This window comes from Clostridia bacterium (assembly GCA_034926675.1).
In the GTDB taxonomy this organism is placed as follows: Bacteria; Bacillota; DTU025; order DTU025; family DTU025; genus JAYFQW01.
The window spans coordinates 1-86,141 of record JAYFQW010000009.1 but is presented as its reverse complement, the minus strand read 5'-3'; the positions used below and the strand labels follow the sequence as shown (position 1 = coordinate 86,141).

Genomic DNA, 86,141 nt, shown 5'->3' with positions numbered 1-86,141 from the left:
ACCCGCCTCGAACACCTCAGTTTTGAGCAATTGATGGCGGTGCGATGCTCATAAATGAGAATTCGATATTGCCTCGCGAATCCGCTGTGGCCGGTGTCTGCCCTATGTGTCGGAACTTGCCCACGCTGTAGATGTCGAAGTCGACGTCGACGTCAGCGTGCGGCGTGCGGCGTGCGGCATGCGGCGTGCGGCGCCAGGGCGTTGTCTGATGGACGGATGGACGCCGCCGCCAGCAAGGCGCCGCATAGTAGGCTCCTTGCCGGCGGGGGTAGCGGCAGGCACGTTAGCCACGTCGCATCGTCGCCACGTCGCATCGTCGCCACGTCGCCACGTCGCCTTGCCTCGTTGACACCCGACTGGCTCAGGTAGTAATATGTGTGTGTGCACAAATATGTGAACACTGCATCTGGGAGGGATCATCGTGGGTGTGTTTCAGGATCGTATTGATCTCGGCCTTAGGGAGTACCATGAGATCAAGAACAAGGGGCAGTACTACTACCTGCAGCAGGTAGATGAGCTAGATAGCGCCCATGTGGTAATCGCAGGGCGGCGCATGGTCATGTTCTCATCCTACAGTTACCTCGGGCTTCTAAAACACCCCAAGGTACAGCAGAAAGCACGCGAGGCTTTGGACCGCTTCGGAACCGGCACTCACGGAGTTCGAATCCTCGCTGGCACCACCGCGGTCCATGTGGAATGCGAGCGAAAGATCGCGAGTTTTCTCGGAACAGAAGATGCAATCGCCTATAGCTCCGGGTATGTTGCTAATGTGTCCACCATCTCCACGCTCCTAGGGCGCAGAGACGTGGTCATCACCGACAAGCTCAGCCACGCAAGCATCATCGACGGCTGCCTTCTTTCGCAAGCAGAGTTCCAGAGATTCAAGCACAACGATCTGGACGATCTCAGGCACAAGCTAGAGGCAGACAAGGACAGATTCGAGGGCAAGCTCGTGATCGTGGACGCCGTGTACAGTATGGATGGAGACGTATGCCCCCTTCCTGATCTGGTTTCGCTGTGCAAGGAGTATGGCGCATGGCTGATAGTCGATGAGGCCCATTCTCTGGGAGTGCTTGGCAAGACAGGCCATGGAATCATGGAGTACTTCCACATGGCCCCTGGCGATGTGGAGATGCTGTCGGGCTCGCTTTCGAAAACCCTTCCTGCAGTAGGCGGGTTTGTCGCCGGCAATGAAGACCTGATCCAGTTCCTGCGGCACAACGCCCGCGGATTCGTGTTCTCGGCGGCGCTTCCTCCAGCGGCAGTCGCCGCAGTAACCGCGGCGCTCGAGGTGATCGAGGATGAGCCGCAGCTCATAGCCGCAGTACGCCATAACATCGAACGGTTCGTTGGCGGGCTCAACGAGATGGGATACGATACCCTGAACACTAAGAGCTGCGTCATCCCCATCATAATCGGTAAGCCGGAACCCACTCTCGAGCTCACCACCAGGCTGCATAGGGATGGGATGTTCGTATCCCCCATCCTGCATCCAGCGGTGCCAGCCAACACCTGCCGCCTGAGAGCGAACGTCACGGCTGGACATACTGACGAAGACATCGATTTCGCCCTCAGTCTTCTGCGCAAGCACGGAAAGGACATGGGACTGATTCAATGAAGGCGGTTCAATTCGATGGCCAGGTTTCGAAGTGGATCTACTCCAGGGCAGCTGGCTCGCTGAGCCGCAAGGCCTACTATGATTCACTGTCGAACATTGCCTACAGGGATGTCCAACCCCCTGCGTTGCCTACACCCGAGTGGGTGCGAGTTAAGACGCGCTACGCAGGGTTCTGCGGCAGTGATAAGAACCTTATCCTGCTGCACGACTCCCCGTCCACTTCTCCGTTTTCGTCGTTCCCGTTCACCATTGGCCACGAGAACTGCGGGTATGTGGGCGAGATGGGTCCGGTTGCAGCAGAACGCCTCGCAGGAGTAGCCTCCACAGGAACCCGCGTGCTAGTCGACCCTATCCTTTGGTGCGTTCCGCGGGGAATCCGCCCGGTGTGCGAGAACTGCGCCAAGGGGGATTACTCCCTCTGCACCCACTTCACCGATGGATCGGTGTCGCCTGGATTCTCCATCGGCACCTGCCGCGATACCGGAGGCGGATGGAGTGAGGAGTTCGTTGCCCATTACTCCCAGTTGATCCCGCTGCCAGCAAACGTGTCGTTCGAAGACGCAGTGCTGGTTGATGCGTTCTGTTCGTCCCTCCATCCAGTGATGCGCAACTTCCCCGCCGACGATTCCACTGCTCTCATCATCGGGTGCGGAGTCATTGGCCTCTCTGCCGTGGCGGCCATACGAGCGCTGGGCGGCAAGGCACGAATAGTCGTGCTCGCGAAGCACAAGTTCCAGGGCGAAGCGGCGAAGTCCTTCGGAGCAAATGAGGTAGTGTATATGCGCCGCGACTCCGACTACTATGCAGAGCTCGCCCAGGTGCTGGGTGCTGCGCTTCTCAAGCCCATGATGGGCAAGAGAGTAGTGAACGGAGGCGCCGACATCGTGTTCGATTGCGTTGGCAGTTCCACCAGCATCGACGATGCTCTCAGGTTCACCAAGCCCCGCGGGACAATGGCTCTGGTCGGATTGGCATCTTTCCCGAAGGGCGTCGACTGGACCCCCATTTGGCTTAAGGAAGTGCAGGTCCGCGGGTCGTTCTGGTGCTCAACTGAGGAATTCGAAGGCAGCAGGATGCGCACTTACGAAGTGGCCGTAGAGCTGGTGAAGTCGGGAAGGGTAAGGCTCTCCCCTCTGCTTACGCACAAGTTCAAGCTCGCCGACTACAAGCGCGCCATCGAAGCGAACATGAACATCCGCGAGTCGCAGGTGATCAAGTCCGTATTCGAGTTCTAAGACGGCTAGCTGTCGCTGCGGTCTTTTACTTGGCATCGGGTTCAGATGCGGCCACTTCTAGCTAGGGCGCCGGGGCACGTGTGTGTGGACCCTTTAGCCCCGTAACTCAATTGGAGAAATCCTGATCATTTGATACGATTGAGTTGGGGGTGCTTGATAGTGCAGGACAGACACGACGCGGTCTTCAGAAAACAGATTGTGGACGAGTGCGAAGAGGTAGGCAACATCTCTCTGGTTTGCAGGAGGCACGGGCTGGCGCGGGGTACGGTAGGCCGATGGATCAGGCGGCAGAGGGCTACCGGCACGCAGAAGGGGTTGCCGAAAGACACTCGCAATATGATGGCTGAGATAAGCCAGGAGATGAGGCATGTCAGCAACGAAAACGCGGTGCTTAGAAGGCTTGTGGCCGACAAGGACGTAGAGAACGCCATACTGAAGGAGTTGCTCGAGAAGGCAAACCCTCGGTAGCCGACAAGGCAGCTATCGCGCAGAAGTGGATAAGTAAAGGGTACCGTGCTGTCTGGGTACTGGGCCTTGTCGGCTTGTCTTCGTCCACCTACTATGCTATCCGGAAGAGGCAGACGTCCACCGCGGATAGTCCTCCCGTGCCTGCTAATAGAGGCGGCAGGCCGATCCCTGGATGGTCTCTGGCTGCGGACGGCGTGAAGATCTGTGATGAGCAGATAAAGGAACATCTCTGCGAAGCCATCGCGGGAGATGGTTTTCCCTACGGGTACAGAAAGCTAACCGCAGAGCTGCGCGAGAAACATGACCTGGTAATCAACGAGAAGAAGGTATATCGGCTCTGCAAGGAGCTCGACATTCTTCGCCCTCAGCGGGAGGTCAAGACCCGCCATCCCAGGCGGCTGGCGCGTCGTGATACTGTTACAGGGCCCAACCAATTGTGGCAGATGGACATTAAGTATGGGTATATCCCCCCACAAGGGAAGTTCTTCTTCCAATTGTCGATAATAGACGTGTTCGACAGGTCTGTCATGGCCTATTACCTCGGGCTGAGCTGTACCGCAGCCAATGCGTGCTGGACACTGAAAGAAGCCTTGCGGGCTCGCGGAATCGATGGCGACGAAGGCAAGCTCAAGGTAAGGACTGACAATGGTTCGCAGTTCACAGCCCACTTATTCGAGGAGCTATGTGAGGCCAGAGGCATTGTGCACGAGCGAATACCGGTGAAGACCCCGAACCTAAACGCGTACATCGAATCGTTCCATGCGATCTTGGAGTCGGAGTGCTACTCCGAGCACGAGTTCTGCACTTTCCAGGAGGCGTACAAGGTGATCGTGGGCTACATGGTCTACTACAATGAGCGGCGGAGACACGGCAGCCTGCGCAACAAGTCGCCCAAGGCCTTCAGAGCGTTGCTAGAGGCTGGATGCATCGTAGCTCGACCTTTCGCAGCCTGACTGGAAACGAGCGCCGCAGCCGGCAAGGAGCCACTTGCTAGGCTCCCAGGCTGCGGCGCCCACCGAGAGAAAGTCGCCGAACAGGAAGTGCACGAAAACGGGCACAAATTAGAGCATTACTGTGATACGCTACGACTCGCAGAGATGTGATGAGGTTTTCTCCAGAGTTAAGGTTTCGGACCGCTCCGCGTCCAGCTTGCACCTAGATACCGTGTTGGGTATGCGGCGCGCGCGAATCCAGGAGGGAACTGGAACTCTGTGAAGGATGGGGCCAGATGCACCGCCTGCTCAGCGTGGATGCCATCGACATTGAGCTCGTCTTGCTGCTGGATCCGTCAGCATTATCGCCCCCGGACTCGGTCACGCCGGTCGCGCCTCGTCGGGCAGCGCGGGCGTGCAGCCAGGGAGCCCCATATGCGGCTGCCGGCTGCAGCTTTCTGAGCCCCTACCTCGCTTTGTCTGGCTCCGAGCATTTCGGGTGGATGAGCTTCTGTCACCGATGCCGTCAAGGGCGCCGAAGATGGGCCACAGAGCCTTCAGGGGATCATTCGCCCTGAACTGCGATGATTCATCGGTACATAAAAGAGTCGCCGGAACCGTAGCGTTCCGGCGCGAAAAGTGGTGGGGCAAACAGGGCTCGAACCTGTGACCCCCTACATGTGACGCAGGTGCTCTACCAACTGAGCTATTGCCCCACTCCGTGCCGCTCCCGGCGGGGCCTATCCGCCGCGCGACCACGTAAAGCCATTATACAACACCCTCCAGATTCAACGCAAGCGGTTTTTCCTCGCGGCCTCGCGCGCGGGTCATCGCGGTCTCCCTCTCGCGTTTCTCCTCGCGGTCAGCAAAACCTCGGTCGCAGAGTCATGTGCAGACTGATCCACCCATTCGATCCTCAGCAACGGGTACATGTCTTCGTGCAGTGCTCGCACTGCTTGCATTCCAAGTCTCCTCTGAACGAGTGCAGCTGTCTCCACAAGGACATAGTTGCTGGACACAAGAACCGTATCGCCTGAAAGGAGTTCCTCCCACGCGATTCATGCCTGGCCATTGTGCAGGTCGCTTGAACTGAGCAAAGCAAGAAAGGCTGATGTATCGATGAACACGCTCTTCATCGAAAATCATCCTCCAGGTACTTATCGTGGTTCACGGACAGATCGGTCTCCGAAGACGTGAACTGCCCGACAATGGCTAGCGCTCGCCGAACCCGCTCCTCGCGGCTAACAGCGCCCCTGGACGCTATGACCATATGAGCTCCACGTCTGATCAGTTCAGCTATCGACACGCCCTCCTCGTCGGATATGGCTCGCAAGGCTTGGACCTGCTCCTTCGTGAGTTGAACCTGCATCCGGACCAGGTGCGTCCCTCCCGCATCGTTTGTCTGGCGCCGGGCATTTCAAGTGGAAGGACTTCCGTCCCGATCCCGTCAAGGGCGCCGAAGGTGAGCCAAACGCCTCTCCGCCCTGTCAGTCGAGCCCCTTCATGACCTCGAGGAACAGCTCTGCAATGAGAGGATCGAACTGCGCTCCTGCACACCGCTGGATCTCCTGCATAGCCTCCTCCTTCGCGAGGGCGCGTTTGTAAGGCCGTTCGTGAACCATGACATCGTACGCATCGATCACTGAGAGGATCCGCGCCGCCATGGGTATCGCCTCGCCCGCAAGCCCCTTCGGATACCCGCTCCCATCCCACCTCTCATGGTGAGCTCGGATCGAGTCGGCAATGTGCGCAAGCTCGTAGGAACCTTCGACGATCCTAGCCCCGATCTCCGGGTGTTTCCTCATGATCTCCCACTCCGGCGGGGTGAGTGAGGCAGGCTTCACGAGGATATCGTCGGGAATTCCTACCTTGCCGATGTCGTGAAGCACACACAGAAGCGCTAGGTCGTCGAGGCGGTCATCGGGAAGCCCGATCGCCCGGCCCAGCTCCCAGGCGAGCTTCTGAAGCCGAGCAGAGTGCTCCTCAGTCTCGTGGGTGCTCTCTGATAGAGCCTTCCGAAGGGAGTAGATCAGTGTACCTCGGACGGAGTTGCTCTCCATGAACTTGCTCCTGCGCATTCGAGTCTCTGCGCTATTCAGGACGTCTCCAACATCCTGCGACATGGCCATCCTCGTAGCCACTCCCAGAGCAATGCTTACCGGCACCGGGTCTGGGTCAGCTTGAGCGCATGCTGCACGTATCCTATCGCACCTGTCTAGAGCCGAGGTCCTGTCGACCTGGGGCATGATGATCACGAACTCATCCCCGCCCCAGCGCACCATGATGTCCTCATCCCGGCACACGGAGCGCAAAATCTCTGCAGCCTTCACGATGAGCCTATCCCCCTGCGCGTGTCCGAGAGCATCGTTCACCAGCTTCAGGCCATTCATGTCTCCAACAACGACGCTCATCGGAAGGCTATCCTTCGAATCCATCTCCGCCAGTCGTTTCTGCAGATAGGTGCGGTTGTACAATCCAGTGAGGCTGTCGTGGCAGCTGAGAAAGGTGAGCTTGTTTGCGCCGTTTTCAAGGGCCTCCGCCATGTGGTTGAATGCCTGTGCAAGCAGCCCGAGCTCATTGCCCACAGCAGGCCCTCCGTACCTAGCAGCGAGATCGCCGTGGGAAAGTCTACCAGCCGCAGCCGCCAAGCCGTTCACAGGCTGCACTATCCCGAAATCGGCAGCCTTCCACACCACGGCGAACACAATAGTGCAGGTGATCACCATTACTATATACTGGGATATCATGGTTGACCTTGATGCCCTTTGGATCTTGTCAACAGGGACTCCAACAGTGAGGAATGCTACAGGTTTTCCCAACCCATCGCGGATTCGCCTGTACGCAGTCAGCCTTCGGACGCCATCGGAACCCTTAGTGGTCGAAGCGCCCTCATCGGCCCAAGCATCGTGAACAGCATCCGCCAGGCCACTGCCGGCATGCTTGCTTTCATCGAGGCTGCCATCTGAAGGCTCCTCTGGGTAAGAAGTGAGCAGGCGCCCGCCATCATCCCACAGGGCCAGGTGAAATCCATCCGGAATATTCATAGCTAACACGACTGATTCCAGCCAATGTGGATACATGGTCACCACCACTGCCGAACCTCTCACAACATCATCTGAGGAGATGGGCATCCATACGACTATGCCTGGCTCTCCAGTGATTGGGTTCGAACTCCGTGAAGTGACGACGTCTCGTCCCAATGCAAGGCACCTTCGAAATCCCTCATCCGCGGAAAGGTTCGCACCAATAACCAAATCCCGAGTAGCGGCGATAACCGCGCCATCAGGGCCTACTACTGCGAAAGCGCCATCAATCTGGCTTGTTGCCCAGGCGTCAACCAGACTCCTCTGGCGCTCACCGACGGATCCGCCTCGAGACTCGCTCAGTCGCCACAGCGACCAGACCACCTTCGTGACGCTCTCAATGTGGGCGATCCCCTGATCAGATAGCCCCACAGCAAGGCCCAGGGCCTGCGAGGCGGCCTGCGCCATCACCGCCCTTCGTTCATCCAGAGCCCCGCGCATCACCAGGGGAAACACTGGCAACATAGCAGCAATGATGATAAGGGCGAGCTTCCCTCGAATGCTCCTGCTTCTGAATATGCTGCATCTCATTCTCACTATTGCGACCCCTCCGACGGGCGCGCACACCCCATGATCGTCAGGCCCGTACCATCTCTAATCTAGTACAGCGGATTCCTCGCTATGGGCAGATCCCGTGGGCGGATCGTTCTCCAATGGCAGGGCTATGCCGAGGAACAGCTCCACCATGAGAGGGTCGAAATGCCGTCCAGCGCATCTCCTGAGCTCGGCCGTGGCCTCATCCACGCTCATGGCCTTCTTATACGGGCGATCATGCACCATTACGTCGTACGCATCCACCACAGATAGGATCCTTGAAGCAAGTGGAATCTCAACTCCCGCAAGGCCATGGGGATACCCTGACCCATCCCACTTCTCGTGATGATGAAGCACTGCCTCGGATATGTGCTTCAGTTCGTACGAACCCTGCACTATCCGAGCGCCGATCTCAGGATGCTTCTTCATGATTTCCCACTCGCCGGGGTCCAGAGGGCCTGGCTTTTTGAGAACCTCATCAGGTATGCCCACCTTGCCGATATCGTGCAGGCTGCACAGGAGGGCGAGGTCATCCAGATCCGATTCGGAGAGGCCTAGCTGCATCCCGAGGGCCTGAGCATATGCCTGCATCCTCGACGAATGCTCATCAGTCTCGTACGTGCTCTCAGCGAGGGTCCTTCGAAGAGACGAGATGAGAGTGCCGCGAACCGAGGTGGTGTCATTGAATTTGTTCCTGTACATCCGCGTCTCTGCGCTCTTCAAGACCGCAGCAGGCGTCTCAAGCAGGCTCGACCTGGTGGCGACGCCCAACGCTATTGACGGAGGGATCGGGTCCGGATCGGCTTCCAGGCATGCCTGCCTGATTCGCTCACACATCTGAAGAGCGCACTCCTCATCGGTGTTGGGGAGAACCATGACGAATTCATCGCCGCCCCACCGTACAACCACATCTCTCCTGCCCGCGCAGGATTTCATGATGCCTGCGACACGGCGGATGAGCGCATCGCCGGCATAGTGCCCAAGAGCATCATTCACCAGCTTCAGCCCGTTGATATCTCCAATGACGATGCTCAGTGGAAGGCATTCGAACACATCCAACTCGCGAAAGGCCTTCTCCAGATATGCTCTGTTGAAAGTCTTGCTCATCATGTCGTGGTAGCTTATGTAGGTGAGCTCATCGGATCGGTTCTTCAAGGCCTCCGCCATGTCGTCGAATGCGTGAGCGAGAGTCCCGATTTCGCCCAGCTCATACGGCGCTCCGTGCCTGACTTCCATATCTCCGTCGCCAAGCCGTTGCGACAGGTCCACAAGCGCGTTTATCGGCATCACAATGCGCTTGTTTAGAACGCTCCATGCCACCGGGATAAGCAGGGCCGCGACAACCAGCATCATGAAGAGATCACGGAACGCGGCTATCGTCGCCTTGGCAAGCACAGGCCTTGCGGGCAGCCACAGGACCGCCCACAGACCATCTCCTTCGTGATCGTCAGCAAGCCTCCTGTAGGCCAGAAGACTCAGGGAACCGTCCAGCCCATCCAGGATCACTGTGCCCTCCTCCGCAGGTATCGCAGCAAGATGATCGCAGAAGGCCTCTTTGACGCCTGGAGGGTACGCCGAGTTCCCGATCCCGGGCAAGCGGGCCACCACATGTCCATTCCCATCCTGCACCACAAGCGACATCCCGTCAGGAAAGCGCATGCCATTGAGCACCCGAGCAAGCCACTCTCGGTACGAGTATCCGTACGCGACGATATCAGCAGGAGCACACATGTCCCTCCCAAGCCGTGCAGCTTCAACACGCCCCACAAGCTCGAGCAGCCTCTCCTCTTCCTGTTTCATCAGGGCTGCCCGCTCGTCCACGCTATCCCGAAAGACCATCAGCGTCCACGGGACCACCACAATCAACAACATGATCATCAGCTTACAACGTAGCGGAGATGCACAAGACTTCACTCGCAATGCTCCTTTTCTGCTCGATCCTCGTGAAGGTTTCCAGAAAGCCATCAGAACTTGCATGCTCCGTGTGGTTTCAATAGACATGTAAGAGTTCTTTGCGCCCGAAGCATTCCCTGTCAGAGATCCCGATTGCCCATTCAAGTGATGCACAAAATCTGTGCACCTCACCATAGAGCCTCCGCGGCAACTGGCGGTCGCGCCATGAACGCCCGCGGCCGTTAGGGCGCAAACGCCAGCTGCCCCGAGAAAAGGGATAACCCCGCCGTTGCCGGCGGGGCAGTAATCAGAGGTGGCGCTCCCAACGGGATTCGAACCCGTGTTACCGCCTTGAAGGGGCGATGTCCTAGGCCGCTAGACCATGGGAGCACATCTAGGCAACAATCGATCACGAAATCGCCCCATGATAATACCATGCAGGCGCAACGTACGTCAAACCCGCAACAACCCGGCGCCCGCAACTTGCACCCCCGCACGTTCAGATGCGAGGCCTTGTCGCTCCAGCCGTCCGGCTCGCAGTCAGGCGCCTTCCATACACAGTGCACAGCACCTATGGTTCTCTCCTGGTGGTGTACACCTCCCTTGAGGAGGCGGCGGCCTCAGTGGGCGCCGGCGGACTCTCGCAGATTGGATGCACATCTTCCGCAAGGTTGGTAATAATAATGTAACGGGAGGTGTAGCTTAGTTGTACTCCCGCGTAAAGCAGCAGTACTACGCTGCCATCGTCCAAGAGGCAGCAGCTCAACGCGCACGAGAAGAGATCCCTTCATTTGAGGAGGTCCCGACTGTGGAGGAATTCGCTTACGAAGACATCGGTAGGAAATCGCTCGCGGCATTTTCGAACCTACTAGACATCCTATCTGGCGCAAAGACCCAATCTCACGTGTCGGCTCCAGCCGTCCCCGACAACAAGCTCGGCGAGCAAGTCGCCGCTGTCGCCGCCTCTCTCGACACCGTCAGACGCGATCTTACAGCCTTCGCCAGCAGGACTGATAGAGTCCTATTAGACCTGCTCAAGAGGATGGAAGCTCAAGAGGCGAAGGCGCCCGCCTTCGCAGACGCCGAGTCGAGTTCAGCGCACACAGTCGGTCTGCAGGTTGGGGCCGCAGGCTCGCTTGTGGGGTACGGCAGGCGCCCGGGGCGGCCTGGGCATGTTGGGCATGGCAATGGCGAGGATGGAGTCGAGGGAGGAGCTCCGGTTCGAGCTGAGCGGCGCCGGAGAGACGGAGAGTATGAGAGAGTTCCGAAGGACGTGACCAGGCAGAAGATACTTGCGGCAGCTCGGGATCTGGCTGCTGAGGGTATGAAACTAACACTCGCGGCGTGCGCCAGAAAAGCCGGGGTGGCCTACTACAAAGCAGTGTACGCATGTAAGGAATCAGACGAACTCGCGGATCTCATGAACGGCAGCGCAGGGTAGTACGGTAGTTGGGTGATACTCAATACCCACAGGGCCGCCAGCGTTCGATTCGTCGGCGGCCCCGTTTCGCAGGCCTATCGCCTCAACGGCTATTCCTTCATCAGCTGCTGCTTCAGCAATTGCTACTTCAGTAACGGCGTGCTACTTCAGCACCTGCGCGAGCCAGCCCTGCACAGAATCGTACAGCTCAGTCACGACGGTCATCGGAGTCATCGGATCGAAGTTGGGATTCCCATACGGAAACTGCAAGAACTCGTGGCTCACGTAGGCAAGCCTTATTGCAGTCACGTTTGGGTTCCCTGCCTCAATGGCCGCGTTGGCCAGGGCATCGCTGTGATACTGCATCACCTTCAGGTCCCGGTCGCCCTGAACGATCAAGATCGGGACCTTCACGCGCCTGATGGTTCCGATCGGGTCCAACTGCATGTGCTGCCTGAGCCACTCCAGGTTCCCGGGGAGTGCACTCTCAGACTTGCCGTCCTTCGCGTCCTGTACAAACTGGGCAACGAGAGGAATTAGGCTTGCAGACAGGTTGCGGGTAGCCTCGTCAAGCTCGGAGTAGTTAGCCTGGAACTCGATCTGCTCAAGCATCACCTTATCGAGAGTGACTGATGGACCCGCGAGTATCACGCACGCTGCGATCTCTGGATCTTCAGATGTCAGAATCGGGGCTATGTAACCACCCTCAGAATGGCCAACCAGGGCTATGCGAGAGTGGTCGATCTCAGGGCGAGCCTTTGCGAACTCGACTAGAGCGCGCACATCGCCAACAAGGTCAGTGAGGCCTGCCGCAGCAAAATCGCCAGTGCTCCTGCCCACCCCTCGCTCATCATATCTGAGCACGGCTATCCCCGCGCGCGCCAGCCGCTCCGCCATCTCCCGGAAGATGCCAGTCACGTACACAGGTGGAGTGTCGCCGTTCCTATCCTGCGGCCCTGAGCCTGAGATTAATATGGCGAGGGGATGCGCCAGTGCGCCATCTGAGGGAATGGTGAGAGCTGCGGCCAGGAGAACGTCGCCGTTCTCCACGGTGAACTCCTGTTCGATGAGTCCGGCGACGGTCGCGCCATCGGAAGCTGGAGCCCCTGCCTTCTCCCAGGATTCAAGCAGGGCCTTGTATTCCTCACGCACCGCCTCAGCGCCCTGTGCTGGTATTGATGTTCTCATGACCCTGCCCCGCGTATCGGCCAGAACAGACTCGCCGATCACACCGTCAATCACTACTTTGTACGCAATGAGAGGGATGGGGCCTTCCGCTGGCGCATCACCGAGCCGTTCAACGGTGAAGGTTGCAGTGGCCAAGGCGCCAGGGATAAGCCCGACGAAGCTCTGAACTCCTCCTGCAGCCTCATCATACGCTGCGATAAGCAGCTGATAGTGACTGAAGAAGTTGTTCTCCAGTATCAGCCTGGGCGAACCCACGCGAATCTCGCGGGATAGCCCGGGAACGCTCACAGTCGCCACATTGCCTGCAAAGGAGACCGTGATTCGGCCGCCAGGCCCCGCGTCGAGCGTGTATAGTTCTGCCCCGTTCTCTGGCGAAAAGCTCATGACTGTCTCCGCCCGGGAGACGCCCCCGCCCACCGACAATTCCACAACAGAGCGAAGTTCGGAGTCGAACAGTGTGAACTCCTCAGTTCCCAGCTGCCGGCCGCCGACGGATATGAGGTACCTGCCGCAGTCGCGGATTTCGTCGGCGCCCAAGGCGCCGTGCGCGCCCGCGTTTGCCGACACCGCGAACAGAATTGCCACGATCAGCAGCACTGCTGCCAGCACCGCCTTAGAACGAGTTGCTTTCGGAATGCGCGCCATGCTTCACTTCCACCTTTCCGAAGGTGAACTGGTCCATAATGGCCAGACACCCAGTTTGATTCTAGGATAGGCCTGCGGGCATGTCAAAGAAGCGGCGGGTAGGTGAGCAATGCGGACAGGGAAGGGCTTCCCGATCCGCATTGCAGTCACGATGCGTAGCTATATGAATATCCAGAACCTGCAGATGCAGCAGACGATGAAGGCAATCACCGCAACCCACACCCAAATCCACCAGGGGCGCCAGAACTGGCTGATAACAACATCCGCCATCCCCACTCACCTCCATCAGCGGTCTGGCCCATACTATGGCGCCCTGGCCGGAGGCGGACTGGTAGGATGTCATCAGATGGGGGCAGCTTCAGATAGGACGGTTTCAGGCAGCATGACTTCAGATAGGATGACTTCAGATAGGATGATCTCGGATGGGATGGCCTCAGACGGGATGGCTTCAAAACTGCACCAGCTTAACATCGCCCCATGCACCCATGGCCGCCCCGGCGATCACCACTGCGCCTGTCACGCCGCGCACCCGCGAAACCGACCTGGCGGCCCGCTCAACGTCCTTCTCGGACTGGACTGCATTCCCCACTGCTGTGGCCACCGCATCAGCGAGAGCAGCGTCGCGTGCGATGATCACAGCGGCATCGGCACGACCAAAGCTCTTTGAATGCCCTACTGTTCCAGAGGATGTGCATACTCCGCACCCTCTGGGCCCGGGTGAAACCTCAATCGCCACCTTCTGGCTGAGGGGCGACGAGCCCGCGTAGATCCCCACCTTTCGTGGACCGGAGGAAGCAATGAAGATGTCGCCCCCGTTCTCCACGATCACCTCGGAGCTGTAGAGGCGAAGCCTGGCGCCTACGAAATCGGCTATTGCTCCCGCTACGGCCGCCATCGGCCCCACCCCAGCCCGAGCCGATGCCGTGCACATCAGCTGCACCACCGGCGGCGCCCATGGCTTCGGCGTCACCGGAACGAGGCTAGTGAGGAACTCATGGTGCGTGGGGATGTAGCGTTCTATCTCCCCACGGCTCTCATGCACAGCAGCAATCGCCTCCGCGCGCATCCCCTCCAGGCCCTGCAGTCCCTGCAGTCCCGTATGGGCCGAGCCCAGGCCGGTCGATTCGCAGCCAAGCAGCTCTGGTCGCAGCGAGCTCAATGCGACTCCTATCTGCAGGTCAGTCTCCTTCACGGTGCAGTTGAAAAAGGCAAGATCCCGGGCGCGAAGAAGCTCCCGGTAAGTCCTGGGCTCGTACGACTTACTCACGCCGTGGCCAATGTCCATCCTTCCATACACCTCCACCCGGCACAGTGCGCACTTGCCGTCAGATGTCTAGATGGGCATGCTCATGGCCTTCACCGGGCAGGCCAGAGTGCACAGCTTGCACACGTAGCATTTCTCGCGGTCAAACTTCAGGCTCCAGTCAACTGGATCCAGGGTCAGGGCGTGGGCAGGACACACTGATGTGCAGGCGCCGCAGTGCAGACAGCGATCCTCGTCCCAGGAGATGCTTCCGTTGAGTATCTGAACCTGCAGTTCTTCGCAGGCGAGGAAGTCGAGGGCGCGCTCCACGTCTTCCTCTCGCCCTTCGATATCCAGCACAAGCTTGCCGGCCTTATCAGGCGCTATCTCCGCATGGAGGATGTTCACCCACAGGTCATAGTCCTTCACGAGGCAGTAGGTGATTGGCTTACCAACCATGCCGGGAGGGAATGTGAACAGGACCTTTATCTTCTTGTTCATCTATCTGCCACCTCGTCAATCTCCAATGACTTCGGCGATGCTTCTGCAGGCAGCGACATCACCGGCTCCTGCAGGAGGAACTCACCCGATGATATCTGGCCCTTCAACACGTCCGCAATCTCCCGCGCCATCTTCAGGCTTGAAAGGGGAGCAGTGGGCACTGAACGTCCACCGAGTTGCACACTACCACTCCGGAGCTGTTCATACGACACTCTCGCCAGGGCAGGCTTGGATCGCCGCTGTACGCTGTAGTCGAAGATGTGGGTGTATACGTCCCGGTTCCGCACTGCTGCGTTCTGCGCCACCTCCGGATTGATCAGGGGTATGGGGATGCCCACCCCAACGAACATCGACACTCCATACTTGTGGAAGGTTGCTGCCCTGATGTAGCGCTGGCTCATCTCCTTCATGTTCCCGATGAGGCTCAGGGTGGCAGCGCCGCCTATTGGCACGGAATTCTCCGCCCGAATTTGCGAGGGGTTGCACTGCGTCCCCTCCCATGCGATGTAGCCCTGGGCGCCTCCTAGGAAGATGCGAGTTCCGATCCCTATCGTGCGATAGAGCGGGTCACATATGAGCGGGCTGAGCTCTCCAGATGTCGAGTAGTTCACATTGCCCAGCATCGGAAGGAGGGCGCCCATGTAAGTGTAGATCGTCCGATCCGACGAGTTCGCCGCAGCGCCGTAGTTCTGGTAGCAGTTCCGGGGGTTGAACATCACCGCCTGGTTGATGGAGTCCTTCGTAATGTAAGTGGTGATCTCACGCCTCGGGTAGCAGTCCGTCCCATATGACGTGGCTCGGAGCTGCACCTTCTTGCCGGCGATCAGGTCCTCGATTACATGTGCTCCGCCATATTCGAACCCGCGGGTTTCGGAGAGTTCGGTCGCACCGATGAACGCATCTACCGCGGCGATGCCAGCATAAGCAGGGACGTCGTTAAGCCACACCTTGCTCATCCTGATCGGCGGGTCGGAGTGACCGAAATTGAGGAAGGCGCCTGAGGAGCACATCGGTCCGAACGTGGCCGTCGTGACCACGTCCACCTCTCGGCAAGCCTGCTCAGGTCCTTTCTCGTCCACAATTCCCTTGATCTCCTCCGCTGTTACCACGACAGCCTTCTTTCGGCGGATCTTCTCATTTATCTCATCAAAGCTCTTGTAATGCATGTGACTGCTCACCCCCTGATCTATCTGCGCGCTCGGCGATGACCCTTGCGACTTCAGAGACTGCCTCCGACGCATCTCGGCCATGCCCAGCGGCGCCTATCCTTTCGGCAAACGCCCGCGAAGTTGCCGCTCCGCCGATTATCACGGGGCACGCAAACCCCTCCATGGCAAACAGGTCAATCACATCTTTCATCCCAGGCATTGTGGTAGTCATCAGGGCACTCAGGCACACCACATCCGCAGAGGCTTTCCGTGCCGTCTCCAGCACCACCGCCGGGTTGGCGTCCCTTCCGATGTCCACAACGCGGAATCCGTTGTTCTCCAAGAACATCGAGACGATGTTCTTCCCAATGTCGTGGATATCTCCCTTCACAGTGGCTATCACCACAGTGCCGCGGGAGGACTTCTCCAGATCGAGAGGACTCATTCTAGCCTGAATCCGGCCTGCCGCGGCCTGCATCGCAGAGGCGGAGAGCATCAACTCCGGCAGGAAGAACGTGCCCGCAGCGAAGCGCCTGCCAGTCTCCTCAATGGCCGGGATCAGGCATTTCGCGAGCAGCCTTGAGGGTTCAGCCCCACCTGCAAGAGCGCTCTCAGTGAGCGATTCCGCCGCGGCCCGGTCGCCGTGGAGAACCGCATCGCGGATATGGGCACACAACTCCTCCTGAGATGCAGCCTCGTCCGCCTGGCTGGCCTGGCCTGCCTCGCCAGCCTGATCAGCCCGGGCAGTTCGCGCAGCCTGGCAGGTATGAGCTGCCCAGTCAGCCTGAGCCGCGCGGCGAGCTTGGGCCACGTGACCCACCTGTGTAGCCTGGCTTGGATCAGGGCTGAGTTCGTGCCCCAGTCTCTTCGGCCCAACGACGGAGATGTACCGCTCTGCGTTTCGGTCCCGTGCCAAGAGAACCCGAGCCGCCCTCACCGTGTCCATGAGCCGAGTGTCAAGAGGATTGATGATCGCCATGTCGAGCCCTGCTTCCAGAGCCATGGCCAGATAGACGGAGTTGAGAAACTGCCTGTTCGGAAGTGCAAACGATACGTTCGACACCCCGAGGGACGTCCGGCAGCCAAGCTCGGATTTGATCAGACGAATCGCCTGGAGTGTCTCAGACGCCTGCTCCTGCTGAGCGCCTGCTGCGAGGGCCAGGGTATCGATGATCACGTCCTCGGAGGGAATGCCGTAGGATGCCGCCGCCGCCACAAGCCGCCTGGCTATGGCAAGGCGCTTTTCAGCAGTGGAAGGTATTCCATCCTCGTCGATGGTGAGGCCGATCACCGAGGCGCCGTACCTTGCAGCCAAGGGCAGGACCGCCTCTGCCCGCCCGGGCTCGAGGCTGAACGAGTTGATCAGCGCTTTCCCCACATACGCCCTGAGCCCGGCCTCAATGGCACGAGGAGACGCGGAATCCAGGCACAACGGAAGGGCGGTGGCCTCTTGAACTGCCCGGACGGCGGCTGCCATTGCGGCAGGCTCGTCAACAAGCGGCACCCCCACATTCACATCCAGCACATGCGCGCCTGCCGCTTCCTGCGCCCTCGCCTCCTGCTGCACAGGGCCGAAATCGCCTTCGGATATCGCCCGAGCCATGGCCTTCCTGCCGGTGGGGTTGATCCGCTCCCCTATGAGGATTGGGAGGCCATCATCTGCAAACAGAACGGGCGTGGTCCTGGAACTGATCCCTCCGAACGCCGCCGATGATAGGCCCGCGATTGTGCATCCGCGCCTGCCATCGGAGTCGCTGCGGTCCAGGCTTGCGCCCGCAGGCCTGAGCCCTGAGACAGCGGCGCGGAGGAGCCGCACGTGCTCTGGAGTGGTTCCGCAGCATCCGCCTACAATGGATGCCCCAGCTGCCACGAGCCTGGGGCCATACTCCGCGAACTCCACTGGCCCCATCGGAAACACGGTGCGCCCCGAAGCATCCAGCTGCGGCAGCCCTGCATTGGGCTGCACTGAGATGGGCACGCGAGCGACTCTGGCCATGCACTCCACGGCGCCGATCAGCAGATCCGGGCCAACTGAGCAGTTGAGCCCCACTATTGACGCCCCCATCGACTGCATCACAAGAGCCGCTGCGTCAGGCGAAGTCCCCGTGAAAGTGCGGCCAGAGCGGTCCACCGTCATCTGAGCTATCACCTTCACTCCCGAGGCGTGGTCTCTGCAGGCCAGGAGTGCCGCTCTCATCTCATTCAGATCCGCCATGGTCTCGATGATTATGAAGTCCGGGGCAGCCTCTTCGAAAGCACTAGCCTGCACCGAAAACTGCCTGTACGCTTCGTCGAAGGAGTAGTCGCCGATGGGCTCCATGATGACCCCAAGTGGGCCCATCGACGCTGCGACCAGCGCACGCCCTTCAGAGGCCTCTCTCGCGATCCTCACTGCGGCGATGCTGATCGCGCACGCAGAGTCAGCCAGTCCGTAATGGGCAAGCCGCAGTGGGCTGCCGCCGAAGGTGTTCGTTTCGATGACCTGGGCGCCGGCCTCTACGTATTGCCGGTGCACCCATCCAACCTCATCTGGCCGCTCAATGCACCATGCCTCCAGGCAGTGGCCCGGAGGAAGGCCGCGCGACTGAAGCATCGTCCCGGTGGCCCCGTCGAACACCAGCACCTCGCGACCGACCGCCACATCGCGGCCGACTGCCACATCGCGACCGACCGCCACCTCGCGGCCGACCGCCACCTCGCGACCGACCGCCACATCGCGATCGACCGCGTTCGCGAGTTCACGCGCCTCGCCGCTCATGACTGATTCACCACCCTCGGGCCGGTGAGGCCCAGCTCCGTCACAACATCCAGCAGCCGAAGCACTCGCTCGGAGCTGTTCATTGGAAAGACGTGTATCCCGGATATGCTCGGACCGATCTCCGCGAGAAGTTCGCCTGCAAGGCGATAACCCTCGTCCGCAGCGCCGGAGCGCATTCGGTCGATAATCCAGTCAGGCACGTCAATTCCTGGAACCGTATTCCTGAGATTCGCGGCGAAAGCGTAGTCCTTCAGCGGAAGGATTCCATACAGAATCGGCACGCCCACACGTCCATCTATCTTGGATCGCCACCGCTCAAATGAACGCGGATCGTACACGGGCTGTGTCTGGACGAAGTGCGCCCCGGCCCCAACCTTCTCCTCCAGGCGCGATACCTCTGCCTCCAGATCTGCTGCCGTGGGGTTGGCAACACATCCAATGGCGAAATCGGATGCCTGCTCAAGATCTCCGCCAGCGACTGTGTGGCGAGAGTTCAACGCCGATGCAAGCTTGATCAGGCCTATAGCATCGATCTCGAACACGCCCATGGCGTCGGGGTGATCTCCGCGGGACGGGTCATCGCCCCTGAGTGCGAGTATGTTCCTCACCCCGAGCCCAGATGCGCCTAGCAGTTCCGCCTGCATTCCGATGATGTTCCGGTCGCGGCACGTGAGATGAAATACCGCCTCCACTCCCACATCCCGCTGGATCAGGTGCGCCAGTGTAATGGGGCTCATGCGCACATGAGCCATGGGGCAGTCCGCAACGTTCACCGCGTCCACCTTGTCGGCAAACCGGCGGACCCTCGCGAGGGTCTTGGTGACATCGGCACTCCTCGGCGGGTTGACTTCCACCGTCACTGTGAAATGTCCTTGCTGGAGTCGATGCAGTAACCTTGCCATTTCTCACCCTCCCATAGCCCCGCGGGACATACAAAAAGCCCTCCCGTCGGGGCCAAAAGCCCCGGGACGGAAGGACCTAACCTCCGTGGTACCACCCAGGTTCGCGCGCCCTCGCGGGACAACGCCTCGGCAGGTGCGGCAGATGTTATCCGCCAGACCCCGGCGCACTAACGGGCGCTCCCGTTCGCGCCTACTGCTCCACGCGCAGCATTTGGCGAAACATGCAGGCCCACGTATTCTACGCAGATATGGGGCATCACTGCACACTCTCGCTCAAATCGCGTTCGCGGAGGTTCGGGCGACCGCTCAGGGGCCATGTTCCACGCCTTTCCACAGTGCCAGCTCTCAGCCACGGCCAGCTCTCTGTGCCCGGTACTCAGCGAGTACTCATCCCCATCATCGCGTTTCACTATTGAGTTCAGGTTTGCACACAGTATATACGCGAAAGCGATGACGTGTCAAACTGCCTGCCAGAGGAGGGAATGCCGGATTCGAGCGCAGTCGCCCGCGACCGCTCACCCGGGCAAGCACGAAACCATATGAGGTGGGCGGCGCCGCCGCGCCGCCTTTCCTTTAGGCCCAGCTACGCGCGTTGTGCCCCCGAGGCCATCCTGGCAACGGCGATCTGCTCGCGATCCACTGACGGCACTCAGTCGCGCCTCGACGGTGCGCGTCCCGGGTCCGGGCGAACTTTCCCATTTTTGAGCACGAACCGCCGGAAAATCCTCACGGATGAGAATCTCCACCCGACCTTTCGCTCAAAAATGAGAATCCCGCCCCGCTGCCCGCGACTGCTCGCCCGGACAAGCACGAGAGTATGCACAGAAGCATAGTCGGAAGGCGGCGCCGCCGCGCCGCCTTTCCTAGGAGACCTGACCAACTCTCCCAAGCGTCCTGCGAGGCCTTCAACCTCAGGCACGAGGTTCATGCCCTCCTCCATTGCTAGCTTCGACATGCTCACAAGAACCGGCAACGGCTGGTTCGGAGAACCACTGCTTCGTCCGGTTGGCGAAAGCTACCAGGCTGAGCATGATGGGAACTTCTACTAGCACTCCAACAACTGTAGCGAGGGCAGCTCCTGAGCCCAGCCCAAACAGGGAGATCGCGACTGCCACCGCGAGTTCGAAGAAGTTGCTCGCCCCGATCATAGCAGCCGGCGCGGCCACTGTGCGATCAACACGCCAGGCTCGTGCCCAGAGGTAGGCGATAGTGAAGATCAGGTACGTCTGGATCGTAAGCGGAACGGCGATCAGCAAGATGTGCAGTGGATTCTCGACGATCGTCTCTCCCTGAAATGAGAAGAGTATGATCAGCGTGAGCAGAAGCCCGATGATGGTTATGGGCTTGAACCTCGGCAGGAATGACTCCCGGAACCACTCCTCGCCACGGGCGCGGATGAGCCGAATCCGGGTGAGATAGCCGGCGACTAGGGGGATCACAACGTAGAGCCCCACTGAGAGGAGGATGGTGTCGTAAGGAACGGCCAGCTCAGCCAGGCCCAGCTGGAATATGACAATCGGTGCATAAAGGAACAGGATTACTATGTCATTCACTGCAACTTGAACAAGGGTGTGGGCTGCGTTGCCTCCGCTTAGGTAACTCCACACGAACACCATAGCAGTGCAAGGCGCGGCGCCTAGGAAGATCGCGCCTGCCAAGTACTGCTGGGCCAGGTCCGGAGAGATCCATCTGGCGAACACTATCTTGAGAAAGAGCCAAGCAAGGCCGAACATGGTGAAGGGCTTGACGATCCAGTTGACGATCAGGGTTATGGTGAGCCCCTTGGGTTGGCGGGTGGCCCTGACTATGCTTCCGAAGTCAATCTGGAGCATCATAGGGTATATCATGAACCAAATGAGGATTGCCACTGGGATAGATACGTGAGCATACTCCCACTGGCTGAGGACTCTCGGAAACGCCGGAATCCTGAGGCCTATTGCCACGCCTAGCACTATGCATATGGCTACCCACAGGGTCAGATACTTCTCAAAGAAGCCGAGCCCGCCTCTGGGCTTAGGTTGAGCTGAGTTGTGCGCAGCATCCATGTTGTAGGCCCCTCCTTAATGAATGGGATATCGGCCTGCACCGGGCCTCTATTTGGGCTCACGGTACTGCTTAAGGATCGATAACGGCGGAAATGCAATAGCTTGAGATGGGCACTGTGCCGCACATGTAGAGCACCCAACCACGCAGTTGAAGGGGTTCTTAACAACGGGCCGTTGGGCGTCTTCATCCCAGATGTACGTGGCGTGTGAGCAGAAGTCATAACATGACCTGCACCCGGAGCATTTCTCGGCGTCAACAGCTGGATACCAAGGAATTTCGTTGCGACTCACTCTGAACTGCACCCAAACACCCCTCCGACTCACCACTATGCGGCCAGTTACTTCAGGAGCCACTGCCTGATCTGGGCTTCAGTAGGCATCTTGCCTTCGATTACCGTCTTCCCGTCCACAATCACTGCTGGGGTCATCATGACACCACGGTCGACGATCTCATCAAGGTCGGTCACGTGGACTATCTCAGCCTCTACGCCGAGTTTCGCAATAGTATCGGCGATCATCTCTTCGGTCTTCCTGCACTTGGCGCAGCCAGTTCCGAGTATCTCGATCTTCACTTGAGCGCCTCCTTCCACTGAACCATCTAGGCCATTACTGCTCCGAATACCCACCCGCTAAGTGTGGCCATGACCACTACGAGCGCAACGTAGGTGATAGTCTTCTTGGGTCCTAGGATGCTGTTGATCACAAGCATGCTGGGAAGGCTCAAGGCTGGCCCCGCAAGGAGCAGTGCAAGTGCTGGCCCCTGGCCCATTCCGGATCCTATTAGCCCCTGGATGATCGGTATCTCGGTGAGGGTTGCGAAATACATGAACGCTCCGGCCACCGAGGCGGTGAAGTTGGCGAGGAGAGAGTTCCCCCCTACTACCCTAGCCACCCAGGCGGACGGGATCAGGCCTCCATCAATGCCGGGCCTGCCCGTTAGCAGACCTGCAAGGAGCACTCCTCCGAAAAGCAGAGGCAGCACTTGCTTTGCGAAGCTCCAGGTGGAGTCCTTCCAAGTCACCAGTTCATCGCGGTTGAACCAGGCTGTGGCCTGGTAGGCAAGGAACCCGAGTAGAGTGAAGGCTAGGCGCCACTTGATCCGCCAGACTGTGTAGAAGAACCCGACCTCTTCCGAGGGTCTGCCCCAAGCTGCGAAGACCAGGATTCCCACGAGGGTAGCGAAGTACACGACCGTCTGACCCAGTGTTCTTCCGCCCGCCTCCACGGAAGAGGAAGCGAAACCCTTCTGCCTCTCGGATTCCTCTCCTCTGAAGATCGCCGCAATCAGCAGGCCGATAACAACCGAGAAGACTATGGCCCCCACCGCCCTTGCCACCCCGATCTGCCAGCCTAGCACCCTGGCTGTGAGGATTATGGCAAGCACATTTATGGCAGGGCCAGAGTATAGAAATGCGGTCGCCGGCCCAAGGCCCGCCCCCTTCTTGTATATGCCCATGAACAGGGGCAGCACCGTGCAGGAGCATACCGCAAGGATCGCTCCGGAGACAGATGCCACGGCGTACGCAAGCCACTGCTTTGCTCCCTTGCCGAGGTATCGCATGACTGACTTGGCGGATATGAAGTTCTGCATGGCGCCGGCTATGAAAAAAGCCGGCACGAGGCAGAACAGCACATGCTGACGAGCGTATTCCTGCAGCATATACAGGGCCTCAAGCACAGCGGCCTGAACACGAGGGTTTCCAAGAGGCGCGAGATACACGATAATGAACACTCCAAGAATGAGCAGAAACGCCTTGAGCTCTTTCAACCAGATTCACTCCTTCAGGCTGCACGTGCTGACCCCGTCTATGCATCTCATGAACTGGTAGACGCAGGGGGTCTCGAGGCGGTACCAGACGTTGAGCCCTTCCTTCCTGGAGGCTACGATTCCAGCACTCCTCAGGACGCTGAGATGCCTTGAGATGGTTGATTGATCAAAGTCCAAGCGCTCCACAATCTCACACACGCACTTCTCGCCTTCCTCAGCTAGCATCTCCACGATCCTTACCCGTGTTTCGTGGGCAAGGGCCTTAAAAACAGTCACGCGTGCCGCGATCTTCGGGTCGAGCATGCTTCATCATCACCTTTATGTCTATATTACTATTTAGCCATAAATGGTGTCAAGGCTCGCGTGCAGCCAGTCCTCTCGTCACTTGATGCGGTGTTTGAACTCGAATTCTCTCCTGAGGACGGTTCACAGCGCAGAAGCGACGTGATTATGACGGGAGCGGAAGTGGTGAGGAGATCAGAAAAGCCATGACAAGCCCGAATGGCGCCCGGGGCAGAAAGCACGACAACGGGGGGCCAGGTCAAACTCGCCCCCCGCACGTTCTCCCCCAATTCGATAGGAGCTACGCGAGCCGCCGCGAATGGCCGGCCCTAGTCCGTGCCTACCGTCCCACGAGGATCTCATCGATGGCCACAGCCGTTGGTCCCGACTCGTAGGGAGCCGACGAGAACACACTCAGGAATATTGGCGTCCCTTCGCCAATCCAATCGGCCTTCATGGGTGCAGGGTCATCCATACCTGGCACGCAGACCTCCACTCTGCCGGGGTAGACCTTGAACCCAATCCACGCAGGCGCATGCGTAGGCTTGATGGGAAGGTAACCATCGGTTCCATACCTCTCAGCGCCTTGCGAATCGATGAGGTTGACGTATCCATCGGCCTTGTCCGTGGCGCCGCTAGCGCCAACCCACACGTTGCGTGAGAACCATGGGTCATAGTTCCAGGTGGGCATAAGAGCAACAACGTAACTGGTGGTTAGCTCAGGGTCTAGTTTGACTAGCACGAGGCCTGGTCGAGTCGCAAACGAACCATCAACGATAAACACCGGCGATTTGGACTCGACGCCAGTCTTGCCCCAGCTGTTTCCCGCAGGCACACTCACCAATGCACTGCTTTTCCTCTATCTATCCCGGATGCTTACCTCTCTCGCGTACGCCTGGGAGCTTGGGCTTTGCTTCAGGATAACCGCGACCCTCCTCCATAGCTCCCGTGTGGCCAGCGCTGCTTTGCCATGAGGGCGGGCGGAATCTGATGCTTGTACTGAATCGCCCACACAAACGGGGCAACTGTCGGCATTCGCTACCATCGGCACTCCCCTCACCAAGGCGCCGACCACTCCTTCGTCGAATGGGATCCTCCCCGCGACTTCAATCCTCTCACTGCGGCAGTATTCTTCAATCTGCTCGGCACTTGCCTCATCAAGGTCGTACTTGTTGATACAGACTGCCGTTCTTACCCCAAAGTAGTGTGCCAACTCCACGACTCTCCTCATGTCGTGCGTCCCTGAAACAGTGGGTTCAGTGACGATGAGGGCCAAGTCAACTCCGGACATTGACGATATCACCGGGCAGCCTATGCCGGGTGGTCCATCGATGATTACATACTCCAGCCCCTGCCTCTCCGCAATGGCCCGCGCCTCACGTCGGACCTGCGTGACAAGCTTGCCTGAATTCTCCTGGGCCACTCCGAGCCTGGCGTGGACCATGGGACCATAGGCTGTATCGGACACAAACCAGTGCCCCGACACCACATCCTCCATTGAGATCGCGCCATGAGGACATGCACGAGCACAGACGCCGCAGCCTTCGCAAGAGACTGGATCGATGTGGGGAAAACCGGCGCCAGCAGCACCGCCGGTGTCAGAGACTGACATGCTGCCGCCGGCGTTGGTTCCAGCGCCGGTCCCACAGGACAGGGAGATAGCTCCGAACCGACACACCTCGGCGCAGGCGGCAGATGCGCTGCACTGGCCGGCGCACTTGGCTGGGTCAAGCACCGCCTGCTTTGACGCCCGGAACTCGTTGATGGTCTTGACCGTCGGGTTGAGCAGAAGGTGCAGGTCAGCCGCGTCCACATCGCTGTCCGCCAGCACCTTGCTCTCCGCCAGAACCGCAAAGGCTCCTACGATAGAGGTCTTTCCCGTGCCACCCTTGCCGCTGATGACGAGCAGTTCCTTCATCGTGCCATTTCCCCCTCCTCTGGCAACGGCCCCACCGCAGCACGAATCTGCCGCCAGAGGCCTCTCAGAGAATCGCCCAGCTCAGGGAAGTCGCGTACAAGCTGTCCGCCGCGAGCGTAGGAAGCCGCATATCTCCTGTCGAATGGGATCTCAAGCAACACGGGGATATGCTCCTGTCTGCAGTAAGCAGCGACCTTGTCATCGCCAAGCCCTGCGCGGTTGATGGCCACCCCGAATGGAACGCCCAGTTCCCGCACCATATCCACTGCCAGCGCCAGATCGTTCAGCCCGAACGGCGTGGGCTCGGTAACGAGTAGGCAGTAGTCGCTGCCTTTCACCGAGGCTACGACCGGGCAGGACGTCCCGGGCGGCGAGTCGATGATGACGACTCTGTCGCCTGGTCCGGCCTTGCTTCGAACGGCTTTCACCACCGGGGGAGCCAGAGCAGTGCCGATGTTGACTCGTCCCTGGACGAATCTGATCGCCCCTGTATCGCCTGCCCTCCCAGTCTCCACCACTCCGATTTCTCTGGGAACCTCGGATATTGCGCCCGTAGGGCAGAAGCGCGCACACCCCCCGCAGCCATGACATAACTCTGGGAATGCTATGGCACGGCCTCCAAGCGACAGAATGGCATGAAACGCGCATACTTCCGCGCACGTACCGCACCCGCTGCACTTGTTCTCGTCGACAACAGGCACAGGCAGAGTGACTCGCTCAGAGGTCTCGAGCACAGGATGGAGGAACAGATGCGCATTGGGCTCCTCGACATCACAGTCCAGGAAGTCCACGGGCATAGTCCCCTCCAGAGCCAGGACCAGGTTGACCGCGATTGTCGTCTTGCCTGTGCCGCCTTTTCCGCTGGCCACTGATACGATCATAGCCTACTTGCCGTGCCCACAGGGATGGCCATGGTCGTCCGAATGGTTGCCATGGTCACAAGACGCGTGACCCTCGTGTCCTTCGGCCCCATCTATGTGGTCACACGCGCTCTCGCCCACTTTGAGCGATCCGGCCAGGTAGTCTCGGAGCACCTCTGTTACAGTCCCTGAAGCGCCCACCACAGTCTGAATGCCCTTGGCGGCAAACAGCTCCTGCGCCCTCGGGCCCATGCCGCCTGCGATTATGCACGACACCCCGAATTTCGATAGGTATTCCGGTAGAAACCCCGGCTGGTGCTCTGGGTTAGGAACGGTCGCCGTGTCCACGACTTTGCCGTTCTCGACCGTAACCACCGTGAACTCGGAGCAATGACCGAAATGCGGTGATATCACTGATCCATCCGTTGCCAACGCGATCTTCATGTGTGACGAACCTCCCAAATCGTTGAGGTAGTTTCGCTGCCTTACAGCCCTAACGTCTTCCCATTCCGTGATGCGAGTCCACAGTGGCCCCGGAAACCGTGCTGAGCTTGCCTGCCTTGTACGCCTGAAGAGCATCGCGCACTGTGCCTGAGGCCATGGTGTACACCTTGATGCTTGCCGCCTCCAACGCGCGTGAGGCGTTGGGGCCGATGTTGCCGGTGACTACCGCGTCCACTCCCTTGTTGGCCAGGAACTGCGCGCTCTGAGTGCCCGCGCCTCCAGACGCCATGATGCTTTCGTTCGAAAACGCCTCGAACTTGTCAGACTCAAGGTCAACGATGACGAAATTCCGGCACCTCCCGAAACGCGGGTCCATAGTCGAATCCAGGTCCACGCCCTGAGCGGTTATTGCAATATGCATGTTACTTGCCGCCTTCCGTCGAGCCACGGTCCGGGCTCGCCATGTCGCTAATTCGCCTTTCCACCACTTCAAGTTCGCTCCTGAGGAACTGCGCCTGCTGGCTCAGCAGCTGCTTCTCACGTTCCTCAGACATTCCCGCATCGTCGCTCGCGTAGCGGCCTTCATACGGCACACCTCGAAAGCCTGCAGCAGGACGAGCAGATCCGAGCGCGACTTCACGAGCAACCCATCCGCGGCAGCCATACCTCATCCAACCCGGCAAACCTGTGGCGTAGTACATCCGCCTGTAGCCTCTGCCAGCCCCTGCTCTGCCTCTTGCCCCGGGAGCGTCCACAAACCCGGGGGCATCGTACCCTGCACAATAGCCCGCAGATCTTCCAGTCATGGGTCCAAAGCCTGCTGGACCCGTTCCGTCTCCTCTTGGCATATCCCATACCTCCCTAGTTATAATGATCATATGCTCGTTATCAGTATACCCAAGGTTATGGGCATATGTCAATAACCAAGGCCGAAAAGTCTGCCTTCCGTGCAAATCAGTGGTTCGTATGCCATTTGACCAAGGAAAATGGGTGAGCAATGAGGTGTGGCCGGAAGCAATCAAACCGAAAGCAAATCGCGAGTCGGTCAGTCCGTCAATCGCCCGCTTCCGGCGTCTGCGGTCCTTCCGGCAGTTCCGAGTTCATCTCCTGATCTGCATCGCGATCTGTGTTTTGAATCTTTCCGCATCCTCTGCGGCAGCGTCCTGGGCCCGGTCTTCCGGCTCCGTGTCCGTGTCCCGCCTGTCCAATTCGCTTTCCGCGTTCGGCGCCGCAATTCGGACAAGCAGGGTCTGTCCCGCTCTGCGCTACGGCAAAGGGAGCCTGGAACTCATAGCTGCACGACCCGCATCTGAACTGCCCCAGAGCCAGGCGATACGTTCCGCCCTCGAAACGAATGGCCTTGCCTTCCACGAGCGCCCGAGCCACCTTCTCCCTTGCGGAAGAGAGTACTCTCTGAAACGTAGGCCGGGACACTTGCATCCGCTCTGCGCACCCTTCTTGTTCCAGACCTGCCAGATCCTTGAGGCGTATAGCCTCAAGCTCCTCTACTGTGAGCACTTCCTCTTCCAGGTCGCGCAGCGACACGCCCGCAGGCTTGAACACGGTCACCTGAGGTATGAACTCTACACGTCTGAGCTTGGGCGGTCTTGGCATGGTATCAACTCCTGTTCAGAATCGTGCGCGCATCCGAAGTAGGTCAACCCGTTCTCGCGGCGGATCGAGAACCGCTCAAGTCCATCGATGATGCCGCTTATGCTCAGCTCAAAACATGGGCGGTTTATTCTCTCAAACACCTTTTGACTGCCTGCGTCCAGAGAAGGGATCATGAGGTCGGCGCCGAGCAGTTCCTGATCGAGATCTGAACGGCCTAAGAGCGAACCATTGGTCAGAACTGCCACCGGTATCGAGGTCAGCTTCTTAATCTCCTGTATCAGTCTGCCTACGTGAAGGCTGAGCGTGGGCTCACCCGATCCCGACAGGGTAGTGTAGTTGGCTTTAGCCCGAGGCAAGACTGCTCGCAACTCGGCGATCACATCGTCGATATCCACAAAAGCCTGGCGTTGCAGAGTCCTGCAGGTGGTCCTGCCAACCTAGCAGCATATGCAATTGAAGGAACACACCTTGTAGGGGTACTACGTCCACTTCCAGCGACAACCCCAACCGCCTTCAAGGCACTGGGCCAAAGATGTACGGCATCCATATCACCTATCCTCTGGTGAGCCCATTCCCCGGATCTGCTCCTTGCCCTTCGAATATCAATCATATGCCCATAACGATTATGATAGAACTGACTCCGCATGTCAACGTTCCGATTTGTGTCATCAGTACTCTTGTCGAAGTCGATTCGTTGCGTCAAATCAAAACCGTCATTGAAGCATTGGCGACAGTTGTCGGTGACGGCGTACTGGGCTATCACTGGGATCCTCAAAGGCTCTTCCCTCATGAACCGGCCTTTTGATCACGCGGGTGCTTCCGTGTCTGCGAGTCTCCCTCCCTCCGCAATGGCCTACATCATGACCACCAAGGCCGCCGCACGTCCCTGCACATCCGGCAAAGCACCAGAAACCACCGGAGTTGATGGTGATATCGCCTGCGTTTACGGTGTTCATGGACTCCCCCCTAGTCCAAATCATGCGCCTTCACCGTTTGGGCAGGGATCGTCATCCCCAGCCCTCGGCCAGCGGTTACGTTGGCGAAGAAGCTGATAATGCTCATCCCTTACCCTCCTCTCCGGGGGCCATTTGCAAGCTTGCCCCCCGACTCCCCTGGGTCGATGCAAGAAGCAGCGGCAACTCCCGGGCACGGTCAGCAGCCTGTCCTTCGCCCCATCCATTATCCGCCCATGCTGGGATTCCTCCTAACCGTACGATGGGATTATTCTATCGATTTGAACAGCATCTTGACACGATACTCGCCGTGTCGTAGACTAAAGGCAGAAGGTGTTAGGCATCCCTTACTTCTGCGCCGCACGGCGGCGCCGGAAATTGGGGGTAGTGGGTTGGTTGCAAGCAAGCCCAGAGCCCAGATATCTCCCTCTCTAGAGGACTACTTGGAAGCAGTGTTGGTGCTGGCCGGCGACGATGAAGGCGTGCGCACTACCGATATAGCCGCGAGGCTCGGAGTGGCCAAGGCTAGCGTCAACCAGGCAATGGGCCTCCTAGTCGACCATGGCCTGATCATGCGGGAGAAATACGGGCCAGTCTACCTCACAGAGGACGGGCAAAATGCAGCTCGAGCCGTTTGCAAGAGGCACCGGGCCATCAAATCTTTCCTCATCTCTGTACTGGGCGTGGACGAGACGGTGGCTGAGGAAGATGCGTGTCAAATAGAACACGTAGTCAGCAAAGAGACTATGACGGGCATGATAGACTTCATGGAAAGGGAGGCCGACCGGTGAACAACAGTGGAAGGGCAACATCACTGGACGAGCTCGACCCGGGAGCGCGCGGCAAGATTGTCGGCATCGGCTGCCCGGGTCCGCTCAAATGCAGGCTTATGGACATGGGCTTGACGCCCGGCACCGAAGTCCGCCTCGAAGGCGCCGCTCCTCTGGGCGATCCCATCATTATATGTGCCCGAGGATGCCGTCTCGGACTCAGACGGGCGGAAGCCGCAGGCATCACTGTTAGCCCCTGCCCCGGTTCAGCATGCGCTCTTTCCTGCCAGGGTCCGCACAGGCATCGCAAGTCTGGCGCCCTGCCCCCCAGCGGTCCCTGCTCAGGACACCCAAGGCGAGGTGTGCGTCGCTGGCGCGGCAGACGCAACGGCACCTGAATGCATGAACGGTGGACGCTGTCCCACGGGGGGACCATTTTTACGGGCCGAAAGTTAGTTGGCCCTAACTGACTACGTCTACTATTTCTTGCAGCATACATATCACATTTGGAGGGCCAACGTATTATGATCGATTCCATTTCGCGCACGGCGCCTGTGATAGCCATCGCAGGCAACCCCAACTCGGGCAAGACTGCCCTTTTCAACGCCATAACAGGCGCCCACCAGCACGTAGGCAACTGGCCTGGAGTCACAGTCGAGAAGAAAGAAGGGCGCGTGACTCGACACGGAGTGTCCGCGCTCATAGTCGACCTGCCCGGCACTTACAGCTTGGGTTCGCAGGCGCTGGACGAGACCATCGCGCGCGACTTCATCATGCGTGAACGGCCCGACGTAGTGATCAACGTGGTGGACTCCACCAATCTTGAAAGGAACCTCTACCTCACAATTCAGATGCTCGAGATGGGCACGCATCTTGTGCTGGCACTCAACATGTTCGACGAGGCGGAGGCACTCGGCCTCAACATAGACGTAGAAGGGTTATCGAAAGCCCTGGGAGTCGAGGTCGTGCCCACGGTGGCGGTCCGCGGCAAAGGCATCGACGACCTGCTCGACGCGGCGTTCGCTGCCGTCTCGGCCCGGCGCATGGAAGACGGTTCCCCGAAACAGGGCCGGGAGTCAGAACATTCTATCGAGTCAAGCCCGGCGATCGAGTCGCACGACCTGGCCACTGAGCGCCGCTACAAGCTGGCAGCCGAAATCGCCCAGTCGGTCATCACGACCGCTCCCGACCGCGCCGCGGAGTCGCCGTCTCAACGGATCGACCGCATAGTGCTCAATCCGTGGCTTGCCTACCCCATCTTCTTCGGCGTGGTGTGGGCCATGTTCCAGTTCACATTCTCGCTGAGTGCGCCCATCGCGGGCGGGCTTGGAGGCGTAATCGGAACCTTCGGCGCCTGGGCCGCGCGCGCGTTGGGGGCGGCTGGTGCGCCAAAGATCGTGGTCGCTTTCGTTGCAGACGGCGTGATCGCGGGCCTAGGGGCGCTGTTCGAGTTCGCGCCCCCCATATTCCTGCTGTTCTTCGCAATTTCGCTGCTCGAAGATGTCGGGTACATGGCGCGAGCCGCTCTCATCTCCGACAGATTCATGGGCGCCGTTGGGCTCCACGGCAAGGCTTTCATCCCAATGATCTTGGGCTTCGGGTGCAACGTCACCGGCATCCTGGCAACGCGCAGCCTCGATAGCCCGCGCGACAGGCTAGTGTCGATACTCGTCAACCCGCTGATCTCGTGTTCAGCGCGGCTGCCGGTATACGTCTTGTTTGCTGGCGTCTTCTTCGCCGAGCGCCGCGGGCTCGTAGTCTTCTCCCTATACGCACTGAGCGTGGCGCTGGCCGCGGTCGTGGCCAGAGTGTTGAGCGTCTTCATCAAACCTGATGTCTCGTCCACATTCGTGATGGAGCTTCCGCCATACCGAATGCCCAGGATATCAGGGGTTCTGCTGCAGACGTGGGAGAGAGGCAAGGAGTTTCTTCACAAGGCCGGCACAGTCATCTTAATGGCGGTGGTCGTGGTGTGGGCGTTGTCCAACCTGCCCGTGGGCGCCGCCCCGGGCAGCCCAGACTCGCTGATAGGACAGATAGGCAGCGCCATTGCCCCAATATTCAAACCCGCCGGCTTCGGGACGTGGCAGGCTGCAGCGGCCTTGTTCTTCGGAGCTATAGCCAAGGAACTGATAGTTGGCACCCTCGGAGTTCTGTATGGGACGGGAGAGACGGGCGTGGCCGGCGCGATCCAGGCCAACTGGACGCCCCTTTCGGCCTACGCCTTCATGGTGATGTCGCTGACATACGTACCGTGCATCGCCACGATAGCCGCCATCCGGCGCGAGACCGGCTCGCGGGCGTGGACCGCCTTTGCGGTGGCATATCCACTCGTGCTTGGATGGACGCTTGCGGTCATCACCTATCAGGTCGGGCGCCTTCTGGGCCTGGCCGCCACAATATAGGTTTGCGCCGTCTGAAGTCGTAATCACCGCATCGAAGGATACGGGCCACCCTGGCCTGGATCAGCGCGTCCTCCTCTGCAAACCCCTTCGACTCGAACGCCGTGACAATCGAAGCCCAGGGATCCTCTCCTGCTCCCTCGAGGATCGCCTTGGCCTTGCATACGCCCACCCCGGGGCATCCAGAGTAACCGTCGGTCGAATCCCCTGCCAAAACCTGAAAATGGAACCAGTAATCGGCTGCACACGTCGTGACCTCTTCTGCAAGTCGCTTTCTCCAGTTGTAGTGAGTCCCAGGTATCTGCCTTAAGTCCTTATCGGTGGTGGCAATGACATAGCTTCCCGGAGACCTAGTGGCCATGATTCCCATGACGTCGTCTGCCTCTAGGCAGTCCTCTTCCTTGCAATCCCACACCTGCCGCGAGTGCTCGATGAGCGCATCGAGCAACACGGGCTTAGGCTTTCCCCGGCGGTTTGACTTGTATGTGGGCAGTATGGAATACCTGAAATTGTCCAGACCGGTGAAGCATAGGAGCGCCTTCTCCGTCCTCGTTTCCCTCAGCATTCGCTCGATTGCGGAATCGAACCCGGAAATGGCCCAGCCCGCGTCGTCCCATACTGCGCCATCCATATCGAGAGCCCCGTCCGCATCCCAGCCCCGTGTTGCTTCATATGCATACGCGTACTGGCAGGCCAGAATATCCGCGTCAATCATCAGATCCATGCACGTCCCCCTAAACACAATCGAAAGAGCTAGATGGCATGTTACTTCTGGGAGAGTGCATCGCTTTCCTGCATTCGACATGTCCCAGCAGCGAGCGGGAGAGCAGCCCATACTTGCGCACAGTATATCGGTCCTCTGCCGACAGAGTGAGGCAGGTGCTGGAGGCCGATTGTCGAACCACGCCGATAGTAAACAGTGCGGCGATGAAGCTTGGACGAAATCGACTGCCCGATGCCGCATGTCAATGGCTTCCGTATCTGGATATGGAGTGATTCTTATGACGCCGGTGATGCCCGTGATTCGTGCGTACCCCGTGTACAAGTTCCTCTTCTGGGCAGAGCAGACGGACGGTGAGCGGACGGTGTTGGACTGCGGAGCCGGAGGAGATCTGCCTCCCCTATCCCTCTTCTACTGCTGCGGCTACCGGACGACTGGCATAGACATGTCTGAAGATGCCATTCGAGAGGCGAACAACTACTCTAAAGCCTACGGCATGAACTTGAACATCTCGCCGGGTGATATGAGACAGCTTGAGTTCCCTAATTGCAGCTTCGGATTCGTCTATTCGTACAACTCTATCTTCCACATGACGAAGCCCGATATCTCCAGGTCAGTTGATGAGATGCGCCGGGTGCTCAAGCCCGAAGGACTGGCCTTCATCAATCTGCTCTCGATCCAGGACGATCTCTTTGGGGTTGGAAATGAAGTCGGGGCCAATCAGTTCATACAGGAAGAAGAAGGTGGCCCAGTAATGCATAGCTTCTATGGGAACGAAGAAGCGGACTCCCTCTTCAAATGCTGGCAGGTGGTTCACAAAGAGGAGAGAAGCATTGATCGAATGTGCCAGGGAGAGAGTCTGCACCAGGTTTACATCGACTACATACTGAGAAAGCTGCCTTTGTGAGTGTAACGATGCCTATGGGATGGTCTCTTGACGTATTAGCTGCGGAGAGGAAAACCCTGCGTTCCATACGCAGGCTATTACTGAACTAGTATTTCGATCCGACATGTAGAGGTGCGATCTCACGGCAACTGCTCCGGCAGTTTCTTGTTCACCGCTATGGAACCAGCCAGCTTGATGAGTCCCGGGCGTGGACGCACTCCTCGAGCCATGGCCTTTCTGATCTGCTCGGCAGTGAGCTCAGGCTGCTGGTAGCAGTAGAACAGAAGCTGCGCCAGGACGTACAACTTGACCTCTTCATCATTCTCCAGGCAGTGAGCATCAAAGTAATCAATAGCCTTCTCGAATTCTCCCAGCTGTGCATAGCAATGAAAGGCCAGTTCAGTCAGGTGATTAAGTCTACCCTCAGTTTCATATCGATCACTCCAATCTCGCGCCTGCTGGCGCTCGTTCATGATCTGATCCTTCAGTTCCTCAGCAGCGGCTATTGCACGGAGTTTCAAATCAGGAATTGGCAGGAACTCGAGAAACACAAGCATGAGGCCGGTTGTGGTGGTAGACCCATCTAATCCGCCATTGACTGCCAGCGCGACTGCTTCCTGCACAAACTGGCTCTTATCCGAATACTGGCGTTTCAGCGTAAGCACTTGGCTGAAGAACTCAGTCTGCGGAATTCCAACTGACCGGAATGGTTCGCAGGTGCTGAATAATGCTACACGGCACGCACGGCATAGCAGCTTGTACAGCTGTTCAACCAGTTCGGCCGCGGGCTGACGGCACTCCGGTTGGGCGGAGAGTTGCACCAAGCTGCCATATAGGCGCCTCACGATGAACCTCCACTTGGGTCTCTGCCCCTTTGTAATCACCCTGTTCGGCACGAAGTAGCATTGGCAGCTGGCATTCTCTATGAACGTCCGTGTCTCGCTGGCCACATCATCGAAACAAAGGTTGGAACCTTCATGCGACGGTCGAAGGCGCCGAACCGCTTGCGCGTCGGGGTTCTGCACTATTGCGTCGATGTTCTTCTCATCTCTTACCGCTTTCGGCATCGCCTTGTATAGCTCAGTGACCAACAATGCAAGCTGTTCTTGGGAATAGTCTCGTATGACATTTCTCAGTTCAGTGATCTTCATGGTTCAGCGAATTGCACTCCTCACAGTGACGTTCCATCGCCCATTATCCAAACTGCCGACTCAGACAGTGTTTACTGTGCCTATGTGTGATTCTTGCTAGCACCAGCCCTTTCCTTTTCAGCTTTCCTCTGTTTTCGCGGCATCAACCTTCATGTTGCCATTCTTCTCTGTTGGTTTCTGCGATTATTCGGATTGACATGGCGTGGTCAGAGCTCCAGAGGAGTCTCCATGGACCCCAAGACCGTTCATGACTACATTGCATGCCTCTATGAGGTAGAGGGCATCGCTTAGTCAAAGCCTGTATACGGCGGCGACAGGCCTGCGAGACTATTGCCCTGTTGTGGCCGACGAAGTGGCTAGACTACTCAGACTACTCGTGCGACTGACGCATCCTCCGCTCATACTGGAGATTGGAACCAGCATAGGCTATTCCACGACCTGCATGGCACAGGTAGTCAGCGAATGGGGCGGCACGGTCACCACCATCGAGTTCGATGAGCGTGTGTCGAAACAAGCCCGCGCTGACGCCGGGTGACAGCATCGCCTGGCAATAGGCATCTTCATGCGCACTGCTCGCCATGCCGCAGCCATTCAAACGCCGAGTCACGGCCCTCACGGATATCCCGCATTGTGGTGGGAACTGCGCGCATCCAAGTGCAGCTATGTCATCGTAGAGAGGAGGATTATCTTGCAGGGCTCAGTAGGATTCTCGCCCAGGATCAATGACCCAGCGTTCGCAAGGTATCAGAAAGCACCTAGCAAGTGGTCGATCATCTTTGCGACCATACTGGCTGTCATCGTGATCGTGGCGTTCCCGATTTATGGGCACGTAAGCGGACAGCTCGAGATGCCGCACTCACTATACTACGGGCCGGGCATAGGCGGGATGTTCATCGCAATAGCCCTGCTGCAGATTGCTGGCAGGGGTCGTGACACCACATGGGATGGTGTTGTAGTTGGAAAGCAGGTCTTTGAACGGCGCACATATGACAAGACCAATGAGACGCACACCACTCACACGGCATATGAGTACAAGGTAAAGCGAGACAACCGCAAGGTTTACACACACCAACACGAAGACAGCGACACTGTGTTCAACTACTTCGACATCGGTGATAGAGTGCGACATCATAGGGGATTTGGCGGATATGAGAAGTACGACAAGTCAAAGGATACCTTCCTGTTTTGCACCGCCTGCGGCACAAAGAACAATGTCTCAGATGACATTTGCTTTCGCTGCAAGTGCCCGCTTCTGAAGTAGGAGCAGTATCATGGCAGAAGGTGATAGTCTGCAAAGGAGAGAGAGCAGCACACAAAGCCCGGCATCGCGCAGCTTATCGTGGTTGTTGCAGGCGGATTCTTGGTGTTCGCCGCCAACAAGCGGAGATGAAGATCGAAACCCCCGACAATCGACGTGTGCAGCCCACGGAGATGAACCCAGCTCAGAACGCCATTCTGTCCCGCCTGGACATTGGAGAATCGGTGAGAATCCACGAAATCGCCATAAAGTCCAAGCGTGTGCACCCTGCGACTGAGTCTACTTGACTACGGTTACTGAGTCGAGTGCCAGCAACGAACTGCCGCCGTCAACACGTGCGTGGGAGAAAATATGCACATACAGCTGCGTCCCCGGGGTCATCCACGGGAATGAGCCAGTTGCAGGCGACGCCTCACCCTGAATGAAAACATCTGCCGCTCCTGGCCTCACCGTTATGGCTATCCACTCCGGCACTGACTGAGTGTTGGGGCGAAGTTCTCCAGTTCCGCCATACTTGAACGCCCCATGTGCGTCGGCGTAATAGCATCCCGCAGGGGATCCCGGCTGAGCGGAGGCATAGTGAAACCACAGGTTCGTTTGCAGCCAGGTATCTGCGTAGAGCACAGGAGACAACGATATCACGAAACTGTCGTTTTTCGCCGGATCGACCCTGACTATGACCGTGTTCGGGGAGTCGGCCGACACTGTGACGACTGGGACCGCCGACATCACACCTGTCTTCCCCCAACAGTTGCCCGCGGGCACATCCACCACTACGAATCCGTTGCGTACCTTGGCGAAGCGGTCGAAGTTGCCACCTGCCGCCGAAAGCGGAAGCCATGCGGAGCCGAGTCCGTCTTCGAACTCCTCTTCGCTGATAACGGTTGTGAACTTGAACGGCAATGCGCTGGCAGCTGACTGGCCAGACGGGCTAGCATATACCATGCGGTCAATCTTGTCGGTGTCGAAGGTCACGTAGGCGCCATCTTTGAAGTAGATAGTAAGGGGCGCACCGTGGCAAGAGGCTGCGACAAGTGTGAGGGCGATGGTCATCAATAGCAGACGCATAAGGCGAGTATGGGCCGCACGCATTTGTCAGATTCTCCTTCCGTCTGGGACGAACAGGCACGCAGATGATAAGTTTCGCTGTCGCCTTCATCGTTCTATCACTAGATGGCGGAGACATTCGGCAAGTTCCGTTATTGCACCTTCTGCGGGTTTGGCAATCTCGTCGAAATACTTGAGCAACACTAATGAGAGCCTGTGGGATCCTCCGTCATGGGCAAGCAGATAACGGATGGGGTCGTCCATCATGCTGGCCGTGACCTTCTCGCTCACGGCCTTCCTATCCGCACCTGTATCGGCGGCGCGCCAACCACGAGTCCGCCGTTGGTGCTCGCTTGAGCCTTTGCCGGACCGATCCCAGCCGAACCCGACGCCGAGCCACTGATGTCTGACACCGAGCCATCAGCATCGAATGTAACCTGCGCCCCGAACTTGGCTCCCAGTTTTACGGGACCTGCTCCCACCTTTGCGCCGACACCCGCAAATATGCTGGTGACGCGCTTCTGTTTGAAATCCCACGTAAGCGATCCCGCTATGCCTCCAGAGAACCCGATTTCCACGGTGGTACATGCCACTTTGTAGTCTACAGGTCCGAAGTTGACCGCGAACTTGGCGCCTCCCTTGAACGGACACTTGTCATCGGGGTCCTTTGGCACATCCGCATCCTCTAGCAGCGCTGGGGCGACGCCTGTGCCGCCACAGTTGCCGCACTCGTGATGGGAAATAGGGAGTGAGGCCAACATGTCAGTTGTGTCGGCTGCCATCTTGATCATCGAGTACACCGTTATCCGACGCTCCAGCTCCTCAAGCCTGTATATGGTTGGATCGTATATTGAATCTAGCACACGCTGAGAGAAACCCCAGTAGTCTTCAATGGCTGGGACGAGCACGGCGTTCATTGCCGCCCATATCGGTTTGTTCTTGCTGAACTGCTGCCTGGCGAAGGCCGCGGCCTCAGCGCAGAACTCGGCCGCGATCTTCCTACCCTGCGCCTCTGAGGTCGCAGCCTGCGCCCGCTGCGCATACCGCTGCACCATGGAGGCATACCTCTGAACGTCAGCATCCAGGTTGAGCTGTTCCGCAGCACGGTCCACGGCCTGAACTGCTGTCTTCCAGAAGTGATCTCTTATCAGCTTCAAATGCAACTGCTGTTTGTCAAAGCTGAGCGCGAACCTATCCGGACTGTCGAAGTCGCGCGGACCCGCTGCCGCCAGCCCGCGCACGAGCTCATCGTGCTGCTGCACAGCGACGACATAGTCCTCTATGACCTTGCTCACAACACGTGACAGCTCCGGTACCGAACCAGCGACCGTCTCGATGCTATCCCAATTGCCGAACTGCGGCACATACAGAGGGGCCTGGCCCCGTGGGGGCGCCAGAGGAACCACCGGGATAACCGAAGCCAGCGAGTCGCTGTCATCCCAGGTCGGCGGAAGCGGCGGGACCTTGTCGGACTCGCTGTACGCCTCGTCAAGCGCATCTGCTAAGGTATCGCTGACCGCTGCACAGAACCCCGTCTTCGCCCCGCGCATCATCATCTCAATAGCTTTCTCGTAGTCACGGCGCGCCATGTATATCTCCCCCAGCGCCGACAGGGCCGGGCCGAAGTCGCTGCTGGCCGCCAGCGCCTCTAGATACAGTTCCTCAGCCAAACTCGAGTCGCCCAGGTCACGCACGGAGTTGGCCAGGTTAGTGAGCACCATGGGAGACTGGGGGTCAGCTTCCCTGGCCGCCACGAGCACTGTAACGGAATCCGCCATCTCCTCCAGCAAGCGGAGTATCGCACCGAAGTTGTTCAGCGCAAGACCCAGGTCGGGCATGGCCATAACCGCCCGGGCGGCGAGCACGACAGAGACCGCGCGCGACGCCCCAGGAGCTGCTATCGCCGCCGCAGTCGTAGTGACCTCCTCCACATCGGCGGTCTGAATGGGCCACCCCGGACGCGCCTCGATCCGCTGGGTCAGCGACTCCACCAGCCAGCGCTCGTCGGCGGTGAGCTCACCCCAGTACAGATCGTGATACCTCTGCGCCAGCGAGATCAGTTCGTCAGTGGATGGCGCAGCGTCGAGATCGAGCTGGGCCACGTCGGCGCCGGCGCCGGCGTCAGCTTCCGTCACTCCTTCATCGTCACCGAAGTCGAAAGCGTTGAACAAGTTCTCCGGGTCGCCCTCCAGGTCTTCTTCGCTGAGAGCGCCGCCACCCACGTTGACTGACTGGCTGACAGTCTTCCCAGCCACAATCACCACGTTGAGCATCGTCGGCATGGCGGCCGTCATCTGGCCCATCGGCGACCCCGTCATCCCCCCGCTGCCGGGCATCACGACAACCATGTAGGAGCCGGCTGGCAGGTCGGCCGCCAGCACTCCCGTAGGCGACAGCGCCAGCATCGCTGTGTAGCCGCTCGCCATGTTCGTGGCCATCGCCATGTACTGTGCGCCCGCGTCAGCGCCGCCCGAAAGCACCCTCAGCTCCAGGCGGCCGGTATCCGTGGCCCCAACCGCGAACCCACACAGCATAATCAGCAGGAATGCGACGATTGTCCTCTTCGCTCCCAGTGTCATCTAGCTCCCCTCCGTTTGTGAAATCAACTGACAAGGATATCTCCAAGGAGTCATTCACCACAACACCGCTGGACAAATTCCACAGCGCCCATCCAAACCCTCTGCCATTTCGGGCACACAAGGACCCCCCACAACTCAAGAGACGAGGAGTTCGGCATCAACTGCTGCTCCAGGGCTGGCTAGACGGTGGGCCGTGTGCATGATAAGGTGAGTATTCCTAGCAGACAACGTTAGCCACATCACGCGTTGCTTGGAAGTGCCAGCGTGGGTTTTCGAATGCCCGGTGGGTTATGCACAGCCTGGAAACGCGGCGGATACGTTTTCGATGGCTGAATCGAGTGGCTAATGGGCGCCAATCCCAAGAGCGGAATGCACCGCGTCTGGAAGGAGCTTGGCGCAGTTCAGGGAAGGCAGTTCGTAGCTCCTGAGGAGTTCTCGCGCTACGAGGCGCGCGACGGACAGTCGGTGATCTTCTGCTCCGATGTCGACCGCTTCGAGCGCCATCTCATCGAACTGGCGCCGCAGGATGCCGGCATCATCAAGGACTTGACCCAAGGGATCCGTCGTTTAGCCGGGATGGACATGCCGGTTGACGCCGACCCGATTGGCATGTTGAGGCTGGCCCCCAGGATGATTCCCGCCATGGGGTATATGAAGAAATACGGCCCAATCCATATGCGCGACTACGCAAACCGATTCTCCAGCCCGCTGCTTCGGGAAGCTATGGCCTCTGTTGCCGATCTGCCTGACTATCCGGCTCTTGGGCTGCTGATGCCGTTGGCGCTGCGCAGCGCAGGGAATGGCGGCTACCCACTTGGGGGCTCATTGGCGTTTTCTGAGGCCATCGCCCGGCAGGTGATCGCTGCACTGGGCGAACGTTTCCCTGGCATTGGTGAACAGGTTGAGGTAGTCGATGTGGCTACACCCATGACATACGAGCGCTATACCGGCAACTGGCGCGCTTCGTTCGAGGGGTGGCTGATCTCGACCAGAACGATGCCTATGATGATGAGCGGTCAGTGGACCACTATCGGGGGGGCCCCCGGCGGCTAGAGATGGCCGCGATGTCATCCGAAAGATCTGCCGCTGCAAGCGACGCCCGTTCAAGGTGGAGTTGCCAACCGGTACAGCGGAATAGGGCTATCGAAAACGAAGATGCCCGTCCACTACCGCATACGTTTGTACGTGCGAATCAGTCCATTGGCAGCGAGGACCATAATGTGCTTTGTCATGGTGTCCGCCCCTCCTCCAAGTAGGTGTCGGCTCGGTTTGGCTTTCGCACCCGGGCGGGGCTAACCCGCCCGGGCATCGTTCCGCTTTGCTTATCCCTTACCAGGGGCGCAGGCGGCCAAAGCCGAACCCGCTGCGCTCCGAGCCCACCACAGGAGCTTGTTGTCGCCTTCGTCCAGCTTGCCGCTGTAGCTCGCGCCGTCCTCCACCAGCAACCAGGACCCGCCGTTCAGGCTGATCATGTAGTTGTTGACTCCGCAACCGTCGTCGACTGCGGTCCACGTCCAGGTGAACGTGGCCGCGTTGGTGGCGACCGGCTCAGTCGGACTGGCTATGGCGACCACAGGGCCAGTCCTGTCGATGATCGTCGACGCGATGACTGCGCCAGGCATCTCGTCAGACCAGAGCGACACGTTGCCGACTGCATCGTAGGCTCTGACCTTGCCGAGCACCGTCGCGTTGTCCGGAACGCCCCCGATATCCACGGGGTCGCTCCTGACGCCGGCGAAGTCCTCCTGGGTCCAGTCCGCGCCGCCGTCCTTGCTGTAGCTGAGCTCGTATTTCGCAGCGTCGAACGACGCCGACCACTCGAAGGTGAGTTGTGCAGCATTGGTGAAGCGAGGCAGAGCCCTCATCACCGGCGCCCGAGGAGCAGTTCTATCGATTGTGACGTAACCCTTCTCAGACCATAGGCTTGTGTTGCCCAAGTCGTCCACCGACCTGACCTGCAGGAAGTGGACCCCCTCGCCCAGCGATGTCGTGTAGGTGTTTGCATTCCCGGGCGTCGGCGTCGCGAGAGGGGGCCCGCCGTCGATCATGACCTCGTAGTGATCAAGGTCGGCATCAGCGACCGCCCCCCACGTCCATACCTGGGTTGCTTCCCTGGTCGGACTGGTTGTTTCTGGCGCATTCGGCCTTTCCGGAGGCGTGGTGTCTACCAGGACTATCGCCTCGGCAGTCCAGTCGCTTGGGTTGCCCAGAGCGTCCAGCGCTCTGACCTTCAGGCTGTGCGTCCCATCGACAAGTGCTGCCGGCGTGTAGCTCGCAACGCCGCCGACGACTGGGTTGCCGATGTTGATCGCCGCCGCGTTGTCCAGACCGTCGTATGCTCTGACCATGACGTAATGAGCGCCGTCGCTCGTGAAGTTGGTCGTGCAGGTACACACATTACCCACGTCTGCGAACACTGTAGGCGCTGTGGTACCGTCCGTCGACTCCCCGAAGTCGTACCTCACTGCGTCAGCAGGCGTCGTCCAGGTCCACTGCTGCGCGCTCTCCTTGGTGGGAGAAGCAGTGTGTAGGGTGACCACAGAAGCGTCAGGTCCGGTCTTGTCGTAGATAGTCGATACTGCCGGCGACCATCCGCTCTCCTTTGTTCCGCCTGCGCCAGGCAACGTGGAGACCGTCTTCACGCGGAACCAGTACTCGCCTTCACCCGCTGCTTCCGCGTCGAAGCTGTAATTCGACACCGAACAGGCTTCGTTGGTTGGGCCATCGAACCCGGCGTTCTTGGCAATCTGCAGGACGTAGGTGATGTCATTGGTTCCATCGGTTACGTCGTTCCAGTTGATCGCTATCGGGCTCGTATTGTAGCCCGGGGCAAGGGCCTTGATCGCAGGAACAGCAGGAGGCAACGCGTCGACTGTGACGCTGCCGATGCCGGACCACTCGGAGTAGTTGCCGGCAACGTCCATGGCCTGCACTCGGATTTCGTACGTGCCGTTCTCGAGCTGCAAGCCCTGCTCCCAGATCTGCGGATCAGCGGGAATCAGCGCATCGGGGATGTCTACGATGGTGTCGAAGACGTCCCAGTCAATGCTGCCCTGACGCCTGATCTGGATGTGATGCACATCGACGCCAGATACGTCGTCTGTTGAACCACCCCACTGCCACGAAGGGGTCTTATCAGCGGTCGGAGTGGTAGTAGCGGGGGTTCCGGGTGTCTTTGGTTCATGCGGGTCGTAGATGATTATCGGATCGACCCATGCGGAAGCGTTGCCAACGTTGTCAAACGCCTTCACCCTGCCCGAGTACTCCACCCCCACCGCAAGCGGGAGGTCGGACGATGGAGTCCACTGCTGGGTATTCGCTCCGGGCGTCGCCGGAATTGGGTCGGCCCCTGTCGGGTTGACCAGCGCGTCTGGCCACGCGTCGACCAGGGGTCCGGGCTTGCCGGACTCAGCGCCCAACTGGAACCGGTAGTCCTTCACGCCCGAACCGGGCGTGCCGTCGTCAGCATTGGGGTCCGTGCTCGCCGCCCAGCTGAATGTGGGTCGCAGGGTGTTGGTGTACCGCTTGCCGCCATCGCGCATGTTGCCCGCGACCGGCTCGCCCGGATTGGTCGGCGGTTTGGTGTCCACGCTGAATGTCCACTGGAGCGTAGGATCCGGAGTGGACTTGATGCCGGCAAGATCGTACGCGACCATGTCCACCGTGTACTCGCCGTCCGCTAGATTACTGGTCGCCGTGTACTCGATCTTGGTGGACGTGTCGCCGTCCTCGTAACTCGGCGTGCCGGTGAACCCTGACGTGATGTCAGTCGAGCTGCCGTTGTAGGTAATCGTCAACACCGTCTCCGATGCATCCAGGCCGACGCCGGCGTCAGCAAAGCCAGCCGAGATCGTTGGAGTAGTGGTTCCTATGTAGCCAGTCGGCGCGCCACTCGCGAGGGTTGGCGGTTGCGTGTCTATGATAAACGTGTCGGACGCGTAGGATGCGCTGCGGTTGCCGGCTGCATCGTTGGTCCACACACGGACCTGATAGGTCCCATCGTCGGAGCCGTCGCGGGCGAACGCGTCCCACAGATAGAAGCTCTGGGGATCTCTCGTGTGCATCACCGGATACGGTCGCTTGAAGGCCGCTGGCCTTACAGGGCTCCGGTTTCACGACCTTCGACATTCGAACGCGAGCTTGCTCGCGAATGAGGGCATGAACGCCTTTGCGCTGGCGAAGCACCTCGGGCACTCCCAGATCAGCACGACCGAGAGATATGTTCATGTCGCCGGCCAGAATCGAGCCATGAACGTAATCGATGAACGCCTAAATCCCCAAAAACGCCGAAAATGGCAAAACCCCTAGCTGGGGTTTTGCCGATTCCGTGGCAAGTCCGTGGCAAAGAAAACGGGGCGCTGGAAACACATTTCCAGCGCCCTGCCATCTAGAAGGTATAAAAGTGGTGAGCCACGCGGGACTCGAACCCGCGACGCCCGGATTAAAAGTCCGGTGCTCTACCGACTGAGCTAGTGGCCCACTGTAAGCCTCACTTGTTAACTAAATGATTATACCATGAGCGAGGGTGCGGTTCAATACCAGGGCCCTGCCAGTTTGCCCTACTCCTGCCGCGCATCTGAAGGGCTTGCCTACCACGGCAGGTTCAGCCTCTTGGTATTAGTGTGGTCGACCAGCTGCGGCCCTGACACTGGCTGATCCAGTCCATTAAGGACGCTGATCACGATGGCGTACACCGCATCGCTTGCCAGCAGTGTCATGTGACTCAGACCGAAACCGGTAACCTGGTAGTTCTTGGCGCCGCACATGATCGCATTCTCAGCTGGAATTACAGCAGCATCCGTCGGGGTCCATATGCAGTGAAACTGCACCCCTGGCACAGCCTCCGTCGGGTTATTGAGTGCAGCGAGAAACTCGCTATCCGGAACCATTTCGCGGCCGCATTCGGTGTTTGGCGGCAGGATCGTCCCGCTCATGGAGCCATGATGGGGAGTCCCGAGTGTGATCACAGTCCTAACTTGGTTTGTGGTTCTCAGGTTCGAAAGGTAGTATCTGGTCACGAGCCCGCCCATACTGTGGGCGACGACTGCGATATTCGCCTCGTGAAAGTGTTCCTCTTCGATCTTGCGGGCGAGCTCAACTGCGTAGTCGGCGATGCTGTAGGAGTAGCCGAGCCGGGCGAAATTGATGCTATCGCACTCGAATCCGTCCCTTTCGAGCCTGAACTTGAGTATGGTCATGTTCGCCGAAGTCGCAAGCCATCCGTGCACAAGTATGACGAACGGCTTCGCGCCATGGGCAGAATTCGGGACTACCGACGCTGCGCAGGGCGCCACAGACACTAAGAGCAGGACTGCCGCAGCCACGGCAACAAGAGCACTCCGTTTCATCGATAATCCCCCCTCCTATGCAGGAGTATTGGGCCCTAGGGGCGAATCAACGCGCCAACGCATTTCAGAACAATCCAAGAACGGAGGGCTATCCGATGAGGTATGCACCACGAGCTGACCGACTAGGACCTGAGCGCGCATTTGAGGTACTGGAGCAAGTAATTCAGATGAAGGCCCAGGGGCGAGACATAATCAGCCTCTACATTGGAGAGCCGCAGTTCGATACCCCCAACAACATCAAACTTTCCGGATGCAAAGCGATTCTCGACAACAAGACCCACTACTCGCCTGCGTCAGGGGTGTGGGCTTTTCGCGAGACGGCAGCGGCATACGTGAACTCTACCCGCCGCACCGATGTGGCCCCAGACGAGATAGTTGTGGCCCCGGGAACCAAACCCCTGATCTTCCACTCAATCATGGCCTGCGTCGATTCCGGAACAGAAGTAATCGGTCCAAACCCATGTTACCCTGCATATCCGTCTATCGTCAACATGGTGGGCGCTCGGTACGTGTCCGCTCCCCTAACCGAAGAGCGCGGGTTCTCCATGGATGTGGACCAACTGGAGAGCCTGGTGACTCCGCGCACTTCCATGATCATCCTCAACTTCCCGCACAACCCCACAGGCGCTGTCCTGTCCGGCGCCGACCTCGACCGCATAGCCGAAATCGCGAACAGGCACGACCTATGGGTCATGTCCGACGAGATCTACTCGCGCCTGATTTACGCTGGCAAGTTCGAAAGCATCATATCAAGACCTGGCATGAAAGAGCGGACCATACTCATCGACGGATTCTCCAAAACCTACGCCATGACTGGCTGGCGCCTTGGCTTCGGAGTCGTGAACCGCACACTCGCTCGTAAGCTCGACCTCTTCATGATGAACGCCGAGTCGTGCACTGCCACATTCACCCAGTATGCGGGGATTGACGCACTCGACGGCCCACAGGATGCCGTGGAGGCCATGCGGATGGAGTTCGCCGCCCGTCGCGATCTGCTTGTGCAGGAGCTCAACAGAATACCCGGATTCAGGTGTCTGGCGCCTGCTGGAGCATTCTACACTTTCCCGAATGTCACAGAAGCGTGCAGAATAGCGGGGGTTCCCGATGCCGATTCCCTACAGCAGGCGCTTCTCGAAGAAGCCAACGTTGCAGTTCTGTCGCGAACCGCCTTCGGCGCTCCAAATCCCGGGGAGAAGGAGCAGTATCTCCGAGTCTCCTACACATCCTGCAGAGAGGATCTACTCAATGGAACCTCCCGAATACGGGATTTCATGGAGAAGGCGTTGCTCCAAGACAAGCGTAAGGCGATAGGCTAGATGTCGCATATGGAGGAGCGGGGCTGCACTCCGGCATAGGCTCGCTACCAGCAAAGAGCCCTGCTATGAGGCTGCCTCCGCCTGCGGATCATATCTCTCGACGTTTCGGAACCTAGTGAACTCTTTCTGCCACACCAGATCGAACGAGCCCGTCGGGCCGTTGCGCTGCTTCGCGACCATGATCTCAGCGATGTTCTTCCGCTCGGTGTCGGGCTTATAGTACTCCTCACGGTAGATGAAAGCCACCACGTCAGCAGACTGCTCAATCTCTCCGCTCTCCTTCAGGTGTGAGAGCAGCGGGCGCTTATCAGCCGTCGCTTCTACGGCCCGGCTCAGCTGGGCAAGGGATAGAACCGGCACATCAAGCTCCCGCGCCAGGGCTTTCAGAGACCTGGTGATCTCAGCGATCTCCTGCTGTCGGTTCTCTACCCGATCCCTGCCCTGCACCAGCTGAAGATAATCGATTACCACCAGCGCAAGCCCATGCTCCGCCTTGAGCCGTCGCGCCCTGGTGCGGATCTCGAGAGCGGTTATGGAGGGACTGTCGTCGATGTAGATCGGCGCTTCGCTCAGCCGCCCCAACGCACGAGAGAGTCGTGGCCAGTCAGCATCGGATAAGTTCCCCCGCCTGAGCTTCTGCCCATCGACTGACGACTGAGAACAGAGCATCCTCTGGGCAAGCTGCTCGCGGGACATCTCCAGGCTGAATATGAGCACTGGCTTCTTCTGCGCGAGCCCAACATTCTCTGCGATATTCAGCGCGAAAGCTGTCTTCCCCATGGAGGGCCGGGCTGCGATCACGATGAGCTCCGACGGTTGCAGGCCGGAGAGCATGTTGTCCATCTCGGTAAACCCGGTCGAAAGCCCAGTGATTGCTCCCTTGCTGGTGTAGAGCCGTTCAATCCGGTCGAACGTAGTCATCAGGACAGTCTTCATATCCGCGATGCTGCCTGTCTCGCCCCGCTGAGAGATCCTGAAGATGAGCTGTTCCGCCCTGTCGAGCGCAACTCCCACCTCAGCAGCGCTGTCGTATCCCATCCCGGCGATCTCGGTGCCCGCCGCCACGAGAGCCCTGAGTATCGCCTTGTTCTTCACGATCTTGGCGTAATACTCGCAGTTCGCAGCGGTTGGAACCGTGTTCGCGAGGGTGCTAATGTAGGATGCTCCGCCCACCTGGTCCAGGGAGTTTCGTTGTCGCAGAGCTTCCGTAACGGTTACGAGGTCAGCAGGTTCGCCCCTGTTGAAGAGGGTGACCAGAGTATCGAAGATCGTCCTGTGAACCTCCCGATAGAAGTCCTCAGCAACCAAGATCTCCACTGCCCTCGCTATCGCTTCCTTATCGAGCAGCATAGAGCCTAAGGTGGACTGCTCCGCCTCAAGGTTCTGCGGGGGCATCCGATCAAGGCCTCCCATGTCAGCTGCTGCCAATGCCAATCACCTCGTATGCGCGGTGCGCACTCTACTTCTTGAGCGAGATCTCGCCTGCGAACACATGGGAGAAGGTCTCCGTCACGCTGGAAACGGGAACGATTTCGATGCCGGTGATTCCAGCTGGGATGTCCTTCCCATTCTCCGCAGGCACTATCACTTTGCGGATTCCCGCCTGCCTTGCACCGTACAGCTTCTCGAAGATGCCTCCGACTTCGCGCACCTTGCCCTGAATTGAGAGCTCGCCGGTGACGGCGACGTCCTGTCTGATCGGGCAGGAGAAGACTGAGCTGAGTATCGCTAAGAGCACCGCTGTGCCAGCAGAAGGCCCGTCGATATCCCCGCCGCCGACCACATTCACGTGGACGTCGTAGTCGGCAAGATCCTTGGAAGTCAAGCCTCTGAACACTGATGCAGCGTTGAACACCGAGTCCTTCGCCATGCTGCCAGCAGTCTCGTTGAACCTGATGGTTCCCTTCCCGTCCTCGCGAGCCGAGAATACGATCGCCTCTATCTCGATGACAGAACCTAGGAACCCCGAAACGCCTAGGCCGAACACCTTCCCAGTCTCAGCCGTGTCAGACGCTCTAGTATGGACGTTAGGCGAAAGCCTGCCGAGGCGGATGGCCTCCTCTAGATCAGCCATGGCGACCCGAACATCCTTGGCGGCACGCCTCGAAGCGTTCGCCGCCCCTCCCTCGTCCGGCTCCGGAAGCTCTGCTGATTCCGATGCCAACTCCATCTGGGCTGAGTGGAACAGCGCAAGTCCGTAAGCATCGATCAACAGAGCCGTGGCCCGGCGGCCTTCGATGGTGTAGTCGCTCACCACGGCTGGAATCTCGGGGTCCATGCTCACATCAAGCTTTATCGCGGCGTTCATCACGATCTGCTGTATGCCGAGCTGAGTCAGGGGTTCGAAATAGACCTCAGCAGTGCGGGAACGCAGGGCCGGGCTCAGCTCCGATGGATCCCGGGTAGTGGCGCCTATCAGCACAAAGTCGGCCGGCGCACCCTCCTCGAAAAGCTTTCTGATGTAAGTTGGCACACTGGGATCAGCCGAGTCGTAGTACGACGACTCAAAGGTGACCCTCTTATCCTCCATGACCTTAAGGAGTTTGTTCAGGAGGGTCGGGTCCATCTCCCCTATCTCATCAATGAACAGGACTCCCCCGTGGGCCTCAGTCACCAGACCCAGTTTCGGCTCAGGAACCCCGCCTTCGGCGAGGTCGCGCTTGGCGCCCTGGTATATAGGGTCATGCACAGAGCCGAGCAGAGGATTCGTGACCTCCCGAGGGTCCCACCTGAGTGTGGTCCCATCAACTTCAACGAATTTGGCATTCTGCTCGAACGGGGTGAATCTCGCCTTCTTTGCCTCTTCCAGAGCAAGTCTGGCGGCAGTGGTCTTGCCCACACCGGGTGGTCCGTACAATATCACGTGCTGCGGGAATGGCGATGCGACCTTGGCCAATAGCGCCTTGACCGCCCTGTCCTGCCCAACAACCTCCGACATCGCTGATGGGCGGACGATCTCCATTGCGGAACGGGCCAGTTGCTTCGATTCGAGCAGCTTGAGCTCTTCGAGCTTCCTGAGGGTCTCAGGGGTGTCCGGGCCTGAGTCCTCCTTCAGTATCTGCATCTTTATCTCATTTACGTAGTCTTCATGCCTCTGCTGCATCCTATCGGTGATCCTACGTTCTATCTTCTCCTCCACCCGCCGCCTAGCAATGATGTCGGCAATCTCCTCCTCGATGTCGGAAATGACCGTCTCACATTCCGCGGGGGTCGGCGCCTTCTCTATTGTAGGATCCTCAAACACGATACGCTCCAAGGCCAGGATCTTGTCTTCGATCTTCTCAGACCGCATCAGGTTCAAGGCATCGAGCTTGCCCGCCTTCAGCACTAGCTTATCCGGCCCATATAGATCGGACAGTATGCCGAATACAGCTGCCACCTGTCTCGTAAGTAGCTCGTCGTCCTGGAGCTTCTCCGCCAGATTCTTGCTTCCCATCCTGATGAACTTCTCAACGAGCGACTTCATAGACAAAGCCCTCCCTAGGCGCCCACCGGTCCGCCGCGCCTATGGCCGGGCGTCTTCTTGGGGCACGACATTTATGATAACATCAGCACTCACTCCTGGGAACAGACGCACGGTCACAGAATGGGTCCCAACCTCCCTGATCGGCTCCTTCAGCTCTATCTTTCTTCGGTCCACATCCACCCCGATGACCTTCTTGATTGCGCTGGCCAGATCCTTGGATGTGATTGAGCCATAGAGCCTGCCGGCGTCGCCCGCCTTTACACTCACCGTGACACCCTGTGACTTCAGCTTCCGTGCATCCTCCCTAGCCTTGGTCTCCTCGCGCAGTTCCTTGCGCTTCCCAGCCTCCCGTATCGCCTCGACCCGCTGCAGTTCATTTGAGGAAGCAGCAAGGGCCAAGCCCCTCGGAAGCAGGAAATTGCGCGCATACCCGTCGGACACCTCCACTGCAGTATCCTTCTTGCCCAAACCAGGGACATCTTTCTGGAGGACTACCATCATGAGCTAGCGCAGGTGAGCACCATGAACTCGGCCCACCCACTACCTCCCTCCCTGTTATAGGTATCTATCCGCGTTTCGCGGCCATCTTCCGAAAATCAAACCAGCCGTCCAGGACTCCTGCCAACGGCAGCAATGGGTTCAGAGCTGGCGATGTGTATATCATCAGAGCGATCAGCACCCTCAGCCCCTTAGCCACATTGTACTTGGCCAGACTCCACCAGAGCACAGCTACCCCCTGCACCCCGTAAAGCATCCAAAATGCAACCATGATGTTCTGGCCAACAGTCGCGACGATCGGCATCTTCCAGATCGCTCCTGCGTTGCCCAGGAGGATCCCGGCGATCAATCCCCACGCCCACTGCCATTCGATTCGCCACTCTTGGAATGGCGGTATCGGATCCACATAGTGATTGGTCCTCTTCAGCACGAACCGGGTCACTGCATAAGCTATTCCAGCTGCAGTTACGGCGATCATGATGGCAACCACCGGTAGAAACGTCTCGAACAGTTTCGGGAGCATGTCAAACAGCTGTGTGCCAGCCTTCAGTGTTTCCTCTGCGACTCCCATCTTCTTGTATATCGCCTGTGCCTGCGCACCCGCTTCCAACATCAGCTTCTGCATCTGCGCGAGGGAAGCCGCCGGCGAGAGACGCGCCGCTACCGCACCAAGCAGGAAGTCCATCACTATCATGCCTAGGGCGGCGATTGAGGTAAACGCTATGGTGGTGATCCACGAGATCCGCTTCGATAGGCAGAATCCGAGTGATAGGCCTACGAAGCCCACGCTTGCGAGAACTATCAGGCCGTCGATAGGACCGAGTATCAGCCCCACTCCAAGCGCCGCCACAACCGCGGCCATGGCGCCTGTGCGCAGGTCCCGCCTCACGACGAGAATCGCTATGGGGACTGGAATCACATACACCAACAGTTTCGTGTAGAAATCCGCGACATAAAGGACAATGGTGAGTGCAGCCAGAAGCGCCCCTTCGGTGACAGCCCTCGCGCTCTGGCTTTGGGTACGAGGCGATTTCAAGGCGTGCGCCCCCTCCTATGGTTCGCAAGAGCACTAAAGTCAGTGTACCACTTCTCGATCTCGTGCTCGTTCTGTATATTCTCACGAATGTTCTTCTCAATCTGTTCATCAAGTGCCGCGTAGCTTATCCCTATCCTCTTGCCCAATAGGTAGCATCCGATGACTGCATTGGCCAGATCCACGGCGCGCGGTTCCTCGCCGGCGCGCGACAGCGATCGGTAGAGGGATGATATGCTGCCGAGTATCTCGGCCTTCAGCCAGTCGATGGTCTTGAAGTTACGAGCGATGTCGGACTCCCCATCATGCGGCATTGGAATTCCTCCCGCACCCGTATCTGCACCACAGCCACAGATACGTTCGTTCTCGATCCACTTCGCCGAAACCTTCATAATGCCTGCCGATGCCCTCTCAGGGGCTAATCGCCTGTATGAGCAAGAAAACTCTTTGGGGCTGAACACCGCCAAAGAGTTTTCGCATCCTTACAGCCAGGGTTCTAGTTAGCCCGACGCTACTCCGTTGTGAATGGCATCAGCGCAATGTGCCTCGAACGCTTGATGGCTATTGTCAGCTGGCGCTGGTGCTTCGCGCAGTTCCCGGAGATCCGACGGGGAACAATCTTGCCCCTCTCCGAGATGTACCGCCGAAGCTTAGCGGTCTCTTTGTAGTCGATAGACACGACCTTATCGACGCAGAACGAGCATACTCGCCTTCTCGACTTGCGTCCTTTCTCGCGCTTCATGTAGTGAAGTCCTCCTCATCGATGAGGCGCCGATGTGATGCACCTAGAACGGAACTTGTTCAGGCCCAACCTCATCCCCGAATGTCTCCGGGTTGCGGTCTTCCACTCCGGATCGTTCCTCCTGCCCAGCCTGGTTGGCTGGCGCGCGCGCAGGGGCATCGCTCCCACGGTCGAGGAACTCCACGCGATCCGCAACTACTTCCCAGGCCCTGCGCTTCTGGCCATCTTTCTCATATGTTCTAGTCTGGATCGCGCCTTCAACGCCGACGAGGCGCCCTTTCTTTAGGTACTGCCCCACGGTTTCGGCCTGCTTTCGCCAGACAACAACATCGATGAAATCGGTCTCTCGCTCACCTGCCTGGTTTGCGAATGGCCTGTCTACCGCCACACTGAACCGGGCGACAGCCACGCCGCTCTGAGTGGCCCGCACTTCGGGGTCCCGAGTAAGCCGGCCTACCAACACGGCTTTGTTCATAGGAACACCACCCTGCCTCGTTATTGACGGCCCGGCAAACGGTTAATCGTCCTTCCGGATTATCAGGTAGCGGATCACTCCATCGGTGATCTTGAAAACCCGCTCGAGCTCCGCAACGGTAGCGCCGGTAGCGTTGAAATAGAGGACAGTGTAGTAACCTTCTAGATCGTCCCCGATTTGATACGCCAGCCTGCGCCTACCCATACGATCGGTCTTTACCAGCTCTCCTCCGTTGGACGTGATCAACTCCTCGAACTTGGCTATGAGAGAGTCGGCCTGCTCCTCTGACTGCTGCGAGCTGATGATGAACATGCTCTCGTAGGCGTGCACTGACTTCACCTCCCCTCGGACTAACGGCCCCGTGTCATTGCACGGAGCAGGGATCGCGAGATGAATTATAGCATCCCCCAGTGACAGGTGCAACCATCCACCAGGCTTCAGATGGGTGGGAAACCGGGTGAGGAGAAGGGTGATTCATCATTTAGCACTGTTGGTCCCTCCTCCGTGCCCGTTCATGATTTCCCGAACATCACGCTCAAATTGGACCCGCGGCAACATCACAACACGCCCGCATCCCTGACACTTGATGCGAAAATCCGCGCCGACTCTCATGACTTCCCACACATTGCTTCCGCACGGGTGCTGCTTCTTCAGCCTCACCAAGTCACCCAGACGGTAGTTCATTGGAGCCCTCCTGTTTGCTGCACAGAGACCAGATTATCAGTTCACATCCGAGCCAGGCGGCTTCTCTCCGGGCACATTGTCAAAAATGACCCGCCTCTGAGGGAACGCGACCCGTATTCCATTCTCATCCAGAGTGCTCTTTATCAGCAGGTTGATGTCGCGTTCCACATCCCATTGAGACATGGGCTTGGCAGTCGCCCACACTCGAAGGGCGACCCCAGACTCCCCCAGGCTCTGAACCCCGAGGACTGTGGGGCCTTCTACGAGCCCGGCAATGCTGGATCTACTCTCCTTGAACGCGCGATTGAGCAGGGCCATTGCTCTCCCGATGTCCGTGGAGTAATCCACCTGCACATCGAACATCACCCTCATGCTCCTCCCGCGAAAGTTAGTTACCAGTCCAATACTGCCGTTCGGCACGATATGCAGCTGGCCAGCGAAGTCCCTCACGCGGGTCACCCTTAACCCAATCTCCTCCACAGTGCCCGACACACCGGCGATGCCCACATAGTCCCCCACAGCGAATTGATCATCGAACAGAATGAAGAACCCGGTGATCATGTCTCGCACGAGGTTCTGAGCCCCGAAGCCCAGTGCCACTCCGGCGATGCCGGCGCCAGCGATGAGACTAGACGTATTCACACCCAGCTCTGCCAGAATCATTATCGCGCCTGCGAAGTACACCGCGTACTTGATGATGCTTTTCATCAGGGTACGCAGAGTAAGCAGGCGCCTCGTGTCACGGAGAAGCTTGAGTTGCTCAGCCTCGCGCAGCTTGAAAACGCGGTCTATCAGACGAGAGGAGATTCGAAGAATGAGAGTCGAAACAAGGATGATGATCGCGACAGTCACTGCGGACGACAACACTCCCACCGTTGCGTCTGTCAGGGCCTGCCTGGATAGCGTTCCGGCGATCAGATTCCTGATGAAGCTCGATTCAGCTATGGCCCCCAGGATGCATCACTCCCACAGATGGTTCCCACATATGTTAGACACCTCTACCGGGTTGTCCTGCATAGCGCGGAAAAACCCCTCCCGGCGTCTCCGAAAGGGGCCTGCGGGGATCGAATGTTTCACGTGAAACTCTCAGCGCAGCGTGGTAGGGACGAACATGTCCACTAGCCCGATGACAAAGGCCGCAAGAAGCGCTCCAGGAATGCTCACCGTCATGCCTGGAACGATGAACTTGGTAGCATAGATCACTACAGCCGACACTAGAAACCCCACGATTCCTCTCCCATATGGGGACACCGCACGTCCCAATATGGTTTCGATGAGCCATCCCAGGACCGTGATTACAGCCGCTGCGATAAGCGCTGTCCAGAAGGTCACAGTTGCAAAGCCCGGTATTAGAAAGGAGATGAACATCAGCACAAGCGCCGACACTACTAGCCTGACCAGATGCTTAACCCACTGACTCACTGACTTCGCCCCCAGTATCTTTGCTGGTTTTGCTCGCCAATCGCGCTTATATGGTAACCAGCCGTCAGTGGAGTATGCGTCAGGCAACCCAGCGAGGTCCAACGGTCGCCTTGGGCGAGGCGGGGTCCTGATGCAACGTTCCAGGTTGCGATAGATCATCGGACCGCCCGCCGCATGCATTTCCGTACGTCGCGGTTGCCCTAGAATGGGCCGCCGAAATCCGCGAATGGCAGTTTCATGGTGGCTTTTCGCTGATAGACGGCAAGATACCTCTGTGCAGCCTTTTCCCACGTGAACTCCGTCATCACGTGTGGCCTGCCGTTCGCTCTCACCCGCTCAATCCTGGGCTTATCCTCGATAGCGAGCGCACTCATCTTCACCATGGCGCCTGCTAACGCCATGGGATCTCTCGGGCGAACCAGCTTCCCAGTTGCCTTCTCCTTCGATCTGTCAATATCGATCACCGTGTCATTGATCCCGCCGACTGCGGTTCCGACCGGTATGGCGCCCATGCACATGGCCTCAAGTTGAACCAGTCCGAAAGGCTCGAAGTTGGAGGGAACCATCGCGAAATCGGCAGCGCCGTAGTACTCGCGTGTTACCTCCCGAGATAGATAGCCCACGATGACTTTGACGTTCCTGGGATATCTCTTCTCCATGTCCCGGGCCATCTGTTCGAGAACTGGGTCTCCGGATCCGAGTACGACCAGCCTCATATCCTGCTTCACTCGATCGGCGTCGGGAACCTTGCCCTGCAGGATCAGGTCTGTTGCGGCAAACATGTGGTCTACGCCCTTCTGTTCCATATCGAAACGTCCAACATAGAAGAAGAACGGCCCATCCTCCAGCCCATTCTCACGAAGCAGGGAGGCACGCCTCTCGGATCTGGGCTTGTCAGCATCATTCAGCCGCGACGGATTCCAGAAGGTGGAGTCCATCCCATTCCACACGTACGTGACCTTGCCAGCATAGCGGCCAAAAAGCGTGTCCCACTCCTCGTTGAGATAGGTGTAGCTGACTGTCGTCAGGTAGTCGCATATCTTGCATCCGTAGGTCTCTAGGTTGAAAAGATCCGCGCCATTCGGCATCTCCTCGACGCAGTCCACATCAACGAATTCGCGGAGACCTGCATCTATCATGTCCCTTACGCCGATCTTCTCCTTGCAGATCCTATGTATGGTGTACACCATGGGTATGCCGAAATACTTCCTTGCAGCCGCGCCTCCGAGGACGCAGTGCCAGTCATTGATGTGCGCCACATCAGGCTTCTTTCCCTCTTTGGCGAGGATGAGGTTGATAGCCGCAGGAAAGGCCCGTGCGAAGTGCACGATCTTCCCGGTCAGTGTCTCCCTGGGCATGTAGACATCGGGATGATCCATGACCTCGTCGCTCAGAAGGAACATTCGCACTCCGTTGCGGTCCATCTCGTATACCGTGACATCACATGAACCTGCATTGGATGTTATCGCGAACTTGCCGTACTTCTTGACCTTCAGTTCCTTCTCGGTTTTGTGGATCCCGTGGGAAGGCATGAACACCATGACTTCGTTGTCGCGCGCGAGAGACTCGCCTATGGATGTGGCAGCCTCAGCTAGGCCTCCAACGCGCTTCGGCAGGTGCTCAAAGGTTGCAAGGCTGATTATCATTGTGTTGCCCCTTTCTGCCCATTGCACAGTACATCCCATAGGATGCCGCGAACGGGCGATAACTTACACGGGCTGAGAACATGACTCTTTACTCACCAAGCCACATCCGGAAGCACAATCACGCCCGCATGCCGTTCCGATATAATGGAACATGGACACAGGACATAAGTGCGCACCATCAGGAGGTATTGAGAGTGTGGAGGTTCCTAGAGACGGTCTTCAGCCCGATCTTCCGTTGGCAAGGCAAGACGTGCATCCTGATCATCAAGACTAGGCGAAAATGAACACCCCAAGCACGCCCGATATGATGAGGACTAGTATGGGGTCCATCTTCACACCGAAGAGCATGCCCGCAGCCGCGGCAGCAATGCCTACCGACTTCAGGTCTCGCAGGCTTACCCGGGCCACTGAGATGGCTGCGGCGGCTATCAGGCCAGCGACGGCTGGCCGCATACCTGCCTTGATCCGGCACAAGGCAGCAGACTCCTCGAATCTTCGGGCAAGCATGGCGAGGGCGAGCATGATCAGTACTGACGGAGTCACAACCCCCAACGTGGCTACGACGCCGCCAAGCACGGAAGCGAGCCGGTACCCAACGAAGGTGGCGCTGTTCACAGCTATCGGCCCCGGCGTCACCTCAGCTATCGCCACCATGTCAGTGAACTGCTCCAGGGTAAGCCAGCCACGCCCTTGGATGATCTCGTTCTCAATCAGGGGAAGCATGGCATACCCACCGCCGAAGGTGAACAAACCCACCCTTGCGAAACTGAGAAACAGATCCAGCAGGATCATGAGAGTGCACCTCCAGTGCCTAACGCCAGCCCCACCAGAGCAGCGATGGTGATCACCAGCGGCGGACTAATGTGGAAGACAGCCACTGCGCACGCAGCGCCAACAGCCACCGCGAGCTGTTGCCACGACCGAACCACCGGCTTGCCTATCTTGAGAACGGCCGATACGATCAGCACCGCCACTGCTGGACGTATCCCAGCGAAAGCCGCCTTCATCAAGTGGTACGCCGATATTCGATCAAACGCAGCCGCCACGACGAGGATCACCATGATCGATGGCAATATGCAGCCGCCAACCGATGCAATAGCTCCGCGTAGCCCCCGGAGGGTGTATCCAGCATATACCGATGTGTTGACCGCTATCGGACCAGGCGCAGTCTGCGCCACAGCAAGGATGTCTACGAACTCCTCCTTACTGAGCCACTGCCTCTTGTCAACGAGGTCCTTCTGAATGAGGGGAACCATCACGTATCCCCCGCCGATTGTAAAAGCGCCAATCCTGAAGAAGGTCAGGAACAGCTCCCAAAGGCCCGCCCATGGCCGAGCGGGCCGCTCTGCAGTATTGACCTCTCCAGATTCCTGCTGATCGTTCATCCCAGTTTCCTTTCATCATCCGCTATGCAGGACGACTGTCCATCTTCACAGGACGAAATCGCCAATTCCCTAGCGAATTCACCGTCTGTTTCTACGAGCTCGCGTTGCCATCTCATCCACTGCCCGCTTCACGCTGAGAGCGCCGCTTAGGATCCCTACAAGAAAACCAACGATCGCACCCCAAGGCCGCGTGCCCCGAGTAGAATCGAGGTATGCGCCAATCACGAACCCCATGATCACGAAGCCTGCGAACTCGATGCCAAGTGCATAGTGTCGGATTCCGGACCGCCTCCACGCAGCGGTTTCAACCGCTTGCCAGATATGGGCGCACCAGCGCCGAACTCGGCCTTCAGCATACATATGCTGTAACATGGGACTGTGTCTTCCGCTGCTGACCGGTGGGAAGATCGAGCCTGCCCTCGTCGGTCTGCAGTCCGCCCTATGCTCTCATTGGGTTTGGACAGGAGGAAGATCGAGCGCGGGTGCACCTGTACCCACCCTGACTACCGCTGACTGCGGTTTGTACCTGTCTCTGGATATGAGTTCAGTGCTGACCACAGCGCCATCCACTTTGACTACCCGCTCGACCGCCACACGATACCCAGGTGAGCCTTTCTCCACGACCACTCGAGCGCCCGTTGGGATCGTAGGGTCCATCTGTTCAATAGTGTTGGGCTCTATTCTCTCCAGCACTTCCGTGCGAATGCTCACGTCCATGTCATCTGGGATGTCGCCGAAGATCTTGAACGTCACCGTGTTCCCTGAAACAAAGCAGCGTATCAGCACGTGATGCTTGGTAGTATTCCTGACCTTGAGGTCAATGCTCCCGTACGACACTGTGGCGTCTCGGCCAAGCGGCACATAGCTGCTTGGGAGTGAGTGGTTCACCCTCGATGCCACTTCCATCAGGGCGAGCAGCGCGGCGTTGTAGAGGGTGCTGGAGACCTGGCATATGCCTCCGCCGATGCCCGGAACCAACTCAGAGTTGAAGATTATGTCTGCCTCCATGAAACCCCTCTCGGGCACTCTAGGGCCAACCACATCGTTGAATGAAAGCTCGGCTCCGGGAGCAAGCACCAATCCGTCTAGTTTCTGCACTCCGAGCCGGATGTTCTGTGTGCGTTTGTAGTTTGCAGCATTGAACTTGGTGCTGTACTTCGAGATCAAGCGCCGAATGCCTTTTGCCTCTAGCTCGGCGGTGGTCACGTTGGCGGTGACCACATCGACTGGCATGGCGACATATCGGGCGGTTCCCAAAAGTGTGGCTGATCTCAGATCGTATATCAGCCTCTCCACATCGAGCTTCCGTCCATCCATGGATGGTTCTATGATGACTTCGTCTTCGGCAGTGATGATGAGGGTCGCATCTTTCGGATCAATGGACACCACTCTGGCCATGTCGAAAACGAGGTCTCGCAGCGCCTGTTCATCAACGGACACAATCCACGGGATATCGACGCCGGACTTTCTAGCCGCCGATCTTTCGGACAGCCGTCGAACAAGAGAGCCAGTGTGTCCCACCATCCGGGCTGCTCCCAGAGCCGATTCCAACTCGATAGCGGTTCCGACATCAGCAGGGTTCACGCGCCACTGCTCAGTTCCGAGCCCAAGTATGATCGGCTCCGTCTGGAGCTGCCGTACGTGTTCCTGTAGGCTTCCGCGCGCCTCCGGAACGGTCATGTCGCCTACGTCGAACCCTCCTATGCTTACCCCGCGGCAGATTCTATCGCTGTCGATGAGTGATGGAAGCATCCTTCCTGCGCTCCAACCGAGACCTGCTAGGAGCGATATGGCCACTACGCCTATGGTGACTGCCGTTCGTCGCCTTAGGTTGAACCTGCTGGTCATGGGGATTCGGCGGCAGAAACCTCGCAGTTCATTGCGGGGATGAAGCCGCCCCTCCTCTCACATAGGAATGGCCTACTATTGCGCGACCTGTTCCGCCTGGGTGGTCGGCCATGTTCATTGCAGACGTAGACAGACACGTGCCTACCTCCTCTGCAGCACTATTACGGACACCGCTGCCGCGGCAATCACAAGAAACAGCAGAAACCTTGAGACCACAAGAGACCTGAATGAATCCTGCTGCTTCCACACAGCCCGTGAGCACTGGACGCGAGTCGACTGGGTATCGAGACATGAGTCCACGGGTTTCTCGCGTATGGTCGACATCAGGTTGTACCTTGCCGCGACATTCCCGGGCTCTATCTGTATTGCCTTCCCGTAGGTGGTCACGGCCGACTCGACATCGCCCATGTCCAGCTGGACGCTGCCCAGATTCAGGTAGGCGTCAACTGAATCGTGATCACCCGCGATAGCGGCCTCGAACTCCCTCCGTGCACGCCCTAGGTCGCCTAATCGAGCATAACATATTCCTGCCTTGTTGTGAGCACAAGCGCTCGTCTCCTTACACTGTGTGGCCACGTGCAGAACTGCGAGGGCCTCTCGTTCGCGCCCGCTGCTCATGAGCGCTGATGCCTCCCTAAGCGCACGCTCCGCTCCGCTGCTCAATCCAATTCGCAGGGATGTGTCTGTGTCGCGGGTCATTTCGACATTCCTCCCAGCGTCCATCCGCATGGCCACGGAAGCCTCTGTGGTGCGCAGAAGCCCTTGGCGGAATCGATCCGCCTCTCATCAGAATGCATATTCGCCGCCTTGGCTTGCTTGCACGATCGGCCTGGCAGGCATCCACATACTGTGTGGCCACTACTCATATACTGCAGTTAGCATCTCCGCCGGGCCTTCCCGGCTGCGCAACGACGGAGGACGCCATAATTGGATCACATTGATGATGTGGCACTCACTGCCCAGACCATGATTCTCGGTTCTGGTGAACTCCTGCCAGGAAGGCTACACGTTGACAGCCCAGATGCGTGCTGGTGGCTTGCACGCTCACTTTCCGCGTGCCTAGGGCGTCTTCCCGAAGGCCAGCCTCCTGCACTCGCAATAGTGTGCATAGGCACCGACAGATCCACAGGCGATTCGCTCGGCCCGATAGTCGGTTCGAAACTCAGGGAGTGGCGGTTTCTGGAGAAGTACGCTGCGGTCCTTGGCACGCTGGACGACCCAGTCCATGCCGGAAACCTTGGTGAGACAATCGGCTTGTTGGAGCATCGCCAGCGAGATGGGTGTCACATCCTTGCAGTCGACGCATGCCTGGGAAAGCTAGGGAGTGTAGGATACATCACCTTTGCCGATGGGCCATTGAGGCCTGGCACTGGAGTGAATAAGGACCTTCCACACATCGGGACCGCCCACATCACTGGCGTAGTCAACGTCGGCGGTTTCATGGAGTATCTCGTACTCCAGAACACGCGCCTCTCTCTGGTGATGCGAATGGCGGATGCCATCGCCCGAGGCATCATTGCCTACATATCAGATTCCCTGGTCCGTTGACGCGCCCATGCACGGTTGAGAACAGTGAGCACCTCGCTATCGGATACCTGCCCGAAAACGCGGTAGAACTGCCCGACCGCCATAAAATCGGTGGGAAAAGATATGCAGGCCACCTCGTCAGCTTCCGCGCGAAGATCGGGAATTCTGTCAGCAGGGCAGACAGGAGTGGCAATCATCAGGCTTCGCGGTTCGTGCCTGCGGATGTGTCGAGCGGCAGCCATAACAGTGTATCCAGTGGCGATGCCATCGTCCACAAGCACGACATCACGGCCATCGAATCGCGGTTTGGGCCTCATCCCCCGGTACTTCGCCTCACGTCGGCGGATCTCCGCCATCTCCTTCTCAATCTCCCCATCGATGTACGGCGCTCCAACGCCTAGCACGTGCTGAAGCCGATCATCCATGACACGCTCGCCGCTGGGGCCAATTGCCCCGATAGCCACCTCAGGGTTCCCGGGAGCACCTATCTTCCGCGCGATCACGATATCCAACTCTGCGTGAAGAGCATCGGCCACATACTCCGCAACTGGCGCCCCTCCGCGAGGCAGCCCGAGCACGATGGGGTCCTTCCAGTTCGGGCGCCGAGCCGATACAAGCTGAGCAAGACGGGCGCCGGCTTCATCCCTATCCGCAAACATCATGGGTCCCGCCTCCTGGTCTCAAAGTAGCTAGCAGCTCATTTCACGCTCAGCTTGCCCTGTATTCCTCGATTGCCCTCGCTATCGCGCGAATCTCCTCAGTGGACAGCGTGTGATTGGATCTGCCGCCATTCACAGGCTTGGCGTAGACGCGCGTCTCCTCGCGTCCGCAGAGCCCGCTGATGACCAGGCCATTGGCGTTGGCGTCCAGAAGCGCAACAGAGAAGCTCTGCTCCCCGCCAATGTCGTCAAAGGCATCATAGCGAACGAGTCCGACCTTCTGAACGTGCTTCAACACCGCCGATTGAAGACCCAACAGATCAGTTTTCGTCTTCTCGATTTCAGCGCCTAGAGCATCAACCCTGCCTATGTATTCGAGTATGAGCGTCTCAAGGTTCCGCCCCTCCTGGCCAGCAAGAAGGGAGCGATACGACTTGGAGAGCCTGCGAAGGTGAGCGTTGGATACTACGAACACCACTGTCGCAGCTAAGAGAACCACTGACAGAATGAGAGGAAGCAACTGCCCCTCTGCCATGAGCTGAGACACGAAACCAGCGAGATTCATGTGATGCTAGGCCCAGAGGGCCTTGACCCCCTCTCAAATCGCACAGACACCCAGCCAACGGACGCCCCTGAGCCAGTGATGCACTCGCTCTAGACAGTCCCAAGTATGACATCAAGGATGCGATCCAGATCGTCGGGCGAGTAGTACTCGATCTCCAATCTGCCCTTCCGTTGGGATCCCGATATCTTCACCTTTGTCCCCAGACGCTCTCCAAGTCGGTGGGCTATCGCAGTCGCATCCGGGTCGCTCTCCCTTTTCCTATGCGGGATTGTTTCACGTGAAACATTCTCACCAAGCCTCTTCACAAGTTCTTCCGTCTGCCTCACTGAAAGGCCCTTTTGTACTACTTGCTTGGCGACCTCGATCTGAACCGCCGCAGCCGGAAGCGCCAATAAGCATCGTGCATGACCCTCGGACATTGTTTCACGTGAAACAGAATCCAAAATCTCCTCTGGCAGGCAGAGCAATCTCACCGCGTTTGCAACGACGGGACGGCTAACTCCAACCACAGCAGATAGTTGTTCCTGGGTCATGTCGAATTCATCCATGAGGCGCTTGTATGCTGCTGCCTTCTCTACAGGGTTCAGATTCTCTCGCTGCACATTCTCAATCAGGGCAGTCTGCATCATGCCAGCGTCATCTAGGTCCCTCACCACCACCGGAATGGTATCCAGCCCCGCGGTTTGCGCCGCTCGCCACCTGCGTTCGCCGGCGATGATCTGATACGAATCCCCCATCGGCCTCACAACGATCGGCTGAAGCACTCCATGCTGCCTTATCGACTCAGCCAGTTCATCGATCTTGGCCTGATCAAATGCCCGCCTCGGCTGAAACGGATTCGGCGAAAGTCGGTCGAGAGGAATCTCCATTGCTCTGCCCAATTCGCCAGGGCTAGCCGATTTCGTCTCATCGATCAGGGCGCCCAATCCTTTCCCGAGCCCCCTGTGTTTTACGGCCATTCCTACCCCTCCTCTCGCGCCATGATCTCTTCCGCAAGACCTTTGTACGCCTCAGCGCCACGTGATCTCTCATCATACAGGGGAATTGGGAGACCGTAGCTGGGCGCCTCGCTCAAACGCACGTTCCGCGGTATCACCGTCTGAAATACCTTATCACCGAGATGCATCCTCACGTCCGATACCACCTGCTGTGACAGGTTGGTCCTCGGGTCGAACATCGTAAGGACAACTCCTTCAACTTCGAGGCTCTGATTGAGGTGTTTTCGCACCAGATCCACCGTCCGCAGCAACTGAGTTAGCCCCTCAAGAGCATAGTACTCGCACTGTATGGGGACAAGCACCGAATCCGCTGCTGTAAGGGCATTGATTGTGAGAAGTCCAAGAGAGGGGGGACAATCCACAAAGCAGTAGTCGTACCCATTTCGGACTGGTTCAAGAGCATGCCGCAATCTCAGTTCGCGCGACATAGCGGAGACTAGCTCGATTTCGGCTCCAGCCAGGTTCAGTGTGGCAGGGACTATGTCTAGTCCATCCACTTTCGTGCTCAGTGTGGCGTCGCCTATGGGATCCTCATCTATTAGTACGTTATACACACATCTGCTCACATCGCGCTTCTCGATCCCAAGGCCAGACGTGGCGTTGCCTTGTGGGTCGATATCAACCAGGAGAACACGCCTGCCTGCCAGTGCAATGTAAGCGCCCAGATTGACGGCCGTCGTCGTCTTTGCCGTGCCGCCCTTCTGATTCACAATGGCAATGACCCTGCCCAACACGGCATACCCCCTAACATGCACATCACTTCGCCGCCCTCCAGGAATGTCCTTCACCCAAGAGGGCGATTACTGGGGCTGGAAGAGGGTGATTTTTCGGGTCTCTGCACACGCAAACCGAGTGGTTGTTTCTCCGGTGCTCCCGTCTTGCGCGGGTAACCATTCGGCGTGGCCTGCTCTTTCGTGATGACGACCAGCATTCGCTCACCTGCCCCGTATGGAAGAGTCAGCCTTGTGATCTCTGGCCGCCCGCCACCGAGGATAGCAGCGGCACGAGCACCCGCATCGATTTCCTCTGCAGCCTTTGGCCCTTTCATCGCAATGAAGATCCCGCCCTTCCTCACAAAAGGCAGGCAGTATTCACATAATGCGGGAAGAGATGCGACACCCCTGGACACTGCCAGAGCGAACTGGCCCCGATACTCCGCATTTCGGCCCAACTCCTCTGCCCTGCCATGGATCGCCGCAACACCATCCAAGCCCAACGCAGAAGCGGTGTCCCGAACGAAGTTCACCTTCTTGCCGACACTGTCAACCAGCACAGCACTGCTACTCGGCGCCATGATCTTCAGAACCAGCCCAGGAAAGCCCGCTCCTGTGCCTATGTCGATCACTGAATCGAATTCGGCTCTCTCTGCAACAAGCAGGCAAGTTAGGGAGTCCGTGAAATGCTTGATCGCGATTTCCAGATCATCCTTTATCGAAGTCAGGTTCATCAACTTGTTCCGCTCAATGAGGAGTTCCTTGTAAGTGCAGAAAAGGTCTACCTCATCTGGGCGCAGTCTGATGCCAATTGCATCCGCTGCACTCACCAGATATTCCCTGAACTCACTCATCCTCATCGTCTCCCCCTTCGATCCCGTGCCCTGCCACAAGCTCCATCTCCCGTAAGTGCACAGTCAGGGCCAGAACATCTGCTGGCGAAACTCCCACCACTCTCGATGCCTGCCCCACGGAAACGGGCCTCACCACGGTCAGCTTCTCACGGGCCTCGGCCGACAGCCGGGAAAGACGGCTGTAGTCGATACCATCGGGGATCAGCCATCGTTCCAGCTTCCTGAACTCATGAACCTGCCTCTCCTGTTTGGCGATGTAACCAGCGAATTTCCTCTCTATCAGGACGCTGTTGGCCGCCTCCTCTTCAACCCCGCACAGATCCCGAGGAAGATCTGTTCGAGCGCGGAACGCCTCGATGGCCGTCCGCTTGACAATGAACCTGTCCCATCTATCATCGGACACCAGCCCGATGCTTCGACCAGCTGGAGTGAGCCGTTGATCCGCATTGTCCTGCCGCAGCATCAATCTATACTCTGCGCGGGCCGTCATGAGACGGTAGGGCTCGTCAGTGCCCCTCGACACCAGATCATCGATGAGCACACCTATGTAAGCTTCAGATCGATCAGGCACGAAAGTAGGCGAGCCCGGCCTCAATGCAGTGATAGACGCATTGATCCCGGCGATCAGACCTTGAGCGGCCGCCTCCTCGTACCCTGACGTTCCATTGATCTGTCCAGCACAGTACAGCCCGCGAATCCCCATGGTCTCCAGTGTGGGGAATAGCTGAGTGGGATCGATGCAGTCATATTCTATCGCGTAGCCGTACTTGATGATGTGCACATTCTCTAGCCCAGGAATGCTTTGGAGCATCTCCTCCTGAACATCCACTGGCAGGCTTGTGGATACCCCTGCTACATACAGCTCTGTCGTGTCCCGCCCTTGCGGTTCGAGGTAAACCTGATGCCGCCTTCTCTCGGGAAAGCGCACGATCTTCGTCTCAATCGATGGGCAGTACCGGGGGCCCGTGCCAGTGATCGCCCCGGAGTAGATCGGAGCGCGATGCAGGTTGCTCCTGACGATTTCGTGGGTAGCCTCGCTGGTCCAAGTAGCGTAGCAGGCCACCTGATCCCTGACACGCGGTTTCCTAAGGAATGAAAACCCATGCGGCAGATCCACTCCGTACTGGGGAATGGTCTTGCCGAAATCCACTGTCCTGCCATCCACACGCGCCGGGGTGCCTGTCTTGAAACGGCGAGTAACAAATCCGAGCCGCTCCAAGCTGCCCACAAGAGCGGCCGATGCTGGTTGTCTATCTGGACCCGACTCATAGCTCAGTTCACCTATGTACACCCGACCGCCGAGATATGTCCCAGTTGCCAGGACTACTGCGGGCGCGCTGATCTCGCCAAGATCAGTGCCTACGCCGGTGACTGCCCCATCGTTCACATGCAGCCCAGTAACCATCGCTTGTCTGAGGAAGAGATTCGACTCGCCCTCTAGGGCGCGCCTCATCCTCGCATGGTAGTGGGTCTTGTCCACTTGAGCTCGCAGAGCCTGCACAGCCGGACCTCTTGACGTGTTGAGCATCCGTATCTGCATGAATGTATCATCCACAGCGAGCCCCATCTCGCCTCCGAGTGCATCTATCTCACGAACTAGATGCCCTTTGGCCGGTCCTCCCACCGATGGATTGCACGACATCTGGGCTATGTTGGCCATGCTGATAGAGAGGCCTAGGGTGCGGCAGCCCATGCGGGCGCAGGCTAGCGCTGCCTCGCATCCAGCGTGACCCAGCCCTACTACGATCACATCGAAATCCACTCTGCCATCACCCCCGGGCACATATCACTTGCCGATGCAGAACTGCTCGAAGATTCGATTGATGATGTCCTCTCTTGTGGTGGCCCCGGTCAGCTCGCTTAGGGCGTCAGCTGCAGCTCGAAGGTCTATCGACAGCATGTCGGGGGGCATGCCGTCGCGCGCCCCCTGCCTGACATCTCTGAGTGCAGCTGCCGCTCTTCTGAGGCAATCAGACCTTCTGGAGCTGAAGCCATCGGTTTCCCCTGCGCCCGCCGCTCCCGACACTCTCGAAAGGACCATTTCCTCAATGGCATGTTCAAGCCGGGTAATGCCCATTCCGGTTACGGCCGACGTGTGAACTACTGGCCTCGGCCCGGAAATCAGAGCCAGCTCAGATTCGACCACAGCCTGGGAGAGATCCGACTTGTTCACCACAACTACCGTGCCGGCCTGGGGTGTGCATGATAGGATCTCCCTATCGTCCGGGGAAACCGCCACCGATCCATCGATCACAGCCAACACGATCTCAGCTTCTGCCAGGGCAGTACGCGCCCGCTCGACTCCTATCCGCTCCACCGGGTCTTCCGACTGCCTTAGTCCGGCGGTATCCACCAATCGAACTGGGATCCCATTGATGCTGGCAACTTCCGACACAGTGTCTCGAGTAGTCCCCGGACTCTCCGAAACAATGGCCCGTTCTTCCCGGAGCAGCGCATTGAGCAGGCGGGATTTTCCCACGTTTGGGCGGCCGACGATTGCCACCGACGTCCCTTCCCATAGGATGCGTCCTCTCAAGGCCTCATTCGTCGCGTTCTCAAGCTCAGCCGCGATCTCCGAAGCTCTAGCGGCGATCTCTTCGAGTTCAACACCGGGTATGTCGTCCTCCGGGAAGTCGAGAGACGCCTCTATTCTGGTCATCAAGTCGGCTATCTCGGCCCTCGACGCAAGTAGTCCCCCGCCTATATTTCCCGACATGAACTCCGACGCGGCGCGCCTGGCTCGCTCAGTGCGGGAGTTCACCATCTCAAGTACCGCCTCTGCCTGCGATAGGTCTATTCGACCGTTAAGAAACGCTCTCTTCGTGAACTCACCCGGTTCGGCATGTCTCGCCCCAGCATCCAGAACCGCTTTGAGCACTCCCCGGGCGACAGCCGTTCCGCCGTGGCAGCTGATCTCAGCCACGTCCTCTCTGGTGTAAGATAAAGGAGACGGCATGGTAAGCAGTATGACCTCATCAATGAACTCGCCATCTTGGCCAAATGCCCGGCCGTATCTCGCACGCCATCTCGATCCCGGCTTGATCGCCTCTGTAGGCGCGGAACGGTCCTTCCGGCCTGGTCTGAAGAGCTTGTCGACAATGGGGAACGTATTCGCGCCGGAAATGCGGATTATCGCGATCCCTCCGACTCCCGGCGGAGTGGAGATCGCCGCGACTGTGTCGGAGTCACCCATGGGAGCACCTCCTCGGCATCAAGCGCAGCCTGCCTCGAGGCCTCGACCTCGCTCATTCACTGGAGGCCGCGCGTACCCATTTCGTCAATCGTCTAGGCGTAAACCCTGGCGCTTCAGCACGGGGAACTTCGCGACCTCATCTCGACAATACCCTTAGCATAAAAGAAAGTGCGTGTTACAGAAACACGCACACACTCTAGCATTCCGCGCCCCGGAGCGCATGCTACATATCCTCGACGCCCTCAGCGCCCTGCTGGGCCAGGAGCGGCGATATGACTATGCGTCTGTAAGGTTCACGCCCTTCTGAATGGGTGGAAACCCCCCCGACGCCCTGAAGGGCAACGTGGACCACTCGCCTCTCCAGGGCGGACATGGGTTCCAGAGCCTGGCTCTTGTGGTCCCTTACGACCTTCGCGGCGATCTCGCGCGCCATGTCCTGCAGAGCCTCTTCGCGCTTCTGGCGATACCCTGCAACATCGACAACATACCTAGCGCGTCCGGATTCGCCTGAGACGCGAGCATTCTTGTTTGCAGCCAGGTTAACCAGATACTGCACTGCGTCGAGGGTCTCCCCATGCCGGCCTATGAGTGCCCCTAGGGACTTGCCTTGCACGTCAAGCACGGTCACTTCATCACCACCGCGCTCAGTGACGGTTGCATGCAGTCCCATGATGGATATGAGCTTCTCAAGAAAGCCGCGACCGCCATCAACCTCGCCATCCTCAGCTGGAATGACGGCGCTCCGAACCGCACCTGAGGGCGCTGATGGACGGGATGGCTCTCCTTCACCTGCCCGCACTGTGTTTCCAGCGCCTATTCTGGACCCACCTGCACGACCTGCAGGGCCAGCCTGCGCCCTGTCATCGACTGACCTCAGCTTCTCCGGCCTGTCGGCCTTGTCCGGGGCAACGCTCTTCCCTGACGGCGGCTCCGCGGTCTTGGCCACCGGGGCCACGCGGACTCTGGCATGCCGTGTTCCGACGAATCCAAGGATTCCCCGTGAACCACGGTCTATCACTTCCACCTCGACGGCCTCTTTGGCTAGGCCGAGCGTGGAGAGAGCGGATTTGACTGCCTCATCGACGGTCTTTCCGGTCGCCTCTATCCATTCCATCTAGCTGACTCCCTTCTTAGACGCAACCAGTTGCCGCTGAATGATCCACTGCTGGGCTATGCTCACAATGTTCGTGACGACCCAGTAGATCGCAGCGCCAGCAGGCATTTTCATGGTGAACCAGCCAAGCATGACAGGCATGATGATCGTGGTTGCTTTCTGCGATGGGTCAGTCGCCGTCTGCCTCATCGACATCCAAGTAGTCACGCCCGATAGAATAGGAAGAATCCATGGATCAGGAGTCGCCAGATCCTTCATCCACAAAAACCCGAGCGCACCACCTTTAAGTCCGCCCACAAACGCCTTATCCTGCAATACTCTGAAGAGCACTATGAGAACGGGCAACGGAATGAGCATCGGCAGACACCCTGCCATGGGGTTGATCTTGTTATCTCGGTACAGCTCAGCCACACGCTGCTGATATTCCTGGGGCTGTCCCTTGTACTTCTCCTCAAGCGCTTTCTGCTTGGGCGCGATTTCCTTCATCTGTTCCATGACTCGGATCTGCTTGACAGTGAGTGGGTGGAGCATCACTTTCAGCAACACTGTCACGATGATTATGGCCCAGGCAGGACTGCCTGTGAGATCTGCGAAGAACCGCAGAATGCTCTGAACTATGCCTGTAATGCTCAATATACCGGGTCCCCCTTTCGGATCCACGCGCGGCAGAACCCAACGCGTAGGCGTTATCTACGGCACTGGGTCGTATCCGCCTTTGCTGAACGGGTGGCATCTGAACAGTCGACGCAGAGCCAGCCATGTTCCAACAGCCACTCCATGCTTCACGATTGCCTCCTCGGCGTATTGGGAGCACGTGGGCACGAAACGACAGCACGGGCCCCGCTTAAGAGGCGATATGTACATGCGGTACACGCGGATGAGAAACAGCTCCACGCATTTCACCTCTTGACATCTCCCTCTGGAGCAGGATCCTGTTCAGCTGGGCCTTGATACAGAGGCTCCTTGAGCGCAAGCCTGCAAAGCACGCGTTCTAGGTCGAAGGCAACTTCTGGGCATTTGACATCCGGACCTGCCGTGCGCCGACGAGGGATAATGACCATATCATACCCCGAGCTCGGGATCCCCTCTGCCAGACGGACCGCCTCCCGGAGCAGCCTTCGCACTCTGTTCCGAACCACAGCGCCGCCCAGCTTCTTTGTGACAGGGAAGCCCGTGCGCACGGTGGACAATCCGTTCGGAACAGCGTGCACCACCACGTAGTCCCCGGCCACCGATCGCCCTTCCCGGAAAGCCCTGCGGAATTCGGAACTCCGACGCAAGCTCTCGTATCTCACTTCAGGGCCTCCCATGCACAAAGAACACGTACGAAAGGAAAAGCCGTCGCACGACGGCATAGAAAGTACTGGCGCCCCGCCTTAGGCCGTGAGCCGCTTGCGGCCCTTTGCCCTTCTGCGTTTGATCACATTACGACCACCCGGCGTGCTCATCCGCTCAAGGAACCCGTGGACTTTGCTCCGATGCCTGACCTTAGGCTGGTATGTGCGCTTCATATTACACTATCCTCCCTGGCAAGCCTACCGAAAGTACACCGCGTAAATTATATGCTAGGCCCCATGGGGTGTCAAGATAGGCCCTGCCCTGTTGCGTGCCTCATTTCCTTAGGGATCACACAAGAAGCCGCGGTGAAAAGGGGAGGCGCGTTTCACGAGGCAGTGTTATGATGCGCCAAGCAGACAAGATATCCACAGATCCTTTTCAGGTAATTCCAGTTCCCGTTGCACCCTCATTCTCCGCTCTGGTATTATGTTGTGTACGAAGAACGGGAGTTTTCATTCATGGACAGATTCATAAGTGATTATCCCCAGTTGTGAGCGGCTTTATGCACAGACTGTGGATATGTGTGTGGATAACCTGTGGGCAGAGCGTGGATTCTCATCCACAGCCCATGTACCGGCAGGGTGCTTTTCGGAAACGCTTGTGGATAAGTGTGAAACGCGTCCGAACACTGTGTATGCTGCGCAAAACAGGTGTTCCCCCGGGTCTTGCTGCGGTAGGATATCCACAGGCGCCTGTGGAATACTTGTTGATTACCTGTTGAGAATAGCAACAGCGGGGTAGCGCGTCTTGACTTTTCAACAGCTGTGGAAAACGTTGTGGATAACTCTCCGCAAAGGAAAGTCCATTTCGAGAAAGTTCGCACCGGCTGTAGCAGGTTTCGTAGAATACTGCGGAATTGTCGACCAATTTCGAACCTCACTGCCTGCAGTTCGAGTTATCCACAGTTTCCTGTGGATAGCCTGTGGATGAAATGACGGTCGCGCCGGTTCCCGTGTTCGGAGGAATGCTCAATGTCCTGGTTCAAACGGCTATTCGGAGGCAGCGTCAATTCAAACGCCCAGCCTAAGCTGGACGTTAGCATTACTGCACCCGAAACCGAGGAAGTCAGGGCTTCGTATACAGTGCGTATAGCAGCTTATGATTCGCTTTCAGCACTTCCGCGCACCATCGACCTTGATTCCGACGATTTTCCCGAGTTCGTTGAGCTTGTGAGCTCGAAAGTGTATTCTCTCTGCCGAGAAAAGGGCGGGCTCATTCCTTTCGTCGTACTCCGCGAGGCCGTAGAGAATCTGATCCATGCCAGTTTCGCGGATGCCGTCATCACAGTGATGCCTGACGGAAATGTGGTTCGGATATCCGACCATGGACCCGGAATCCCCGACAAGGAGCGCGCTTTCCTTCCAGGTTTCACTACAGCGTCGGGAAGCATGAAGCGACGCATCAAAGGTGTCGGATCTGGTCTGCCGATAGTGCGCGAATCTCTGGAGTCATCAGGTGGATCTGTTACAATCGAAGACAACCTAGGCCATGGCTCAGTGGTCACCCTCTCAGCCATCTGTAATCATCCTACTCCTGTTCGATCAGGGCTTGATCACCACGACCAGCGTGCGAGTCAGCGCCTAGAACCAGGCGGCGCCCATAGGCCCATTGCGCAAATGCCTGCTCATTCTGCCCCTGAAGAAACGGCGGATTTCGCCATTCCGGGCAGAACGGGGGCAGAGCAGAGTGAAGTGCGCTTGTCTGGAACGGAGCAGGCCGGCTCCTCGCCATCTGCCCAGCGCCATCCTTGCCAACAGGTAGAAACCAGATCAAAGCCGGCGCTCACGTCGACGTCGCAACAACACTATCAGCTTGATGTTGGCGATTTGGCAGCGACCTCCCCAGAAGGGGCGCCGCCTAGGAGAGATGGGCCTCCAGCATCTCTTTCGAAGGGAGCGGGGGCATCCCCTTGCTCGGATTTGGATAACATATCCCCGGACGGGACTGCCGCCACTGGGCTGCTGAAGCAGGATTCGGCTTCTGCTCAGTCGAACAAAAGGCAGGATGAGTCGTCGGCTCCATCAAACGATACACTCGATTCTCTACTCTCCGCACGCCAGAAGAAGGTGTTTCTTCTCATAGCGGAGATGGGAGAGATCGGGCCTTCTACTGTCACGAAGGAGTTGGAGATCAGTTTGTCCACAGCATACAGAGACCTGGTCACACTCGAGGAACTCGGCCTCGTCGAGGGCCTTGATGGTGGGAAACGCAGGCTTACCAAGAGGGGTATTGACTTCCTCGGCTACATCTTCAAGTGAGGGATAACGAATTGCCTGACGATCTAAACGCGGTGTGGACTGACGTGCTGCGTGTGCTCGAGAATGAGCTTTCCAGGCCCAGCTTTGACGCTTGGCTCAGGAGCAGCACACCGCTGTCGCTGTCTGACGACACCCTTGTCGTCGAAGTCCCACACGAATTCGCACGTGATTGGCTTGAATCCAGGTATTCGGCTTTGCTGTCTGAAGTCTTAAGATCCCTATCTGGCAGGGACATCAGAATACGGTTCGTAGCGCGCAGAGGGTCGAATCAGTCCTCCGAGACCAATAGGGAAAAGCAAACGTTCGGCAACGAATCAGCAGGTGCAGGATACGAGAACAGCCCTGCCGTTCACACGGCGCCCGAGGGCTTCAGCGGAACGTCGGGGGCCTCCTCTGCGGATTCATACTCCGGATCTTCCGCAGCGATGCACTCCAGGCCGTCGACTGGATCATCATCCGGATCATCTGTACCGGGCAGAGCATCTGCATCCTCCGGAGTTCAAGGCCAGAAGAACTCCCCGGAATCCAGGTCAATGGACGAGGTTCCAGATGCTATCCTCAATCCGAAATACACATTCGAGTCGTTCGTCGTGGGCAATTCGAACCACTTCGCCAACGCGGCCGCGCTCGCAGTGTCTGATGCACCTGGCAAGGCGTACAACCCTCTATTCATATATGGAGGTGTGGGCCTCGGCAAAACCCACCTCATGCAGGCAATCGGCCACCATGTTCTTGGGCAAAACAGCTCGGCCCGGGTCGTATACGTTCCGTGTGAGCAGTTCACAAACGATCTTATACATGCAATCAGGTATGATAGAACAGTCGAGTTCCGCGGCAGGTACAGAAGCGTGGACCTCCTCATGATCGACGATATTCAGTTCCTGGCTGGAAAAGAACGCACGCAGGAGGAGTTCTTTCACACGTTCAACACTCTGTATGAGGCGGGCAAGCAGATAGTCATCTCCTCCGATCGTCCTCCAAAGGAAATAGCGACCCTGGAAAGTAGGCTTCGGTCTCGTTTCGAGTGGGGCCTGATCACTGATATCCAGGCGCCTGATCTGGAAACCAGGATCGCGATTCTCAAGAAGAAAGCAGCGTCGGAGCAGATGGATGTCCCAAACGATGCCCTGGTGTACGTGGCAGGCCAGATTCATTCAAACATACGAGAGCTTGAGGGAGCTCTCATTCGTGTTACTGCTTTTGCCGCCCTCAACAACAGGGAGATCACCCCGCAGCTCGCAGCGGAAGTCCTCAAGGACATGCTTCCGTCATCACGGCCAAAGCAGATCTCAGTGGAGCTGATACAGCGCACGGTGGCAGATTACTATAGCCTCGAAGTGTCCGAAATGCGAGCCAGGAGTAGGGTAAGAACCGTGTCCATGCCGAGGCAAGTGGCCATGTATCTCTGCCGTGAGCTTACGGAGTTATCTCTTCCGAAGATAGGTGAGGGGTTCGGGGGCAGAGATCACACAACGGTGATACACGCGTGCGAGAAGATCCAGCAGGACATTAAGGCAGATCAGGCGCTGAGCTTAACGGTTAAGGAAATCATCGCAAGGCTCCAGAATGGATGAGACAAACACCAGCTCAGGGCCGTTGTTGATAAGTTGGTGGATAGGCTGTTGGTTACGTGTTGGTACTTTGTGGACGGTACTGTCAGCTGTGGATTAGTGGGGACAACTCTCCTTTTCGTCCATTTTTCATCCACAGGCTGTCCACAGCCTTAAAATGGCCTGTAGCAGGCAATAAGCGACTTATCCAGGTTTCCACAGCCCCGTCTACTACTACTACGGAATGTACCTATGTACTCGTATAGTCCGTTAATTAGAACTCAAGACTCTGTAGGCCGGGAGGTTTGCGCGCATGAAGGTATCCTGTTCCAAGGTGGCTCTGTTATCAGGGGTTCAAACCGTACTCAAGGCTGTATCACCTAAGGCGACCATCCCTGTTCTCTCGGGAATTCTGATGGAAACCTGCTCACAAGGGCTCAGGCTTGTAGCGTACGACCTTGACCTCGGGATCGAGACCTACATACCAGTGACTATCGAGAGGGAAGGCGCGATGGTGCTCCCAGCCAGATACCTGGCTGACATCACGCGGAGGCTTCCCCATACGGAAGTGGTTCTGGAGTATCGGGAGGATGTGAGAGCTGTCGAGATCACCTCCGATAGAGCCAACTTCAGCGTCAAAACGATGCCTGCAGAGGAGTTTCCTGCACTTCCCGAGATCTCTGCCGCAGAGTCCTGGTCGTTGCCTGAGGGTGAGTTCAAGACCATGATTCGGAAGGTGTCGCCCGCGGCTGCGGCCGATGACAACAGAGCTCTCATGAAAGGCGTCTACACTCTTTTCGAGCGAGAGCTGATAACCATGGTGGCCACGGATTCGTTTCGGCTAGCGCACCGCACGATGCCAGCATCCATCCCTGTTGATTCGGGTGTGGGTGTGATAGTCCCAAGCAAGACCCTTATCGAGGTGGAGAAGAACCTGAACGCGGATGGTGATCGACAAGTGGCCGTTTCGGTCACGCAGAGGCACGCCATGTTCCGGACCGGAAGCACAACATACGTCACTCGTCTGCTTGAGGGGCAGTTCCCCAACTACAAGCAGGTCTTTCCACAGAGCATCCCGGCGAGGATCATGTGTGACCGTCTACAGCTGCTCGAATCCATCGACCGAGTATCGCTTCTGTGCAAAGACGAGCTATCTGCCATCAAGATGGTATACACTGGGGATGAGGGCATGGCATCGGGCTTCCTCACCATCTCAGCCAACACTCCTGAGATAGGTGAGGCCACCGAGGATATCCCCGTATCCATGGTTGGCCACGCCGATGTGACTGTTGCTCTCCGCGCCCGTTACCTTCGAGATGTCCTGAGGGTTCTCGACGGAAATGATGTCTCTCTTGGTTACATAAGCTTCAAGCATCCAATGGTCGTTAAGGACGACACGGATCCGAGTTATACGTATCTCGTGATGCCCGTGACGTCTCTTTCATAAAGCTATGGCACAGGATAGGAGCATTGCGATCACCACTGATTACATAACGCTCGACCAGGCGATGAAACTTGCTAGTATGGTGGGTTCAGGCGGAGAGGCCAAGACGGCCATCCTCGCGGAGAGGGTGACAGTGAACGGGGTCGTCGAAACCAGACGGGGAAAGAAGCTTCGTGCAGGAGATGTATTCGGCTTCAACGGACTATCGGTGCAGGTGGCAGTGGCTTCATTGCCGCAGCGGAATGAGTGAAGAACGTTGTGGGTGAGTAGCCTTGAGCTGACCGATTTCCGGAACTACGCGCAGGTGTCGGCCAAGCTTGATTCTGGGTTGAACCTGTTCCTCGGAAGAAACGCTCAGGGAAAGACTAACCTTCTAGAGGCCGTGTATGTAGCATCGGCGGGGAGATCGTACCGTGCTTCTCGCGATGCGGAGCTCATCCGATGGGGGCAGTCACATTTCCGGATATGTGCATCAATCGAGCGCAAGCCTGTTCCAATGAGTCTTGAGGTGAGCTTCTCCCACACCGGGCAGAGGCTTGTCAGGCTGAACGGATGCGAGAGGGTCCGAGCTGCGGAACTGTCATCTTACCTCAACGTGGTGATGTTCACCCCAGATGACCTTGCTCTGGTGAAAGGATCACCCGCCGACAGAAGAAAGTTCCTCGACCTTGAAATCTCACAGATCAGCCCGACATACAGAAGTTGGGTCAGCACCTACGCGAAGGCCGTTTCCCAGAGGAACGCACTTCTCAAGCAGGCGGCGGCAGGTGCAAAAGCCTCTGGATTCGGTGCGAGCGGCGGCAACCGAATTGGAGATCTTCTCGAGGCCTGGGATGAGCAGATCGTTGATGCTGGATCTAGGATAACTGCGCGCAGGGCCGAGGTTATAGAGAGCCTGGCAGTGCTCGGCAGGATCGCGCACAGGAAGATAACCGGAACTAAAGAGATACTAACAATGCGGTACGTTCCGTCCATTCCCCTTGAATGCTCGGCATCAGTAAGCGCGATCGCAGAGTTGTTCCGCGCACGCCTCAAGGAATTGCGACGGGCAGAACTAGCTCGCTGTGTTACCCTGGCAGGGCCGCACCGTGATGATCTCGTGTTCGAAATTGACGGGATGGATGTGGCGTCCTTCGGATCCCAGGGCCAGCAGAGGTCCACGGTCTTGTCGGTGAAAATGGCCGAGGTGGAGTTCATCAGGTCTCGGGTTGGCGATGAACCGGTCCTCCTCCTAGATGATGTCCTGTCTGAACTCGATGAGGTGAGGCGTGCGCACCTTCTGAGCGAGGTGGTTGGCAGGCATCAGACCCTGGTGACGAGTGTTGAGCCTGATGCCATAAGGATGATGCCCGGGAGCGCCAGGGTGTTCCAGATACATGCGGGGGAGGTGACGGGGTTTGCTCCGCCGGTTAGGTGACGTGCTTGGCGAGTCGGTGTCCCGAATGGGTTATTGCGCCAGGATTAGCGAGTCTCATGCGATGGACGCGTGGAACGAGGAGATCGCTCCAGGGATAAGGTGCCTCTCCCGAGCTACCCTGGTGCGGGCCAGGGTCATGCATGTCACCGTGGAGTCTTCAGTATGGACTCAACAACTCGCGATGCTCAAGAGCCAGCTCCTCAGGAAGATAAACTCCGTCGTGGGCGGAGACGCGATTGCCGACGTCCGCTTCCACACTGGCCAGGTGAGAATCGATCCTGAACTCGAGGACGTCGCAGACGGCAAAGAGGCACAGACAAAGCCTCCGTGGCTTGATGTCAGTCTCGAATCCGCTGCAATGGTTGAGGTCTTGAAGGCCTCGGAACCCATAGCCGACCCGGGTATCCGAGCCAAGTTCGAGAGGCTCCTGCTAGCAGACATGCAGCGCCGAGTGTGGCTGCTTTCCAACCTATCTCCATCGTCCCGCGATGTGATCGCCATTCTTCGCAGGGAGCCATGGCTTTCCAATGAGCAGATAGCTTACCTGTCGCCAAAGGCGCTTGCCGACGACATTTCGGTGGCAAGGGCAGCGGCAGGAGTAGAGTTTCGCCGGGAGATACTAGCGCTCGTCGCGCAGGGCGCTGAGGCGATGCCTGAGGGAAGGATGCAGTTAAGGCTGTTGGCACAGTCTATCGCGATGCTAGCGACGGGGAAATCCCCTGAGGAGATTGACCGTGAGACTGCTGCGACGGCCATCGGCCGCGAATACGAGCCCTACTTGAGCCTGTCGAGGTGAGCGGGCAGAAGCATCGATGCAGGCTGACGGTGGTGGAGAGCACTGCCGGGCTGAGCTTTCGCAAAGAAGGAGGTCCGGTGCATGTACCTCTTCCTAGGCGGTGACGTCGTGATAGATTCCGAGGAGGTAGTTGCGGTGCTCGAAGGCGAATCCATCGCTAGATCTAGCGCGGTGCGTCAGTTCATGAAAGCTGCGGCGAGAGACAAGAAGGTTGTGGATCTCTCCGATGGGAATGCTAAGGCCGTGGTAGTGACGACCAAACTGATCTACCTCTGCCCGGTGGCGCCGCCCACTATCTGCGGAAGGTGTAGTGGATCTCCAGACTTCGGAGAAGACGGCACAGCCTAAAAATGGTATAATTGATATGGTGTGCGCCGTGGCGCGCCGTGCGCCACGGCGTCTCTTTTCACCGGGCCTGACTGCAGGGAGGTATGTTCTTGGAGAACCCGAACGGAGCAAGCAATCATGCTAACTATAACGCCGACCAGATCCAGGTGTTGGAAGGGCTCGAGGCGGTTCGCAAGCGCCCAGCCATGTACATCGGGAGCACTGATGAACGTGGTCTGCACCATCTGGTATACGAGGTAGTAGACAACAGTATAGACGAAGCCCTGGCTGGCGTGTGTGACACCATCACTGTGACCCTTGGATCAGATGGGTCGGTGAAAGTGGAGGACAACGGCCGCGGAATTCCCGTGGACATCCACCCCAAAGAGCACAAGTCGGCGCTTGAGGTGGTTATGACAATCCTTCACGCAGGGGGCAAGTTCGGAGGAGGAGGCTATCGCGTATCAGGCGGCCTCCATGGTGTGGGCGTCTCTGTGGTAAACGCCCTCTCGGAACTGCTCGAAGTGTGGGTGAAGCGCGATGGGAAGCTGCACTATCAGCAGTACCGACGCGGGACGCCGGTGGCGCCGCTCAAAGTGATCGGCGACGCAGAAGGCAGCGGCACAATCATCCGATTTCGGCCGGATCCGCTCGTGTTCGAAACGCTGGAGTACAGTTTCGATACTCTGGCATTTCGCCTGAGAGAGTTCGCGTTCCTCAGCGCAGGGGTGGGAATCGCCCTGATCGATGAGAGAGACGGGCACGAACAGACGTTCAAGTACGATGGCGGCATACGGTCTTTTGTCGAGTACATCAACAAGGCGAAGGATCCAATCCATCCTGATGTCATATATATCGCCAAAGAGCTGGATCGCGTGTCGGTGGAGGCAGCGCTCCAGTACAACGACGGGTACAGCGATAACACACCATGCTTCGCCAATTACGTGAATACCACCGACGGTGGGACTCACCTCTCGGGTTTCCGATCTGCCCTTACCAGATCGATAAACGACTACGCGCGCAAGGTGGGGGTTCTCAAGGAGAGCGATGATAACCTCTCTGGCGATGATGTCCGCGAGGGGCTAACAGCGGTCCTGAGTGTGAAGATGGAGAATCCGCAATTCGAGGGGCAGACAAAGGCCAAGCTCGGAAACAGCGAGATCAAGGGAATCGTCGATTCGGTTGTGTCGGAGGGGCTCTCGGTTTACTTCGAGGAGAACCCTGCTGCCGCTCGCAAGATCGTCGACAAGTGCGTGTCTGCGGCAAGGGCCCGGGAGGCGGCGCGGAAAGCCAAGGAACTCACACGACGAAAGTCGGCCCTAGAGGTGTCTCCCCTCCCTGGCAAACTGGCGGATTGCTCCATGAAAGATGCTGCTCTGTGTGAGCTTTACATCGTGGAGGGGGATTCAGCAGGCGGCTCCGCGAAAGACGGACGCGACCGAAGATTCCAAGCTATACTGCCGCTTCGAGGGAAAATCCTCAATGTGGAGAAGGCCAGGACCGACAAGATCCTGGCAAATGCTGAGATCAGGGCGATGATTACCGCCCTTGGAACGGGGATCGGCGAAGACGCCGACATGTCGAGGCTTCGCTACGGCAAGGTCGTGATCATGACAGACGCAGACGTCGATGGAGCTCACATCAGGACGCTTCTGCTGACGTTCTTCTTCAGATTCATGAGGCCGCTCATTGAGAACAACAATGTGTTCATTGCTCAGCCCCCGCTGTACATGGTGAAGCAGGGCAAGAAGGAGCACTACGCTTACAGCGACCAGGAACTGCAAGAAATCCTAGATAGGCTGGGCCGCGGCAACCTCCCGATCCAGAGGTTCAAGGGTCTGGGCGAGATGAACGCGGCGGAACTATGGGACACGACCATGAATCCGGAGACCCGCACCATGCTGCGGGTTAACCTAGAGGATGAGCAGTTGCTCGTGGTTGATGAGGTATTCACCACACTAATGGGCGACAAGGTCGAACCGAGGCGTGAGTTTATTGAGATGAACGCCAAGTTCGCCACACAAATCGACGTTTGAGGTGTTGAGGCTTGACGGAGCTTAAAGACGGCAAGATTGTGCCGGTGGAAATCGAAGATGAAATGCGCAAATCGTACCTGCTCTACTCGATGAGCGTCATTGTGGGGCGGGCTCTTCCCGATGTGCGTGACGGCCTCAAGCCGATCCACCGCAGGATTCTGTATGCCATGTACGATATAGGACTCACATCAGATAAGCAGTATCGGAAATCGGCTACGGTTGTCGGCGAAGTGATGGGCAAGTACCATCCCCACGGCGACACTGCCATTTACGACACCATGGTCAGGCTGGCTCAGCCATTCTCCATGAGGTGCATGCTCATTGACGGCCATGGGAACTTTGGCTCAGTTGATGGGGATCCCGCAGCTGCCATGAGATACACCGAGGTCAGAATGGCGAAACTCGCCTCTGCGATGCTAGCGGATATCGAGAAGAATACGGTGGATTTTACTCCCAACTTCGACGAATCCCTGAAGGAACCCACCGTGCTTCCGTCGCGTTTTCCGCAGCTGCTCGTGAATGGATCGGCTGGGATCGCAGTGGGCATGGCCACGAACATACCACCGCACAACCTCGTTGAGGTCATCGATGGGACCATAGCTCTCATCGATAACCCCGAGGCGACAATTGACGACATTGCGGAGCACATCAAGGGGCCTGATTTCCCCACAGGCGGGGTGATCCTGGGCGCTCAAGGGATACGGGACGCATACCACACCGGACGCGGCAGCATAAAGGTGCGCGCCAAGGCCAGGATCGAGCCGATGAACGGCGGAAGGCAGCGAATCGTCGTTACCGAACTGCCTTACCAGGTGAACAAGTCGAAACTCGTGGAGAAAATCGCGGAACTTGCGCGCGACCGCACGATCGATGGAATCACCGATCTCCGCGATGAGTCGGATCGTGAAGGCCTTAGGGTAGTTGTGGAACTCCGACGAGACGCCAATGCCAATGTAGTCCTCAACCAGCTCTACAAGCATACGCCCATGGAGAGCACGTTTGGCGTCATCATGTTGGTGCTGGTGAACAACGAACCCCGAGTTATCAACCTGAAGCAGGTGCTTCAGCACTACATCGCCCACCAGGAGGATGTGGTGACTCGCAGAACCCAGTTTGAACTCGCCAAGGCGGAAGATCGCGCCCATATCCTGGAAGGTCTGCGCATCGCTCTGGACCACATCGACGAGATAATCGCGCTCATCCGTGCATCGCGGAGCCGGGATACCGCCCGCGAGGCCCTAATGCAAAGGTTCGGGCTCTCGGAACGGCAGGCCACGGCGATCCTTGAGATGCGCCTGCAGAGCCTCACCGGGCTTGAGCGTGAAAAGATAGAACAGGAGTACGCTGAGATCCTCGCCCTGATCCAAAGCCTCCGTGAGGTACTCGGAAGCGAGACCCTCCTCCTCGGCGTGATCAAGAAGGAAATGGTCGAGATCAGAGACAAGTATGGTGATCCGCGCAGAACCGAGATTACCGAGGTCTTTGGCGAGATCGAAATGGAGGATCTTATCGCCCGGGAAGATGTGGTCGTCACCATGAGCCACAGCGGGTACATCAAGCGCCTCCCAGTGACCACATACAAGTCGCAGCGACGGGGAGGACGGGGGGTTACCGGGATGGCAACCCGTGAAGAGGACTTCGTTGAGAACCTGTTCGTGACTAACACCCACGACACCATCTTGTTCTTCACGAACAAGGGGAAGGTCTACTCCCTGAAGGGCTATGAGATTCCGGAGGCGCAGAGGCAGGCAAAGGGCACGGCCATCGTGAACCTCATTAACCTCGATCCGGGGGAGTCGGTCACTACTGTAGTGCCTGTATCGAAATTCGTAGACGACGTGTTCGTGACGATGGCTACCAGAAAGGGCACTGTGAAGAAGACATCGCTCACGGATTTCGCAGCCATACGGAAGACTGGCATAATCGCAATCTCCCTTGCGCCTGACGATGAACTGATCTCAGTGAAACTTGCGGAGGGGGATGACGAGATACTCCTCGTAACGAGGGACGGGATGTCAATTAGATTCCATCACTGCGAAGTAAGGGCGATGGGCAGGACTGCCGCTGGTGTGCGAGGCATCGATCTCGACCGGGATGACGTGATGGTAGGGATGGACATCGCGCGAGATAACGCGGACGTCCTGGTGATAACCAATAACGGCTATGGAAAGCGCACTCCAGTGGTTGACTACCGCCCGCAGCGCAGGGCCGGAAAAGGGCTGAAGGCGCTCCGCCTGACTCCGAAGACTGGAAGCATAGTCGGGGTGAAGCTGGTCCGTGATGAAAACGAGCTCATGTTGATGACTACGTCGGGCTACGTGATCAGGTTCCAGATATCCGACGTGCCTGTGATGGGCCGGGATACCCAGGGCGTGAAGGTGATGAACCTTGAGCCAGATGACCAGGTGGTCTCAATAGCTCGCGTGTCACCGAAGAGCGAGGATGATCTGGAGGATTGAGGCTGGCCGCCGACGCGCCGACATGAGAGTAATCCGCAGGTCATGCCGGAGGCCAGGCCACGGCATCGATCGAGGCTACGAAGATTGCAGTGCGAAGGGGGGCGAGTCATCTCGCCCTCCGGTTGCGTTCTATCCCCGCTGCGCCGTGCGCTTGCCTTACTCGCGGTTTTGTCTCATGGCTGTTGCAGAACGCGGGGTAATGAGCAATAATTACTATTGAAGCCTCAATATACTACGGATTATATACTGCATATGGGGGTGCTTCCAATGATCCTCAGCAAGGACGACGGCTTCACCCTTGTGGAGATAGTGGTGGCAGTGGCCCTTTTGGGGCTCATTGGAGCCTTCTTCTACTCCGGAATCCGGATCGGGATTGGTACGAGTCAGCGCGGAAAGACAAAGGTCGAGTCTGTTTCGATACTTCAATCGGTCACAGAGGAACTAGCGTCGTCCAACCTTAGCTCTAATGTGAACAAAGGAGACATGACTTACAGCGACACATGGGTTCCGAACCAGTACTCTGTCAAGTATCGTGTCACTGACACTTCGCACGGTGTGTACCGCCTGACGGTGGAGGTGAGCATGGGTGCGGACATCATTGCGAGCAACTCCGTGTTGGCGCCCAAGTAAACCGAGCGAGAGCGGCATGACCCTGGTAGAGCTGATGATCGCCGTGGTTCTCGCGATCTTGCTCGTGGGTGCGGCCTTCACCTATGTGCAGGTGGGCATGTCGGCGAACGCGCGCGTGAGCAATCAAGCTCGTTACTCCCAGGGGCTTGCGCTGGCTGCAAACGAGATACTCGATGGTTCGGGGAGCGAGTTTAGGGGCATGCGCGCTGCGTCGTCGATCTCGGTCCGCTCTGGAGGAGGATACGAATTCCACTATTCCGGGGCGATCTCGTCTCATACCGAAAGCTATTGGGTCAGCAATGGTTACGTGTACCGCTCCTCCGACGGAGGAGCGGCGCTACAGATGACCATGGCTGACAGTCTGTCCATAGATCTCGCCGGGGCCAGCGGGTTTTACGTCGTGAGCCTGACTATGAATGTGGGGAGTGGAAACACCGTCCAGTATTCAACAAGAGCCAGACTGCGAAATCGCGCCAAGTGAGGTGAAGAGACGATGAGGAGGCTTGCTGCAAATCAGAAGGGCGGCACGCTGGTGTACGTGCTGGTTGTACTGGTCGTCCTGAGTCTCACAATAGCGGGAATGCTCCAACTGTCGCTCATGTCGGTGAACACCGGCAGGTTCGAGGAGCAAAGGCGACAAGCGCTGGCCGCGGCCGAATCGGGAATCGCTCTGGCCCAGGCCAAGTTGGCCGCGGGCGTCTCGATTCCGCGGACTGTCTATCCTTCGCTGAGCGCTAGCATCGACAGCGCCGGCGCCAATTGGATTGGGCCGGGGACCGGCCTCATGCCGTCAGAGCTGAGCCTGGGAACTCCCACCTCCTTCCGAGTGTGGGTGTCTGAGCCCGCAGAGAACCGCACTATTGTCAAGGCGGAAGGCCGTGCCGGCGGAAGGACAAGGCTGGTGCAGGTGACGCTGAGGCCGCATGGCAGCAACCTGCGGTTTCTTGTGTCGGCTACTTCCACACAGCCATGGGGCATCACGTTGAACGGCTCAGGCAACATAACTGGCGACATGCACACCGAAGGGCTCACATCCGACGCAGTGCTGACCAACGGATCCCTATTTGCTGATGGCGCCCTGCGGGTCCGACCGGAGGCCAACGTTGAAGGTATCAGGAACAGGGTCAAGGAGCACTTCGAGTCGGTGGAAGTCGACCCAGAGGAGTACGAATACCCGCTGCCCGTCTCGCCTGCAGGGCTCCCATACCGGGGCAAACTCTGGGCCAATGGATGGGATCCTGTGAACATAAGCCAGAGCGGGGAATACGAGAGTTTCCTGATCAACGGGAGCTGCGACTTCAATGTTGATGCCACTGCGGCGGACGTAGTGATTCATGTGAAGGACGACTTCACCATAAATGGGAGCGTCAAGCTTAACATCATCGGAAGCCATTCGTTCAGGCTCTACGTCGATGGCGACTTCACGTGGAATGGGAGCACGAAAGGCGCGGCGTTGGAGGATCCTACTAAGTTCGTGGTCTGCTGCAGCGGAGACCGCGTTGTGGTGAACGGGAGTCCATCTCTCGCTGCCGTCATCTATGCGCCAGGATCTGACGTGGTCTTCAACGGACATGGCGCCTTCACGGGAGTTGTCGTCGGCAGAAAAATCACTTACAACGGCTCCGGAAACCTGGTTTTCCCTTCAGGGGAATACGCTGACAAAATCCGAGACCTGGACCTTGGAGTGGGTAATTCTCCTCCCGTCATTGAAGCAGGATCTTGGAGCGAGATAGCTCCAGGCTCGAACTGAAGCCAAAAAGGAATACGGCAACCCTCCAATGGATGTAATAGGCGCTTCCCGAGCGGTCAGCACAACTCTGCACAGATTGCGCAAGTCCTGCGTGAGGCCAGGTAAGGTCAGCAGGTGGCGCTGAGAGGCAGGAGCGAGTTGTTGCTTGCGGCGCTCTACACGGCGCCGAATTTGTGTTGACACCTCCCGCGGCGCGTGGTAAGATTCTCTTTGCCGCAGGGATGAACCTTACGGCGCCGCGAAAGCGGCGGATGTTCCTTGAAAACCAAACAGCGTGGAGCCTGAAGTCGATAGCAAGAGTTTGAAATTGCGGGCGACTAGAGAAGATAAGAGCGCGACAAACTCGAAAGAGTCATCGCGAGATGGTTTTTTGGAGAGTTTGAT

General features: G+C 58.1%; 84 protein-coding genes and 3 tRNA genes. 26 read left to right on the top strand and 61 right to left on the bottom strand.

Annotated features, from left to right (window positions below):
- Window positions 1–421 precede the first annotated feature (421 nt).
- The 4 genes from VB144_04135 (at window position 422) to VB144_04120 (ending at window position 4,274) form a co-directional block, all read left to right on the top strand.
- Entirely contained in the window at window positions 422–1,618 is a 1,197-nt protein-coding gene (locus VB144_04135; protein ID MEA4882847.1) for a pyridoxal phosphate-dependent aminotransferase family protein, read from the top strand.
- Window positions 1,615–2,853 (top strand): zinc-binding dehydrogenase, encoded by a 1,239-nt coding sequence (locus tag VB144_04130; GenBank protein MEA4882846.1) that lies wholly within the window; start codon window positions 1,615–1,617, stop codon window positions 2,851–2,853. The genes VB144_04135 and VB144_04130 overlap by 4 nt, the downstream gene beginning before the upstream one ends.
- Before the next feature lie 159 nt (window positions 2,854–3,012).
- Window positions 3,013–3,321, top strand: a complete 309-nt coding sequence (locus VB144_04125) for a transposase (GenBank protein MEA4882845.1) — start codon at window positions 3,013–3,015, stop codon at window positions 3,319–3,321.
- A gap of 14 nt (window positions 3,322–3,335) precedes the next feature.
- Window positions 3,336–4,274: an IS3 family transposase gene (locus VB144_04120; protein ID MEA4882844.1), complete on the top strand. Its 939-nt coding sequence runs from the start codon at window positions 3,336–3,338 to the stop codon at window positions 4,272–4,274.
- A 619-nt stretch (window positions 4,275–4,893) separates the two neighbouring features.
- Here VB144_04120 and VB144_04115 read toward each other — a convergent pair.
- From VB144_04115 to VB144_04095, 5 genes are all read right to left on the bottom strand, one after another.
- Window positions 4,894–4,969: transfer RNA gene (locus tag VB144_04115), tRNA-Val, on the bottom strand.
- A gap of 416 nt (window positions 4,970–5,385) precedes the next feature.
- Window positions 5,386–5,622: a CopG family transcriptional regulator gene (locus tag VB144_04110; protein MEA4882843.1), complete on the bottom strand. Its 237-nt coding sequence runs from the start codon at window positions 5,620–5,622 to the stop codon at window positions 5,386–5,388.
- A gap of 118 nt (window positions 5,623–5,740) precedes the next feature.
- On the bottom strand, window positions 5,741–7,867 hold the full coding sequence (locus VB144_04105) for a diguanylate cyclase (GenBank protein MEA4882842.1): 2,127 nt from the start codon (window positions 7,865–7,867) through the stop codon (window positions 5,741–5,743).
- A 63-nt stretch (window positions 7,868–7,930) separates the two neighbouring features.
- Window positions 7,931–9,784, bottom strand: a complete 1,854-nt coding sequence (locus VB144_04100; GenBank protein MEA4882841.1) for a diguanylate cyclase — start codon at window positions 9,782–9,784, stop codon at window positions 7,931–7,933.
- 293 nt (window positions 9,785–10,077) lie between these two features.
- A tRNA-Glu gene (locus VB144_04095) sits at window positions 10,078–10,153 on the bottom strand.
- Window positions 10,154–10,469: 316 nt separating this feature from the next.
- Between VB144_04095 and VB144_04090 the strand changes: the two genes are divergently transcribed.
- Window positions 10,470–11,204, top strand: a complete 735-nt coding sequence (locus VB144_04090) for a hypothetical protein (GenBank protein MEA4882840.1) — start codon at window positions 10,470–10,472, stop codon at window positions 11,202–11,204.
- Window positions 11,205–11,345: 141 nt separating this feature from the next.
- Here the strand turns inward: VB144_04090 and VB144_04085 are convergent, their stop codons facing one another.
- The 20 genes from VB144_04085 to VB144_03990 all read right to left on the bottom strand — a co-directional run bounded on the left by VB144_04085 (window position 11,346) and on the right by VB144_03990 (window position 28,879).
- Complete coding sequence (locus VB144_04085; GenBank protein ID MEA4882839.1) at window positions 11,346–13,016, bottom strand: alpha/beta fold hydrolase; 1,671 nt, start codon at window positions 13,014–13,016, stop codon at window positions 11,346–11,348.
- 448 nt (window positions 13,017–13,464) lie between these two features.
- On the bottom strand, window positions 13,465–14,301 hold the full coding sequence (locus tag VB144_04080; GenBank protein ID MEA4882838.1) for a UPF0280 family protein: 837 nt from the start codon (window positions 14,299–14,301) through the stop codon (window positions 13,465–13,467).
- A 48-nt stretch (window positions 14,302–14,349) separates the two neighbouring features.
- Window positions 14,350–14,760, bottom strand: a complete 411-nt coding sequence (locus tag VB144_04075; GenBank protein MEA4882837.1) for a 4Fe-4S binding protein — start codon at window positions 14,758–14,760, stop codon at window positions 14,350–14,352.
- A complete protein-coding gene (locus tag VB144_04070) occupies window positions 14,757–15,926 on the bottom strand; it encodes a homocysteine biosynthesis protein (protein MEA4882836.1) in 1,170 nt (389 codons plus the stop codon). Before VB144_04070 ends, VB144_04075 begins: the two co-directional genes overlap by 4 nt.
- A complete protein-coding gene (locus VB144_04065; protein ID MEA4882835.1) occupies window positions 15,907–18,666 on the bottom strand; it encodes a homocysteine S-methyltransferase family protein in 2,760 nt (919 codons plus the stop codon). Before VB144_04065 ends, VB144_04070 begins: the two co-directional genes overlap by 20 nt.
- Window positions 18,663–19,568 carry a methylenetetrahydrofolate reductase gene (locus tag VB144_04060; protein ID MEA4882834.1) on the bottom strand — a complete coding sequence of 302 codons (906 nt, stop codon included), beginning with the start codon at window positions 19,566–19,568 and terminating at the stop codon, window positions 18,663–18,665. The genes VB144_04065 and VB144_04060 overlap by 4 nt, the downstream gene beginning before the upstream one ends.
- A gap of 649 nt (window positions 19,569–20,217) precedes the next feature.
- The gene (locus VB144_04055; protein ID MEA4882833.1) at window positions 20,218–20,487 is read right to left on the bottom strand and encodes a hypothetical protein; all 270 of its coding nucleotides are present in this window, start codon (window positions 20,485–20,487) and stop codon (window positions 20,218–20,220) included.
- The gene (arsB, locus tag VB144_04050; protein MEA4882832.1) at window positions 20,480–21,613 is read right to left on the bottom strand and encodes an ACR3 family arsenite efflux transporter; all 1,134 of its coding nucleotides are present in this window, start codon (window positions 21,611–21,613) and stop codon (window positions 20,480–20,482) included. Before arsB ends, VB144_04055 begins: the two co-directional genes overlap by 8 nt.
- Before the next feature lie 48 nt (window positions 21,614–21,661).
- Window positions 21,662–21,904, bottom strand: a complete 243-nt coding sequence (locus VB144_04045; protein ID MEA4882831.1) for a 4Fe-4S dicluster domain-containing protein — start codon at window positions 21,902–21,904, stop codon at window positions 21,662–21,664.
- Window positions 21,905–21,951: 47 nt separating this feature from the next.
- Window positions 21,952–22,185 carry a thioredoxin family protein gene (locus VB144_04040; GenBank protein ID MEA4882830.1) on the bottom strand — a complete coding sequence of 78 codons (234 nt, stop codon included), beginning with the start codon at window positions 22,183–22,185 and terminating at the stop codon, window positions 21,952–21,954.
- 26 nt (window positions 22,186–22,211) lie between these two features.
- Entirely contained in the window at window positions 22,212–23,381 is a 1,170-nt protein-coding gene (locus tag VB144_04035) for a permease (GenBank protein MEA4882829.1), read from the bottom strand.
- A 6-nt stretch (window positions 23,382–23,387) separates the two neighbouring features.
- Window positions 23,388–23,684, bottom strand: a complete 297-nt coding sequence (locus VB144_04030) for a metalloregulator ArsR/SmtB family transcription factor (GenBank protein ID MEA4882828.1) — start codon at window positions 23,682–23,684, stop codon at window positions 23,388–23,390.
- A gap of 319 nt (window positions 23,685–24,003) precedes the next feature.
- A complete protein-coding gene (locus VB144_04025; protein MEA4882827.1) occupies window positions 24,004–24,507 on the bottom strand; it encodes a hypothetical protein in 504 nt (167 codons plus the stop codon).
- A gap of 15 nt (window positions 24,508–24,522) precedes the next feature.
- Window positions 24,523–25,581, bottom strand: a complete 1,059-nt coding sequence (locus VB144_04020) for an ATP-binding protein (protein ID MEA4882826.1) — start codon at window positions 25,579–25,581, stop codon at window positions 24,523–24,525.
- Entirely contained in the window at window positions 25,578–26,462 is an 885-nt protein-coding gene (locus tag VB144_04015; protein ID MEA4882825.1) for an ATP-binding protein, read from the bottom strand. Before VB144_04015 ends, VB144_04020 begins: the two co-directional genes overlap by 4 nt.
- Before the next feature lie 3 nt (window positions 26,463–26,465).
- Entirely contained in the window at window positions 26,466–26,885 is a 420-nt protein-coding gene (locus VB144_04010; protein MEA4882824.1) for a NifB/NifX family molybdenum-iron cluster-binding protein, read from the bottom strand.
- Window positions 26,886–26,934: 49 nt separating this feature from the next.
- Complete coding sequence (locus tag VB144_04005; GenBank protein ID MEA4882823.1) at window positions 26,935–27,306, bottom strand: NifB/NifX family molybdenum-iron cluster-binding protein; 372 nt, start codon at window positions 27,304–27,306, stop codon at window positions 26,935–26,937.
- A gap of 1 nt (window position 27,307) precedes the next feature.
- Window positions 27,308–27,733, bottom strand: coding sequence for a DUF5320 domain-containing protein (locus VB144_04000; GenBank protein ID MEA4882822.1), 426 nt, complete (start codon window positions 27,731–27,733; stop codon window positions 27,308–27,310).
- Between the two features lie 205 nt (window positions 27,734–27,938).
- A complete protein-coding gene (locus VB144_03995; protein ID MEA4882821.1) occupies window positions 27,939–28,499 on the bottom strand; it encodes a DUF134 domain-containing protein in 561 nt (186 codons plus the stop codon).
- On the bottom strand, window positions 28,469–28,879 hold the full coding sequence (locus VB144_03990; GenBank protein ID MEA4882820.1) for a hypothetical protein: 411 nt from the start codon (window positions 28,877–28,879) through the stop codon (window positions 28,469–28,471). The genes VB144_03995 and VB144_03990 overlap by 31 nt, the downstream gene beginning before the upstream one ends.
- 965 nt (window positions 28,880–29,844) lie before the next feature.
- Here VB144_03990 and VB144_03985 point away from each other — a divergent pair.
- The 3 genes from VB144_03985 to feoB all read left to right on the top strand — a co-directional run bounded on the left by VB144_03985 (window position 29,845) and on the right by feoB (window position 32,627).
- Window positions 29,845–30,243 (top strand): metal-dependent transcriptional regulator, encoded by a 399-nt coding sequence (locus VB144_03985; protein MEA4882819.1) that lies wholly within the window; start codon window positions 29,845–29,847, stop codon window positions 30,241–30,243.
- On the top strand, window positions 30,165–30,620 hold the full coding sequence (locus VB144_03980) for a FeoA family protein (protein MEA4882818.1): 456 nt from the start codon (window positions 30,165–30,167) through the stop codon (window positions 30,618–30,620). Before VB144_03985 ends, VB144_03980 begins: the two co-directional genes overlap by 79 nt.
- A 126-nt stretch (window positions 30,621–30,746) precedes the next feature.
- A complete protein-coding gene (gene feoB / locus VB144_03975) occupies window positions 30,747–32,627 on the top strand; it encodes a ferrous iron transport protein B (GenBank protein MEA4882817.1) in 1,881 nt (626 codons plus the stop codon).
- Here feoB and VB144_03970 read toward each other — a convergent pair.
- Window positions 32,581–33,348: a T7 exonuclease gene (locus VB144_03970; protein MEA4882816.1), complete on the bottom strand. Its 768-nt coding sequence runs from the start codon at window positions 33,346–33,348 to the stop codon at window positions 32,581–32,583. The genes feoB and VB144_03970 overlap by 47 nt on opposite strands.
- Window positions 33,349–33,625: 277 nt before the next feature.
- Between VB144_03970 and VB144_03965 the strand changes: the two genes are divergently transcribed.
- Complete coding sequence (locus VB144_03965; GenBank protein MEA4882815.1) at window positions 33,626–34,252, top strand: class I SAM-dependent methyltransferase; 627 nt, start codon at window positions 33,626–33,628, stop codon at window positions 34,250–34,252.
- 119 nt (window positions 34,253–34,371) lie between these two features.
- Here VB144_03965 and VB144_03960 read toward each other — a convergent pair whose 3' ends face one another.
- Complete coding sequence (locus VB144_03960; GenBank protein ID MEA4882814.1) at window positions 34,372–35,382, bottom strand: hypothetical protein; 1,011 nt, start codon at window positions 35,380–35,382, stop codon at window positions 34,372–34,374.
- Window positions 35,383–35,734: 352 nt separating this feature from the next.
- Between VB144_03960 and VB144_03955 the strand changes: the two genes are divergently transcribed.
- Together VB144_03955 and VB144_03950 are read left to right on the top strand one after the other, a co-directional pair.
- Window positions 35,735–35,917, top strand: a complete 183-nt coding sequence (locus VB144_03955; protein ID MEA4882813.1) for a hypothetical protein — start codon at window positions 35,735–35,737, stop codon at window positions 35,915–35,917.
- 153 nt (window positions 35,918–36,070) lie between these two features.
- Window positions 36,071–36,643 (top strand): hypothetical protein, encoded by a 573-nt coding sequence (locus VB144_03950; GenBank protein MEA4882812.1) that lies wholly within the window; start codon window positions 36,071–36,073, stop codon window positions 36,641–36,643.
- A gap of 276 nt (window positions 36,644–36,919) precedes the next feature.
- On the opposite strand, the gene VB144_03945 is transcribed toward VB144_03950, so the two are convergent.
- The 3 genes from VB144_03945 to VB144_03935 all read right to left on the bottom strand — a co-directional run bounded on the left by VB144_03945 (window position 36,920) and on the right by VB144_03935 (window position 40,266).
- Entirely contained in the window at window positions 36,920–37,732 is an 813-nt protein-coding gene (locus tag VB144_03945) for a hypothetical protein (GenBank protein MEA4882811.1), read from the bottom strand.
- A gap of 63 nt (window positions 37,733–37,795) precedes the next feature.
- Window positions 37,796–37,978 carry a hypothetical protein gene (locus VB144_03940; GenBank protein MEA4882810.1) on the bottom strand — a complete coding sequence of 61 codons (183 nt, stop codon included), beginning with the start codon at window positions 37,976–37,978 and terminating at the stop codon, window positions 37,796–37,798.
- Window positions 37,975–40,266, bottom strand: a complete 2,292-nt coding sequence (locus tag VB144_03935; protein MEA4882809.1) for a tetratricopeptide repeat protein — start codon at window positions 40,264–40,266, stop codon at window positions 37,975–37,977. Before VB144_03935 ends, VB144_03940 begins: the two co-directional genes overlap by 4 nt.
- Window positions 40,267–40,611: 345 nt before the next feature.
- Here VB144_03935 and VB144_03930 point away from each other — a divergent pair, with 345 nt between their 5' ends.
- Window positions 40,612–41,319: a hypothetical protein gene (locus VB144_03930; GenBank protein ID MEA4882808.1), complete on the top strand. Its 708-nt coding sequence runs from the start codon at window positions 40,612–40,614 to the stop codon at window positions 41,317–41,319.
- Window positions 41,320–41,588: 269 nt separating this feature from the next.
- Here the strand turns inward: VB144_03930 and VB144_03925 are convergent, their stop codons facing one another.
- The 3 genes from VB144_03925 to VB144_03915 all read right to left on the bottom strand — a co-directional run bounded on the left by VB144_03925 (window position 41,589) and on the right by VB144_03915 (window position 45,614).
- Entirely contained in the window at window positions 41,589–44,333 is a 2,745-nt protein-coding gene (locus tag VB144_03925) for a hypothetical protein (protein ID MEA4882807.1), read from the bottom strand.
- 336 nt (window positions 44,334–44,669) lie between these two features.
- A tRNA-Lys gene (locus VB144_03920) sits at window positions 44,670–44,745 on the bottom strand.
- Window positions 44,746–44,855: 110 nt separating this feature from the next.
- Entirely contained in the window at window positions 44,856–45,614 is a 759-nt protein-coding gene (locus VB144_03915) for an alpha/beta fold hydrolase (protein MEA4882806.1), read from the bottom strand.
- A 95-nt stretch (window positions 45,615–45,709) separates the two neighbouring features.
- Between VB144_03915 and VB144_03910 the strand changes: the two genes are divergently transcribed.
- A complete protein-coding gene (locus VB144_03910; GenBank protein ID MEA4882805.1) occupies window positions 45,710–46,930 on the top strand; it encodes a pyridoxal phosphate-dependent aminotransferase in 1,221 nt (406 codons plus the stop codon).
- Window positions 46,931–46,993: 63 nt separating this feature from the next.
- Here VB144_03910 and dnaB read toward each other — a convergent pair whose 3' ends face one another.
- The 16 genes from dnaB to VB144_03830 all read right to left on the bottom strand — a co-directional run bounded on the left by dnaB (window position 46,994) and on the right by VB144_03830 (window position 60,828).
- On the bottom strand, window positions 46,994–48,343 hold the full coding sequence (dnaB, locus tag VB144_03905; GenBank protein MEA4882804.1) for a replicative DNA helicase: 1,350 nt from the start codon (window positions 48,341–48,343) through the stop codon (window positions 46,994–46,996).
- A 46-nt stretch (window positions 48,344–48,389) separates the two neighbouring features.
- Window positions 48,390–50,396 carry a Lon family ATP-dependent protease gene (lonC, locus tag VB144_03900; GenBank protein ID MEA4882803.1) on the bottom strand — a complete coding sequence of 669 codons (2,007 nt, stop codon included), beginning with the start codon at window positions 50,394–50,396 and terminating at the stop codon, window positions 48,390–48,392.
- Window positions 50,397–50,435: 39 nt separating this feature from the next.
- Window positions 50,436–50,894, bottom strand: coding sequence for a 50S ribosomal protein L9 (gene rplI / locus VB144_03895; protein ID MEA4882802.1), 459 nt, complete (start codon window positions 50,892–50,894; stop codon window positions 50,436–50,438).
- A 67-nt stretch (window positions 50,895–50,961) separates the two neighbouring features.
- The gene (locus VB144_03890; GenBank protein ID MEA4882801.1) at window positions 50,962–51,930 is read right to left on the bottom strand and encodes a DUF2232 domain-containing protein; all 969 of its coding nucleotides are present in this window, start codon (window positions 51,928–51,930) and stop codon (window positions 50,962–50,964) included.
- A complete protein-coding gene (locus VB144_03885; protein MEA4882800.1) occupies window positions 51,927–52,388 on the bottom strand; it encodes a MazG-like family protein in 462 nt (153 codons plus the stop codon). The genes VB144_03890 and VB144_03885 overlap by 4 nt, the downstream gene beginning before the upstream one ends.
- 50 nt (window positions 52,389–52,438) lie before the next feature.
- Window positions 52,439–52,669, bottom strand: coding sequence for a 30S ribosomal protein S18 (gene rpsR, locus VB144_03880; GenBank protein ID MEA4882799.1), 231 nt, complete (start codon window positions 52,667–52,669; stop codon window positions 52,439–52,441).
- A gap of 43 nt (window positions 52,670–52,712) precedes the next feature.
- The gene (locus tag VB144_03875) at window positions 52,713–53,144 is read right to left on the bottom strand and encodes a single-stranded DNA-binding protein (GenBank protein ID MEA4882798.1); all 432 of its coding nucleotides are present in this window, start codon (window positions 53,142–53,144) and stop codon (window positions 52,713–52,715) included.
- Between the two features lie 42 nt (window positions 53,145–53,186).
- Window positions 53,187–53,474 carry a 30S ribosomal protein S6 gene (gene rpsF, locus VB144_03870; GenBank protein MEA4882797.1) on the bottom strand — a complete coding sequence of 96 codons (288 nt, stop codon included), beginning with the start codon at window positions 53,472–53,474 and terminating at the stop codon, window positions 53,187–53,189.
- A gap of 147 nt (window positions 53,475–53,621) precedes the next feature.
- Window positions 53,622–53,828: a DUF951 domain-containing protein gene (locus VB144_03865; protein ID MEA4882796.1), complete on the bottom strand. Its 207-nt coding sequence runs from the start codon at window positions 53,826–53,828 to the stop codon at window positions 53,622–53,624.
- A gap of 36 nt (window positions 53,829–53,864) precedes the next feature.
- Window positions 53,865–54,680: a mechanosensitive ion channel family protein gene (locus VB144_03860; GenBank protein MEA4882795.1), complete on the bottom strand. Its 816-nt coding sequence runs from the start codon at window positions 54,678–54,680 to the stop codon at window positions 53,865–53,867.
- Window positions 54,681–54,914: 234 nt separating this feature from the next.
- Window positions 54,915–55,250: a phage holin family protein gene (locus VB144_03855; protein MEA4882794.1), complete on the bottom strand. Its 336-nt coding sequence runs from the start codon at window positions 55,248–55,250 to the stop codon at window positions 54,915–54,917.
- Between the two features lie 200 nt (window positions 55,251–55,450).
- On the bottom strand, window positions 55,451–56,896 hold the full coding sequence (locus VB144_03850; GenBank protein MEA4882793.1) for a glycogen/starch synthase: 1,446 nt from the start codon (window positions 56,894–56,896) through the stop codon (window positions 55,451–55,453).
- 270 nt (window positions 56,897–57,166) lie between these two features.
- A complete protein-coding gene (locus VB144_03845) occupies window positions 57,167–57,688 on the bottom strand; it encodes a chromate transporter (GenBank protein ID MEA4882792.1) in 522 nt (173 codons plus the stop codon).
- Window positions 57,685–58,281: a chromate transporter gene (locus tag VB144_03840; protein MEA4882791.1), complete on the bottom strand. Its 597-nt coding sequence runs from the start codon at window positions 58,279–58,281 to the stop codon at window positions 57,685–57,687. The genes VB144_03845 and VB144_03840 overlap by 4 nt, the downstream gene beginning before the upstream one ends.
- Before the next feature lie 447 nt (window positions 58,282–58,728).
- Window positions 58,729–60,033, bottom strand: coding sequence for a VanW family protein (locus tag VB144_03835; protein ID MEA4882790.1), 1,305 nt, complete (start codon window positions 60,031–60,033; stop codon window positions 58,729–58,731).
- A gap of 237 nt (window positions 60,034–60,270) precedes the next feature.
- A complete protein-coding gene (locus tag VB144_03830) occupies window positions 60,271–60,828 on the bottom strand; it encodes a tetratricopeptide repeat protein (protein ID MEA4882789.1) in 558 nt (185 codons plus the stop codon).
- A 228-nt stretch (window positions 60,829–61,056) separates the two neighbouring features.
- On the opposite strand from VB144_03830, the gene yyaC reads away from it, so the two are divergent.
- Window positions 61,057–61,677: a spore protease YyaC gene (yyaC, locus tag VB144_03825; GenBank protein ID MEA4882788.1), complete on the top strand. Its 621-nt coding sequence runs from the start codon at window positions 61,057–61,059 to the stop codon at window positions 61,675–61,677.
- Here yyaC and VB144_03820 read toward each other — a convergent pair.
- From VB144_03820 to rpmH, 12 genes are all read right to left on the bottom strand, one after another.
- Window positions 61,650–62,318: a phosphoribosyltransferase gene (locus VB144_03820; GenBank protein ID MEA4882787.1), complete on the bottom strand. Its 669-nt coding sequence runs from the start codon at window positions 62,316–62,318 to the stop codon at window positions 61,650–61,652. The two genes, yyaC and VB144_03820, sit on opposite strands and share 28 nt — an antisense overlap.
- Window positions 62,319–62,364: 46 nt before the next feature.
- Window positions 62,365–62,880, bottom strand: a complete 516-nt coding sequence (locus VB144_03815) for a DUF4446 family protein (GenBank protein ID MEA4882786.1) — start codon at window positions 62,878–62,880, stop codon at window positions 62,365–62,367.
- A gap of 89 nt (window positions 62,881–62,969) precedes the next feature.
- Window positions 62,970–63,839, bottom strand: coding sequence for a ParB/RepB/Spo0J family partition protein (locus VB144_03810; GenBank protein ID MEA4882785.1), 870 nt, complete (start codon window positions 63,837–63,839; stop codon window positions 62,970–62,972).
- Window positions 63,840–63,841: 2 nt separating this feature from the next.
- Window positions 63,842–64,609 (bottom strand): AAA family ATPase, encoded by a 768-nt coding sequence (locus VB144_03805; protein MEA4882784.1) that lies wholly within the window; start codon window positions 64,607–64,609, stop codon window positions 63,842–63,844.
- Between the two features lie 53 nt (window positions 64,610–64,662).
- Window positions 64,663–65,445 (bottom strand): 16S rRNA (guanine(527)-N(7))-methyltransferase RsmG, encoded by a 783-nt coding sequence (gene rsmG, locus VB144_03800; GenBank protein ID MEA4882783.1) that lies wholly within the window; start codon window positions 65,443–65,445, stop codon window positions 64,663–64,665.
- The gene (gene mnmG, locus VB144_03795; protein ID MEA4882782.1) at window positions 65,438–67,207 is read right to left on the bottom strand and encodes a tRNA uridine-5-carboxymethylaminomethyl(34) synthesis enzyme MnmG; all 1,770 of its coding nucleotides are present in this window, start codon (window positions 67,205–67,207) and stop codon (window positions 65,438–65,440) included. The genes rsmG and mnmG overlap by 8 nt, the downstream gene beginning before the upstream one ends.
- Window positions 67,208–67,231: 24 nt before the next feature.
- Window positions 67,232–68,638, bottom strand: a complete 1,407-nt coding sequence (mnmE, locus tag VB144_03790; GenBank protein ID MEA4882781.1) for a tRNA uridine-5-carboxymethylaminomethyl(34) synthesis GTPase MnmE — start codon at window positions 68,636–68,638, stop codon at window positions 67,232–67,234.
- A 223-nt stretch (window positions 68,639–68,861) separates the two neighbouring features.
- On the bottom strand, window positions 68,862–69,752 hold the full coding sequence (gene jag / locus VB144_03785) for an RNA-binding cell elongation regulator Jag/EloR (protein MEA4882780.1): 891 nt from the start codon (window positions 69,750–69,752) through the stop codon (window positions 68,862–68,864).
- Window positions 69,753–70,385, bottom strand: coding sequence for a YidC/Oxa1 family membrane protein insertase (locus VB144_03780; protein ID MEA4882779.1), 633 nt, complete (start codon window positions 70,383–70,385; stop codon window positions 69,753–69,755). It abuts the gene before it with no gap.
- 57 nt (window positions 70,386–70,442) lie between these two features.
- Window positions 70,443–70,655, bottom strand: a complete 213-nt coding sequence (gene yidD, locus VB144_03775; protein ID MEA4882778.1) for a membrane protein insertion efficiency factor YidD — start codon at window positions 70,653–70,655, stop codon at window positions 70,443–70,445.
- A complete protein-coding gene (gene rnpA, locus VB144_03770) occupies window positions 70,652–71,047 on the bottom strand; it encodes a ribonuclease P protein component (GenBank protein MEA4882777.1) in 396 nt (131 codons plus the stop codon). Before rnpA ends, yidD begins: the two co-directional genes overlap by 4 nt.
- 81 nt (window positions 71,048–71,128) lie before the next feature.
- Complete coding sequence (gene rpmH, locus VB144_03765) at window positions 71,129–71,263, bottom strand: 50S ribosomal protein L34 (protein MEA4882776.1); 135 nt, start codon at window positions 71,261–71,263, stop codon at window positions 71,129–71,131.
- Window positions 71,264–72,061: 798 nt separating this feature from the next.
- Between rpmH and VB144_03760 the strand changes: the two genes are divergently transcribed.
- The 12 genes from VB144_03760 (at window position 72,062) to VB144_03705 (ending at window position 85,757) form a co-directional block, all read left to right on the top strand.
- The gene (locus tag VB144_03760) at window positions 72,062–73,348 is read left to right on the top strand and encodes an ATP-binding protein (protein ID MEA4882775.1); all 1,287 of its coding nucleotides are present in this window, start codon (window positions 72,062–72,064) and stop codon (window positions 73,346–73,348) included.
- 11 nt (window positions 73,349–73,359) lie between these two features.
- Window positions 73,360–74,922, top strand: a complete 1,563-nt coding sequence (gene dnaA / locus VB144_03755; protein ID MEA4882774.1) for a chromosomal replication initiator protein DnaA — start codon at window positions 73,360–73,362, stop codon at window positions 74,920–74,922.
- A 289-nt stretch (window positions 74,923–75,211) separates the two neighbouring features.
- Entirely contained in the window at window positions 75,212–76,345 is a 1,134-nt protein-coding gene (dnaN, locus tag VB144_03750; GenBank protein ID MEA4882773.1) for a DNA polymerase III subunit beta, read from the top strand.
- Between the two features lie 4 nt (window positions 76,346–76,349).
- The gene (locus tag VB144_03745; GenBank protein ID MEA4882772.1) at window positions 76,350–76,592 is read left to right on the top strand and encodes an RNA-binding S4 domain-containing protein; all 243 of its coding nucleotides are present in this window, start codon (window positions 76,350–76,352) and stop codon (window positions 76,590–76,592) included.
- Window positions 76,593–76,604: 12 nt separating this feature from the next.
- Window positions 76,605–77,759: a DNA replication/repair protein RecF gene (gene recF / locus VB144_03740; GenBank protein ID MEA4882771.1), complete on the top strand. Its 1,155-nt coding sequence runs from the start codon at window positions 76,605–76,607 to the stop codon at window positions 77,757–77,759.
- Window positions 77,740–78,555 (top strand): DUF721 domain-containing protein, encoded by an 816-nt coding sequence (locus VB144_03735; GenBank protein ID MEA4882770.1) that lies wholly within the window; start codon window positions 77,740–77,742, stop codon window positions 78,553–78,555. Before recF ends, VB144_03735 begins: the two co-directional genes overlap by 20 nt.
- Window positions 78,556–78,636: 81 nt before the next feature.
- Window positions 78,637–78,903, top strand: a complete 267-nt coding sequence (locus VB144_03730; GenBank protein ID MEA4882769.1) for a DUF370 domain-containing protein — start codon at window positions 78,637–78,639, stop codon at window positions 78,901–78,903.
- 89 nt (window positions 78,904–78,992) lie between these two features.
- Window positions 78,993–80,918 carry a DNA topoisomerase (ATP-hydrolyzing) subunit B gene (gene gyrB / locus VB144_03725; GenBank protein ID MEA4882768.1) on the top strand — a complete coding sequence of 642 codons (1,926 nt, stop codon included), beginning with the start codon at window positions 78,993–78,995 and terminating at the stop codon, window positions 80,916–80,918.
- 11 nt (window positions 80,919–80,929) lie between these two features.
- On the top strand, window positions 80,930–83,377 hold the full coding sequence (gene gyrA / locus VB144_03720) for a DNA gyrase subunit A (protein ID MEA4882767.1): 2,448 nt from the start codon (window positions 80,930–80,932) through the stop codon (window positions 83,375–83,377).
- 267 nt (window positions 83,378–83,644) lie between these two features.
- A complete protein-coding gene (locus VB144_03715) occupies window positions 83,645–84,007 on the top strand; it encodes a type II secretion system protein (GenBank protein MEA4882766.1) in 363 nt (120 codons plus the stop codon).
- Window positions 83,964–84,488 carry a type II secretion system protein gene (locus tag VB144_03710; GenBank protein MEA4882765.1) on the top strand — a complete coding sequence of 175 codons (525 nt, stop codon included), beginning with the start codon at window positions 83,964–83,966 and terminating at the stop codon, window positions 84,486–84,488. The genes VB144_03715 and VB144_03710 overlap by 44 nt, the downstream gene beginning before the upstream one ends.
- A gap of 12 nt (window positions 84,489–84,500) precedes the next feature.
- On the top strand, window positions 84,501–85,757 hold the full coding sequence (locus VB144_03705) for a hypothetical protein (protein ID MEA4882764.1): 1,257 nt from the start codon (window positions 84,501–84,503) through the stop codon (window positions 85,755–85,757).
- Window positions 85,758–86,141 lie beyond the last annotated feature (384 nt).

Excerpts from the sequence above, each read along its gene's own strand:
- VB144_04130 (MEA4882846.1), top strand. The coding sequence starts at position 1,615 with ATGAAGGCGGTTCAATTCGATGGCCAGGTTTCGAAGTGGATCTACTCC.
- VB144_04110 (MEA4882843.1), bottom strand. The coding sequence starts at position 5,622 with ATGCAGGTTCAACTCACGAAGGAGCAGGTCCAAGCCTTGCGAGCCATA.
- VB144_04105 (MEA4882842.1), bottom strand. The coding sequence starts at position 7,867 with ATGAGATGCAGCATATTCAGAAGCAGGAGCATTCGAGGGAAGCTCGCC.
- VB144_04085 (MEA4882839.1), bottom strand. The coding sequence starts at position 13,016 with ATGGCGCGCATTCCGAAAGCAACTCGTTCTAAGGCGGTGCTGGCAGCA.
- VB144_04080 (MEA4882838.1), bottom strand. The coding sequence starts at position 14,301 with ATGGACATTGGCCACGGCGTGAGTAAGTCGTACGAGCCCAGGACTTAC.
- VB144_04075 (MEA4882837.1), bottom strand. The coding sequence starts at position 14,760 with ATGAACAAGAAGATAAAGGTCCTGTTCACATTCCCTCCCGGCATGGTT.
- VB144_04070 (MEA4882836.1), bottom strand. The coding sequence starts at position 15,926 with ATGCATTACAAGAGCTTTGATGAGATAAATGAGAAGATCCGCCGAAAG.
- VB144_04065 (MEA4882835.1), bottom strand. The coding sequence starts at position 18,666 with ATGAGCGGCGAGGCGCGTGAACTCGCGAACGCGGTCGATCGCGATGTG.
- VB144_04060 (MEA4882834.1), bottom strand. The coding sequence starts at position 19,568 with ATGGCAAGGTTACTGCATCGACTCCAGCAAGGACATTTCACAGTGACG.
- arsB (MEA4882832.1), bottom strand. The coding sequence starts at position 21,613 with ATGGATGCTGCGCACAACTCAGCTCAACCTAAGCCCAGAGGCGGGCTC.
- VB144_04030 (MEA4882828.1), bottom strand. The coding sequence starts at position 23,684 with ATGCTCGACCCGAAGATCGCGGCACGCGTGACTGTTTTTAAGGCCCTT.
- VB144_04020 (MEA4882826.1), bottom strand. The coding sequence starts at position 25,581 with ATGAAGGAACTGCTCGTCATCAGCGGCAAGGGTGGCACGGGAAAGACC.
- VB144_04015 (MEA4882825.1), bottom strand. The coding sequence starts at position 26,462 with ATGATCGTATCAGTGGCCAGCGGAAAAGGCGGCACAGGCAAGACGACA.
- VB144_04010 (MEA4882824.1), bottom strand. The coding sequence starts at position 26,885 with ATGAAGATCGCGTTGGCAACGGATGGATCAGTGATATCACCGCATTTC.
- VB144_04005 (MEA4882823.1), bottom strand. The coding sequence starts at position 27,306 with ATGCATATTGCAATAACCGCTCAGGGCGTGGACCTGGATTCGACTATG.
- VB144_04000 (MEA4882822.1), bottom strand. The coding sequence starts at position 27,733 with ATGCCAAGAGGAGACGGAACGGGTCCAGCAGGCTTTGGACCCATGACT.
- VB144_03995 (MEA4882821.1), bottom strand. The coding sequence starts at position 28,499 with ATGCCAAGACCGCCCAAGCTCAGACGTGTAGAGTTCATACCTCAGGTG.
- feoB (MEA4882817.1), top strand. The coding sequence starts at position 30,747 with ATGATCGATTCCATTTCGCGCACGGCGCCTGTGATAGCCATCGCAGGC.
- VB144_03970 (MEA4882816.1), bottom strand. The coding sequence starts at position 33,348 with ATGGATCTGATGATTGACGCGGATATTCTGGCCTGCCAGTACGCGTAT.
- VB144_03965 (MEA4882815.1), top strand. The coding sequence starts at position 33,626 with ATGACGCCGGTGATGCCCGTGATTCGTGCGTACCCCGTGTACAAGTTC.
- VB144_03960 (MEA4882814.1), bottom strand. The coding sequence starts at position 35,382 with ATGAAGATCACTGAACTGAGAAATGTCATACGAGACTATTCCCAAGAA.
- VB144_03945 (MEA4882811.1), bottom strand. The coding sequence starts at position 37,732 with ATGCGTGCGGCCCATACTCGCCTTATGCGTCTGCTATTGATGACCATC.
- VB144_03935 (MEA4882809.1), bottom strand. The coding sequence starts at position 40,266 with ATGACACTGGGAGCGAAGAGGACAATCGTCGCATTCCTGCTGATTATG.
- VB144_03930 (MEA4882808.1), top strand. The coding sequence starts at position 40,612 with ATGGGCGCCAATCCCAAGAGCGGAATGCACCGCGTCTGGAAGGAGCTT.
- VB144_03915 (MEA4882806.1), bottom strand. The coding sequence starts at position 45,614 with ATGAAACGGAGTGCTCTTGTTGCCGTGGCTGCGGCAGTCCTGCTCTTA.
- VB144_03910 (MEA4882805.1), top strand. The coding sequence starts at position 45,710 with ATGAGGTATGCACCACGAGCTGACCGACTAGGACCTGAGCGCGCATTT.
- dnaB (MEA4882804.1), bottom strand. The coding sequence starts at position 48,343 with ATGGGAGGCCTTGATCGGATGCCCCCGCAGAACCTTGAGGCGGAGCAG.
- lonC (MEA4882803.1), bottom strand. The coding sequence starts at position 50,396 with ATGAAGTCGCTCGTTGAGAAGTTCATCAGGATGGGAAGCAAGAATCTG.
- rplI (MEA4882802.1), bottom strand. The coding sequence starts at position 50,894 with ATGGTAGTCCTCCAGAAAGATGTCCCTGGTTTGGGCAAGAAGGATACT.
- rpsR (MEA4882799.1), bottom strand. The coding sequence starts at position 52,669 with ATGAAGCGCGAGAAAGGACGCAAGTCGAGAAGGCGAGTATGCTCGTTC.
- VB144_03875 (MEA4882798.1), bottom strand. The coding sequence starts at position 53,144 with ATGAACAAAGCCGTGTTGGTAGGCCGGCTTACTCGGGACCCCGAAGTG.
- VB144_03865 (MEA4882796.1), bottom strand. The coding sequence starts at position 53,828 with ATGAACTACCGTCTGGGTGACTTGGTGAGGCTGAAGAAGCAGCACCCG.
- VB144_03850 (MEA4882793.1), bottom strand. The coding sequence starts at position 56,896 with ATGATAATCAGCCTTGCAACCTTTGAGCACCTGCCGAAGCGCGTTGGA.
- VB144_03845 (MEA4882792.1), bottom strand. The coding sequence starts at position 57,688 with ATGATCCTGCTGGATCTGTTTCTCAGTTTCGCAAGGGTGGGTTTGTTC.
- VB144_03840 (MEA4882791.1), bottom strand. The coding sequence starts at position 58,281 with ATGAACGATCAGCAGGAATCTGGAGAGGTCAATACTGCAGAGCGGCCC.
- VB144_03835 (MEA4882790.1), bottom strand. The coding sequence starts at position 60,033 with ATGCTTCCATCACTCATCGACAGCGATAGAATCTGCCGCGGGGTAAGC.
- VB144_03830 (MEA4882789.1), bottom strand. The coding sequence starts at position 60,828 with ATGACCCGCGACACAGACACATCCCTGCGAATTGGATTGAGCAGCGGA.
- VB144_03820 (MEA4882787.1), bottom strand. The coding sequence starts at position 62,318 with ATGATGTTTGCGGATAGGGATGAAGCCGGCGCCCGTCTTGCTCAGCTT.
- VB144_03815 (MEA4882786.1), bottom strand. The coding sequence starts at position 62,880 with ATGAATCTCGCTGGTTTCGTGTCTCAGCTCATGGCAGAGGGGCAGTTG.
- VB144_03810 (MEA4882785.1), bottom strand. The coding sequence starts at position 63,839 with ATGGCCGTAAAACACAGGGGGCTCGGGAAAGGATTGGGCGCCCTGATC.
- rsmG (MEA4882783.1), bottom strand. The coding sequence starts at position 65,445 with ATGAGTGAGTTCAGGGAATATCTGGTGAGTGCAGCGGATGCAATTGGC.
- mnmE (MEA4882781.1), bottom strand. The coding sequence starts at position 68,638 with ATGGGTGACTCCGACACAGTCGCGGCGATCTCCACTCCGCCGGGAGTC.
- jag (MEA4882780.1), bottom strand. The coding sequence starts at position 69,752 with ATGGAATGGATAGAGGCGACCGGAAAGACCGTCGATGAGGCAGTCAAA.
- rpmH (MEA4882776.1), bottom strand. The coding sequence starts at position 71,263 with ATGAAGCGCACATACCAGCCTAAGGTCAGGCATCGGAGCAAAGTCCAC.
- VB144_03760 (MEA4882775.1), top strand. The coding sequence starts at position 72,062 with ATGTCCTGGTTCAAACGGCTATTCGGAGGCAGCGTCAATTCAAACGCC.
- dnaN (MEA4882773.1), top strand. The coding sequence starts at position 75,212 with ATGAAGGTATCCTGTTCCAAGGTGGCTCTGTTATCAGGGGTTCAAACC.
- VB144_03745 (MEA4882772.1), top strand. The coding sequence starts at position 76,350 with ATGGCACAGGATAGGAGCATTGCGATCACCACTGATTACATAACGCTC.
- VB144_03730 (MEA4882769.1), top strand. The coding sequence starts at position 78,637 with ATGTACCTCTTCCTAGGCGGTGACGTCGTGATAGATTCCGAGGAGGTA.
- VB144_03715 (MEA4882766.1), top strand. The coding sequence starts at position 83,645 with ATGATCCTCAGCAAGGACGACGGCTTCACCCTTGTGGAGATAGTGGTG.
- VB144_03705 (MEA4882764.1), top strand. The coding sequence starts at position 84,501 with ATGAGGAGGCTTGCTGCAAATCAGAAGGGCGGCACGCTGGTGTACGTG.